Source organism: Insulibacter thermoxylanivorax (assembly GCF_015472005.1).
GTDB classification, from domain to species: Bacteria; Bacillota; Bacilli; order Paenibacillales; family DA-C8; genus Insulibacter; species Insulibacter thermoxylanivorax.
This window is the reverse complement of sequence record NZ_BMAQ01000003.1, coordinates 1-115,343: the sequence shown is the minus strand read 5'-3', so window position 1 is coordinate 115,343 and position 115,343 is coordinate 1. Positions and strand designations below refer to the sequence as shown.

The 115,343-nt window shown below is 52.4% G+C and carries 94 protein-coding genes, 1 pseudogene and 1 riboswitch (1 of these 96 running past the window's edge); of the genes and pseudogenes, 65 read left to right on the top strand and 30 right to left on the bottom strand.

Annotation, left to right across the window (positions count from 1 at the left end; genetic code table 11):
• Positions 1-778, top strand: partial view of an HPr(Ser) kinase/phosphatase gene (gene hprK, locus PRECH8_RS02150; protein ID WP_200965424.1) — the 3' portion only. It extends 134 nt beyond the left edge of the window; only the last 778 of its 912 coding nucleotides appear in the window; the start codon falls outside the window, past its left edge; it ends in the stop codon at positions 776-778.
• A 303-nt stretch (positions 779-1,081) separates the two neighbouring features.
• Here hprK and PRECH8_RS02145 read toward each other — a convergent pair whose 3' ends face one another.
• Together PRECH8_RS02145 and PRECH8_RS02140 are read right to left on the bottom strand one after the other, a co-directional pair.
• Complete coding sequence (locus PRECH8_RS02145; RefSeq protein WP_200965423.1) at positions 1,082-2,983, bottom strand: LTA synthase family protein; 1,902 nt, start codon at positions 2,981-2,983, stop codon at positions 1,082-1,084.
• Positions 2,984-3,230: 247 nt separating this feature from the next.
• On the bottom strand, positions 3,231-4,112 hold the full coding sequence (locus tag PRECH8_RS02140) for a helix-turn-helix transcriptional regulator (protein ID WP_200965422.1): 882 nt from the start codon (positions 4,110-4,112) through the stop codon (positions 3,231-3,233).
• Positions 4,113-4,331: 219 nt separating this feature from the next.
• On the opposite strand from PRECH8_RS02140, the gene yicI reads away from it, so the two are divergent.
• The gene (gene yicI, locus PRECH8_RS02135; RefSeq protein WP_200965421.1) at positions 4,332-6,659 is read left to right on the top strand and encodes an alpha-xylosidase; all 2,328 of its coding nucleotides are present in this window, start codon (positions 4,332-4,334) and stop codon (positions 6,657-6,659) included.
• Between the two features lie 199 nt (positions 6,660-6,858).
• Positions 6,859-9,738, top strand: coding sequence for a glycoside hydrolase family 3 protein (locus PRECH8_RS02130; RefSeq protein ID WP_200965420.1), 2,880 nt, complete (start codon positions 6,859-6,861; stop codon positions 9,736-9,738).
• A 43-nt stretch (positions 9,739-9,781) separates the two neighbouring features.
• Here PRECH8_RS02130 and PRECH8_RS02125 read toward each other — a convergent pair whose 3' ends face one another.
• Positions 9,782-10,768 carry a cation diffusion facilitator family transporter gene (locus tag PRECH8_RS02125; RefSeq protein WP_200965419.1) on the bottom strand — a complete coding sequence of 329 codons (987 nt, stop codon included), beginning with the start codon at positions 10,766-10,768 and terminating at the stop codon, positions 9,782-9,784.
• A 274-nt stretch (positions 10,769-11,042) separates the two neighbouring features.
• On the opposite strand from PRECH8_RS02125, the gene PRECH8_RS02120 reads away from it, so the two are divergent.
• The 4 genes from PRECH8_RS02120 to PRECH8_RS02105 all read left to right on the top strand — a co-directional run bounded on the left by PRECH8_RS02120 (position 11,043) and on the right by PRECH8_RS02105 (position 14,547).
• The gene (locus PRECH8_RS02120) at positions 11,043-11,393 is read left to right on the top strand and encodes an ArsR/SmtB family transcription factor (RefSeq protein ID WP_200965418.1); all 351 of its coding nucleotides are present in this window, start codon (positions 11,043-11,045) and stop codon (positions 11,391-11,393) included.
• Between the two features lie 169 nt (positions 11,394-11,562).
• The gene (locus PRECH8_RS02115; protein ID WP_200965417.1) at positions 11,563-12,288 is read left to right on the top strand and encodes a glycerophosphodiester phosphodiesterase; all 726 of its coding nucleotides are present in this window, start codon (positions 11,563-11,565) and stop codon (positions 12,286-12,288) included.
• A gap of 47 nt (positions 12,289-12,335) precedes the next feature.
• Positions 12,336-13,526 carry an SLC45 family MFS transporter gene (locus tag PRECH8_RS02110; RefSeq protein ID WP_200965416.1) on the top strand — a complete coding sequence of 397 codons (1,191 nt, stop codon included), beginning with the start codon at positions 12,336-12,338 and terminating at the stop codon, positions 13,524-13,526.
• Between the two features lie 112 nt (positions 13,527-13,638).
• On the top strand, positions 13,639-14,547 hold the full coding sequence (locus PRECH8_RS02105; protein ID WP_200965415.1) for an aldo/keto reductase: 909 nt from the start codon (positions 13,639-13,641) through the stop codon (positions 14,545-14,547).
• 98 nt (positions 14,548-14,645) lie between these two features.
• On the opposite strand, the gene PRECH8_RS02100 is transcribed toward PRECH8_RS02105, so the two are convergent.
• Entirely contained in the window at positions 14,646-16,157 is a 1,512-nt protein-coding gene (locus PRECH8_RS02100; RefSeq protein WP_207161759.1) for a methyl-accepting chemotaxis protein, read from the bottom strand.
• Positions 16,158-16,737: 580 nt separating this feature from the next.
• Here PRECH8_RS02100 and PRECH8_RS02095 point away from each other — a divergent pair.
• The 7 genes from PRECH8_RS02095 to PRECH8_RS02065 all read left to right on the top strand — a co-directional run bounded on the left by PRECH8_RS02095 (position 16,738) and on the right by PRECH8_RS02065 (position 26,416).
• Positions 16,738-18,477 (top strand): ABC transporter ATP-binding protein, encoded by a 1,740-nt coding sequence (locus tag PRECH8_RS02095; RefSeq protein ID WP_200965414.1) that lies wholly within the window; start codon positions 16,738-16,740, stop codon positions 18,475-18,477.
• Positions 18,474-20,240, top strand: coding sequence for an ABC transporter ATP-binding protein (locus PRECH8_RS02090; protein WP_200965413.1), 1,767 nt, complete (start codon positions 18,474-18,476; stop codon positions 20,238-20,240). Before PRECH8_RS02095 ends, PRECH8_RS02090 begins: the two co-directional genes overlap by 4 nt.
• A gap of 400 nt (positions 20,241-20,640) precedes the next feature.
• Positions 20,641-22,356 carry a peptide-binding protein gene (locus PRECH8_RS02085; RefSeq protein ID WP_200965412.1) on the top strand — a complete coding sequence of 572 codons (1,716 nt, stop codon included), beginning with the start codon at positions 20,641-20,643 and terminating at the stop codon, positions 22,354-22,356.
• A gap of 142 nt (positions 22,357-22,498) precedes the next feature.
• Entirely contained in the window at positions 22,499-23,470 is a 972-nt protein-coding gene (locus tag PRECH8_RS02080; RefSeq protein WP_200965411.1) for an ABC transporter permease, read from the top strand.
• The gene (locus tag PRECH8_RS02075; protein ID WP_200965410.1) at positions 23,467-24,450 is read left to right on the top strand and encodes an ABC transporter permease; all 984 of its coding nucleotides are present in this window, start codon (positions 23,467-23,469) and stop codon (positions 24,448-24,450) included. The genes PRECH8_RS02080 and PRECH8_RS02075 overlap by 4 nt, the downstream gene beginning before the upstream one ends.
• Positions 24,417-25,412 (top strand): ABC transporter ATP-binding protein, encoded by a 996-nt coding sequence (locus PRECH8_RS02070; RefSeq protein WP_200965409.1) that lies wholly within the window; start codon positions 24,417-24,419, stop codon positions 25,410-25,412. Before PRECH8_RS02075 ends, PRECH8_RS02070 begins: the two co-directional genes overlap by 34 nt.
• Positions 25,409-26,416, top strand: coding sequence for an ABC transporter ATP-binding protein (locus PRECH8_RS02065; RefSeq protein WP_200965408.1), 1,008 nt, complete (start codon positions 25,409-25,411; stop codon positions 26,414-26,416). Before PRECH8_RS02070 ends, PRECH8_RS02065 begins: the two co-directional genes overlap by 4 nt.
• Before the next feature lie 500 nt (positions 26,417-26,916).
• On the opposite strand, the gene PRECH8_RS02060 is transcribed toward PRECH8_RS02065, so the two are convergent.
• Together PRECH8_RS02060 and PRECH8_RS02055 are read right to left on the bottom strand one after the other, a co-directional pair.
• On the bottom strand, positions 26,917-28,059 hold the full coding sequence (locus PRECH8_RS02060; protein WP_200965407.1) for a family 8 glycosyl hydrolase: 1,143 nt from the start codon (positions 28,057-28,059) through the stop codon (positions 26,917-26,919).
• 313 nt (positions 28,060-28,372) lie between these two features.
• Positions 28,373-29,761: an MATE family efflux transporter gene (locus PRECH8_RS02055; RefSeq protein WP_200965406.1), complete on the bottom strand. Its 1,389-nt coding sequence runs from the start codon at positions 29,759-29,761 to the stop codon at positions 28,373-28,375.
• Positions 29,762-30,126: 365 nt separating this feature from the next.
• Between PRECH8_RS02055 and PRECH8_RS02050 the strand changes: the two genes are divergently transcribed.
• The 5 genes from PRECH8_RS02050 to PRECH8_RS02030 all read left to right on the top strand — a co-directional run bounded on the left by PRECH8_RS02050 (position 30,127) and on the right by PRECH8_RS02030 (position 37,460).
• Positions 30,127-31,701 carry a response regulator transcription factor gene (locus PRECH8_RS02050; protein ID WP_308808412.1) on the top strand — a complete coding sequence of 525 codons (1,575 nt, stop codon included), beginning with the start codon at positions 30,127-30,129 and terminating at the stop codon, positions 31,699-31,701.
• Between the two features lie 114 nt (positions 31,702-31,815).
• Complete coding sequence (locus PRECH8_RS02045; protein WP_200965405.1) at positions 31,816-33,594, top strand: sensor histidine kinase; 1,779 nt, start codon at positions 31,816-31,818, stop codon at positions 33,592-33,594.
• A gap of 100 nt (positions 33,595-33,694) precedes the next feature.
• Complete coding sequence (locus tag PRECH8_RS02040) at positions 33,695-35,383, top strand: type 2 periplasmic-binding domain-containing protein (RefSeq protein WP_200965404.1); 1,689 nt, start codon at positions 33,695-33,697, stop codon at positions 35,381-35,383.
• Between the two features lie 243 nt (positions 35,384-35,626).
• Positions 35,627-36,553, top strand: a complete 927-nt coding sequence (locus tag PRECH8_RS02035) for an ABC transporter permease (protein WP_242457391.1) — start codon at positions 35,627-35,629, stop codon at positions 36,551-36,553.
• A 13-nt stretch (positions 36,554-36,566) separates the two neighbouring features.
• Complete coding sequence (locus PRECH8_RS02030) at positions 36,567-37,460, top strand: carbohydrate ABC transporter permease (protein WP_200965402.1); 894 nt, start codon at positions 36,567-36,569, stop codon at positions 37,458-37,460.
• Positions 37,461-37,533: 73 nt separating this feature from the next.
• Here the strand turns inward: PRECH8_RS02030 and PRECH8_RS02025 are convergent, their stop codons facing one another.
• Positions 37,534-38,118, bottom strand: coding sequence for a GbsR/MarR family transcriptional regulator (locus PRECH8_RS02025; RefSeq protein ID WP_371871161.1), 585 nt, complete (start codon positions 38,116-38,118; stop codon positions 37,534-37,536).
• Between the two features lie 393 nt (positions 38,119-38,511).
• Between PRECH8_RS02025 and proV the strand changes: the two genes are divergently transcribed.
• The 3 genes from proV to PRECH8_RS02010 are packed head-to-tail and all read left to right on the top strand — an operon-like array spanning position 38,512 to position 41,461.
• The gene (gene proV / locus PRECH8_RS02020) at positions 38,512-39,708 is read left to right on the top strand and encodes a glycine betaine/L-proline ABC transporter ATP-binding protein ProV (protein WP_242457390.1); all 1,197 of its coding nucleotides are present in this window, start codon (positions 38,512-38,514) and stop codon (positions 39,706-39,708) included.
• Positions 39,708-40,556 (top strand): ABC transporter permease, encoded by an 849-nt coding sequence (locus PRECH8_RS02015; protein WP_276569081.1) that lies wholly within the window; start codon positions 39,708-39,710, stop codon positions 40,554-40,556. Before proV ends, PRECH8_RS02015 begins: the two co-directional genes overlap by 1 nt.
• Positions 40,553-41,461 (top strand): glycine betaine ABC transporter substrate-binding protein, encoded by a 909-nt coding sequence (locus tag PRECH8_RS02010; RefSeq protein WP_200965399.1) that lies wholly within the window; start codon positions 40,553-40,555, stop codon positions 41,459-41,461. Before PRECH8_RS02015 ends, PRECH8_RS02010 begins: the two co-directional genes overlap by 4 nt.
• Before the next feature lie 53 nt (positions 41,462-41,514).
• Here PRECH8_RS02010 and PRECH8_RS02005 read toward each other — a convergent pair whose 3' ends face one another.
• Both PRECH8_RS02005 and PRECH8_RS02000 read right to left on the bottom strand, forming a co-directional pair.
• On the bottom strand, positions 41,515-41,970 hold the full coding sequence (locus tag PRECH8_RS02005) for a MarR family winged helix-turn-helix transcriptional regulator (RefSeq protein WP_200965495.1): 456 nt from the start codon (positions 41,968-41,970) through the stop codon (positions 41,515-41,517).
• A 72-nt stretch (positions 41,971-42,042) separates the two neighbouring features.
• Positions 42,043-42,651 (bottom strand): DUF3298 and DUF4163 domain-containing protein, encoded by a 609-nt coding sequence (locus PRECH8_RS02000; RefSeq protein ID WP_200965398.1) that lies wholly within the window; start codon positions 42,649-42,651, stop codon positions 42,043-42,045.
• Between the two features lie 160 nt (positions 42,652-42,811).
• Here PRECH8_RS02000 and PRECH8_RS01995 point away from each other — a divergent pair, with 160 nt between their 5' ends.
• From PRECH8_RS01995 to PRECH8_RS01975, 5 genes are all read left to right on the top strand, one after another.
• Positions 42,812-43,045, top strand: coding sequence for a TFIIB-type zinc ribbon-containing protein (locus PRECH8_RS01995; RefSeq protein WP_242457389.1), 234 nt, complete (start codon positions 42,812-42,814; stop codon positions 43,043-43,045).
• A 220-nt stretch (positions 43,046-43,265) separates the two neighbouring features.
• On the top strand, positions 43,266-44,954 hold the full coding sequence (locus tag PRECH8_RS01990; protein WP_200965397.1) for a hypothetical protein: 1,689 nt from the start codon (positions 43,266-43,268) through the stop codon (positions 44,952-44,954).
• Between the two features lie 187 nt (positions 44,955-45,141).
• Positions 45,142-46,143, top strand: coding sequence for an ABC transporter substrate-binding protein (locus PRECH8_RS01985; protein ID WP_200965396.1), 1,002 nt, complete (start codon positions 45,142-45,144; stop codon positions 46,141-46,143).
• A gap of 146 nt (positions 46,144-46,289) precedes the next feature.
• Complete coding sequence (locus PRECH8_RS01980) at positions 46,290-47,090, top strand: ABC transporter ATP-binding protein (protein WP_200965395.1); 801 nt, start codon at positions 46,290-46,292, stop codon at positions 47,088-47,090.
• 64 nt (positions 47,091-47,154) lie between these two features.
• Positions 47,155-47,919 carry an ABC transporter permease gene (locus PRECH8_RS01975; RefSeq protein ID WP_371871166.1) on the top strand — a complete coding sequence of 255 codons (765 nt, stop codon included), beginning with the start codon at positions 47,155-47,157 and terminating at the stop codon, positions 47,917-47,919.
• A gap of 78 nt (positions 47,920-47,997) precedes the next feature.
• Here PRECH8_RS01975 and PRECH8_RS01970 read toward each other — a convergent pair whose 3' ends face one another.
• A complete protein-coding gene (locus PRECH8_RS01970) occupies positions 47,998-48,705 on the bottom strand; it encodes a thiamine diphosphokinase (protein ID WP_200965394.1) in 708 nt (235 codons plus the stop codon).
• Positions 48,706-48,873: 168 nt separating this feature from the next.
• Between PRECH8_RS01970 and PRECH8_RS01965 the strand changes: the two genes are divergently transcribed.
• Both PRECH8_RS01965 and PRECH8_RS01960 read left to right on the top strand, forming a co-directional pair.
• Complete coding sequence (locus tag PRECH8_RS01965; RefSeq protein ID WP_200965393.1) at positions 48,874-49,563, top strand: Yip1 family protein; 690 nt, start codon at positions 48,874-48,876, stop codon at positions 49,561-49,563.
• 139 nt (positions 49,564-49,702) lie between these two features.
• Complete coding sequence (locus PRECH8_RS01960) at positions 49,703-50,110, top strand: PaaI family thioesterase (RefSeq protein ID WP_200965392.1); 408 nt, start codon at positions 49,703-49,705, stop codon at positions 50,108-50,110.
• Positions 50,111-50,322: 212 nt separating this feature from the next.
• On the opposite strand, the pseudogene PRECH8_RS14425 reads toward PRECH8_RS01960, so the two are convergent.
• A pseudogene (locus PRECH8_RS14425) lies at positions 50,323-50,658 on the bottom strand (spore germination protein); the annotation flags it as partial.
• A gap of 430 nt (positions 50,659-51,088) precedes the next feature.
• Here PRECH8_RS14425 and PRECH8_RS01950 point away from each other — a divergent pair.
• Positions 51,089-51,778, top strand: a complete 690-nt coding sequence (locus PRECH8_RS01950; protein WP_200965391.1) for an SGNH/GDSL hydrolase family protein — start codon at positions 51,089-51,091, stop codon at positions 51,776-51,778.
• Between the two features lie 75 nt (positions 51,779-51,853).
• Here the strand turns inward: PRECH8_RS01950 and PRECH8_RS01945 are convergent, their stop codons facing one another.
• Positions 51,854-52,270, bottom strand: coding sequence for a bactofilin family protein (locus PRECH8_RS01945; RefSeq protein ID WP_200965390.1), 417 nt, complete (start codon positions 52,268-52,270; stop codon positions 51,854-51,856).
• A 17-nt stretch (positions 52,271-52,287) separates the two neighbouring features.
• Positions 52,288-53,238, bottom strand: coding sequence for a M23 family metallopeptidase (locus PRECH8_RS01940; RefSeq protein WP_200965389.1), 951 nt, complete (start codon positions 53,236-53,238; stop codon positions 52,288-52,290).
• A gap of 162 nt (positions 53,239-53,400) precedes the next feature.
• Here PRECH8_RS01940 and PRECH8_RS01935 point away from each other — a divergent pair, with 162 nt between their 5' ends.
• Complete coding sequence (locus PRECH8_RS01935; RefSeq protein ID WP_200965388.1) at positions 53,401-53,703, top strand: hypothetical protein; 303 nt, start codon at positions 53,401-53,403, stop codon at positions 53,701-53,703.
• 445 nt (positions 53,704-54,148) lie between these two features.
• Here the strand turns inward: PRECH8_RS01935 and PRECH8_RS14420 are convergent, their stop codons facing one another.
• The 4 genes from PRECH8_RS14420 to PRECH8_RS01915 all read right to left on the bottom strand — a co-directional run bounded on the left by PRECH8_RS14420 (position 54,149) and on the right by PRECH8_RS01915 (position 57,345).
• Positions 54,149-54,523, bottom strand: a complete 375-nt coding sequence (locus tag PRECH8_RS14420) for a hypothetical protein (protein ID WP_242457388.1) — start codon at positions 54,521-54,523, stop codon at positions 54,149-54,151.
• 304 nt (positions 54,524-54,827) lie between these two features.
• Positions 54,828-55,436 carry a TVP38/TMEM64 family protein gene (locus PRECH8_RS01925; protein WP_200965387.1) on the bottom strand — a complete coding sequence of 203 codons (609 nt, stop codon included), beginning with the start codon at positions 55,434-55,436 and terminating at the stop codon, positions 54,828-54,830.
• Positions 55,437-55,550: 114 nt separating this feature from the next.
• A complete protein-coding gene (locus PRECH8_RS01920; protein ID WP_200965386.1) occupies positions 55,551-56,000 on the bottom strand; it encodes a bactofilin family protein in 450 nt (149 codons plus the stop codon).
• 193 nt (positions 56,001-56,193) lie between these two features.
• The gene (locus tag PRECH8_RS01915) at positions 56,194-57,345 is read right to left on the bottom strand and encodes a M23 family metallopeptidase (protein ID WP_242457387.1); all 1,152 of its coding nucleotides are present in this window, start codon (positions 57,343-57,345) and stop codon (positions 56,194-56,196) included.
• A gap of 208 nt (positions 57,346-57,553) precedes the next feature.
• Here PRECH8_RS01915 and cls point away from each other — a divergent pair, with 208 nt between their 5' ends.
• Positions 57,554-58,990, top strand: a complete 1,437-nt coding sequence (gene cls, locus PRECH8_RS01910) for a cardiolipin synthase (protein ID WP_200965385.1) — start codon at positions 57,554-57,556, stop codon at positions 58,988-58,990.
• A 56-nt stretch (positions 58,991-59,046) separates the two neighbouring features.
• Here cls and ligD read toward each other — a convergent pair whose 3' ends face one another.
• From ligD to ku, 3 genes are read right to left on the bottom strand one after another with little or no spacing between them, the layout of a single operon-like run.
• Positions 59,047-59,940, bottom strand: coding sequence for a non-homologous end-joining DNA ligase (ligD, locus tag PRECH8_RS01905; protein ID WP_200965384.1), 894 nt, complete (start codon positions 59,938-59,940; stop codon positions 59,047-59,049).
• A gap of 60 nt (positions 59,941-60,000) precedes the next feature.
• The gene (locus PRECH8_RS01900) at positions 60,001-60,969 is read right to left on the bottom strand and encodes an ATP-dependent DNA ligase (protein WP_200965383.1); all 969 of its coding nucleotides are present in this window, start codon (positions 60,967-60,969) and stop codon (positions 60,001-60,003) included.
• A gap of 19 nt (positions 60,970-60,988) precedes the next feature.
• The gene (gene ku, locus PRECH8_RS01895; protein ID WP_200965382.1) at positions 60,989-61,888 is read right to left on the bottom strand and encodes a non-homologous end joining protein Ku; all 900 of its coding nucleotides are present in this window, start codon (positions 61,886-61,888) and stop codon (positions 60,989-60,991) included.
• A 284-nt stretch (positions 61,889-62,172) separates the two neighbouring features.
• Between ku and PRECH8_RS01890 the strand changes: the two genes are divergently transcribed.
• The 7 genes from PRECH8_RS01890 to PRECH8_RS01860 all read left to right on the top strand — a co-directional run bounded on the left by PRECH8_RS01890 (position 62,173) and on the right by PRECH8_RS01860 (position 69,929).
• Complete coding sequence (locus tag PRECH8_RS01890; protein WP_200965490.1) at positions 62,173-62,352, top strand: hypothetical protein; 180 nt, start codon at positions 62,173-62,175, stop codon at positions 62,350-62,352.
• A gap of 47 nt (positions 62,353-62,399) precedes the next feature.
• Positions 62,400-62,582, top strand: coding sequence for an H-type small acid-soluble spore protein (locus PRECH8_RS01885; RefSeq protein ID WP_200965381.1), 183 nt, complete (start codon positions 62,400-62,402; stop codon positions 62,580-62,582).
• A 150-nt stretch (positions 62,583-62,732) separates the two neighbouring features.
• Entirely contained in the window at positions 62,733-63,245 is a 513-nt protein-coding gene (tsaE, locus tag PRECH8_RS01880) for a tRNA (adenosine(37)-N6)-threonylcarbamoyltransferase complex ATPase subunit type 1 TsaE (protein ID WP_200965380.1), read from the top strand.
• 100 nt (positions 63,246-63,345) lie between these two features.
• Positions 63,346-64,374, top strand: a complete 1,029-nt coding sequence (gene tsaB / locus PRECH8_RS01875; protein ID WP_200965379.1) for a tRNA (adenosine(37)-N6)-threonylcarbamoyltransferase complex dimerization subunit type 1 TsaB — start codon at positions 63,346-63,348, stop codon at positions 64,372-64,374.
• 15 nt (positions 64,375-64,389) lie between these two features.
• Positions 64,390-64,917, top strand: a complete 528-nt coding sequence (gene rimI, locus PRECH8_RS01870) for a ribosomal protein S18-alanine N-acetyltransferase (RefSeq protein WP_371871165.1) — start codon at positions 64,390-64,392, stop codon at positions 64,915-64,917.
• A gap of 40 nt (positions 64,918-64,957) precedes the next feature.
• Complete coding sequence (gene tsaD / locus PRECH8_RS01865) at positions 64,958-66,220, top strand: tRNA (adenosine(37)-N6)-threonylcarbamoyltransferase complex transferase subunit TsaD (RefSeq protein ID WP_242457385.1); 1,263 nt, start codon at positions 64,958-64,960, stop codon at positions 66,218-66,220.
• A gap of 961 nt (positions 66,221-67,181) precedes the next feature.
• Positions 67,182-69,929 carry a hypothetical protein gene (locus tag PRECH8_RS01860; protein WP_207161758.1) on the top strand — a complete coding sequence of 916 codons (2,748 nt, stop codon included), beginning with the start codon at positions 67,182-67,184 and terminating at the stop codon, positions 69,927-69,929.
• Between the two features lie 187 nt (positions 69,930-70,116).
• On the opposite strand, the gene PRECH8_RS01855 is transcribed toward PRECH8_RS01860, so the two are convergent.
• Positions 70,117-72,102 (bottom strand): ABC-F family ATP-binding cassette domain-containing protein, encoded by a 1,986-nt coding sequence (locus tag PRECH8_RS01855; RefSeq protein WP_200965377.1) that lies wholly within the window; start codon positions 72,100-72,102, stop codon positions 70,117-70,119.
• A gap of 341 nt (positions 72,103-72,443) precedes the next feature.
• On the opposite strand from PRECH8_RS01855, the gene PRECH8_RS01850 reads away from it, so the two are divergent.
• The 18 genes from PRECH8_RS01850 to pflA all read left to right on the top strand — a co-directional run bounded on the left by PRECH8_RS01850 (position 72,444) and on the right by pflA (position 92,146).
• The gene (locus tag PRECH8_RS01850) at positions 72,444-73,316 is read left to right on the top strand and encodes an endonuclease/exonuclease/phosphatase family protein (RefSeq protein WP_200965376.1); all 873 of its coding nucleotides are present in this window, start codon (positions 72,444-72,446) and stop codon (positions 73,314-73,316) included.
• Between the two features lie 66 nt (positions 73,317-73,382).
• Positions 73,383-74,033 carry a 5-formyltetrahydrofolate cyclo-ligase gene (locus PRECH8_RS01845; protein WP_200965375.1) on the top strand — a complete coding sequence of 217 codons (651 nt, stop codon included), beginning with the start codon at positions 73,383-73,385 and terminating at the stop codon, positions 74,031-74,033.
• A 69-nt stretch (positions 74,034-74,102) separates the two neighbouring features.
• Positions 74,103-74,591, top strand: coding sequence for a MogA/MoaB family molybdenum cofactor biosynthesis protein (locus PRECH8_RS01840; protein WP_200965374.1), 489 nt, complete (start codon positions 74,103-74,105; stop codon positions 74,589-74,591).
• A 182-nt stretch (positions 74,592-74,773) separates the two neighbouring features.
• The gene (locus PRECH8_RS01835) at positions 74,774-75,019 is read left to right on the top strand and encodes a twin-arginine translocase TatA/TatE family subunit (protein ID WP_200965373.1); all 246 of its coding nucleotides are present in this window, start codon (positions 74,774-74,776) and stop codon (positions 75,017-75,019) included.
• 21 nt (positions 75,020-75,040) lie between these two features.
• Complete coding sequence (gene tatC, locus PRECH8_RS01830; protein ID WP_242457384.1) at positions 75,041-75,793, top strand: twin-arginine translocase subunit TatC; 753 nt, start codon at positions 75,041-75,043, stop codon at positions 75,791-75,793.
• A 367-nt stretch (positions 75,794-76,160) separates the two neighbouring features.
• Positions 76,161-76,442, top strand: a complete 282-nt coding sequence (groES, locus tag PRECH8_RS01825; RefSeq protein ID WP_200965372.1) for a co-chaperone GroES — start codon at positions 76,161-76,163, stop codon at positions 76,440-76,442.
• An 86-nt stretch (positions 76,443-76,528) separates the two neighbouring features.
• Positions 76,529-78,148 carry a chaperonin GroEL gene (gene groL / locus PRECH8_RS01820; RefSeq protein WP_200965371.1) on the top strand — a complete coding sequence of 540 codons (1,620 nt, stop codon included), beginning with the start codon at positions 76,529-76,531 and terminating at the stop codon, positions 78,146-78,148.
• Between the two features lie 247 nt (positions 78,149-78,395).
• Entirely contained in the window at positions 78,396-79,856 is a 1,461-nt protein-coding gene (locus PRECH8_RS01815) for an MFS transporter (RefSeq protein ID WP_242457399.1), read from the top strand.
• Between the two features lie 169 nt (positions 79,857-80,025).
• Positions 80,026-81,009, top strand: a complete 984-nt coding sequence (gene rfbB, locus PRECH8_RS01810; RefSeq protein WP_200965370.1) for a dTDP-glucose 4,6-dehydratase — start codon at positions 80,026-80,028, stop codon at positions 81,007-81,009.
• A gap of 356 nt (positions 81,010-81,365) precedes the next feature.
• Positions 81,366-82,112, top strand: a complete 747-nt coding sequence (locus tag PRECH8_RS01805; protein WP_242457383.1) for a glycoside hydrolase family 73 protein — start codon at positions 81,366-81,368, stop codon at positions 82,110-82,112.
• Between the two features lie 313 nt (positions 82,113-82,425).
• Positions 82,426-83,427, top strand: coding sequence for a UDP-glucose 4-epimerase GalE (galE, locus tag PRECH8_RS01800; RefSeq protein WP_200965369.1), 1,002 nt, complete (start codon positions 82,426-82,428; stop codon positions 83,425-83,427).
• A 211-nt stretch (positions 83,428-83,638) separates the two neighbouring features.
• On the top strand, positions 83,639-84,184 hold the full coding sequence (locus tag PRECH8_RS01795) for a sigma-70 family RNA polymerase sigma factor (protein WP_242457382.1): 546 nt from the start codon (positions 83,639-83,641) through the stop codon (positions 84,182-84,184).
• Complete coding sequence (locus PRECH8_RS01790; protein ID WP_200965368.1) at positions 84,181-85,020, top strand: hypothetical protein; 840 nt, start codon at positions 84,181-84,183, stop codon at positions 85,018-85,020. Before PRECH8_RS01795 ends, PRECH8_RS01790 begins: the two co-directional genes overlap by 4 nt.
• Positions 85,021-85,139: 119 nt before the next feature.
• The gene (locus tag PRECH8_RS01785) at positions 85,140-85,949 is read left to right on the top strand and encodes a hypothetical protein (RefSeq protein WP_200965367.1); all 810 of its coding nucleotides are present in this window, start codon (positions 85,140-85,142) and stop codon (positions 85,947-85,949) included.
• 322 nt (positions 85,950-86,271) lie between these two features.
• Positions 86,272-88,143, top strand: coding sequence for an SLC13 family permease (locus PRECH8_RS01780; RefSeq protein WP_200965366.1), 1,872 nt, complete (start codon positions 86,272-86,274; stop codon positions 88,141-88,143).
• Positions 88,144-88,251: 108 nt separating this feature from the next.
• The gene (locus PRECH8_RS01775; protein ID WP_200965365.1) at positions 88,252-88,770 is read left to right on the top strand and encodes a DUF2383 domain-containing protein; all 519 of its coding nucleotides are present in this window, start codon (positions 88,252-88,254) and stop codon (positions 88,768-88,770) included.
• Positions 88,771-89,000: 230 nt separating this feature from the next.
• Entirely contained in the window at positions 89,001-91,268 is a 2,268-nt protein-coding gene (gene pflB, locus PRECH8_RS01770; protein ID WP_200965364.1) for a formate C-acetyltransferase, read from the top strand.
• Between the two features lie 101 nt (positions 91,269-91,369).
• Positions 91,370-92,146, top strand: a complete 777-nt coding sequence (gene pflA, locus PRECH8_RS01765) for a pyruvate formate-lyase-activating protein (protein WP_200965363.1) — start codon at positions 91,370-91,372, stop codon at positions 92,144-92,146.
• Positions 92,147-92,732: 586 nt separating this feature from the next.
• On the opposite strand, the gene PRECH8_RS01760 is transcribed toward pflA, so the two are convergent.
• Positions 92,733-92,900, bottom strand: a complete 168-nt coding sequence (locus PRECH8_RS01760; protein WP_200965362.1) for a hypothetical protein — start codon at positions 92,898-92,900, stop codon at positions 92,733-92,735.
• A 20-nt stretch (positions 92,901-92,920) separates the two neighbouring features.
• On the opposite strand from PRECH8_RS01760, the gene PRECH8_RS01755 reads away from it, so the two are divergent.
• The 4 genes from PRECH8_RS01755 to PRECH8_RS01740 all read left to right on the top strand — a co-directional run bounded on the left by PRECH8_RS01755 (position 92,921) and on the right by PRECH8_RS01740 (position 99,225).
• The gene (locus PRECH8_RS01755; protein ID WP_200965361.1) at positions 92,921-93,610 is read left to right on the top strand and encodes a GntR family transcriptional regulator; all 690 of its coding nucleotides are present in this window, start codon (positions 92,921-92,923) and stop codon (positions 93,608-93,610) included.
• Positions 93,611-93,777: 167 nt separating this feature from the next.
• The gene (uxuA, locus tag PRECH8_RS01750) at positions 93,778-94,836 is read left to right on the top strand and encodes a mannonate dehydratase (RefSeq protein WP_200965360.1); all 1,059 of its coding nucleotides are present in this window, start codon (positions 93,778-93,780) and stop codon (positions 94,834-94,836) included.
• Positions 94,837-94,878: 42 nt separating this feature from the next.
• Positions 94,879-95,733: an SDR family oxidoreductase gene (locus PRECH8_RS01745; protein WP_200965483.1), complete on the top strand. Its 855-nt coding sequence runs from the start codon at positions 94,879-94,881 to the stop codon at positions 95,731-95,733.
• Between the two features lie 207 nt (positions 95,734-95,940).
• Positions 95,941-99,225 (top strand): glycosyl hydrolase, encoded by a 3,285-nt coding sequence (locus PRECH8_RS01740; protein ID WP_200965359.1) that lies wholly within the window; start codon positions 95,941-95,943, stop codon positions 99,223-99,225.
• Between the two features lie 102 nt (positions 99,226-99,327).
• Here PRECH8_RS01740 and PRECH8_RS01735 read toward each other — a convergent pair whose 3' ends face one another.
• Positions 99,328-101,445, bottom strand: a complete 2,118-nt coding sequence (locus PRECH8_RS01735; RefSeq protein ID WP_200965358.1) for a serine hydrolase domain-containing protein — start codon at positions 101,443-101,445, stop codon at positions 99,328-99,330.
• Between the two features lie 284 nt (positions 101,446-101,729).
• On the opposite strand from PRECH8_RS01735, the gene PRECH8_RS01730 reads away from it, so the two are divergent.
• Together PRECH8_RS01730 and PRECH8_RS01725 are read left to right on the top strand one after the other, a co-directional pair.
• Positions 101,730-102,449, top strand: coding sequence for a tyrosine-protein phosphatase (locus PRECH8_RS01730; RefSeq protein ID WP_200965357.1), 720 nt, complete (start codon positions 101,730-101,732; stop codon positions 102,447-102,449).
• 130 nt (positions 102,450-102,579) lie between these two features.
• On the top strand, positions 102,580-103,557 hold the full coding sequence (locus PRECH8_RS01725; RefSeq protein ID WP_200965356.1) for a diaminopimelate dehydrogenase: 978 nt from the start codon (positions 102,580-102,582) through the stop codon (positions 103,555-103,557).
• A 105-nt stretch (positions 103,558-103,662) separates the two neighbouring features.
• On the opposite strand, the gene PRECH8_RS01720 is transcribed toward PRECH8_RS01725, so the two are convergent.
• The gene (locus PRECH8_RS01720; protein ID WP_200965482.1) at positions 103,663-105,207 is read right to left on the bottom strand and encodes a DHA2 family efflux MFS transporter permease subunit; all 1,545 of its coding nucleotides are present in this window, start codon (positions 105,205-105,207) and stop codon (positions 103,663-103,665) included.
• 349 nt (positions 105,208-105,556) lie between these two features.
• On the opposite strand from PRECH8_RS01720, the gene PRECH8_RS01715 reads away from it, so the two are divergent.
• Entirely contained in the window at positions 105,557-106,231 is a 675-nt protein-coding gene (locus PRECH8_RS01715; RefSeq protein ID WP_242457381.1) for an SGNH/GDSL hydrolase family protein, read from the top strand.
• A 271-nt stretch (positions 106,232-106,502) separates the two neighbouring features.
• Here PRECH8_RS01715 and PRECH8_RS01710 read toward each other — a convergent pair whose 3' ends face one another.
• A complete protein-coding gene (locus PRECH8_RS01710; protein WP_200965355.1) occupies positions 106,503-107,669 on the bottom strand; it encodes a KamA family radical SAM protein in 1,167 nt (388 codons plus the stop codon).
• A gap of 248 nt (positions 107,670-107,917) precedes the next feature.
• Positions 107,918-108,058: riboswitch (cyclic di-AMP (ydaO/yuaA leader) on the bottom strand.
• A gap of 372 nt (positions 108,059-108,430) precedes the next feature.
• Between PRECH8_RS01710 and PRECH8_RS01705 the strand changes: the two genes are divergently transcribed.
• Positions 108,431-109,687, top strand: coding sequence for a mechanosensitive ion channel family protein (locus tag PRECH8_RS01705; RefSeq protein WP_200965354.1), 1,257 nt, complete (start codon positions 108,431-108,433; stop codon positions 109,685-109,687).
• A gap of 366 nt (positions 109,688-110,053) precedes the next feature.
• Here PRECH8_RS01705 and PRECH8_RS01700 read toward each other — a convergent pair whose 3' ends face one another.
• The 5 genes from PRECH8_RS01700 to PRECH8_RS01680 all read right to left on the bottom strand — a co-directional run bounded on the left by PRECH8_RS01700 (position 110,054) and on the right by PRECH8_RS01680 (position 114,865).
• Positions 110,054-110,839: an ABC transporter ATP-binding protein gene (locus PRECH8_RS01700; RefSeq protein WP_371871164.1), complete on the bottom strand. Its 786-nt coding sequence runs from the start codon at positions 110,837-110,839 to the stop codon at positions 110,054-110,056.
• An 86-nt stretch (positions 110,840-110,925) separates the two neighbouring features.
• A complete protein-coding gene (locus PRECH8_RS01695; protein ID WP_371871163.1) occupies positions 110,926-111,717 on the bottom strand; it encodes an ABC transporter permease subunit in 792 nt (263 codons plus the stop codon).
• Between the two features lie 97 nt (positions 111,718-111,814).
• On the bottom strand, positions 111,815-112,957 hold the full coding sequence (gene ssuD, locus PRECH8_RS01690; protein ID WP_200965351.1) for an FMNH2-dependent alkanesulfonate monooxygenase: 1,143 nt from the start codon (positions 112,955-112,957) through the stop codon (positions 111,815-111,817).
• A gap of 83 nt (positions 112,958-113,040) precedes the next feature.
• On the bottom strand, positions 113,041-114,033 hold the full coding sequence (locus tag PRECH8_RS01685; protein ID WP_200965350.1) for a sulfonate ABC transporter substrate-binding protein: 993 nt from the start codon (positions 114,031-114,033) through the stop codon (positions 113,041-113,043).
• Between the two features lie 457 nt (positions 114,034-114,490).
• On the bottom strand, positions 114,491-114,865 hold the full coding sequence (locus PRECH8_RS01680) for a DUF1801 domain-containing protein (protein ID WP_242457397.1): 375 nt from the start codon (positions 114,863-114,865) through the stop codon (positions 114,491-114,493).
• Positions 114,866-115,343: the final 478 nt, after the last annotated feature.

Genomic DNA, 115,343 nt, shown 5'->3' with positions numbered 1-115,343 from the left:
TTTCTTCCCGATGGAACGCGTGCAGGTGCTCGGCCGCAAGGAGATCACCTATCTGCACAGACAGACCGAAGAAGAGCGCAATCTACATATAGGAAACATCGTCAAATACCACCCGCCATGCTTCATCGTAACGGCTAACCAAGAAGGTCTCAAATATCTGATGAAATACTGCGATCAAGAGCAGATCCCGCTGCTTCGCACGGCCGAGACGACGACGGAGTTCATCGCGAGGCTGGATGCGTATCTGATGAAAGCCTTGGCACCGGAGATCGCCGTGCATGGCGTATGCGTGAATGTGTCCGGCATCGGCATCCTGCTGCGGGGCAAATCCGGCGTCGGCAAAAGCGAAACGGCACATACCCTGATCCGCAGGGGACACCGTCTTGTTGCCGACGACATGGTCGTGCTGAAGAAGCTTAGTCCGACGACGCTCTTGGGCACGCACAACAATACGAACCGCGAATTCCTCGCCCTGCGCAGCATCGGTTTGATCAATGTCAGCCGTCTGTACGGGAGGAAGGCCTTTCAGGATGAGACGCGCATCTCCCTGGATATCGAGCTGACCCAGTGGCGGGAAGACGAGCTCAACAATGAACTGGATTGGGTAGAGAAAACCGTTGAATACATGGATGTGAAGGTTCCTCATATCGAGATCCAGCTGCAGCCGGGCCGGGATGTCGCCGGATTGATCGAGGCGGCGGCGAACAATTGGTACCTGCGTCAGCAAGGTTACAGTGCGATGGAGGAGTTTATGCAGCGGATCCAGCAGGAGCAATAAGGATTGGTTCTGAAACAACAGAAACTGCCTTCTCAGTTGCGCTTATTTGTATTTACGTGCGCTGAAAAGGCAGTTTCTGTTGATTTAAGTGCTGTTTCTGAGCCTGCGGGTGCTGAGGCGATATATCTGACGATACGAATGTCGATTTGCACTCCGCTTGTGCAATGCGCATCCTCAGAAGACAGTAATTGTTGTCTCACCCATAGAACCGATCTTCGCGCCAGCTGAGACGACAAAAACTGTCGACTCAGCTGTGGTGATGCTGGATCGGCCAGTGAGATGATCATCTTTGCCGTCTCAACATCATTCCTCCGTCGCTGCCATTACGGGCACCGCTTCCTGCATCGGCAGCGAGGCGATATAGGCATCGGACATGCTCAGCAGCCTGAGGGCGCGATGGTAATCGTCCCTATAATGGAGCGGGCTCTTGGTCTCCATCAGCGGATCCTCCAGGGGCACCATCCAGCCGTCCTCCAGGCCTGCTCCCGGGATGAAGATGACTTCTTCATTGATGAAACTGCCGGAGGGCAGATAGGTGCGCTGGCCGATCAGATTCCGCTCATGGTTCAACAGATCCTGCCCGAAGATGACCAGATCATCATAGCGGATGCCGAGGAGATTCATGATCGTCGGCAGGATATCGATCTGTCCGCCCATATTATGCCGAACGACGCCTTCTTCCAGACCGGGCACGCGGATGATGAGGGGGACGTTAAACATCTGCTCCTTGGAATAATATCCGACGGAGAGCAATTCCGCAGCAGCTTCCAGGTCTTCTTCCGCTGCAGTATCCGACACCCCAAAGTGGTCCCCGTAGATGACCAGCATCGCATCCTCCCACAGGCCGTGCGCCTTCAGTTCATCGATCCAGATCCCGAAGGCGTAATCGGCATAGTGTACGGACTCGAGATAGTTGCCGAGGAACGTCCCCGCTAGATGGTCCGGAAGCTCCAGCATCCGTTTCTCGTCCGGCAACTCGAAGGGATTGTGACTCGACATCGTGATCAGATTCGCATAGATGGGCTTGCCCCGCTCCTTGATCTCCAAGAATACCTCTATCGACCTGCGGAACAACACCTCATCGGAAGCTCCGAAGTGAAGGTAATCCTCCTCACCGAAGAATTCCTTATCGTAATAAGCGTCGAATCCCAGCGCTTGATACATCAAGTTGCGGTCCCAGAACTTCACCTGATTCGTGTGCATCGTCACCGACTCGTAGCCGTAAGGCTTGAGATACCGCGGCAGAGACGGCACGATCATCCCCGCCGTTTGTCTGGACATCGGCATGATTCCGGTCGGGTACAGGGAGGTATTCATCACGAACTCAGCATCAGAGGTATTGCCCTTACCGATCTGCTGATAGATGCGGTCGAAGTAGAAACTCTCGTCCAGCAAGCGGTTTAGATTCGGGGTGACCTCTTGTCCTCCCACTTCCAGTCCGATTACCCAATCGTGGAAGGATTCCAATTGTACGACATAGACATCCTTGCCTTCAGCGATGCCGTGCCATGCCGGGTCCTCAGCCAGCTTGATGCCCTTCACGCGGCGGATCGCCTCCGGCGAGATCGTCTGCTGATCCTTGTTCAGCATCCGCTTCGCATCAGCATATACCGCATAGGCTTGATAGGTGATCAATCCCATGTCCTTCGCTTTAACCAGTTCGTTCACCGTACCGCCGCCGATAGCTTGCAGCACATTCAGCAAGGCGATCGTCATGGCAGCCAGAACACAGGCGAAACCATAGCGATTGCGGACGGGCAGCGCCGGCAGACGGCCTTCGGTACGCCGCCGCTTGCGAAGGATGAGCCAGGACATCGCTGCTGCTATCAATAGAGGGATATCTGCGAACAGCAAGTAATATTGCGGCTGGATCAATGAGGCGATGCTGGCGGTGACATCACCGGCTTGACCCAGGTCAAACAGTGAAGTATAGGTGGCCAGAGTATTGAAATACCGATAGTAGACAATCAATGCAAAAAAAACAAACGACAATAGACCATTGATCAGAACATATACGATGAAGCGAGCGCGGGGCTTCGTCTGCCAGATCCACTCGATCAAGACGATCATGACGACGAGCACGGGAGTTTCGATATAGAGAGACTCCCATACGCTTCCTCCCACGATGATGTGTCTGGTATAGGCGATCTTGCTCCATATAAGAATCAACATCAGGAACCAAGGCTGCAGGATATATCGGATCATAGAAGAACACATAAGAGCCTCCAACATGTTAAGCTTTCATGAATCTATCTCTACTCATTATAACGTGAACAGCATTTGAATTGTTTTGGGAATCGAAAAAAAAAAACAAAAAAAACACCGCAGAGCTAAGCGGATGGGATGCAGGATCAGCGCAGGTGCAGATTCAGTACAGGTGCGAAATCAGCGCAGGTGCAGGATCAGCGCATGTACAGGATTAGCGCAGGTTGAGTGATGCTGCATGTAGTGATTAAGCGTGGAGCTTACGGTATTGCGATGGGGTTATGCCGTGATGTTGTTTAAATACCGTTATAAAATAGCTCAGATTGTCGAATCCTACCTGCAGAGCGACATCAAGAATCTTGCTGTCCGTCTCCGTCAGCAGCATCTTCGCCTGCTGCATGCGGTACTCGTTGATATAAGACACTGCGCTGCGTTTCATCATCTTCTTAAAGAAACGGCAAAAATGCTCCTCGCTCATATTCAATTCCTCAGCGAGATCCTTGATCCGGATCGGTTCCTGATAGTGACGATGGATGTATGACAGCACTTGTTTCAGTCGCTCGATCCGCAGCGCCTCGCTGCGCGATGGTGCTGAGGTGGGCTTGCGATCGGCGAGCATCAGGGCGAGCATCATGTAGAGCCGGGACTTGGTGATCATCTCATAGGCGGCTTCCTGCTCGATATTCGTCTTGATGATCGCTTGCAGATGGGAAATCAGCGTTTGTTCGGCATCTGTAGTGCCTCTGAAGATCGGGGAAAGCCTGAATTGATTGCGGATCAGCGGCTCAAGATATTGCTGCTGCAGGATGTCGTTATTTCTGCTTGCAAGAAACTCCGGATGGAAGACGACGGAATAGAGGCTGCAGCGGCCGGCCGGATCGCCGGAGAAGGCGCCGTGCAGGATGCCGCTGTTTACGAATACCGCCTGACCGGGGCGCAGTTCATATTCACTTATATCGAGCTGTACCCGGACGATGCCTTCCGTGATGAGGATGAACTCCAATTCATCGTGCCAGTGACAGTCGAATAATACCTTGCCGTCGGTCTCGCTGACCTCATAGATGCTGACCGGGTAAGTTGGCAGCCCGTGCACCCGGTCTTCCCGTAATCGTAATAGATCGGTATTCACCGCTCATTCCTCCTGAGATATATTGCAAAAATAGACAGGGACGCTTGATAAAGGTGTGAGTGCCATGCGAATGAAAGGGGTATATCAAAATAATGAAACTCATAGTCAAAATACAGCAAGAAAAACAGAAAAATAATCAATATTATTATACTTAGAAAGGGCAACCTAATCAATTCAAACTTCAATTCTATTCATCATATGAAAAGGCGGTGTTCTTAAGTGAAGTTTACGGACGGTTTTTGGTTAGTGCGTGAAGGCGTCACGATCCAAAATCCTGTTGAAGTGCGCGATGTGCAAGTGACGGACGATGCAATGTACGTCTACGCGGCAACGAAGCACGTAAGACACAGGGGCGATACGCTGAACGCTACACTGATTACGATTAAGTACAGCTCTCCGCGTCCGAATATCATCCGCTGCGAGTACATCCACCACGCAGGACGTGTCAAGCGCGGACCGGAGTTCGAGCTGTATGAGGCGCCAACGGAGGTCATCATCCGCAACGATGAGCACGAAGCCAGCCTCACCAGCGGCAAGCTGCAAGTGCGGGTGGCGAAGGGGGACGAGTGGAAAGTCGACTACATCTACGACGGTCGCCGCCTGACAGGCAACGGCTGGAGAGGTGCAGCGACCATCGAGGTCGAAGGCGAAGGCGACTATATGCGCGAACAGCTTGACCTGGGCATCGGCGAGTATGTCTACGGGATGGGCGAGCGCTTCACGCCTTTCGTAAAGAACGGTCAAGTCGTCGATATCTGGAATGAGGACGGCGGCACCAGCAGTGAACAAGCCTATAAGAACGTTCCATTCTATATCTCCAACTACGGATACGGAATCTTCGTGAACCATCCGGAGCGCGTCTCCTTCGAGGTAGCAAGCGAGAACGTATCCAAGGTGCAATTCAGCGTACCGGGTGAACGTCTCGAATACTTCGTCATCGGCGGCGAGGACATGAAGGATGTGCTGAACAACTATACCGCATTGACCGGTAAGCCGGCGCTGCCTCCTGCTTGGTCCTTCGGGCTGTGGCTGACGACGTCGTTTACGACCAGCTATGACGAAGAAACCGTCAACAGCTTCATCGACGGCATGTTCGAACGGGACATTCCGCTGCATGTTTTCCACTATGACTGTTTCTGGATGAAGGAGTACGAATGGTGCAACTTCCAGTGGGATGAGGATGTATTCCCGGATCCGGAAGGCATGTTGAAGCGACTGAAGGACAAGGGGCTTAAGATCAGCGTCTGGATCAACCCATATATCGCTCAGAAGTCCCCGCTCTTCAAGGAAGGCATGGAGAAGGGTTATCTGGTGAAGACGCCGGAAGGCGATGTCTGGCAGTGGGATATGTGGCAAGCCGGCATGGGTCTGGTCGACTTCACCAATCCGGAAGCGACCAAGTGGTACCAAGACAAGCTGCGAGCGCTTGTTGACATGGGTGTGGACACCTTCAAGACGGACTTCGGCGAGCGCATCCCGACGGATGTTGTGTACTATGACGGGTCTGACCCAGTGAAGATGCACAACTACTACACCTACCTGTACAACAAGGCCGTGTTCGAGGTGCTGGAAGAGAAGCTTGGCAAGAACGAAGCGATGCTCTTCGCACGCTCCGCAACAGCCGGCGGACAGCAGTTCCCCGTTCACTGGGGCGGCGACAACTCCGCGAACTATCTGTCGATGGCGGAGACGCTGCGCGGCGGACTATCCCTCGGACTCAGCGGATTTGGTTTCTGGAGCCACGATATCAGCGGTTTCGAGAATACCGCACCGCCGGATATCTACAAGCGCTGGGTAGCCTTCGGTATGCTGTCCTCCCACAGCCGTCTGCATGGCAGCAGTTCCTACCGCGTGCCGTGGCTGTTCGGGGAAGAAGCGGTTGATGTCCTGCGCCACTTCACGAAGCTGAAGAGCAGACTGATGCCTTACCTGTTCAGCAAAGCTGTGGAAGCCACACAATACGGTGTGCCGATGATGCGTCCGATGGTGCTGGAGTTCGGCGCAGAAGATCCGACTACACATCCGCTTGATCTGCAATATATGCTCGGAGACAAGCTGCTTGTAGCGCCGATCTTCAACGAAGAAGGCACGGTCAGATACTACCTGCCGAAGGGCCGCTGGACTAACCTCATCACAGGAGCAGAAGTCGAAGGCGGATGGCACTACGAGAAGCATGACTATTTCAGCCTGCCGCTCATGGTGCGTCCGAACTCGATCCTGGCGATTGGTGCGAACGACCGTCGTCCTGACTATGACTATGTAGAAGGTGCCGAGCTGCATGTATTTGCTCTGGAAGAGGGCAAGGCTGCAACAGCGGACATCTACAACATCAAGGCTGAGCTGGAGCTGCAAGCATCCGCTCTGCTGGAAGGATCGAAGATCACGCTGAACGTTGACGGCAGCGGTGTCGATAAGAACTACTCCTTCGTGCTTCGCGGCATCGCTGAGGCTGCGAATGTTGAAGGAGGAACAGCGGAGAAGACGGAACAAGGTCTGCGCATCATCCCTGCGAAGGGTGCCCAACAGATCGTAGTTACGCTCTCCTAAGACGTGCGATACGGTTAATCGTTTCATGCGGCTGACCGCATCGCAGTCACAGCAGAAACCTTGGCAGATGTCTGCGCACTGCCAAGGTTTTTCTGCCATTGTGCTCAGCGGCTTTTATAACTTCAGTGAAATGTAAGCGTTCTCCAGCGGCGTTAGGTTGTTTTTTATCATGATGATATTAAATAAGGAGGCCGCAAGGATGGCTAAGAACAGTCAACCGAAGTATCCGTTCCAGGATCCGAATCTGCCTGTGGATGAGCGGGTGGAGGATCTCATCTCCCGTTTGACTTTGAGTGAGAAGATCTCGCTCATGCCAACGCGCCAGATGACCGTGGAACGGTTAGGGATCCGCGAATACAATGTGGGCGGAGAAGCGGCGCACGGCCTTGTGGCACGAGAAGGTTCGACGACGGTATTCCCGCAGACGCTCGGGCTCGCCTGCACCTGGAACCCGGATCTGATGCTGGCCATCGGCAGTGCGGTGGGCGATGAAGCCAGAGCATATTATAAGAAACGCAATGAGTCGGGCGGCTTGACCCTGTGGGCGCCGACGGTGGATATGGAACGGGATCCGAGATGGGGGCGGACGGAAGAAGCCTATGGGGAAGATCCCCATCTGACGGGGATGATGTCCGCTGCCTATGCCAAGGGAATGCGCGGAGATCATCCGTTCTATATTAAGGCAGTTGCATCTTTGAAACATTTCTATGCGAACAACAATGAACATGAGAGGCTCCGCAGTTCTTCCTCCATCGATCCGCGGAATAAGCGGGAGTATTATCTGAAAGCCTTTGAACCGGCGATTCGGGAAAGGGCCGCTCACTCCATGATGACCGCCTACAACGAGATCAACGGTACGCCGGCGATCTGTCATCCGGATGTACAGGAGATCGTGAAGGATGAATGGGAACTGGACGGCTTCATCGTCTGTGACGGGGCAGATCTGCATCAGACCGTCGACGATCATCGGTATTGCGATACCTATGCGGAGGCAGTGGCGCTGGCTGTCAAAGGCGGGATTGACTGCATCACCGATGACCGGGATCTGGTGATCCGCGCGCTGCATGAAGCGATCGAACGGGGGCTGCTGGAAGAAGCCGATCTGGACCGCGCCCTGCGCAGGGTCTTCCGCATCCGTTTCCGATTAGGACAGTTCGATCCCGAGGAACGGAACCCTTATGCGAAAATCTCGGAGGCTGTGATCTATCGGGCTGAACATCGTGAGCTTGCGCTCCGCGCTGCCCGTGAAGCGATCGTCCTGCTGAAGAACGAACCGCGCATCCTGCCCCTGGATAAGAACAAGCTGAACAGCGCAGCCGTCATCGGTCCGCTGGCCGATGTCGTATACCGCGACTGGTATACGGGGCAGCTTCCTTATCGTGTGACGCCGCTGGCCGGGATCGCCGGCAAGATATCCGCGGACAGAATCCGTTATGCGGACGGCTGTGATGAGATCCTTCTTCGTTCGGCGAAGAGCGGCCGGTATGTCGGTCCGCACAGCTATGACCGGGATGAGTTAACGGCGGATAAGACGGCGGGTGACACCTCTTCAAGGTATAAGGTGACGGATTGGGGATGGGGGCGGCTGACCCTGCGCTCCATGGCCAATGGTGCTTACGTCACGACGGATGATGAGACGGTCAGCGCCTCAGCTCAGGATGTATGGGGCTGGTTTGTCAAGGAGCAGTTCACCCTGAGCAAGACCGGCCAGGATGCGGAAGGTCAGGATACCTATAACCTGCGGACTTGGAATGAATGTCCGGTGACGATCGACGAGGAAGAACGGCTGGTGGTTGCTGGCGGTGAAGAAGCAGAGACGGAAGCGGCGTTGTTCCATGTTCTGAAGGTGAAGGACGGCATCGAGGAAGCCGTGCGAGCAGCAGCGGCAAGCGACGTTGCGATCGTCTGCGTCGGCAACCATCCGCTGATCAACGGCAAGGAAGAGATCGATCGTCCGGACCTGGTGCTGCCTGAGCATCAACAGCGGCTGATCCGCGAAGTCTATAAGGCGAATCCGAACACGATCGTCGTCGTGATCGGCAGCTATCCCTTCGCGCTGAATTGGGAGGAGGAACATGTGCCGGCGATTGTATACACAGCCCACGGCGGGCAAGAAGCCGGTCATGCCCTGGCAGATGTGCTGTTCGGGGATTATAATCCGGCCGGCCGCCTGAATATGACATGGTATCGCTCGGTGGACCAGCTGCCGGACATGATGGACTATGACATCATCAAGGGCGGACGAACATACATGTATTTTGAAGGGGAACCGCTGTATCCTTTTGGCCATGGTTTATCTTATACGGAGTTCTTGTACAAGGATCTAGTTCTTAGCTCTGATGCGCTGCAGGCGGATGGGCAGCTGACGATCAGCGTTACCGTTGAGAATATCGGTGCACTCGCCGGCGACGAAGTCGTCCAGCTGTATGTGCGGGCCAACCAATCCCGCGTGAAGCGCCCTTTGAAGCAGCTGTCCGGTTTTGAGCGCGTGCATCTCAAACCCGGCGAACAGCAGACGATCACCTTCACGCTGCAAGGCGAGCAGCTTGCTTTCTGGGATGTAACGCGTGAACGGTATGCCGTGGAAAACGGAGAATATACGATCATGGTCGGGCGTTCCTCCGCGCAGATCGAACTGCAGAGCGTCATCACAGTGCATGGTGAGACGATTCCGCCGCGCAATCTCTATCAGCACACGAAGGCGGAGAACTATGATGACTATGAAGCGGTGTACCTCGATGAATGCAGCGAAGGCGGCACTTGCGTCGTTCCCAAGGGGCCGGCGGGAGGCTGGATCCTCTTCAAAGATGCGGATTTATGCCGCGGCGCGAAGCGTTTCGAGATGCGGGCAGCTGCCCGCGGCAGGGGAGTCGTGGAGCTTCGGGTGCATGATCCGCAGGGGGAATTAATCGCACGTATGGAAGTCGAAGGGCAGCCGCGTACCAATAGGTTGGGCCGCGTCAGAAACGATGCGTGGTGTACGATCAGCGAAGCCGTTCAGCTGCCGGGTGACGCGAGCGATCTCTATATCGGATTAAGCGGCGATGTGCGCATCGCTTGGTTCTGTTTCCATGCATAACAACAAGAAGCGTTCCTGCCTGATTGGCGGAACGCTTCTTGCATTATATTCTTAGATGTGCATGCTGCAGCTGGGATTTTTCGATCTGGATCGTCGTGTGCTGGATGCGGAAGCGCTCTTCGATGCGGCGGATCGCTTCCTGCAGGACGACTTGGCAGTCTTGATCATCCTCGATGATCAGATGGCAGCTTAAGGAGTCCATGCCCGAGGTGATCGTCCAGATGTGAAGATCGTGCAGATTCTTCACCCCGCGGATGGCAAGCAGCGTCTCTTCCACCTCGCGCGCATCGATGGCCGCGGGGGTGCCTTCCATCAAGATATGGATGGTGTGGTTGACGACATGCCATGCGCTGCGCAGGATGAGCAAGGCGACGATCACGCTGATGATCGGATCGGCGATATACCAGTCGAACAGGAGCATGAGCAGTCCGGCTAAGATAGCGCCCACGGAGCCCAAAGCATCACCCAGGATGTGCAAGTAAGCGCTGCGGACGTTGATATTGCCTTTGATATCGCTCTTCCGCATCAGGCTCCAAGCGCTGATCAGGTTGGCTGCCAGCCCGATCAAGGCGATGACCATCATCGTCCCTCCGGCGACTTCCGGCGGATCGATGAAGCGTTCGTAGGCTTCGAAGACGATGAAGCCGGCCATGACGAACAGCGTTAAGCCGTTGAACAGCGCCGCCAGGATCTCGAAGCGATAGTATCCGTATGATTTGTTCGCTGAAGGAGGCCGTGCCGCGAACCAGAAAGCGGCCAGGCTCAAAGCGATGGCTGCGGTATCGCTGAGCATATGGGCTGAGTCGCTCAGCAGAGCCAAGCTGTTCGTAAGCAAACCGCCGACGAACTCCAGGATCATGATGCCGCCGGTGATGATCAGGGCGATGGTCAGCCCTTTGCGGTTGTCTGCGGCATGTTCATGGGCATGCCCGTGATGATGTCCGTGTCCATGATGATGCCCATGATGATGGAGATGTCCATGATGGTGATGCCCATGCCCGTGTTCGTGATGATGTCTCAGCTTCTTCATGCGGTTCCATCCTCCTTGTAACTGCCGGCGCATGACCTGCTCAGTCTGGTTTCTTCTTATTCCCAGCTGAGGAGGTGATACCAGTATATCCAATCGGCAGCACCGGGTTACTTAATCGTAATTATTATGATTAAATTAATATATGAACAAGTATTCATATGATGTGTACCCTTATCATAACATGACATGTAGTGAATGGCAAGATATTCAAGACGGACATTTTCATGTATAATTCAGTCAGAGAAACGAACAAGAGGAAACGGGTGAGTCAGAGATGGATTGCGAGCAAGATTGCCAAGGCACGGGCACGGGAGCTGATGCACTGCGGCCTAAGCATATGATCTCGGAAGAGCAGGCTTACCATGTAGCAGAGTTGTTCAAAGCACTTGGCGATCCTACGCGCGTGAAGATCATCAGCGCGCTGATCGGTTGTGAACGATGCGTACATGACCTGACGGTGATCCTCGATATGGGGCAGTCAGCGGTATCCCACCAGCTCCGCTATCTGCGCAATCTGCGCATCGTCAAGCGCCGCAAAGAGGGCAAGACCGTCTATTATTCCCTGGATGATGATCATATCGAACAGATCTTCTTGCAGACGGTCCGCCATTTGGAGCATAAGTAAATTTGCTGTTGGAAGCAGCGAGAAGCCAGCGAGAAGCCAGCGGCAAGCGTTCTTTTTTTGATCAATATCGACCACAGGGTTAATCCCCAGTTTACAATACAGTCTTACAATGGACATACCATCTGCGGATCGCAGCAGAGGGATCGATCTTCATCGACGGAGGGATAGGATGCGTACATGCGTGAACTTCGCCCACCGCGGAGCATCCGGGGTCTGCCCGGAGAACACGATGGCAGCCTTTGTCAAGGCGATTGAACTTGGCGCAACCGGCATCGAGACAGATGTTCAGATGACGAGGGATGGACGGCTCGTACTCATCCATGACGAGACGCTGCAGCGGACGGCGGGCGTTTCTGGATGGGTGAAGGACTTCACGTTAGACGAGCTGAGACAGCTGGATGCGGGGGCTTGGTACGGGGAGGAATTCCGGGGTGAGAAGATCCCCGTATTGGAGGAGTTATTGGAACTTGCTAAGCGGCATGACCTCGTGCTGAATCTGGAATTGAAAAATGGTCATGTCTCCTATCCGGGGATGGAGGAGCGGACGGCGGAGATCGTCCGCCGCTTCCGGATGTGCGGACAGGTGATCATCTCGTCTTTTAACCATTATTCCCTCGTCCTGATGAAGCAGGCTGCTCCGGAGATTGAGACCGCCGTCCTGTACATGGAAGGGCTCTATGAACCCTGGGTCTATGCGCGGCGAATCGGCGCTTCGGCTCTGCATCCCTATCGGCTGGCGGTCACTCCAGCATGGGTTCAGGAAGCCGGGAAATGGGGGATTCGTTATCATCCTTTCACGGTGAATGAGGAGTCGGAGATGCGCACCATGCTCGATGCCGGGGTCAGCGGCATCATCACCGATTATCCTGACCGTTTAGCCGCATTGTTAGCTTAGCTGGATGGTTCGCAGAGCTGCACTGTTATGATGGGGAGTGTAGGACGATGAGAAAAACCTGGCTTCTCGGATTTGGCTTCTTCAGCATCAGTTTGACTTGGGCCTTGTACAATGCTTTTGTGCCGCTGTTCCTCGAATCATTCATCAGCAGCACGATGGTGGTCGGCTTCCTCATGACCCTCGACAACTACTTCGCGCTCTTCATGCAGCCATGGATCGGCAATCGCAGCGATCGAACGGATACGCGATTCGGCCGCAGGATGCCGTATCTCATGATCGGCATGCCGCTGGCGGCGGTGTTCATGGCACTCATTCCCCTTTACACTTCACTTCTTACCCTTGTGCTGTTCATGCTGCTTATGAACTTGTCGATGAGCTTGTATCGTTCTCCTACCGTAGCGTTGATGCCGGATATTACGCCCGAAGCAAACCGCTCCAAGGCGAACGGCATCATCAATTTCATGGGCGGGATCGGCACCGTCGCCGCCTTCGGAGCAGGGTCCATCCTCTATGAAGCGAACCGCAATCTGCCCTTTGCTGCGGCAGGACTTCTTACCCTGTTGGCGCTCTTCATCGTATTCATGAGCATCAAGGAGAAGCGCGATACGATCTCATATACCGTGTCGCAGAAACAGCAGGTTCGCATGCGGGGGGAATTGGACCGCACGACGGTGTTCTTGCTGCTGGCGATTTTCTTCTGGTTCGTGGCCTATCAAGGTGTCGAGGCGATGTTCACGCTGTATGGCACCAATCATCTGGGTCTGTCCGACGGGGCTGCTTCCTTCCTGCTGACCTTCTTCTCGCTGGCATTCCTCCTCTTCGCGCTGCCGAGCGGCTATCTCGGTACGAAGTTCGGCAAGAAGAAGATGATCCTCATCGGCGCCAGCGGCTTGATGTGCGTGTTCGGCGCCGTCACCTTCATCTCCTCGCTCTGGGCACTGCGCATCCTTCTGATCCTGGGCGGCATCTTCTGGGCGTGCATCAATATCAATTCCTATCCCTTCGTTGTCGCCGCAGGCAGGGAGCAGAGCATCGGCACGCGGACGGGGCTGTACTATCTTGTATCGTCTCTGGCAGCGATTATCTCGCCGCCCCTGGTCGGCCAGATCATCGATTGGACCGATTATGCTTCGCTGTTTGTGTATGCAGCGGTGATGATGTTGGCCGCACTGACCTGCGTGCTGAACATCCGTCATTCGGGGACCGCAGCGGAGCAGACTCCTGAAGTGACGATATGACCGCACTGGTTGATTGGGCTATAATCCATAGTTGCAAGAAGAGAATAAGGCACATCCTTGCAGATCGTTCGGCATGCGATTGGAGGATGCGAAGAAAGGGGCTTAGGTACAGATGAAGAAGAATCGACTTGGCAAGTCAGATCTCTATGTGTCGGAAATCGGTCTCGGCTGCATGTCGCTGGGAACGGATGAGGCGGCCGCCCGCCGGATCATCCATGAGGCGCTGGATCAGGGGATCAATTTCTTCGACACGGCGGATCTATATGACAGAGGGCTTAATGAGGAGATCGTCGGCCGGGCGCTGGAAGGCCGCAGATCTGAGGTTGTGCTGGCGACGAAGGTCGGCAACCGCATCATCCCAGGCCGGGATGGATGGGTATGGGACCCTTCTAAGGAATATATCATGGAGGCTGTTAAAGGCAGCCTGCGCCGTTTGCGCACCGATTATATCGATCTGTATCAACTGCACGGCGGCACGATGGAGGATCCGATCGATGAGACGATCGAGGCCTTCGAGCGGTTGAAGGAGCAGGGATGGATTCGCTGGTACGGGATCTCCTCGATCCGCCCGAACGTGATTCGAGAGTACGTAAAGCGTTCCAATATCATCAGCGTGATGAATCAATACAGCATCCTCGACCGCCGGGCGGAAGAGGCGGTGATCCCGCTGCTGCAGGAGCATGGAATCAGCATCATCGCCCGCGGCCCGTTAGCCAAGGGGATCCTGACGGACCGCGGCGGGCATAAGGCGGCCGGCGGCTTCCTTGATTATGCGGAGGAGGAGCTGCATGCCCTGCGCGATCAGCTGCAGCAGATCGCCGAGAGCAAGCGCTCCTTAACGCATACGGCGCTTCGCTATTGCATGGATCAGCCGGCGGTCGGCGTGACGCTGGCGGGCGCCAGCTCCGTCGAGCAGCTGCGGGAGAATGCTGCCGCCTCGCAAGCGCCGCCGCTGACGGAGGAAGAGCTTGGCAAGATCCGTTCGGTCTCTAAGGCAAATCGTTATGCTGAGCATCGATGATCCGCTGTGCGAGATGGATTTAAGACAAGGGGAGTGTCGTCAAACCGCGGCAGATGCGGCTTGGCACACTCCCTTTGTGCGTGTATGAAGCTTGTGTATCAAGATGCGAGGATTTGTTTCAAGCTGGCTTCTGCTTCCTTCAACTGTTGCAGCGTCTGCTCGTTCTGCTCCAGCAGCGTATGAGTCATCGCCGTTAGTTCCTCCATCGTCGCTGTTGCTTCTTCGCTTGTTGCGGCAAGGTGCTGTGTCGCCTCTTCGACGGAGCGGGAAGCTTCGTTGATCTTCGCGATATGCTCCATATAGCCATCGGCCAGATGCTGCAGCAATTCAACGGATTCACGAATCGAGCCGAAGGCTTGGATCGTCTGCTGCGCCGCTTGGCTGCTTGAATCCATCCGTTCCAAGATAGCAGCCATCCGCTGGCTTGCCTCTTCGATCTGCTTGGAGAAGCTCACGATCTGTTTGGAGATCTGCTCGGCAGAATGACCGCTGAGATCGGCCAGCTTGCGAATCTCAGAGGCGACAATGGCGAAGCCCTGCCCATGCTCACCGGCCCGAGCGGCTTCGATGCTGGCATTGAGTGCGAGTAGGTTAGTCTGGTTCGCGATCTCCAAGATGGAGATACTGATCTGCGTTGTCCCTTCCATCTGCTTCTTAAGCGTTTGAACGTCGCTCGCCATATCATAGATATCCTGTTTGAACTCTGCAATGGTCGCATCGAGTTCTTCCGTTACCTGAACACCAGAGCTTGAGATCGCATTGGTTTCCGTTACCCGCGCATTCAGGATTTCGAAGGATTCTGTCATGCGCTGTACAAGATCATGCATGTTCTGCATCGCTTGATTGATCGATAAGGTCGAATCCAACTGGGCGCTGGCGCTGTTGGTAATCTCGTTGAAGGAGGTATGCATCTCATGGAATGAGCGGTTCGTCTCGTCGCTGATCGCCGTGATGGAGCCGAGGTTCTGGGAAACCTGATCGACCAGGCCGACGATCGTTTCATTGCGGGATTCCTGCTGCTGTTGCAGCTGACTGGACTGGTCCATTGCTCGATACATATCTTGGGCGAGTGTTTTGACCACAAAGCGCAGGGCCATCATCAAGCCTGCGATGATGACGTAGTAGACGATATAAGTCATTGATGTGGTCTGGCTGATCGCTGCCCCCGCAGGGCCAAAGAGCAGGTAGAGCAATACAGAGAATCCGATCAGGATCGCGATCAAATTGATGATGAAGTTGGAATAGATCGCCGCTAAGAACAGCAGGTAGAAGGTTGCCGGAATATGATCCAGGCTCGGATTCATGGAAACTTGTAAGATGACGATGGCACCGCTTCCGAGCACCGCTAAGTAACCCAGATAGGGGAGTAAGATCCGTCTGTATAGACAGAAACCAAGCAGGAGGACCAGCAGTATGATCGAAACCAATGCACCTGTCACAGCTGCGCTCCTATCCCCGTCCATGAGCCATCCGAGCAGCGTGATGAGCGTGACGAAACCGATCGCAGCCAATACCGCGGTATTCCTGCGAATGAGATCAATCTCTTGCAAAGTCCGGTTCTTGTCTTCTTCGCGAATAGATCCTAATATATTGCCGAGTTTGCGTATCATAGTCTATCCTCCGATGCCATAGTAATGTGTGAAAGCGACCATTCTACATCCTTCGACAGATCTTGGGTGATTCCTGCATCAGCAGGCAAATCATGAATGGAGAACCCTGTGTGGATGCAAGTATCAAACATGAGCAAAACAAGTGAAGAACCATGTGCAAAAATAGGATGAGGCAGACCTGATGGAAAATAAGGGAAGCCAAATTTCCGCTATTTCGGTAAAACGACCGTTTTACCAATAATAGAGTAAGTGAAATTTCCGTTATTTTGTTAGAATGGTCTAGAAACCCCTAGCTAAAAGGGTTACAGGAGGAATAGTGTAAATTTGACTTCCGCTATTTCTCCTTAAATGCTGTCTTTTGCAAAATAACGGAAATTAGAATGTCATTATTATCAGCGCCACAATTACACGCAATAGGATTCGTCCTCGATCACCATTCGGCATTACTCCGCTCCATCCGATTAACAACTTAGCTGAACAATATATGATATAGTTAAAGATGAAAAAGAAATGTTTATTCGCCAAACTGTAAACGCATCCATGGAAAGGTGAATAAGCGAAATGAGCGGAGGGGTCTTTGGTGAGAGGGAAGAGGCTTCTGTTCGATTATGTCAAAGCGAATTGGTATCGGTATGTCTTAGCGGTGTCGATCATGGGCGCGGCCCAGGTGATTCATTCCCTGTTTCCGATCGTCGTGGGGAACTTCACCGATGAACTTGAGATGAACGGGCTGACGGCACAGGGGGTGCGCCATTACGGCCTGCTGCTGCTGGCTATTGGTGCCGGCTATGGGGTGATGTTCGGTTTCGGGCAGTATAACAACCACAAGCTGGGACGCACCTTCGAATATCAGGCGCGTCAACAGCTGTTCGAGCATTTCACCCGCTTAAGTGAGTGGTACTTCTCGAAGAACGGGATCGGCAAACTGCTCAGCTTCATGTTGAACGATGTATCGTCTGTACGCGAATCGATCGCCAATGCGATCAATCAGTTGACATCGGCGGCGGTGCTGCTCGCTTCGATCATCGTCATCTTAGCGGGGAGCGAGATTCCTTGGACCTTTATCATGGTCTGTGTCCTGCCCCTGTTGTCGATTCCCTTCATGGTCGTCTATTTCGGTCCGCGCATCCGCAGCCGATCCAGACGGGTTCAAGAAGCGCTGGCGGCCATGACAGATTCGGCTGAAGAGCAATTCGGCGGCATCCGGGTGACGAAGACTTTCGCGGTGGAGGAGATCGCCCGCCAGCGCTTCGGCAAGACCGTGGATCAGATTCGCGACAACCATCTCTCCCTCGTTAGACTCAGCTCGATGTTTCAGTCGCTCCTGCCGATGGTTGGAGGATTGTCGCTGGTCATCACAATCGTCTATGGCGGCTGGTTAACCCTGCAGGGAGCGATGACGACGGGGATGTTCGTCGCAGTTACGCTGTATATCCGCATGCTCGTCCATCCGCTGCAACAGATCGGCAATGTGATCAACACGATGCAGAGGGCAAGTGCTTCGTTGGAGAGGCTCAATCAGCTGCTGGAGATAAGACCGGATATCCAGGAGTCGGCAGATGCGGTGCCGATTGTCGGCGCACAGGCATCGATCGAGATCCGTGACCTGACCTTTACATATCCTGAGGCGGGCAAACCGTCGCTCTCGGACATCTCGCTTACGATCCAACCGGGTGAGACGATCGGCATCGTCGGCAAGACCGGTTCTGGGAAGACGACGCTGCTCAAGCTGCTCTTGCGCGTCTATGATCCGCCGCGCGGCACGATCTTCATCGGCGGCATCGATGTTCATGATATCAAGCTGGAAAGCCTGCGCAAGAACATCGCTTATGTGCCGCAGGAAGGCTTCCTGTTCAGCACGACGATTCGCGAGAATATCGCCTTCTCGAATCGGCAGCTCGATCTGAGCCGGGTCGAAGAGGCTTCACGTCAGGCTGAGATCTTCGGCAATATCATGGAACTGCCCGACCGCTTCGAGACGATGTTAGGAGAACGGGGACTGACGCTGTCCGGCGGGCAGCGGCAGCGCACGAGCCTGGCGCGCGGACTCATCAAGGACGCACCGATCCTGCTGCTCGATGACAGCGTCTCCGCCGTCGATGCGGTAACCGAGACGAAGATCATCCGGAACCTGCGCAAGGTGCGCGCGGGCAAGACGACGATCCTGATCGCCCATCGCATCAGCGCCCTCCGGCATGCGGACCGCATCTATGTATTGGACGAAGGACGGATCATCGAACAGGGCACCCATGAGCAGCTCCTTCGCCTTGGCGGGTATTATACATCCTTGTACGCCTTGCAAGAGGAGGGGATCTCATGAACCGCAGACAGGCGTTTCGCTCGATGCTTTCCTATGCGAAACCGCATCGCTATACCTTCTTGCTGATCTTCCTCTTCTCGATCATCGCCATCTTTGCGGACTTATTGCAGCCTTATCTGGTCAGCGTCTTGCTGGACCACGGATTGGCTGAGGGCAAGGGGAGCTTAAAGATGGTCCTCCTCTTCGCGGTGCTCTATCTGCTGCTTGTGGGGATCGTCTTCATCTTCTCCTATTGGCAGGCCAACATGCTGCAGCGGGCAGGACAGAGCATCGTCGCGCAGCTGCGCAAGGATCTGTTCCATCACATCACGCTGCAATCGATGTCCTTCTTCGACCGCCATAAGAGCGGCAGCCTCGTGACGAATGTATCGAGCGATACAGAGACGATCAGCCGCTTCTTCACGCAGGTGGTTCTCAGCATCGTGCGCGACGGGATGTCGCTGATCCTGATCATCGGCTTCATGTTCTATCTCGATGCGGAGCTGGCCCTGTATTGCATGGGCTTGATCCCGGTCATCATGTTCATCTCTTGGTCCTTCCGCAAGGCACTGCGGAACGCTTACCAGCGCTCGCGTGCTCAATTGTCGCGCTCGGTTGCTTTCGTCGCGGAGAACCTGGCGGGGATGAGCTTGATCCAAGCGTTCCATCAGGAGAAGGAGCAGACGGCTGCATTTAAGCAGCATAACAGGCAATACCTAAGGGAGAACTTGCGGGAAGTCAGGACTTCGGTGCTCTTTAACCGATCATTTGATATCTTGGGCAACGTTTCTGTGGCGCTTGTCGTATGGTTCGGCGGATTGGCGGTATTGGATAAACGGCTCAGCTTCGGGGTATTGTATGCTTTTATCTCCTATATTCGTCAGTTTTTCCAACCGATCAACCAGATCACGCAGCAATGGAACACGCTGCAATCGACCCTGGTTTCCGTCGATCGCATCTGGCGAATCTTCGCCGTCGAACCGGAAGTACGCGAGCCGGATGAGGCGACAGCTAAACACTTGGATCCGGAACAGGCACAGGGGCGGATCGACTTCAATCGCATCCGTTTCTCCTATACGGATCATCAAGACGTGCTGCATGATATTGATCTGCATGTAAAACCGGGAGAGTTCATCGGCATCGTAGGTACAACGGGCGCAGGCAAGAGTTCCCTCGTCAACCTGTTGGCGAGGTTCTATGATGTGAAGCGGGGCAGCATCGAGATCGACGGCGTCGACATCCGCAGCCTGCCCAGCGAGTCCCTCCATCGGCTTGTCGGCATCGTGCAGCAAGATCCCTTCTTATACTCCGGTACGATTATTGATAATGTTCGGCTGTTCAATAAGGAGATCTCCCGGGAAGAGGTGATCGCGGCATGCCGCTTCGTCGGCGTGCACAAGATGATCGAACGGCTGAAGGAGGGCTATGATACGATGCTGTCGGAGCGGGGCAGCGGGCTGTCGGCGGGAGAGCGGCAGCTTCTGTCCTTCGCACGCATCCTGGTATATCAGCCTAAGATCCTAATCCTCGATGAGGCGACGGCGAATCTCGATTCACATACAGAGCAGCTGGTGCAAAGAGCGCTTAGGGTCGTCTCCGAAGGGCGAACCACGCTGGTCATCGCCCATCGACTGTCCACGGTGCAGCACGCGGATCGCATCATCGTCATGCGCCATGGCAAGATCGTCGAACAAGGCACGCATGAGCAGCTGCTGCAACAGAACGGCTATTATGCCGAACTGTATGCTCATTCCCGCGGGCAGGTTACGAAGGGGATCTCGTAGTAGTAGTAGTAACTATATTAGCTAATTAGCAAGAACAACCCGCCGTTAATTGTTAAAGACAATTTCGCTACTAACAATATTTACAAAACATGAGATTTACACCCATTAATCAGATAATATCCGGGACATTTCAGCGGTTTTATTCGCCAATTTATAACAAAATTCCGAATGATTTGTTACAGGAAACATTTTGACGGTTGACTTGTACTCCCTGTTTAGTGCGATAATATGCATATGTACTAAGACTCTTGGTTGCCGCGTGATCGTTCTAACACTTTGCCGGAGAAGAGAACGAAAGATTTAAAGCGATGCACCAAATATGGACATCTGTGTCGAAAGCATCTATAATCAAGACTATATTTTTAGATTAAAAAGAGAAAAACAAGAAGGAGTAGTGGTCATGAGCAAAGTAAAGAGAAGTTTATTGCTCGTCTTGTGCGTGTTCCTCTTAGGGGGGGTACTGGCAGCATGTTCTTCGAACAATAACGGTGAGCAGGCAGCCCCGAGCAACAACGTATCCGAAAACAACCAAAATCAGGATACGGAAGGTCCTAAGGACGGCGGTACATTAACTCTGTCGACGATCTCCGATATCGTTTCCCTGAACCCGCTGTTCATTCAAGACACAGCATCCAGTGATGCAGCCCACTGGGTATTTGCAAAGCTGTACGACCTGAACCGTGAAGGTCTTGTGACAGCAGAACCTTGGTCCATCGCTGCAGAAGAGCCGATCATCTCTGAAGACGGTACGACTTACACCGTGAAGCTGAAGGATTATGCGAAGTGGAGCGACGGCACGCCAATCACCGCAGATGACATTATCTTCACGATCGAGACTATCATGAATCCAGACACAGGGTCTCCTGCAATTTCTACGTTTGATAAGATCGAGTCGATCAACAAGATCAGCGACTATGAGATCGAGTTTAAACTGTCGCAAGTCTATGCGCCGTTCATTTACTCGCTGGTATTCGAACCGGTGCCGAAGCATGTTCTGGGAGATGTTCCGGTTAACGAGCTGAAGGCTCATCAATACGGTTCCAATCCGGAAATTACCGTAACCAGCGGTCCGTGGGTGTGGAAAGAGTGGACACAAGGTCAACAACACGTCTTCGAGCGCAACCCGGACTACTGGGGCGAAGTGAAGCCTAAGATCCAAACGGTCATCTATAAGATCTATGCGGATCAGAACACAGAAGTGCAAGCATTGCTTAGAGGCGACGTAGACCTCGTAACAGCGATTCCGGTAACGATGAACGAAGCGGTAAGCAAGGAAGAGCATATCCGCATGATCCTGGAACCAGGTCCGCAATATGAGTTCCTTGGATTCAACTTCGATGAATCGAACTTCCCGAATAACTTCAATCCGTTCGAATCGCAGAAGACGCGTCAAGCGATCGCTTACGCTCTGGATCGTCAAGGCATGATCGACAATGTCTTGAAGGGTACAGGCGTCCTGATGAACGCTCCGATGCTGCCTGGAACATGGGCGGACCCGGGCGCACGTGCTAAGAACTATGAGTATAACCCTGAGAAAGCCAAGGAATTGCTTGCTGAAGACGGATGGGTGATGAACGAGAAGACAGGCATCCTGGAGAAAGACGGCAATCCATTCTCCTTCGAACTGCAATACAACACAGGAAACAGCCGTCGTGAGCAAGTTGCTCAGGTCATCCAGAACAACCTGGCACAAGTCGGCATCGAAGTGAAGCCGCGCGGTATTGACTTTGCTGCGTGGGTTGAGCAAAACTTAACGCCTGGTAAGTATCAAGCCATCCTCTTGGCATGGTCCCTGACCATTCCGGATCCGGACTCTGAGACAATCTTCTCGTCCAAGTACTTCCCGCCGGCTGGTCAGAACATGGGCTGGTACGTCAATGAAGAACTGGATCAGCTCTGGGTGGACGGTTACTCCACAACGGACATTGATGAGCGCGCCGAGATCTACGGAAGAATCGGTGAGATCATCTCCGAAGACCTGCCGTACGTATTCATGTACCGCTACGGTAATGCGATCGGGATCGGTCCGAGAGTTCACTTCGACGAAGCCGATGCTCCAGAGCCATCTCTTGCAACAGGATACTTCTTCCACTCGATCAACTGGTGGGTGGAGTAAAACCATACAGCACCGTTCTGTAGAGATTTGACTTATTACCATTGCAATAACGTGCCGATACATGAAGGGCGGTAGGAATGGGAAGGGTGATCCTTCCCATTCCTTACGTCTCCGCACGAATACCAACCTCTGGAGTGATATCATGACACAGTATATCATCCGCCGTACGATCCAAGCTTTGTTTACGTTATTCCTTGTTACAATTTTCACATTTTCCCTCATCCATCTGGCACCGGGCGGACCAACGCAGGTCATGATCTCTCCGGGTGTATCGCCGGAAGCGTTTGAGATTCAGAAGAAGAACTTGGGACTGGATGATCCCATTCATATTCAATATCTGCGGTGGATCGGCAATCTGCTTCAAGGCGATCTAGGTCATACGTTTAAGAATAATATCCCGGTAGGAGAGATTCTGTGGCCGACCGTTGGCAATACAATGGTGCTCATGATCGCCGCTTGGCTCGTGACCCTGATTATCGCTTTGCCATGGGGGATCTATAACAGTACGAGAGTATACGGGCTGTCCGACCAAACGGCTTCTTTTATCTCGTATCTTGGATTCGCGATGCCGACCTTCTGGTTTGGGATCATTTTACAGCAGATCTTCGCGATGAAATTAAGATGGCTTCCTTTGTCCGATATGTGGACATACGGCAAAGAAGGCCAGATCGGCGATTTGATCATGCATATGATCATGCCGGTTACGGTCCTGTCGCTGGGTTTCCTTGCTGCGTACGTCAAATATTCGCGGGCCAGCATGCTCGAAGTTCTGGATCAGGACTATATTCGTACGGCTAGAGCAAAAGGTGTGAAAGAAAGACGCGTCGTATTCCGCCATGCTTTGCGCAATGCGATGATCCCGATCGTCACGATCCTCGGGATGGACCTGCCGATGCTGGTATCCGGTGCAGCGCTCACCGAGAAGGTTTTCAACTGGCCGGGCATGGGCAGATTGTTCGTCGATATGGCGAATGCGCGCGAATATTCGGTTTTAATGGCGATTACGATCGTTACATCTGTCTTTGTCATCCTAGGTAATCTATTGGCTGACATCTTGTATGCAGTCGTGGATCCGCGGGTGCAGCTTGGACGCAAAGGAGGCGCAGGCAAATGAGCGAGGCTTATATCAACCAAGAGCAGAATTCGCACCCTTCCCAGCCATCGCAGCATGGCAGGGAACAGCTGAAGAGACCTCCGGGTCCATGGGCGATTGCGGCCCGCAAGTTCGTGCGCAATCCCTATGCGATGGTGAGCCTATTCGTACTCCTCGTCATCATCTTCGCATCATTTGGAGCACCGCTCATCACGCCATATGATCCAGCTCAGATTGATTTTTCCAGAACGAATCTGCCGCCATTTTCGGAAGGGCATCTGCTGGGGACGGATGAACTGGGCAGAGATATCTTTACGCGTCTTCTGTATAGTGGAAGGGTTTCCCTGACCGTAGGATTCTCAGTAGCGATTGCCACCGTTGTGATCGGTTCGATTATCGGTGCCATCGCGGGATATTTCGGGGGATGGATCGATACGATCCTCATGCGTATCGTCGACGTGATGTATTCGCTGCCGTCCCTGTTCTTGAATATCCTCGTACTGGCGATCTTCGGCAATGAATTTATCTATATGATCTTGATCCTGTCGCTGACCTCCTGGATGGGAGTCGCCCGTTTGGTGCGGGGGAACTTCCTGCAACTGCGTGAGATGCAGTATGTAGAAGCAGCTAAGGCGATCGGCGTATCGAACCGGAGCATCATCTTCAATCATCTGCTTCGCAATTCGATCTATCCGATCATCGTCAACGCCACCTTGATGGTTGGTTCGGCGATCCTCAGCGAGTCGGCATTGTCTTACCTGTCACTGGGCATTCAGCCGCCGCAAACCTCTTGGGGCCTCATGCTGTCCAATTCGCAAGAATTCATGCTGACCGATCCGATGCAGGCAGTCTATCCAGGTTTGTGCATCCTGATCGTCGTACTTGCGGTGAACTTTATCGGCGATGGTCTGCAACAAGCGCTTAATCCGCGCGAAAAGAAGAAAGTTCCGATAAGGAGGATCATCGAATGGCGGAAAAAATACTCGAAATCCGCGACCTGACCTGCGGCTTCTTCACGGATGATCATGTCCTGAAGGCGACGGATCGCATCAGTTTTGACCTGAATCGCGGCGAGACGCTGTGCATCGTCGGCGAATCGGGAAGCGGCAAGAGCGTGACATCGCTGGCGATCATGGGACTCTTGGAGTACTCCGGCGGTGTCATCTTGGATGGTTCGATCAAGTTCAAAGGGGAAGAGCTGACAACGAAGTCGCAGGAAGAATTGCGCAATATCCGCGGCAACAAAATCGCGATGATCTTCCAAGACCCGATGAGTTCCCTGAACCCGGTCTTCACTGTCGGGGATCAGATTGCCGAGAGCTTGATGATCCACCAGGGCATGAGCCGCAAGGAAGCCATGGCAGAAGCGGTAGAACTGCTGCGCCAAGTTGGACTGCCCGCGCCTGAGATGCGGGTAAATCAGTATCCGCATGAACTGTCAGGCGGGATGTGTCAGCGTGTCGTCATCGCGATCGCACTGGCATGCAAGCCTGATCTGCTGATCGCTGACGAGCCGACAACGGCCTTGGACGTAACGGTACAGGCGCAGATTCTCGAATTGCTGAAGAGCTTACAATCCCAAATGGGCATGTCGATCATCTTGATCACCCACGATATGGGTGTGGCCAGCGAGATGGCCGATCGCATCGCTGTTATGTATGCGGGAACGATCGTCGAAGAAGGGACGGTATTCGATATCTTTGACCACCCGAGTCATCCGTACACCCAGGGATTGCTGAATTCGATCCCTGGATATGAGACGGCTCGCGGAACGGAATTGTATGCCATTAAGGGATCGATTCCTCGCTTAAGCGAACTGCCGACAGGCTGCAGATTCCATCCGCGCTGTCCGCATGCGCATGACCGCTGCAGGGCGATGGAACCAGTGAAGATCGACCTTAGCGAAACACATCGGACAGCCTGCTGGCTGTATGACGACAAAGCCGAGGTGGGCGAACGATGAACACGCAAAAATCTAAATATCTGATTGAAGCCAAGAACGTAAAGAAGTATTTCCCGATCAAGAAAGGTCTGTTAAATCGGACAATCGGCCATGTTAAGGCTGTAGACGATGTGTCCTTCGGGATTCAGGAAGGGGAAACCTTCGGCTTGGTCGGCGAGTCCGGCTGCGGCAAATCGACCCTCGGCCGCGTTATTCTGCAATTGCAGAAGGCCACGGAGGGTGAAGTCCTATACAAGGATCAGAACCTCGTACAGATGAGCAACAGCGAATTGCGCAAGATCCGGCCGGAGATGCAGATCATCTTCCAAGACCCGTTTGGTTCTCTTAACCCGCGGTTCCTTGTTCGCGATATTATCGGTGAACCGCTGAAAGTGCATACGAAGATGACGAAGGATGAGATCGATGATCGCGTGATTGAACTGATGCAGATGGTCGGATTGGACCCATCGACTCGCGTCCGTTATCCGCATGAGTTTTCCGGCGGACAGCGGCAGCGGATCGGCATCGCGCGGGCGATCGCGCTGAATCCGAAGTTCATCCTTGCTGACGAAGCCGTGTCGGCACTCGACGTATCCGTACAATCCCAAGTATTGAACCTGCTGATGAAACTGCAGAAGGAACTCGGACTTACCATTCTGTTTATCGCCCACGGACTGCACGTCGTCCGTCATATCTCCGATCGCGTCGGCGTTATGTATCTGGGCAAGATGGTAGAAATCGCGCCGTCGGATGATGTATTCCAGCACCCGCTGCATCCGTATACGGCTGCACTGTTATCGGCGAATCCCGTGCCGAACCCGCACGTGAAGCGGGAGCGCATCGTGCTTACCGGCGATGTCCCGTCACCGGCTAACCCGCCGACCGGCTGCCGTTTCCATCCCCGTTGTCCGTTTGCAACTGAACGGTGCAAGATGGAAGAGCCGAAGCTGGTAGAGGTAGAGCCGGGCCGTCAAGTGGCTTGCCATTATCCATTGTTGGATCAGAATATTCACCAAGGATCGTAAAGGATTCCTCACACGGATTCATATAGATCGGAAGACGACAGAAGCTGACCAGCCGCAGCGGTTTAGCAGGCCGCTGAGGGGTCAGCTTATTGCATATGAAAGCAGTTCTGTGGTGTCAGGATTGAAGCAGTTCTGTGAAGTTAGGTTTGGAGCCGATCTGTGACGCTAACGGAACTGAGGTGCGCTATTCGTGACCAAAGCGGCGTTTGGTAAGAGCTAACGGAACACAGATCCGCTATTGTCTGCGAAACCGGGTAAATTTCGCGGATATAGCATGAATAAGGGATCTGAGTTCCGTTAGAAAAGAAAAGCAGGTATGATAACTGAAATAAGGTATCTGTGTTCTGTTAGCATCAATCTCGCATCAATCTCGCATCGACTAGCATCACGCCAGACACGCCGGAGCACCATATACCATAAAGAAGCTGGACACCGGGCAGAGGTTGTATAACAACCGTTCATTGGGTTCAGCTTCTTTGAAAATATGTCTGTTGAAATTGTTATTTCCAGATGCGGTAGTTGCCGCTGAGTGCCAACATGCTGAACATGTATAGGCAGTTATCATAGTAACGGCGTACTCCCGTGCGCAGCGGTGTGTTCCAGAAGCGGTCGATGAACTCCTTCACATGCTCGCCGTCGGCCGCCAGTGAAGCCATCGCGTTGGTCGCAAGCAGACCTACTGGATGCAGCGCCGGCTCGTCGAAGGGTGTACCGTCGATCTTGTACTTGCGGTAGTCGGCTGGATCTACGCCGCTGAAGAAGGCTTGGATGTTGTTGGCGATCTTCACCAGCCGTTCATCTCTTCCGAACCACTCGCAGTCGAGGCCGATGTTGGCGGCCACTCGATACGAATCGCTGTAGAAATCCCGATGCGCTTCGATATCATCCCGCGGTGAGCCATCGAAGTTGGCATATTCCGGCGACAGCCCCGTCTCCGGATGACAGGCCTTAGGCAAATAGTCGCGGCTCGCCTTCGCTGCTTCGCGCCAGAAATCCGCATCCTCCGGATCCGCCCACAATGCGAAAAGTTCATAGAAATGCGGCAGATGATAAGATGGATCCGAGAATGGAGCTTCGGGGACAAACTTGATCAGCTTCGTCTCCGGATCCCACATCGGATCGCCTTCTTCACCGTTCTCTCCTTTGTGCACACAGGCGCGCAGGATTTGCCTTGCCTGCTCGCTGTAATTGAAGGGCTCCGGACCGTCGCCCCAGCGATTCGAGGCGAAGAACAACGCCATCGCGAAGAACTCCTCGCCATCCGGAGCAGGACCTTGAGAGATCCGGGTTCCATCCGGCTTCGTATGCCAAGCGAAGTAGTCCTTGTATCGGCCATCATCATGCTGCATGAACTCCTTAGCGAAGAGCCACAGCTTATCAAATTCTTCCTTCTTATCCAGCTGCACACAGATCATCATGCCGTAGGACAAACCCTCTGTGCGAACATCGTTGTTGCCTGTATCGAGCAGATAGGCTTTGTCATCGCCTAACTCATAATAGATCTTCGTATCTTCATCGCCATAGAAAAGCTGTTCCCAGGTATCATGAACCCGCTGCTTGACAAGTTCCTCATCGTAGCCGAACTCTGCGAAGACATTGCGGTATTGGCCTGTATGATAAGCTCCTTGTTTGTGATTCGTCATCCTGATCCCTCCCGAATGGTTAGCCGTTGTTTCAATTTGGCGGTTGTATATTCCGCGTATATTTAATATCATTAACAATATATCATGGGACTCACACTACAAATTAAAGAACATACCATGATAAATTATAGAACTTGCTCATTTGAAAGCGCTATCCATAATGGGTAAGATGGTATCAGATGAAAAAATAAAGAGAGGACCTGCCGGGCATAGATCGCCGCAGCAAGTCCTCTCATTGGTCCATATAATGTGTTAATATTGCGGAATACGATTCGTGCTATACAGTGACCAACATTCCAATGACCTATACGTTTTACGCATCTGCTGACGAAGCACGGTTGTTCGCTTGACTTGCACGGAAGAGCAGGTCGCGCATCCATTTGCGACGCCGCCAGCGCCACAGCATGCAGAGGCCCCGCGTCCATTCGTCCACGGTGAAGGCGATGAAGATGCCGAACAAGCCGAGACCGAAGTGAAGACCGAGCAGATAGCCGAGGGGAACGCAGATGCCCCACATCGAGATGATCGCCATGTAGACTGGGAACTGTACATCGCCGACGGCGCGCAGCGAAGCGATCAGGATGATGTTGAACGCTCTGCCGGCTTCGAGGATGATCGAGATCTTCAGGATCATGAGTCCTAAGGCGACGACCTCCGGATCATCGGTGAAGATGCGGAACAACGGCTCGCCGATCAGATTGAAGATTACAGCCATGATGAAGGACGAGGTCATCCCGATATACAAGCTGCGCAGTCCGCGCTTGTATGCGGGTTCGATCTGCCCGGCGCCGACCATCCTCGCGACGAGAATCTGTGTGCCCTGTCCCACGGAGAGGGAGAGCAGCATAACGAACCACAGCAGGTTCATCGTGTAGACCCGCGTGACAAGGGCCGCCGTGCCGATCGTCGCGATGAAGCCGGTCATCACGATATTCATCAGGTTGAAGGCCAGGTTCTCGCTGGCTGAAGGCACGCCGATCTTCAACAGATCGACGACCAGCTTCTTCACCGGCCGGAAGATTTCGCGAATGAAAGGCAGCTTCACCTTGCGATAGAGCAATACGGTCATCGAGATCAAAGCGATGATGCGGCAGATTACCGTGACGATCGCTACACCTGTCACACCCAGCACCGGCAGACCGAAGGGACCGAAGATGACGATGTAGTTGCCGATGACGCTGATGATGTTCATCACGAGCGTGATATTCATCGTATCGCGGGTATATCCGTGGCTTTTCAGCACGGCTGACATGGTGAGCAGCAGCGATTGGATGAACATGAAGCCGCCGATGATGCCGAGATAACTCTTGCCTAAGGGCAACAGCGCCTCTTCGATGCCGATTAACCTGAGCGCCGGCTCATTGATCAAGAGCAGTATGATGCTCAGTGCGATGCCGATGAACAAGTTCAGCACGAGCGAAGTGCCGGCAACGCGGTGTGCTCTGTCCATATCCGAAGCACCGATGGCTTGGGCGACCAAGATGGAGGTGCCCATGGCGACGAAGTTGAAGAGAATATTCGTCATATTGATGATCTGGTTGGCGACGCCGACCGCTGCCACCGCTTCGTCGGAATATTGGCTGAGCATGAAGGTATCGACCATGCCCATCAACATGTGCAGGGACATCTCGATGAAGATCGGCCAAGTCAAAGCGAACAGTGTCAAATTCTTAGTGTTCTGCTTCTTTGTTAATGCTGTCATGTTGATCAACCTTATCTATTAGTGATGATGGCAGAGAGCAATATTCAGAATTATATCATGATCACCTTAGAAGTAAATGAAAAAACTGTAGGATACATGAATCAGCCATCCTGGGAGCGGGAAAGCCCGGTGAGTTGACATCCCCTCCGTGGAAAGGAGAAAATAAGAGCGACATACATAAGTAAGCACTTTCAAAAGCTTGCCAAACATCCATAAAAATTTATGATGACGATTTCAATTGCGTTTCATCCGCAAAGGCGTTACCGTTGTTCAGAGGTAATAGAATCGGACGAAGCCGGGAATCGATCATACTGTTAACAGATCGTACTTGAATGTGATTGTATGACACTAGGAGGTGCTGTAGTTTGACGTTTAGCGTTATGTTAGTCGATGATGAGCAGTTTACAAGGCAGGGACTTCGTGCATTAATCGACTGGCAGTCATGCGGCATGGAAGTCATCGAAGAAGCGGATAACGGAGAAGACGCCTTGCAGTTGATCCTGGAGAAAAAGCCGGACATCGTGATCACCGATATTCGAATGCCGGTGCTCGATGGACTGGAGTTAATCCGCAAGGTGACGACCGAGCATCGCGAAATTGCACCTGCATTCATCATTATCAGCGGCTACAACGATTTCAAATATGCACAGCAGGCCGTACGCTACGGGGTACATGATTTTATCCTTAAACCAATCGATCAGGAAGAGATGACGGAGACGCTCATCGGCCTCAGCAAGAAACTGCGTGCCGACCAATCGCTGAAGGCGAAGAACGAAGAGCTGCTCATCAGCTCGATGATCGAGACCTTGATCAAAGGAGAGGCCAGCGAAGAGACGATCGCCGAATGGGAAGGACGAATGAAGCATGCGCAGCTCTATCAATACTTGTTCATCGAATTAAACGATGTCCATCCTTGGGTGAATTCGCCGGTTTCCTTTACGGCGCATGATTTCAAACAGCAGACGCAGGAAACCATCCGGAAACTGCTGGCCGACTTCAACACAGTTTATATGCATGAACACCGGGGCCGTCTCGGACTGATGGTGACGGATGTTCTGCTGTCCCGTTATGAAGGGAACATCGTCCAATTCATCCAAGAGCTGCATGACGAGTTGACCCGGATGTTCGACGACCGAGTGTTCATCTACGTCGGCAAGCCCGTCGATCAGCTGTCGAAACTGCATGAATCCTATCGAGCGGCGAAGGACGCCTTGCTCTACAAATATATGTACGATGATACGAAGATCGTTAACTATGAAGATATTCGGGATCGGGAACTGGTCTTCATCGAGTCGGACCGCACGCTCTTCAATCAGCTTCTTGACCAATTGGAGGAGCACCGGATCGATGAGCTTAAGGTGACCATCGATCAGCTGTTCGATGAATTCCGCACGAAGGGATTCGCTCCTGAAGCGATTAAGATGAATATTCACCAATGCGTGACGAACGTAGTGAATTTGATCAAAGAGCTTAACGGGGATGAAAGGACATTGGTTTCGTTGGAACCGATCCTGTCCTGGCATGACTTGAATTTGAGCTTGCAAGAGCTGAAACGGCTGTACACGAACTTCATGACGGAGAGCAGCGACTACCTGAAACAGCTGCGGCGGGAATACGGCAAAGGCGGCATTCACCAGATCAAAAATTATATCGATCAGAACTTCCACAAGAATATCAGCTTGAAGAGCATCGCCTCCGAATTCTATATGAATTCCGTTTATCTTGGGCAGCTGTTCAAAAAACATTATGGTGTATACTTCAACGAATACCTGCTGGGACTTCGCATCCAAGAGGCGAAGAAGCTGCTGAGGCAGACGGATCTTCGGATCTATGAGATCGCCGAGAAGGTTGGTTTCAGCAATGCCGATTACTTCGTTACGCAGTTTGAGAAGATCGAGAAGATGACGCCGAGCGAATACCGCAACAAGCTGATCCAGTAATCATATATCTCATGAGCAGTATGATCTTCGTTTCATGGATGCGATACTGAGTTTAGACTAAAGAGAGAACTTCATTGAGCTTTTGACTGCATGTGAGATGAGGGGGGCCAAAAGATGAGGTGGAGCCTGAACAACGTCCGCTTGCGGAACAAGATGTTGATCGTCTATTTCCTGTCGGTCTTTCTGCCGATCGTCTTAACGAATGTGATCTTCTATCAGATGACGACAGAGAATGTTAAGAAACAGCGGCAGCAGGATATTCTGCGGGCAATTGAGCAGATTAACAACGAATTTCGGGCGGAGATCGAGGACGCGATCACCGTCTCTTCTGTTTTTATCTCGGACTATAACTTGAACGCTGTATTGGATAGGGATTATGAGCGGCTGGCAGAGTATATCAATGATTACAATGGTCTAATCCGCCGGATTATCAACAACTATATCCCGGTTTATACGTCCGTGCAGAGCATCGTCGTCTATGTGGACAACCCGACCTTGCTCCGCTCCAGCGGGATTGAATATCTGACAGATGAAGTGAGAAACACGGATTGGTATCAACGCTTAGCCGCTTCCAATTCGCGTTATCCCGTCATCCTGCGTACGGGTTCAACTGATGGTGTTCGCGATACGTTCAGCATCGTCCGCAAGATGAACAACTATGAGAACTACAACAACAAGGAAAAAGTCGTAAAAATCGATCTCAAATTAACGCAGATCAACCAGATCTTCCATAATCTCAACCTCAACGGCCACCTCTATATCGTCAATGACAAAAGCGATTTGATCGAATACACGACGAATCCAGAAGTCAGATGGGCCGTGGAGGACGCGTATTACAAGGATATTCCCTTCACTAAAGGGACGATGGAGTTTGAAATGGATAACCCGGTGAACTACTTGGCTGGCTGGCGGATCATCGCCAGGATCGATGAGCAGGAAGTCTTCGGACAGGTTCAGCGCTCCCGCGACTTCATCGTCATCCTCGCTGTGATCAACTTCCTTTTCGCTACGGTGGTCATCGCTTGGATCTTCCGCTCGATGAACACCCGGTTGACCCGCATCGTTCGACACATGAAAAAAGTGCGAAATCAAAATTTCGATACGATCAAGGACCATGAGTACCGGGATGAGATCGGCCAGCTTACGCGTGAGTTCAATCGCATGACGCTGCGGATCAAAAACTTAATCGACGATGTCTATATCCGGGATCTGCAGAAGAAGGAGTTGGAACTGCAGAACCGCAATGCGCAGCTGAATGCGCTGCAGAGTCAGATCAATCCGCACTTCTTGTTCAACGCCCTGGAGACGATCCGGATGCGGAGTCTCATGAAGAATGAGACGGAGACGGCGAAGATCATCCAGAACATGGCGAAGATCCTGCGCAATTCCTTCACCTGGACCAATGATATGGTGACGGTGAAGCAAGAATTGGAGCTGATCAACTGTTTCTTGGAGATTCAGACCTACCGGTTCAGCGGCAAACTGCAGTATGAACTGCATGTGGATGATGAAGCGCTCACATGTATGATTCCTAAGATGGCCTTCCTTCCCTTCGTTGAGAATGCCAGCATTCACGGCATCGAGGCGACGAAGAACGGCGGCAAGATCAACATGCGTATCCATCTGGCCCATCAGAAACTGATCTTCATCCTCGAGGATAACGGCGTGGGGATGAGTGCTGAAGTTCGTGACCGGCTGCTCAGCTATGTGCACGAGGATGTGGAGATGGGCGAGCGGATCGGTGTGCAGAATGTGGTCTACCGGTTAAGGCTGTATTACTCGGATCGTTTCAAATTCGATATCCAAAGCGAACCGGGGATGGGGACGAAGATCTACATCGAAATCCCCTCAGATGAGAAAATGGTTGTCCCTCAGAAGGACAAAGAGCTATGATTTCCTAAGTCCGATCTTTAGTTTGAAGGGTAAACAAATCGACGTTGTCGTTTTATGATGAAAGTGTATACAAAATCAATTGAAAGGGGTATAGACATTCATGAGGAAGCGCAAGATCTTGCTTATCTGCATGGCGTTCATCATGATGGCCTCTCTATTCGCAGCCTGCTCAGGCGGCAAGGATGCGAATACACAGCCTGCGAACACGCCAGGAACAACGAATGGGGGTAATAACGGGGATGGAGGTCTCGAGCCTGTAACATTTACGTACTTCAACTTCCAGAACCGTGCTCAGGACAAGATGGCCAGCGAAACTACGATCGGTAAGATCCTGCAAGATCAGACCGGTGTGGATTGGAAGATCGAGTACCTGGTCGGCGATGCAGAGACGAAGTCCGGCGTTATGATGGCGGGTGGTGACTATCCAGACGTCATCGGATTGGACGGACAATATGAGAAATTCCTCGATGCAGGTGCACTGCTTCCGCTTGATGATCTGATCGAACAGCATGGTCCGAACATCAAGCGCGTATATGAACCGTACTTTGATTTGATGAGACACAGCGACGGTCATATCTATATCCTGCCTTATTCCGCTAACGTCGGATACATTCCGGAGCCGGATATTGGTCAAGGCGCATTCTGGATCCAACGTTCGGTTCTGAAGGAATTTGGCTATCCGTTTGTTACTACTTTGAATGAATACTTCGACCTGATTAGGCAATACATTCAGAAGTATCCGACCACTGAAGATGGCGCACGCCGAATCGGCTTTGCGATCTATGCGCCTACAGGTGCCTTCTACACTGTGACGAATGCGTCCAACCATCTGGCTGGTTATCCGAACGACGGTGACGTCATGATCGATATGGAAACCTATGAAGCTAAGATGTATGCGGGTTCCGAATGGGAGAAGCGTTGGGTGAAGGCGCTGAATGATCTGAATGCCGAAGGACTCTTCGATCCTGAGACATTCACGATGGACCAAGATCAATTCATCGAGAAGATGACGACAGGTCGTCTGCTTGGTTTCTTCGCCTACGGCTGGCAAGTAGGGGAAGCAACGAATGTGCTGCGGACGGGTCCGGACGAGATGCGCTATGCTCCGCTGCCGGTGACCTTCGAGGAAGGCATCAAGGACCAATATCTTGATCCGCCGAGCTTCGTTGCTAACCGCGGTGTAGCCCTCTCGGTGAAGGCTAAGGATCCGGTACGCATCATCCAATACTTCGACAACATGTTGAAAGAAGAGAACCAGAAGCTCATCCAATGGGGTATTGAGGGCGAGAACTATCTGGTTGACGAGAACGGCCGCTTCTATATGACGAAGGAGCAGCTGGACAACCGCAACGACAACCAATTCAAAGAGAAGTTCGGTTGGATGGACTTCGAATACGGTTGGCCGCGCTATGGTAACAACTCGGTATTCGAAGACGGCAATGCATTTGCGGTCGGTAACCAACCGGAGATCTTCCAGATGGGCTTGACAGACGGTGACAAGGCGATTCTCGAAGCGTTCGGAGCAGAGACCTTCTCTGGCTATTTCTCCGAGCCGGATGAGCGTCCATGGTACCCTGCATGGAGCTTCACTATCGAGCAAGGTTCTCCTGAGCAGCTTGTGAAGAAACAAGTTGAGGAACTTCAGCTTCAGTACGTAACGCAGATGGTACTGGCCAATCCGGCAGACTTCGAGGGCTTGTGGGAGCGATATACCCAAGAGCTCAGCAGATTGGACATTGCACGCTATGAGCAGTTTATGACTGAAGAAGTGAAGAAACGTTTGAATTAATGAGCACTTGAAGCAAGGTCGGGCTTGGGCTAAGGATCGAGCCCGACTTTTCTTCCATTATAGAACGCAACAGCAGATCTATTCGTCCTGACCATCTCGATGCCCTGGGAGGAAAACCAATGAATCTCATGAACAAGCACAGGGTTGAAGGGGGTTTTCCTTGAATCCAATGCTGGGTAAAAGTCAGGGAAAGGAGTAATCATCATGACTCAGCCTACCAATCAGCTGCCTTTGAGCGATGCCATGTTACGGCCTAGGCAAGAGAAGACATTTTTCCAGAAACTATGGAATCAGAAGGCTTTGTTAGCCATGTCCGTTCCTTTCTTAATCTGGTTGTTCATCTTCAAATATATGCCCCTCTGGGGTTGGACGATGGCTTTCCAGGATTATAAGATTGCGAGAAAATTCTCCGAACAGGAATGGATCGGCTTCGAGACCTTCAAACGGATGCTGACCAACGATCATTTCTGGTTAGTCATGCGTAACACCGTCGTTATGAGCTTCATCCAGATTGTATTAGGATTCGTAACAGCGATTACGCTTGCTATCCTGTTAAATGAATTGAAGAACATCTATTTTAAACGAGTCGTGCAGACGATCAGCTATCTGCCCCACTTTATCAGCTGGGTCGTTGCCGCAAATATCGTGACCACGGTCCTCGCATCTGAGGGGATCATCAACGAACTCCTGATGAAGGTTGGACTCATCGACACCCCGATCATGTGGTTGCTTAAAGGGGAATACTTCTGGGGAATATTCGGAGCGGCGATCACTTGGAAAGAGCTTGGGTGGAACACCATTATTTATCTGGCTGCGATTACTATGATCGACCCATCTCTATATGAGGCAGCAGAGATCGATGGTGCCGGCAGATGGCGGAAGATCTGGCATATCACCTTGCCGGGTATGAAACCCGTCATTGTGGTGTTGCTGATCATGAACCTGGGCTATATCATCGAGTCCGGTTTCGAACCGCAATACCTGCTGCGCAACGGTACGAACAAAACCTACTCGGAGAACCTGGATATATTCGTATTGTATTACGGTATGAATATGGCCGATTACTCCTTGTCAACAGCTGCTAGTATGTTCAAGACGGTCGTGAGCTTCATATTCCTGTTCACAGCCAACTCAATAGCGAAGCGTCTTGGCGAAAGCAGATTGTTCTAAGGAGGTGACAAACATGGCATGGAGAAAACGTTTCAGTCTATTCGATACAATTAATATCATCTTGATGCTTTGCTTGGTCGTAGTCACGCTTTATCCGTTCTTAAACCTATTGGCTGTTTCTTTGAATGATCCAGCAGATGCCATGCGAGGCGGCATCAAATTGTGGCCTCGGGTATTCACTTTGGAGAATTACAAATATGTCTTCTCTTATTCCAATGTTGGTCACGCGACAATGATTTCGGCACTCCGCGCCATCATTGGTACACTGGTATCCGTGTTCTGTACAGCAATGGTCGCGTATACGATCTCTCGCAAGGATTTTGTCCTGCGCAAGTTTGTGACCATCGCGTTTATTCTTACGATGTATATAAACGGCGGACTTATCCCGACGTACCTCTTGATTCGTGACCTCGGTCTTCTGAATACCTTCGCTGTTTACATCCTGCCTGGTGTCATCGGGGTATTCAACATGATCGTCATTCGTTCCTTCATCGAAGGATTGCCGTCTGAGATCATGGAATCGGCGAAGATTGACGGAGCCGGCGATTTCGGTGTCTTCTTCAAGATCGTCCTGCCGCTGACGATACCTGCTCTGGCAACGGTCTCCTTGTTCGTTGCTGTATGGCAGTGGAACTCTTGGTTCGACGTATTCCTGTATACTTCATCGCGTATCGAGTTAAGTACGCTGCAGTATGAACTGCAGAAGGTCTTGCTCTCGACCAGTGTGAACCAAGGCCAAACCGCAGCGGATGCTTTCTCACAAGCTGAGGGCGGCGGACCTAAAGTCACACCAACGACGATCCGCGCAACGATGACGATCGTGGCGAGTGTGCCGATCATCATGGTCTATCCTTTCTTGCAGAAGTACTTCGTTCAAGGTATGACCCTTGGCGGTGTTAAAGAATAATATTCGCTTCATCATGAATGTGGAAATAGGAAGCGGACCCAGGCGGGTCCGCTTATTGGTTGTTTGTTGCTTATTACTGCTTATACTCTTCTTGCCGCGTTTCGATCGGTACGAGTTCGAAGATACGACCGGATTCGAAGGTATCGATGAGACGGTTTAACCAGTCGTAATATTGAATGGCTGCACGAATCTTCTCCATGTCTGAGCGCAGGATATTCGCGAGCGCCTCATTGTCCGGGTGTTCTGCAAGCAATTGGTTCATTTCCCGCCAGGAACGCTCCAAAGCATGCCGATTCATCTCCACTGATTTCCGCCACTTGATGGAGAAATAATCCGCAAAGGTTTGATACCAATCCGTCTCCACCTCGTAGAGATCCTTCCTCGATCCTCGATTCCAAACCTTATGAATCATCTTCAGATCTTGTAATGTTCGCATTCCGGTGCTGACACTCGTCTTGCTGAGGCCCATGACTTCGGCCATTTCATCGAGTGTTACGGGGTGATTGCGAAAGAACATATTGCCATACATATACCCGACAGAGAGAGTAACCCCGTACAGATCCATATTCTTCCCGATGGTTTCGATCACCCGTTGTCGTGATTTTTCGATTCTGCCGGCTAACTCTTCGGGCAATTGTGCAAGTTCATCCAGAGCCATGGGGCAGTCCTCCTCTCTTCTGCGGTGATCATCACGCTTCCGACGATGACATTTGCAATACAAATCAATTGTAAAGAACCAGTGTGGGAAAGTAAAGCGGACGAAAACGGAGGAAAAAGCAGGACGATGGAGGATAGGCATCATTAAGTATGTAAAGAAAAAACATTACGTACAAAACAAACAGTTATAAGGGTTGTAAAATAACGTAAAAGTCAGGCACAATATAGAGGTGTCTTCGGGCGGTTGAGCTGTCTATGTGGGTTTTATTAACAGGAACGTCCTAAATCCGATGCGGATACTGTACACAAAAGTTCGTAAGTGCATCGGCCGCTCAGTTCAACATGCGAGTAAGGACAGTACTTTGATGAATACTAAGGAAAAGGGGGTGCTATGGTGCCGATTATCGAAGTTCATAATCTGACCAAAATCTTCGGCCATGATCCCAGAAGGGCTCTTCCGCTCTTGGAAAAGAAGTGGTCGAAGGAGAAGATCCTAAAAGAAACCAATCTCACGGTCGGCGTCAATCAAGCGACATTCGCCATCGAAGAGGGAGAGATCTTCGTCATCATGGGGTTGTCGGGCAGCGGCAAGTCCACGCTGGTCCGCTTGTTGAATCGACTGATCGAACCGACATCGGGCCAAGTACTCATCAAGGGCAAGGATATTGTGAAGATGGGACGTGAGCAGCTCAGGCAGGTTCGCCGCAAGACGATCAGCATGGTGTTTCAAAACTTTGCACTGTTCCCGCATCGGACCGTACTTGAAAATGTGGAGTATGGACTGGAGATACAAGGAGTGGATAGGCAGCAGCGGCGGGAACGCGCCATGGAGGCATTGGAACTCGTAGGACTGAAGGGCTGGGAGAACAGCCGGCCTGACCAATTAAGCGGCGGCATGCAGCAGCGGGTCGGCATTGCCAGGGGACTGGCTAATGATCCGGATATCTTGCTCATGGATGAAGCGTTCAGCGCTTTGGATCCGCTGATTCGCAAAGACATGCAAGATGAGCTTGTCGAATTGCAATCGCGGATGAAGAAGACGATCGTGTTCATCACGCATGATCTGAATGAGGCACTTCGGATCGGGGATCGCATCGCGCTTATGAAGGATGGTTCCATCGTGCAGATCGGAACACCGGAGGAGATCTTAACGAATCCGGCCAACGAATATGTAGAGAAGTTCGTCGAAGATGTGGACTTATCCAAAGTACTTACCGCATCACATGTGATGAAACGGGCGGTGACGATGACCCCCGACCGCGGCCCGCGCGTGGCGCTCAGGTTTATGCACGAGTATGGAATCTCTACGATCTATGTCATCGATGAATCCCGCAAACTGCTCGGTGCAGTGACCGCTGATGATGCATCGGATGCGGTCAAGACCGGGAAAAGCATCCATGACATCTTAATTCGCGACGTACCAACTGCCTCGCCGGATACGCTGCTCAATGATCTGTTTGACATGGTCAGCCAAACCAAAGTTCCTGTGTCCGTCGTAGACGACAAAGGAAGACTTATGGGGATCGTCATACGCGGTGCGGTATTAGCGGCGCTGTCCGGCAACAGAACTGTGGAAGGAAGTGAAGGATGATGAATCTACCGAAGCTTCCGCTCGATGTCTGGATCGACGCCGTCGTAGATTGGCTGAAGAACAACATCAAACCGTTCTTCGATCTGATCAGCACCTGTATCAGTTCGATCGTTTCCGGCTTCGATTGGATATTCAGCATCGTGCCCGCTTGGATCATGATCATAGTCTTCACAGTGCTTGCCTTCCTTCTCTCCAGGTGGACGATCGCGCTGTTTACCTTCATCGGTTTCCTGCTCATCTGGAATCTGGACTTATGGGAGCCGACGATGCAGACACTGTCACTCGTCTTAACGTCTGCTCTGATCTCGATCATCTTCGGGATTCCCATCGGCATCGCTTGTGCCGCCAGCAAGAAGGTACAGAACGTGGTTACGCCGGTCCTTGATTTCATGCAGACAATGCCCGCCTTCGTCTATCTGCTGCCAGCGGTGATCTTCTTCCGCCTGGGGGCAGTGCCCGGCGTGATTGCAGCGGTGATCTTCGCGATCCCGCCGACGATTCGCATGACGAACCTCGGGATCCGCCAAGTACCGCGGCATCTCGTGGAAGCAGCTGATGCCTTCGGTTCGACGGCCATGCAGAAATTGATCAAGTTAGAACTGCCTCTAGCGGTGCCGACGATCATGGCAGGTATTAATCAGACGATCATGCTCAGCCTCTCGATGGTCGTCATCGCCTCGATGATCGGAGCACAGGGGATCGGCGAGAAGGTATTGAGCGCGGTTCAGCGGCTGGAGACGGGCAAAGGATTTGAAGCGGGGCTGGCGATTGTGATCCTCGCGGTCGTGCTCGACCGGATCACGCAGAGCATCGTAAATAAAAGAAGTAAAGGGAGCGAAAGCCATTGAAACGATTCAAAACAAACCTGTGGTTCATAGGAATTACTCTTATCCTGTCCTTAGCATTAGCGGGTTGTACTGGAACTTCCAACGACGTTGGAAGCAATAACGGCGCAAACCAAGGCAATGCCAAGGGCGGCAAAGAGATCACCCTCGTATACGTAGCCTGGGATTCGGAGATTGCCAGCACGAATGTCGTGAAGACGGTGCTGGAAGAGAGATTAGGGTATAAAGTTAACATCCTTCAAGTTGATAACGGTCCGATGTGGCAAGGGGTGGCTGCCGGCAGCGCTGATGCGATGGTTGCTGCATGGCTGCCCGGTACCCATGGCAACTACTACGAGGAATTAAAGGATGACTTCGTGGATCTGGGACCTAATCTTGAAGGAGCTGCCATCGGCCTTGTCGTGCCATCCTATGTGGATGTGAATTCGATCGAAGAACTGGCAGATCCTGATGTTGCCGCTCAGTTCAACGGTGAGATCATCGGGATCGAATCGGGTGCCGGGGTCATGTTAACAACGGAGAAGGCCATTGAGGAATACGGCCTGGATCTGAATCTCGTAGCGAGCTCTTCCGCGGCGATGGCGCAGGTTCTGCAAGAGGATTATGAAGCGGGTAAACCCATCGTGGTGACCGGTTGGACCCCGCACTGGATGTTTGCGGCGATGGATCTTAAATATCTGGAGGATCCGAAGAAGGTTTATGGGGACGCCGAGAACATCCATACGATCGTTCGCCATGGATTGCAAGAAGATATGCCGGATGCCTATGCCTTCCTGGACAAATTCTATTGGACGCCGGAAGATATGGCAGAAGTAATGATCCAGATCGCCGATGGCGCCGATCCGGCTGAAGCCGCTAAGGCTTGGGTAGATGCTAATCCCGATAAAGTTGACGCTTGGCTTGAATAAAGGGAAGGGGCTGTCCAGTAAGTCCGATGACTTACCGGTGGACAGCCCCTTTTTTAGCCCAATTGCTGCTGGGCAGCGATTCCCAGCTTCTTCAGCAGGGGAATCAGCGTCTCTTTCTCCTCGTCGGTCAAACCGCTTAAAAGCTGATGGATGGCCTGTGAGTGGAGCGGGAAGATACGTTCGATCAGCTTCCTTCCTTCCTCCGTCAGCCGGGCATAGATGACGCGGCGGTCCTCCTCGCTGGGGATGCGCCGGATGAGGCCTTTGTTCTCGAGTTTGTCGATATTGTACGTGATGCTGCCGCTCGTCATTAAGATTTTATTGCCTATCTGTTGCAGAGGGAAATCACCTTTATGGTATAATAATTCCATTAAGGTAAATTCTGTCGGTGATACTCCGTATTTCTTCATATCCCTTACTGCACCTTCCATGATGACCTTGGATGCTTTGGAGAGTACGACGAATAGTTTTAACGAAAGTTGTACATCTTCAGCCGTTTGGGCAGACATAGTCTTCACCTCAGTCATTTCTTCATATGTTCAGTATAATCAATCCGACGCAATTTGAGTAGATATGGAAACTTACGGAATCATGATTCCCAGAGGACCGTTGTCGTCGATGAGATCCTGAATCTGATAGACGGAGATCGGAAAATAGGGGAAACCATAGACATATGGGACGAGTTCATACAGTTGGAAATACAAGACCAAGGCTTTGTCAGCGATGTAGTAATCTTGATCCGGCCGGATGCTGTTGAAGGGCTCGAATACCGGCAGCTCGCGCGCGGCGATCTGCTCACGAACGATCGTCGACAGCCTTTCAACATATGGGGCACCGGGTTTGAACAGCTCGCTTAGGTTGTAACTCTTCCCCGTCTGCACGTCGAAGGTCAGCGAGCGCTGCAATGTCAAGCCGTGTGCACCTCCGGAGAAATAATACACGATCAGCGATAAACTGAGCACGCCGCGTTCATTGGTCTTAATCTGATAAGTACTCGTCACCTCCACGGCGGGATTCTGGGGATATCCGGTTTCGGCGATCATTGCGGTGTATAGATTTTGGATCGTTTGATTGATAGCGTGTTCTGCAGCAGCGCTCGGGACGTTGCGAATGATCGGCACCTTCGCTTGCAGCTTGGGCTGTTGGATGGGATAAGTGTAGACAAGGACGGGAAGAGCATTGAGTTCCATGGGCATCCACCTCATTTTTGATCTAATGTATGTAAGAATGGCTGGGCTGGTGCAAGATATAAAGAGAAAGCTTAGAGCAAGCATCTGATGATGTGCTTCTAACAGCAAGAAGGTGACTGCCATGTATTGTCCGGTATGTGATTCAGTCCGCATGTGAGAAGTGGAGCGGGAAGGTGTGCTCATCGACGCCTGTCCTACCTGCAAGGGCGTCTGGCTGGATCGCGGCGAGCTGGAGAAACTGATGGCCGACGAGCGGGAGGATCGTTGGTACGAACGAGAGTATGAGGCCCCTTCTTCTTCGGATCCTTATAGGAAATATTCTCAAGATCGCCGCAGAGATCACAAACGCCGAACAAGAAGTATGCTCGACATCTTAGATGACTTATTCGACTGACCGCACCGTCCGATAGCTCGACACACGCTGTGTTGATGCTGTTCGATTGTTTACCGCTGACGGCACTTTAGGGACAAGGACAATCGTTCATGGGTGGTTATTTCTACAAAAACCATGAAACCGAATGCGCATTCAAAACGTCTTATATACAACAGCCCAATCAGGCAGATGATAGATACAGAGCGGTCTGAGGGCCAGAATAGGGGTAGGAGAGTATGCTATGAAATTGTGGCGAAGGATCTTTATCTTCATGACGGTGTTGGTATTGACATGGTCGCTTACGGCTTGCCGCCAAGACGACGAACCAAATGAACAAACACCGCCCAAGGCTGAGACAGGAGAACAGATCAAGCTGTCCGATGCTCTGATTGAACTGTCCATCTGGCAGCAGGAAGATGCAGCAGCGGAGGAGATCGTGACCTATGAAGGAGCTTGGCCGCAGCGATCGTTCACCTTTGCCGTTCACGATCCCGAGGTTGCGTTTAAGCTGAGGCTGCGGGATGGAATCTCACTTGGGACGGCTGAGCTGGCAGAAGCCGTAGCCGTTACAGGCGCGGAGGTTCGAATCTCGGAAGGGGAAGACAGTCAGAGCTTCTTGGTGACGCTCACAGAGATTCAAGACCGGGCTGAGATCAAGCTGGACGATCTCGAGCCGTTCCGGCTGCGCACGCGGCAGGATCACCTGATGTTCGTGCTGAATCAAAGTGAGCTTCGCGTACCGTATTCCTTGTTGATCCACGGTGAGTCGGACGGAAGAAGCCATGTCTTCGTGTCGGAGAGCGAGGATTCGATCGTCCTGCGCTTCACCGAGCCGATGAGGCCCGTTGAACACCCGGGAACCGAATGGCTGAGCGAGACACAGCTTAAGGTCGACATCGCGGAAACGGCCGGCACGCTGCCGTTGGACAAGTATTACTCTGAAGACGGAAATTTTGTCGCGAGGAAGTACCATTCCTTGATTATTCACCAGATACCTTCGAGATCATGGTTTGATGCGGCTTCCGGGGGCAGTGTCGGCTGGAGCGGCCGGGATGCCTATTACGACGCTCTGTTGTTCTCACCGGATGGCAGCAAGTACGCGGCGCTGGTCCAGATCAGCGAAGATACGGATGGGGCAGGCGGACACTACGGCATCGTCATCGAACAGCGGAGGCAATCGCCCATGGTATTGGAACATGCGATTCATTATCGGCAGAATTCCAGCTACATCCCGGTGGAATGGCTGGATCAGCAGACGCTCCTCTATCTGTCCGGCTTTCAGGTATGGGCTTTCGATGTGGAGTCGGGGTTGGCGCGTCAGCTGACCGTCGAGGATGAGCATCAGGCTGTCGCCTTCCAGTACGATCAGCGAAGCGACCGCTTGTTCGTTCTGACGCAGTCGCCCATCAGCCGCGATGGAAGGGAATACTGGCAAGGCAGCATGAGCATCTACAGGGGCAATCTGGAACTCGCTGAGCGGATCGAGACGATCTCCGATCCGTGGCCGTCGACGGAGAATAATATCCTTCCGCTCAGGATCTCCGTGCAATCCAGCGGCTACTATCTGACGACCTATCGGGAAGGACGGATTGTCACCCAATATTTCGCGAACGGCGAGGAGACGGAGGCACCGGGTCAACTGATCGGAACGACGGATCAGGGAGCCTATCTGCTCGAAACAAGCGAAGGAGACGAGGTTATGCGTGTGCTTTGGTGGCCTAGAGGAGGCAGTGCTGTTCCCGTGAAACCGCTCGCTGATTCTTCCTACATCATGTTCGGCGGTGATCTGTTTGCCCGCCGTGCCGGCGTTGCCGATACGTATTACGGGTACAACCCGGGACGGGATGAATGGATCGAATGGTCGCCGAACGCCGGCCGAGACAGCTGGATTCCGCATCAGCGCACCGCCTATTACCGTGTGACGGATTAAGACGGAACTGATTAAGATACGTTCAATTATAAGCACTTCTGCTTAGGTGGATGTGCAGGGAGGATGTCCCTGCTCATGACACCGATTTGGCGGGGGTGCTTTTTTGGTTCGTTAATCGCTGACGAACACACTCGGAGGGCATCTGCATACGATAATAAACGATGGTTGATTGGATGGGGGAATGTGAATGAATAGACGCATGCTTAAGGGAACAGCGATTCTGCTGCTCATGATGTTGGTGCTTGCTGCGGGATGTTCAAGCGGCGGCCCGACGAAGATTACGATCGGCGAGGTGACGCGCTCGATCTTCTATGCCCCGCAATATGTGGCGCTGACGCAGGGATTCTTCGCGGACGAGGGATTAGACGTAGAGCTTACGACGACACCAGGGGGAGACCGGACGATGACCGCACTTCTCGCGGGCACGATCGATATCGCTCTCGTCGGTTCGGAGACGTCGATTTATGTTTATGCACAAGGTGCGGAGGATCCAGTGATCAATTTTGCTCAAGTCACACAGACGGACGGAACCTTCCTTGTGTCCCGGGAACAGACTGCGGATTTTGGTTGGGAGCAGCTTCGCGGGAAGACCTTCCTGGGCCAGCGCAAGGGCGGCATGCCGCAGATGGCGGGCGAGTACACGCTGAAGAAACATGGGATCGATCCGCATGCAGATATGGAACTTATTCAAAACATCGATTTTGCGAATATTGCAGCAGCGTTCTCATCAGGTACTGGAGATTATGTTCAGTTATTCGAACCGCAGGCGACGGTATTCGAGCAAGAAGGCCGGGGGAAGGTAGTTGCTTCCTTCGGTACGGAGAGCGGCCGGCTGCCTTATACAGTGTTCATGACGAAGCGGAGTTTCATCGATCAGCATCCTGAATTGATTCAGAAATTCACCACTGCCGTGTATCGTGCTCAGCGCTGGGTGCAAAGCGAATCCTTGGATGCGGTAACGGATGCACTCATGCCGTATTTCCCGGATACCGATCGGGAAGTGGTGAAGCGGGTTGTAGAACGCTACCGCAGTCAAGGGTCCTTTGCAGAAGATCCGATCATCGATGAAGAGGAATGGAACCATCTGCTTGATATCATGGATGAAGCCGGAGAACTTCCGGAGCGGGTTGCCCATCATCTGATCGTCGACAACTCCTTCGCAGAACGTGCGGTAACTATGCAGCAATAGAGGATGCTCGCTGGAATTCGAGCATACCTGCAGGTTAATTGAATGCCGAGTTAAGCAGAATTCATGGAGTTGGAAGCACCTTAGGATGTAGAACAGAGAACCCAGGGACTTACCTTAGGACTTCATTACAACAGGGAGGGATGCGTATGGCCCGGATGGTAGACGTTGAGGATATGTCCCATGTGTACGTTACGGATAAAGGTGCTTCACTGGCAGTAGCGGGCATCCATCTGTCCGTAGAGCCTGGAGAGTTCGTCAGTTTGGTAGGTCCGAGCGGCTGCGGTAAGACGACGATCCTCTCGGTGATCGCCGGCTTAATCCAACCTACGTCGGGGACAGTGCGGATCCGGGGGAAACCTGTGAACGGTCCCTCCGCCCATGTCGGGTATATGCTGCAACAGGATTATCTGTTCCCCTGGTTGACGATCTGGGAGAATGCGATGACCGGGCTAGAGATCAAGAAGCAAGTGACTTCTGGCTCACAGGCCTATGTTCGTCAGCTGTTAGATCAGATGGGGCTTGCCGGAGCCGTGAACCAATATCCCTCGCAGCTGTCCGGCGGGATGCGGCAGCGGGCTGCGCTGGTTAGAACACTGGCGGCCAAACCCGACCTTCTGCTCCTCGATGAGCCCTTCTCAGCCCTTGATTATCAGACGAAGTTGACGCTGGAGGATCTCGTGTTGGAGACCCTTAGAAGTGAAGGGAAGACAGCGATTCTCGTAACCCATGATCTCTCGGAAGCCATTGCGATGAGCGACCGGGTCATCGTCCTTGGCCGCAATCCCGGGCATATCCGCCGGGAACTGCATGTACCGGAGCCGATCAGGCGGGCGCTGCCGCTCCAGGCAAGGGAAGAGCCGGGCTTTCACCGCTTGTTCCGCGAGCTGTGGCGCGAATTGCAGGAGACGGAAGGGGGAGAGGTAGATGCCGAAGCCGAAGGAAGATGAAGCCGATCGGATTGGCACAGGCAAGGGTGATATGGATATAGCCGAGCTGGAATATGCGGTGCATATGCGCCGCAGGCGGAGGATGAGGGTTCTTGTACTGCTCACGCAGCTGCTTCTTCTGACGGGCGCAGTGGGACTGTGGGAATACGCCGGTCGGAACAAATGGATCGATGTGCTGCTCTTCAGCTATCCGAGCAAGATCGTCGGTCTGTTGTGGGAGAATCTCCAAGAAGGCGAACTCCTCATCCATATCGGCGTGACGATCACTGAGACGGTGCTTGGTTTCATCCTGGGAACGCTGTGCGGGACCTGTTTCGCCGCGCTGATCTGGTGGTCGCCTTTCCTCGCACGGGTTCTGGATCCATTCATCGTCGTGTTGAACAGCATGCCTAAGGTGGCGCTCGGCCCGATCTTCATCGTCGCGATCGGTCCTGGTTTAGGAGCGGTCATCGCGATGGCGTTGGCGATCACGGTGATCATCACGACCATCGTGGTGTACTCAAGTTTCAAGGAAGTCGATGCCAACTATGTGAAGGTCGTACGGTTATTCGGCGGCGGGCGCAGCACGGTCTTTCGCCGCGTGATCCTGCCGGCTTCCTTTCCGACGATCGTCTCCACTCTGAAGGTGAACGTCGGCCTCGCCTGGGTCGGCGTTATCGTCGGCGAGTTCCTCGTCGCGAAGGAAGGCCTCGGTTATCTCATCATCTATGGTTTCCAAGTGTTCAACTTCACGCTCGTCATCGGCAGTCTGTTCGTCATCGCGATCGCCGCCACCTTGATGTACCAAGCCGTAGCTTATATGGAGAACAAGCTGGTGCGGCGCCAGTAGCAGGCGGTATACTGCGGACATGCACTTGCAGCAGGCATGGGCGTCTGCATCGATTGAACAGCGGCCGATCCGGCGGGATCAATCCTTGCTCTGGATGACGAGCAGCTTGCCCGACTTCAGCTCGATTGAGCCCCAGTGCTCGATGAGCTCATTGCTGATGCCCAAGGATTTGCCGAAGGTCAGCTCAGCATCCTGCAGGGGGTAGCGAAAACCCTCCAAAGTTACCCCCGTCACCCGCTCCGTCAGCGGGATTAAGGAAACATATTTATAGTCCTTGCGCTCTACCCGCAACTGTTTGCTCACATGACTGACAAGGCGGATCTCGTTGTTCGCATCGATCAGCACGGCGCGTATTCCGCGGGATTCTGCTTTGGATAAGAGATGGATGTTGGTGATCGTGTGATCCAGCCTAGTGCCCGTTGCGCCCAGCAGCACGATCTCTTGGACGTCCTGCGATAGGGCATACTCCCAGGCCATCTCCGTATCCGTAAGATCCTTCCAGACGGGATCACAGGTATTTACGGCTTCGCTGTGCGCCTTTACCATGGCGAATTGCTCCTCTTGGATCGAATCAAAATCACCGAGGGACATATGCGGTCTGATACCGTTCTGTACAGCGAACCATGCGCCGTAGTCGGCCGCGATGATTAGGTCATGGGCTTGGATGTGTTCAAGCACCCACGGACCAAGCTGTCCGCCGCTGATGATGACCGCGCGTGTTGGAAGATTCGCACGTGTTGGATGGTCTGCAGAGTTATATGGCGAATGTTGTGAAGGTTTGTTCATAGATGGTTCCCTCCCGTTTTGGCAGCCGATGATCGGCAAGCGGCCGAATTGGCTTACACGGTTGATTATACGGCTGATCCAATTTTATGCCAATCTATCCTCCCCCATGTTCGACGATGCTCCGGCGTAATCCTGCTGTTCACCTGCAGTACATGGACAAAAGCTGACATGAATTGCTATAATGATCACTACTATGTGACTTATGTTAGGGAGTGGGGAAGAGTGGCGGATACGAACATGCAGCAGAAGTCCATCCCGTTTCTCTCGATCTGGCGGCATCCTAGAGGAACTATGCGCGGCCTGATCGCGAGAAGAAGCTTGGTTCCAGCCTATATCTTCGCGTCGGCCAGCGGCATCGTGAATGCCGTCGACTTCATTCAGGGAAGCGACTGGATCGATCCATATGCCGATGGAACGATGAAGCTCGTCTATGCCGTGGGCGGCGGATTGGTATCGGGGATCCTGTTCTTGCTGTTATTATCGTTGGTGTTTATGTTCTTCGGCCGCTGGGTCGGCGGTCAAGGGAAGTTCTCCGAACTCACAACCGCCGTCGGCTGGGCGATGCTGCCCTTCATCGGCACTTTGGCGGTTACGATCATCGAGTTCATCCTCTATGGCGAAGTTTATCTGGCGGGCGGCGAGGCGCTGGCGCAAGCACAGGCTGCACATCCGGTGATCGATCTCGTCCTTATGCTGATCACCCTGTTCTTCGCTGTATATGCGATCATCTTCCTCGTCGCCGGATTGGCCGAGGCACATCGCATCAAGGCTACGCAAGGGGCTGCGGTGCTGATGATCTTCGTCATCCTGTACCTCGTCTTGTTGATCACGGTACAGGCATTATCGATCGGGATCTAGGCGGGGGACGCGATGCAATCAGGGACCCGAGTGATGCGGGCAGCATCATCAGCTGCGGCGAGCTGCTGAACTTCTCCTGTAAGCATATACTAATGACATATCCGATCTTACACTCGATATTACATAGGAGGCTCCAGCAATGACAGAACAAACACTTGCATGGCTGCAGGAAGAAGGCCGCGGTACATTCTTCGATTATATCGGCGGACGTCTCACCGCTGTCAGCGACCGCCGGTTGGAAGGCGAGGTTACGATCGAAGCCCATCACCTCAACCATATGGGCATCACCCATGGCGGGGTCTACGCAGCGATGCTCGATCACGTTATGGGTTATGCAGCTTATCATCTTAAACCGAAGGCGCGCGTCGTAACGACGAATCTGTCGATCCATTATGTCGCCCCAATCCGCCTTGCCGGCAGGATGAAAGTAAGCGGAGAGATCGTACATGCCACACGCCAGACGATCACGACGAAAGGCAGCATATACGATGAACAGGGCGAGCTCCTGGCGCTGGCTACGGCTGCTTACCGCGCGAAGGAAGGCTAAATGGGAGTCTGACAGAAGACAGATATTCACAATTCGCAAATGAAAATAAAACTGCATCTGCCCATGATAGTGAACGACGGGCACGGACACAAGAGAGCGGATGATGAACTCCAAGGCATACGCCGGGGACCATCATCCGCTTCTTGCTGCGCAGGAACCGAAGAGATTGAACAGCGCTTAGGTGCTGGTGTTATTGTCTGAGTGACCGCGCAAGCTGCTGCCATCACGCCGAAGCGGAGCAGCCTGAGCGCGGCGGTGAAGTTGTATGCAGGAAGTGTGAAGGAAGCGATCGCGGTGAGGGCCACAATGATCACCATGATCGGGCTGACGATCCCTGCTCGCACCGCTGCTTCACCGATCACCTGGCGGCCTACGATCCCGATGGTATGACCGACGGGTTTGGGAAGACGGACCCCTGTTTCCCGCAGGATCTCCATCGTGAATACCATCATGAAGGCTTCCAAGACAGCAGGGAAGGGTACTCCTTCGCGGGTTCCGGCGATGGAGAAGGCCAGCTTCGATGGAATGAGCCCGTGGTTGTATTCGATAGGTTGTGCGGTTCCGTAAGAGAATATCAGATATTCACCCATATCATTCCAGAACAAGAGCATGCTGCAATCCACTGCAGTCTATTGCAGTCTGTTGCAGTCCGCAGTGAGGATAAGGGAAGTTAAATTTCCTCTATTTCGATCTTTCCGCTGATTTTTCGAAAATAGCGGAAGTCAAATTTACATTATTTCCGATTTTTTGAGTAAATCACTGTTGTTATTACCCTATTAAGCAAAATAAGGGAAATTTGAGTTACCCTATTTCATAAAAAACATGGTATCGGACGAAATAAAGGAAATTTGACTTCCACTATTCCCCTTTGAGGGAAGCGGACAGACTGGCGGTGTGTCGGCGGGGCGAAGTATCTAGCATGTGGTTAAGCTGTATGAACATATATTGGAGTACATCCATATAGGCGGGAGGATTGATGTGGGAAGCGGGGTGAAGGAGATGGTGAAACCTCTGGTCTATGTGGCGTTAGGGGACTCTTTAACCGAGGGATTCGGGGTATCTGAGGAAGAAAGCTTCGCTGCTGTATTCAGCAAACGGATGGAAGAGGCGATCGGTCGTCCGGTCATTCTGCATAACGCCGGTGTAACGGGTGAGACGCTGGGCGATATTCTGCATCGCTTAAGAACGGATGATTACTTGCGGGTCGTGATCCGCGAAGCGGAACTGCTAAGCTTAACAGCGGGCGGCAATGATCTGCTGCAAGCGGCAAGGGTGTTCCTGGCGAAGCGAGACCCGCAGGTATTGAGGAATGCTCTGCGCGAATTCCACGGCCGCACGGCAGAATTCTTCGGGGAGCTGGAACAGATTCGTTCCGAGTATGCTTCGGCGGCGGAGAAGCCGCTTGAGATGCGCATCTTGAATCTGTATAATCCCTTTCCTATGTTTGAGGAAACGGGATATTGGGTCGGCCGTTTTAATAAAGTCTGGCAGCGTTATGAGACGCCGCAGATCCGAATCGTGGATATCTATGAAGCCTTTATATATCGCATCGATGATCTGATCGGTGAGGATATGGTGCATCCAAATGCATTAGGATACAGGGTGATGGCAGAAGCAGTTCACTTTCTGGGTTACGGAGGAATCGACCGCCGCGATGATGCCTCCTGACCCTGACCAGCCGCTAGACTGTTCGGCTTCGTCTGACCAGCAGCAGAGTTCCAATGCGAAGGCTTGGCGTTTGAACTACTTTACAACTTTGACTTTGTCATTCTTGGGTTGGGAGACGGCGGAAGCTTGTTTGGCCACTTCCGTTCTCATGATAATCGTGCCCTCGAATACAGCCCCTTCGGCGATCTGGATCTTGGCAACGTTCAGGTCGCCGTAGATCTTACCACTCTTCGATACATGCAGGGTGCCGGTAGTTGTGACTGTGCCGTGGATTTTGCCGGCATGATAGATATTGGCAGCCTGGACATCGGATTGCAGCACTGCATTCTCTCCTATGTATAGATCGCCTTTACAAGTGATATCACCGCGCACACTGCCGTCAATCCGGAGACTGGCATTGCTGTGGAGCTTGCCTTCGACGACCGTGCCTGCGCCGATCAAGGTATCCGTTGTTTGTGTCTTCATCTCCTTCAGCTTGTTCACCTTGCGCATGATGAATGACCTCCTTATTAGTCAGGTAAATAAGATTGAGGATTCACCGGCTTGCCGTTCACATGGACTTCATAGTGGAGATGGGTACCGGTGCTGCGGCCGGTGGAGCCCATGAGGCCGATCAATTCGCCTTTGTCCACTTGATCGCCGGGATCAACGAGGATCTCGTGCAGATGAGCGTACAGCGTCTGGAGCCCGCGTGAATGGTCGATGATGATGTAGTTGCCCAAGCTGTTCGTAAATCCTGTCTCTGCGACCTTGCCGGCTGCAGCGGCATAGATATCATCACGAAGTTTGCCGTCGATATCGACACCGCTGTGAAAGGCGGAGCGGCGCGTGAGGGGATCGAGTCGATAGCCGTATCTCGAAGTGATCCGTCCTCCTTCCGCCGGCCAGATCGACGGCGTGATGCTGGAGAGATACTCCAGATACGACAATTTTGCCAGCAGCTGGTCCAGCCGTTCTTGCATGAAGGTCAGCGATTGCGACAATGTGCTTAAGGATTGTGCTGCAGCATCAGCGAGGGTCAGGATTTCATCCTCCTTGACAGCATGGAAAGTACCGCCGGCAGCTTGGACGGATCGATCCTCACCCTCTGCATCCGGGTAATCGATCCCAGTGACCGCTCGGATCTCCTCTTCCAAACGCTGCAGTTCTGCCAGCTTGCTGCGCACTTCCTCGGTCTGTTCCGTCAGCTTGATGACTTCTTGTTGAAGTTCTTCAATCGTCTCATTCTTCATCGTTAACTGATCTTGGTGCGAACGCCTCTCTGAGGTCAAACGGTCAGAGATCTGATGAATGATGCGCTCATAGGTTTGTTTCTTCCAATCAAGCCACAGGAAGAACAAAGCAGCCATGCAGAAGGTCAGGGCCAGCAGGACGAGGAGTGGGATCCGCGATGTGCGGAAACGGCGCACGGATCGATCGGCTTCGGGCACAACGATGACCGTCAGCTGTTTCTTCCTCATGCAGGAACCTCCTTGTTCGCTATGTATATTCAGAGCTGGACGATGTATGTCCGCCAAGTCGATGGGATTCAGCATATCTTCGCAGCGATTAGTCGGTCAACCACGCTCCCAGCTTCTATGCGACATAAGATACAGGGAAGCTGAGGGGAGGTGTTCAGAACGATGTTGGCACCGACAAAAGAAAATTTGCGCTCATTGACCGGCAAACAAGTCTATGTCCTGCGCAAGGATGGGACTTATCAGTCCGGCAAGTTGATCCGTACAGGCAAGAACCAATATGTGTTAAGACGAAAGGGAAAGGCAGCTCATACGAAGGCATTCATCCCGCTGGTTCTGTTCGATCTGCTGGCGGTTGGCACCGAACCCTTCACGTATCCATACCCCTATCCATATCCCTACCCGGGTTACGGAGGCTATGGCGGATATGGCGGATATCCAGGATATGGACCTTGGGGCTTTTATTAAACTTGAAGTCCCTATTAAGCATGAAACCCCCGACCTTAGCGAGGACCGGGGGATGGGATCAGCCGTTATCATGGTATATCAGGTATGAGTTGACCTTAGGCATGGACCTATATCCTGGATATGAAGCGGGATTTGGATGACGATGGTGTGATGACCTAGGATAAAGAGAGATTAGGTCGATGACCTGGACATGGTCATATATTGAGATATCTATGCAGGTACTGCTCTGAATATGCCGGCTGTGTGCAGATTGTATGCAGATTGTATGCAGATTGTATGTTAACCGCAGCTTAATCGCAGATTAGCTGTAAGCTGACAAAAGCAGGAAACGCCGGTGAATCAGCCGGGTTTAAGGAGGCGGATCGCCGTCCGCGGTGAAGCGGGCTGCGGACGGCGAATCTGGAGATGAGGAATGAGTATGTGGAGTCCATCCAATGTTTGTAAATTAGTAATTGAATCTGCGAGTGATGATGACGAGAAGGATGAACAGGACCAGGATGGCTCCAGCAGTTGTGCGGCCGTATCCGTGACCACAGCCCTTGTGATGCAGTTTGCCTTTGCCGCTGTAAGGACTTACCTTACCGCCTAAGGGACTGAGGTTGCTGCTGAGAGGGCTCACGTTGCTGGCATAGGGGCTGACTTTGCTCTTGAGCGGGCTGATGTTGCTGGCATGAGGACTGATATTGGAAGAAAGCGGACTGATATTGCTGGCATAAGGACCGACATTGGAAGAAAGCGGGCTGACATTGCTGGCATAAGGACTGATGTTGGCAGGACCTAAATTAGATGCGAACGGACCATAGTTAGCGCTGTAATGCATTCGGTTGTTGACCTCCTTTCCTAATTGAACACTACATCATATGGAGGTCACAGCGGTTCCGTTTGGATATCTGTCCATGGATAGGAGTACAGAAGCATAAATAGGTGTTGTTAGAGCTGTGGATGCAGGACTGGCGCGTGAGCCGACAGAAACTGTCGATACAGCCTGGGCAGGTGCTGGTTTGATGCATGAGCCGACAGAAAGTATCGACTCAGGCGGGGCCGATGCAGGCTTAATGAGTGTTACAACATAAAGTACCGATTCGGGCTGGCTCATACTGGAACGGCACAGCGGATTTACCTTCCTAATCCTCCTTCGGCTCTTCACGGTTATAGCGCTGTTCCCACTTCTTGCCCAAGAGCCACAGGATGATAAACATGACGATGATCAGGACGATCTTCATGGGCAGGCGGAGGATCGATGCAAGGTCATGGCCGACCAAGGTGATGGTGAAGACGAGGAAGGCCTTGCCAAGGCTTAAAGCCACCATGTACATCCTGATCGGGATCGTGCTCAGCCCGGACATGATGTTCACAAGAGCTGATGGTGTGAAAGGCAAGCTGTATGCGATCAGAAGCGGAGTGAAACCGCGGTGTTCAAGCCAGCGAAACATCACCTTCGCCTTCGGATATCGGCGCTGCAGGTATGAACTGAAGCGGGCGCCGAACAGCCGGAAAAACAAGAACACGATCGCTGCGCCAAGGGTGGTACCGATCCAGGATAAGAAGAAGCCCTGCCACATTCCGTACGCCGTTGCATTGGCAACTAACAACACGATCAGGGGAAGAAAAGGCAATAATGCTTCTGCCATCGTGACGAGAATCCCCGGCAGTGGCCCAAACGTTCCCATATATTCAATCCATTCGATGATATCATCGACGGTTAGATCCTTTAGTCTCTGTATCCAGTCCACGATTTTCTCTCCGCTTCAATAAAACTCCAAAACTCCAATAAAACTCATTTTCAAATCATAACACGGGTTAGAGCAGACCTCAAGCCGTCATCGATACAGCAAAAAAACCGGGGTCTAAACGGCATTAGCCCCGGCTTGATTGCTGTTTCGTTTTTGTTTTTTCCTCGATGGATGCTCCGCTTCTTCAGGCTGTGAATTGTTCTTGCGAGCGTCATCCCCTGCCGCCGGCATCGTGCTGTGGCCGGTGAATGTGCCTCCTTCTTCAATCGTGAACGTCGCGCAGGTTACGTTGCCGAACAGGCGGCCGGAGGTAGTGATGCTGAGTTTGCCGCGGGCGCGCACATCACCTTCGACATGTCCGGCGATGGTGATATGCCGGGCTTCGATGTTGGACTTCACAACAGCCTGTTCACCGATCGTGAGATCCCCGTCACAGAGGATATCCCCGATTACATGCCCTTCGATATGCATGCTCGCTTGGGACTTGAGATTGCCTTCGATGATTGTCCCTTCGCCGATCAGCGTATCGGTCTTGGTTAGATCTGGCGTTTTGCCTCTAAACAATGTTTACACTTCCCATCTAGATCTTAATATATCTTAATCATTTTCAACCCAATCATTTTCAACCCACATACAAGTTGATCTTACTTTTTAGATAATAACTGTATAACCTGTTGCTCATGACAGATAAATTTTATCGAAGATAGTACTTCATCCCGAAGATAGTTTCTATCGAAGATAGTTCGATGATCGTTCTTTAAGGCAGATAGTTCTTCGGGTTCACGGGAACGCCGTTCTTGTACACTTCATAGTGCAGATGCGGACCGGTGCTGCGGCCGGTGGAACCCAGCTTGCCGATCTCATCGCCTTTAGAGACCGTCTCCCCAGCGGAGACAAGCCTCTTGGACAGATGGGCGTATAAGGTGCGCAGGCCGTTGGAATGGTCGATCACGATATAGTTGCCCAAAGCGCGGTCGAAGCTGGATTCGATGACTTTGCCGTCGGCGGTTGCATAGATGGGATCCCCGGTCTTGCCGCCGAAGTCGATGCCCGAATGGTGGCTGAGACGCCGCGTGAATGGATCTCGTCGATAACCGAATGACGACGTGATGCGCGTCGATACCGTCGGCCAGATCGACGGCGTGATCCGCATGAGATGCTGATACTCGAGTGCCAATTCTTTCGCTTCTTCCAGGTTCAGCTTGAGATCTTCCATGAGCTCGTCGAGCTGCAGGAAGGTCTTCTTCGTATCCGCGGCCAACTTTATGATCTCTTCCGGATTCACATCGTGCAATATTCCGCCCTGTCCATTCAGCGGATCGAAGGGATAGAGCGGCGAAATCAACAGATCCGAGAAAAGCTCTGCCGCAGGATTCGCTGCAAAACGCTCATGATGCTCTGAGTCAGCATGCTGATCTGTTATCAGCGCCTCGATTCCCATGTCCTCCTCAGCGAAGGCAAACGCTGATGCGATCATGACATCCCCGCGTGCTTCGTCCCATAGGGGTCCGAACACCGAATGAGAATCCGTTCCGGATTCTGTATCCCCGCTGATTCTCTTGATCTGGTTTCCGATCTGTTCGAGTTCCTGCAGTCTCTCCTGGACTTGTTCTGCTTGCGCGGTCAGCTCGACGACATCGGTCATCAGCTGTTCGATCGTCCTGTCTTTCTCATCGACGATCTTGCTGTGTTCCATGGCTTCCATCTGCAGCTTGCTTGTGAGCGCCTGGCTCAGTTTCACCGAATCCAGATACAGATGTGTTAGGATGCCGATCGCTGCACATGCAAGGATGAGCAGGATCGGAATCAGATACAAGAAGATGCTGCGCAATCGAAAACGTATGACGGATGAATTCGCATCGCGGATGACAACGAAGGTCAGCTTGCGAGTCCCCCAGTTGAATCTCATCGTTAACCCTCTCTATATGTAGTCTGTCGAAATGCAGTCTGTCGAAGTCGTAATCCGAACACAAAAAATGACGATTAACATTAATTATTCTCCTCAAACCGACGAAAACCTTCTTCAATCGTAAAAAAATAGAATATTCCATGACCATAACACGCATCCTATTCGTTACGGTTCATCGACGGCATATCCTGGTTGGAGGAAGTAAAGGTTGATTTGGCTCAGCTTGGTATTGTTTCTTGTGATCCTTCAGATCTTCGTGATCCTCATCAAAGAGCATAGAGAGCCATACAAACTGACGGCTTGGTTGTTCGTCGCACTTATCATACCCTTGTTTGGATTTTTTATCTTCTGGATGGCGGCGGGCGGGCACAGGAAAAACATGCCCAGTGAAGATACAGTTCATGGGCCGCGCAAGACCTGCAGCCCTCTTCTGCAGGATCTACAACAGACGCCGTATACCCGGCTGCATCGGTATATTCACAGCATATCAGTCTATCCGCCCGCTGCGGCGAGAAACACGAAGATCTATGTCGACGGGCAATCCTTCTATGATGATCTGCTGGAGGATCTGGAGCAGGCCAAGGAGCACATCCATATGGAGTTCTATATCTTCCGTGATGATGCGCTCGGTCATCGCGTGGCAGAACTCTTGAAGCGCAAGGCCGCAGAGGGAGTGGTGGTGCGCTGCATCATCGACGGCATCGGCAGCCTGTCTTATCCGAAGAAGAAGATTGACGAGCTGATTGCCGGCGGTATAGAGGTGCATGTCTATATGCCGGCCGGAATGTCCATCCTGCATAAACGGCTCAATTACCGGAACCATCGCAAGATCGTCGTCTGTGACGGCCGAATCGGTTACTGGGGAGGGATGAACGTCGGGAGCGAGTATATGGGGGATGAGACGAAGCTTGGATACTGGCGGGATACGCAGATGCGCATTGCAGGGGATGCTGTCTACGGGCTGCAGCATACCTTTCTAAGGGACTGGGTACAAGTGAGCGGTCAGAATTGGAAGGAATCGGACGAACTATTAAGGGGAAGATTCGGTTTCAGTGGAGAGCGGCCCATTGAGGGCAGGGAGAACCATGGCCTTGGAGGCAATCTCATACAATTCATCACCAGCGGTCCTAATCAAGCTCACCACGCTATCCATGCCTTATACTACGGGATGTTCACCGCTGCTCAGTCGAGCATCTATGTGACCACACCGTATTTTATCCCGGATGACGGGATCAAGATGGCCTTGATCTCGGCTGCCAAGAGCGGGCTTGACGTCCGTATCCTCATCCCCGGCAGGCCGGACTCCCGTTTGATCAAGTTAGCTACTTTGTCTCATTTGGAGGAGTTGATGCGGGAAGGCGTTCATGTGTATGAATATCAGCCGGGGTTTATTCATGCCAAGATGATCATCATCGATTCCTTGTATGCAACGGTGGGTACAGCGAACGTGGATATGCGCAGCTTCTTCAGCAATTTTGAGCTGAATGCCATGATCTATTCGAAGTCCCTCGTGAAGCAGTTGGAGAAGATCTTCTTCGAAGATCTTCAGCACAGCGAGGAGATCGATTACCGGGCGTTTGCATCGCGCAGCTATTGGCGGCGCATGAAGGAGGCCGGCGCGCGGCTTCTCTCTCCGCTGTTATAAGCGCCTGCTGCGGCGTGCGGTCTGCAGAAGGGCAGAACACCGGTTATGGATGACCATCAGATCCTTGCATCGGCGATGAAGGCGAGGGCATGATCGAGATCCTGCGGAGGGACTTGTTGGATCAAATCGCCGAGACGCGCCAGGCGTTCGCCGATGTTCAGCAGGTTGTATTCGGCGGGATTGGTCAGGAGGCGGCATTCTTCCCATGTAAGCGGCGTTGAAACCGGCGCGCCGGGGCGGGCACGCGGCGTGTATGGGGCTGAGAGGGTCTTGCCGTACCAATGCTGCAAGTAGTCGAAATAGATGCGGTCCCCGCGGTTCTTCTTCAGCCGTTCGAGGGTGAACAGATCGGGATATCGCTGAGTCAGGTATATCCCGAGGAAGCGGCCGATCGAGCGCAGCTGTTCGAAGGTGTAGCCCGCTTTGATCGGGACATAGATCTGCACCCCGGTGGCGCCGGAAGTTTTCGGCACGGACTGGATGCCGATGGTCTGCAGCAGTTCACCGACGATCGCCGCGGCTTGACCGATGCGCGGTTCATACTCCCGCGAGGGATCGATATCGATCAGCCATTCCACGGGCTGGTTACTGCCTATGAGATGGAGCGAAGGGTGGAATTCCAAGCAGGCGAGATTGCCCAGCCAGATCAAGGTCGGCAGGTTGTCGGCGACAACGTAGCGGATCCCGTGCAGCACTTCTGTGCGAACGTATTCGGGTGTGGGTACTGGAGCATTTTTCTGATAAAAAAATGTATCCCCGACGCCATGCGGCCAGCGGATCGTGGTCAAACAACGGTTGCGAAGGTACGTGAGCAGATAGGGCGACAGCGTGATCAATCGCTCCAGATACTGCAGCTTCGTCAGCCCGATGTCCGGCCAGAGAGGCTTGTCGGGATTAGTGATCGTGATCTCATAGCCGTCGATGACGACGGTTCCTTGCACAGCGGGCATGGGACGTGCCTCCTTTAGCGAATGTGGGGCGCGATGTCTGCGCTTCGAGTCAGCTCTGCTTTAACCTGGCGCTTGCTGTAACTGATGAACGCTGCATTCGTGGAGCGGGATCTGGCTGGCGACGCCTTGGATCGCTGGTTGGCGCAGCGTGCCGTTCCTCGTCAATTCAAGATATTCCACCCGGATCACCAGGAAGGGCTTTACCCACATCACTCCCTTTGTTTGCGGGGGCGGGACGTATGCGAAAGGGCATATCTCTGTCTTCATCTGCAGCAGGGCTTGGGTGACCAGCTCCCAATCCCGCTGTGTGAATCGGCCGGCACCGGCATTGCCGATGTAGAGGAGTTTGCCTGAATCATCATAGACACCCAGAAGGAGGGAATTCACGGTCTTGCCTCTGAATGTCGCGCCTCCGACTACGGCATACAGGTCTTCCAAGATCTTCAGCTTCCGCCAGCGGCCGTCCTTGCCGTTGATTCCATAGTTGCTGGTCCTGTCCTTATAGACGACGCCTTCCATGCGATATTGCCGCATCAGGTTGAACAGCGCGTCGCCATCCTCGAAATTCTGCACGATCTGCACCTGCGGCGACGGTGTTAACACATCCTGCAATACCTGCTGCCGCTTGCTCAGCGGCCGGTCTACCAGCCATTCGCCGCTGCAGTAGAGGATATCGAAGACCATGTAGGTGACGGGCACGGCTGTGACTGCTTGTCTGATCCTGTCAGGCTTCAGCAGCCGGTCCCGCTTCATCACTTCTTGAAAGGAGACCCGCTTGTCCTCGTCGAAGGCGATGATCTCGCCGTCCAGAATGACGGAATCCGCTGAGCAGAACCCGTCCACCTGGAGCAATTCCGGATACTGCATCGTCCGTTCATTACGCCTGCGATTGTACAATCGGACTTCTTCCCCGTCATGATAGAGAAGCATCCTGACACCGTCCCATTTGATCTGGGCGATCCATTCATCACCGCTGGGAGGGGAGGCGACGGAGATCGGTTCGAAGGGGATGAGCGGCTGCAATCTCATGATCTATGCTCCCGCCAGGTTAAGTGGCTTTACGGGCTGTTTTCTTACGGGTGGTCTTGGCGGTCTTGGCCTTCGTCGTCTTCTTCGCCGCAGCGGCAGGCTTCGCATCTTCACCGCTGCCGGGATCGGCGGCCGCCTTCGGATCCAGCTTAGGCTGCACGGCTTCCAGGCTGGCCTGAAGGGCTGCCATAAGATCGACGACATTGGTCTGCGGCGTATCCGGAGCCACCTTGAACTCCTCGCCCTTCATCTTCGACTCGATGAGGCCGAGCAGGCGTTCTCTGTAATCATCGCGGTATTTGGCGGGATCGAAGGGCGTCGTCAGCTGTTCGATGAGCATCTCTGCCATCTGCAGTTCCTTGTCCGAGACTTCGGTCTTCTCCGGCAGATTGGGAACTTGATGCACGGGACGGATCTCATCAGGGAAGAAGATGGTCTCCATCGCGATGCAGTTGTCGATGATGCGAATAGCGGCCAGAGTGGTTTTGCTGCGCATCGTGACCTTGGCGATGCCGATCTTGCCCGAGTTGTTCAGCGCCTGCATGAGCAGGCTGTAGGCGTTGACACCGGTATCCCCCGGACCGAGGTAGTAGGTTTTTTGAAAATAGATCGGATCGATCTCCGACAGGCGGACGAAGTCGAGGATCTGAATCTCCCGGGAAGTATCCGTCTTCAATTGATCCAGCTCTTCTTTGTCGATCAGGATGAATTTGCCCTTCTCGTATTCATAGCCTTTCTGAATCTCTTCCCACGCGACCTCCACTTCGCAGTTCGGACACTTGCGAACATAGGATAGAGGGGTGCCGCATTTGCTGTGCAAGTAGCGCATCGAGATGTCCTTCTCCTCCGTGGCTGCGTACATCTTCACGGGGATATTGACGAGGCCGAAGCTGATGGCTCCTTTCCAGATCGTGTGCATCGCTTTGCATCTCCTTTGTGAGGCTTTATATCAACATGGCATCGACCATGCGGGACTGACCGCGGCTGAAAACAGTCATAACCAGTTCGTATGATCGTGATTCAGCATAATCATAAGCGCATCAAGAAAGAGTGGAATAGTCTTAGTATACGCCCAAGATTCCACGAACATAACAGCGCTGTGTATGAAACTTCGCCATTGGGAGATATTATGGGGTGGAGGAGGCGGAGCGAATGGACAAGAAGCAGACTCATGAACAGGCTCATGGACTAAACGGGTATAGGATGAAGCGATCCGGCCGGGAGACGCTGCATCAAGCGGATTCCCATCATGAGGGGCGGGATGAGCTGTTTATGGATATCGACCGCATGGTGAATGAGGGATTGGGCGGCGGCGTCGTCAGTGAACATAACGGCCGGATCGGCGAGACGACGGTGGACACGATGCAGCATCAGGAATCATGAGGGCAGGAAACAGGAATCATGAGATTATGAAAGAGGTGATAACCACAATGGATCTAGAGCGTGCTCAAGAAATCCTGCATGCAGAGGAGACCATACCTGTAACGCTGAACGGCGAGCGGGTCTGGATCGAGAGCGTCGATCCAAGCCGCAAGGAGGTCCAAGTTCATCTGGAGCGGGATCCGAATGTGCGGAAGTCCGTGTCCCCGCAGCAATTGACAGAGATCCAATAATCGATGAGGCGGCAGTTTGCGAACTGGCGCCTTTTTTGTGTGCTGGTGAACCAATGCGGCACATGAAGTTGCCGGCAGGATTCAAGGTCGATATAATGAAATGAAAAACATGCCGTTCACCGGTACACCTAAGGAGGACTCAGATCACCCATGCGGAAATTGACTATTCGAGCGGCCAATGAACAGGATACCGAGCGGCTGGCGGCGCATCTTGCAGCATGCTGCCGTCCGGGTACGATCATCGCCTTAGACGGTGATCTGGGAGCCGGCAAGACGCGGCTGACGCAGGCCATCGCACGCGAGCTCGGCGTGCAGGGGATCGTCAACAGCCCGACCTTCACGATCATCAAGGAATATGAGGGGCGGGATTATCCGCTCTATCATATGGACGTCTATCGCATCAGTGAAGATGAGGCGGCGGAATTGGGTTTGGAGGAGTATTTTGAAGGGGACGGCGTGACGATCGTCGAATGGGCGAGCCTGATCGAATCGTTGCTGCCGCAGGAGCGGTTCGAGATCTATATCGAAGTGACGGGGATCGAGTCGCGGAACTTCCACCTTGCCGCTTGCGGCGAGGCCTATGAGGATTGGCTCGATGGACTGGAAGGCGAAGGGTCGGAGAAGGCTTGGCAGAACCGAGCAGCGGATGATGCAGAAGTATGAGTTGGGAAGGGCGGAGAGCCTGAAAAAGGTTAAGCTGCAGGTTAAGCAACAGAGATTATTTTGGGTCAAGATTATATAGCAAATGATAGGAAGTGTAGTCGTGACGGAATGGAATCATGCGCAAGCAGAAAAGTGGAGTGACCGATACTGGCTGGCCTTGGACACGGCAACGGCGAATATGTGCATCGCCGTGATGAAGGGCATGCAGACCCTTGCGGCAAATGAGTCGACGGTGGAGCGCAACCACTCCGTTCGACTGGTCCCGGAGATCCAAGCGCTGCTTAAGCGGACGGGGCTTGGCATGCGTGATCTAAGCGCCATCGCCGTGGGAAGAGGCCCGGGTTCCTATACAGGGGTGCGTATCGGGGTGACCGTTGGGAAGACCTTGGCTTGGTCGCTGCAGATGCCGCTGGTGAGCGTATCCAGTATAGGGGCGCTGGCCTTCGGCTATGTGCGCGGGGAAGGTGTCGGGACCAGTGGAGCGCGGGCCAAGGACAGCGAGCGAATCTGGCTTGTTCCTATGCTGGATGCAAGGCGGAAGCAAGTGTATACGGCGCTGTATGAGTGGCTGCAGGGACAAGCAGGGGAAGGGCTGCAGTCGGAAGAAACGGATCGTTCCGATACATCCCGTTCTTCGGATGTTGAAGCGAAGCTGGAGTACCCTGGAAATTCCTTGGGAAATGTCCATGAAGGATCTGCCCATGGAAGTGCTCAAGAAGGAAATGTCGAAGAAGGATATGCTCAAGAAGGGGATGCACAAGAGACCTTGCGCTTCGCGGCCGAGGATGTGAACGGAGTCTGGCGCCCTCTGGCTCGAGATCAGATCGTGCTGTTCTCCGATTGGGTGGAGCAGCTTGCGCAGCGAATCGCACAGCTGCCGGAAGAGAAGCGGCCGCATCGCGTCGTCTTCGTCGGCGAGGTGGAGGGATTTCGTGAGGAAGCGGAGAGAAGCGGGGCACGACTCGGCGTGCCTGTCCTAGCTAAGGAACAGGTCGTACACGGCACAGATCTCGCTTGGCTGGCTTGGGAGCGGCTGATTCGCGGACAATATGAGAATATCCATGCGGTGGTGCCGAATTACACACAGCTGGCGGAGGCGGAACAGAAGCTGCTTGCGCGTCAGAAGTGAGGGGCTGTTGTTATGATGCATCATAACCATGCAGAGGGAACCATTGGGGAAGGGCTTTCGAGGGATCAAGATCAAGAACTGCAAGTTGAGATTCGCTCGATGACCCTGGAAGACATCCCGCAAGTGATGGAAGTCGAATATGAATCCTTCACGATCCCGTGGTCGGTGGAAGCTTTCCACAATGAACTGCGATTTAATCAGCATGCACACTATGTTGTGATGATTCATGAAGGACAGGTCATCGGCTATGCGGGGATGTGGCTGATCATCGATGAAGCGCATATTACGAATATCGCCCTGCGGGAGAAGTACCGGGGCAGGAAGCTGGGCAGCAAGCTGTTGCAGCATGTCATCGATACAGCGCTTGACCTTGGAGCGGAACGGATGACGCTGGAGGTGCGGGTGACGAATCGGATCGCCCAGAACTTATATAAGAAGCATGGGTTTCGTCCCGCAGGGCTGCGCAAAGGGTATTATACGGATAATAATGAGGACGCGATCATCATGTGGGCGAATATCGCCAAGGGCCGAGACAGGAAGTAGTACCGGGTCGCTGCGTCCTGCGAAAGGGGATCGATACAGAATGGTTATGCATAAGGACGAACGCGCAAGCGATCCACTGACCGCCGGTGCCGGCGGGAAACGCGATCATCAGCAATCTGCCGCAGTGGGCGGCGTCAGCCACGCTGCCGAGCGTAAACCGACAGCCGGCGCGAGCAGCAATGATGCTGATAGTCAATTGAAGTCGACAGCTGACAGCGGCAGCAGCAATGACGCTCAGCATCAATTGACATCAGGCAGCGGAAATACGCGTGAGCATCAGAAGAAACCAGTGCGCATCCTCGCGATCGAGACGAGCTGTGATGAAACATCCGTCGCCATCGTCGAGGACGGTCGCCGTATGCTGGCGAATGTCGTATCGAGCCAGGTCGATATTCACGAGAAATACGGCGGCGTCGTGCCCGAGATCGCCTCGCGGAAACATGTGGAGACGATCACGGTGATGCTGGAGGAGGCGCTGCAGCAAGCGGATACGAGCTTGGATGAGATCTCCGCTGTGGCAGTTACGCAGGGGCCGGGCCTCGTCGGTTCGCTGCTCGTCGGCGTCGTAGCGGCAAAAACGCTGGCGCTGGCTCTTGATGTGCCGCTGATCGGCACGCATCACATCGCCGGGCATATCTATGCCAACGAACTGGTGCAGCCGCTGGAGTATCCGCTTGTTGCCTTGGTCGTCTCGGGCGGGCATACCGAGCTGATCCATATGCCCGCCCGAGGGGAATTCCGGATCATCGGGCAGACGCGGGACGACGCGGTGGGAGAGGCTTACGATAAGGTCGCCCGGGCACTGGGCTTGCCCTACCCGGGCGGTCCCCATATCGACCGTCTCGCCCAGATGACCGATGATCCGCTGGAGCTGCCGCGCGCGTGGCTGGAGCAGGATTCGTATGATTTTAGCTTCAGCGGATTGAAGTCCGCGGTATTGAATGTGCTCAACCAGACGAAGATGCGCGGCGAAGTGATTCCGCCCGCCCGGGTCGCACGCGGATTCCAGGAATCCGTGTGCGACGTGCTGGCGGAGAAGGCGATGCGCGCCGTGCAGGAATTTGGCGCGCGGCAATTGGTGTTGGCGGGAGGTGTAGCCGCCAACCGCGGCCTGCGCACAGTCCTGGCGGAACGCTGTGCGCAGGCGGGGATGCAGCTCGTCGTGCCGCCGATCGAGCTGTGCACGGACAACGCGGCGATGATCGGTGCCGCCGCCTATCTCAAATGGGAGCGGCAGTCATTCACGCCGCTTGATATGAAGGCGAAGCCGCTCTTCACCCTCGAAGAATGGATGAATGAATAAGCCGTAGATATAGTTGTGGATGTAATTGATGATTGATGCACGATTTGTGGATCTAACCACTGCTGCTCTTAACGTCGAAGATCTTAACACGATCTTGTGACTTATCCACAGGCACATCATTGTTGGCAGCATGGTCCGACATATCCACAACGCAAATCTGGTTGAACCACAATTATTGGTCCATAATTTTCGCGAAATATGTCGTAACGTATCGAACAGGACTGCTGATCTTGCTGACAGCAGTCCTGTTTTTTCGTTAATTCTATCCTGCATGTCGATTGGAGGAGGAGCGGCGCGGGCATGCAGTGTGAGACGTCAAAAAGTATTGATTCAGTCTGCCTGTAAGCGGGGAAATCCAGCACGACGTCGGTGAAGCTCCGGTGAACCTCAGGTGAAGCTCATAAGTCGGAAGAAAGCACCATTTATGCTCTTATGGGGCGCCTGATTATGCTAAATATCGAGCAGAACTTTCCAGAGCAACCAGCTAAATAGTCCATAAGACCCTGTAAATAAGTTATACACAACGGGTGTGAATAATGTGAGTAACTTTTGCGAAAGCAGGTGTGGTATGGGGTTCAAATTTCGAGATCAGTTGAATAACTTTTGCGAATTATTCTAATTTATCTGTGGATAATGTGGACAAAATTGTGAATACATTGGTTTTATCCGTTTTATCTCTGTGGGTAATTACTGCGGTATGTTTGTTTCCTGTAATGGAAAAAATGGTTTGAATAAAGAACTATTCACTGAGGACGTAATAGCGATGCGTTATGTGCGGTTTATTCAACGTATGAAAATGATGTTCGGAAATGCATGGCCGTTCGCAGGGGCGAAAGGATCGCTGACAATAGTTATGCAGACAGCAGGCGTTGTTATGCTGACAGCAGGGCTGTTTCTGATGACAAGTTGCGGGCGAGAAGCGTCAAATTTGATGACGAATACGTCCGGATCATGGATTGAAATGACGGAAGCTGTTCCAGCAGCATCAACGGAATCCCCGAAGCGCTTGGATCAGATGCAGGGCACGGGGGAAGCTGTGGAGATGGTTATCATCGTGTCGGTGCCAGGATTGTCCTTCTATGAGTGGAATGGGCGAGCGCTGAGCAAAATGCCGGCGATGAAGTCCCTTATCGGTGCAAGCAGTCTAGCAGCGCTGAATGTACGAACGCCTGTACGCGGAATCGAAGACGTCTATGCCTCGATCAATGCGGGCGTTCCTGCAATTGTACCAGCGGATATCCAAGCCTATCAGGCTGAAGATCCTGTGATGCTGAATCATGAAGGAAGCGATCGAGCAGCGGTTGATGCAGCGGCTTCTATGAAGCATGGGAAACCGCTGGATCGTTATACCCGTCTAACGGGACGGCAAGCGAATGAGCAGGCGATCATCGTTGCGGAGATCGGGTACTTAGCAGCTAATAATGCCGGACAAACTTATCGGGCTGAGATAGGCAGATTAGGCGATGTGCTCGCTGAACATGGAGTTAGAACTGCGGTTTTTGGAAACCGAGATGTGGAAAAGTTCACGCTGCGGGATGCAGCGTTGATGTTGATCAATTCTGAGGGAACCGTCCCCCATGGGGATATTACTGAACGCCTTCATCAGCAAGATCCCGATCGGCCTTACGGATTTGCGACGGATACCACGATATTGATGCGTAGGTTGTCTGAATTCCTTGCTGTCCAAGATCAAAGCGTTCATGCTGCAGAATCGAATTCCCAGACAGATTACCAGACCAATCTCCAGACCAATCTCCAGACCAATCTCCAGACCAATCCACGGACAGATCTAATGCAAAGCCTGACTCATAAACGGAATACAACAGCAGATCCTGCGGTAATCATGATCGAATATGGGGATTGGTTTCGCCTGGATCAAGAGCGGCGTTATTATCGGCCGGAAGAATGGCTTCAGGCTAGGGACAGAGAACTCAGCAAGCTGGATGAGTGGATCGGCGGGCTCAGGTCGTATCTCGACGCTGAACTTCTGCGGAGCGGCCGGCGTGCACAGCTGTGGCTCATGTCCCCGCAGCCCCATGGACAAGCAGCACAGGCCAAACTGCATGTCACGCCCTTCCTCATCTATGATACGGCAGCAAGTGCGGAATCGGGGCTCTGGACATCGCCGACGACGAAGAGAACTGGGCTGATCTCGCTTCATGATCTGGGGCCTTCCCTTCTTGCTGCATTGGGGATCGAAGCGGGTGAAGGGTGGATGGGATTTCCCGTCCGGAGAATCCTGTTTCAGGATGGGGATGCGCTGGGGCATCTAGCATGGCTGCTTCAAGATGTGATGAAGATGCAGCATGTATATGAATTGCGAACGATGACCGTAATCCCCTTCGTCACCTATGAGGTTTTCGTCCTGTTGATCAGCCTGCTCCTGGTCGTGATGGGTTGGCGGAAGGCGTTGAGATGGATGAGAGTTCCCCTGTTTACTCTGTTGACGGCTCCTTTGATCATCCTGCTCTTGGGATGGCATCCGGAGATAGAACCGATCAATCAGCTGCTCATCCTAGTGTTCGCGGCGATCCTCTTGAGTGTCCTCTGGACGCTGCTCAGCAGCTTAACAAGCCTTATCATCATATCTGCTGTCACGACGCTTGTGCTGATGCTGGACGGCTGGCTTGGGGCTCCGCTGGTGAAGTACTCCATCATGGGATACGATCCGATGATCGGTGCAAGATATTACGGCATCGGTAATGAATACATGGGGGTGCTCGTCGGCTGCACGATCCTGGCCGCGGTGCTGCTCATCTATCGGTTTCGGAAGCGGCCAAGGCACGGAATGAATGCTCGGGGAGCGGATGCAGGAGAAGGGAATACAAGAGGAGTGGTTACAGGAGGAGCGGGTGTGGGAGGAGTAGATGCAGGAAGAGCGGGCGCAGGAGGAGTGGATGTAGGAAGAGTGGACGCAGGAAGAGTGGATTCTAGGAGAGTAGGTGCGGGAGGAGTGAATTCGGAAGGAGTGGATAGAGAAAGTACAAATACTGGAAGTGGAAGTGCGGATACAACGAGCAGCGATCCAACAAACTCAACGGGTTTGCCGCCAAGACGAAGACGGATGCGGATCAGGGTCACCGATCGGCAGATGGCCTGGATCAGCGCGGGATGCTTCCTGTTGATCATCTTGTATATGGCTCATCCCCTAGGGGGAACGAATGCCGGCGGCGCCCTAACAGCAATGGCCGCCTTCGGACTCGTCTGGCTGCGATTGTTTGGCTCGGCGAGAATCAGAAAGCTCCATCTGCGGCGAATGATCATCATCACCGGCATCTTGCTCCTGTGCGGCTTGATCGTGCTGTGGGTGCTGAATCAATGGCTGAGCCATGGGGGATCCGAGGAGAAGAGCCACATTGGCCGGGCGATGGATCTGCTCGCGGCAGGCCGTTTGGATATCATCGCCGGGATGATCGTGCGCAAACTCCAGATGAATCTGAATCTCATCGGCGTCTCTTCATGGGGTAAGGTATTGTTGACAAGCATCTTCGTCATGGCTGTGCTGCTGATGAAACCGCGGGGACTGCTGCGACAATGGCAGGAGACCCGACCGGAATGGATGGTCGGCTTCTCCTCGATCGTCATCGGTTCCATCACAGCCCTGGCTCTGAACGATTCCGGGATCGTGGCCGCAGGTACGATGATCATCTATGCGGCGGCGCCGATCTTGCTCTTAATCGCTGATGAGACGCAGCGGAATCCTGTTTAAACAAGAGCAAAAGATGAAGATGAACGGAATGAAGAGATGAGTCTAAAATGAAGCTTAACGTGTGAGGCATGCCTTGGATTGCAAAGGTGAAATGTGCAGAAATCATACACTCCCGCAGAGTAAGATGAAATACAGATTATGATGAAAATGTTCCATAGGAAAGATGAGAGTGAGTGAAGCGGGGCGTTCACTCCATCAAGCGCCCCCACTCCTCATACAATTGTTCCAGTTCCTCGCGCTCGTGTTCCAACTGTTCATGCAGTTCTTGCAGCTTGACATAATCATGGAGATTGTCCGGATCGATGAGCTGCGCCTCAATGTCTGCGATCGTCTCTTCCTTGGCGGTGATCTGTGCCTCGACCTGTTCCAAACGGCGCTGTCTGGCCCGTTCTTCACGCCGTGCCTGCTTCTCTTCTTCATAGGTTCTCGCTGCAGAGCTCCGGGCAGCCTTCGGCACGTCTGAAGCGGAAAGGCGATTCGGTACTTGTTTTGCAGGTGCTGTTGGGACCGATGTTGAAGCCGGCTTTGCCGCGGTTCCTTTCCCTTCCGCTGAGGCGAGTTCATGGAGTTCGGCAAGCTCGGCTTTTTTCTCCACGTAATCATCGTAATTCCCGAGGTAAGTGCGGATACCGTCGGGACTCAGCTCCAAGATATAATCCGCCATCTTGTTCAGGAAATACCGGTCATGGGAGACGAAAAGCAGCGTCCCTTCATAATCGACCAGTGCGGCTTCGAGCGCTTCTTTGCTGTACAGATCGAGATGGTTGGTCGGTTCGTCGAAGATGAGCACGTTCGCGTTCTGCAGCATCAGTTTTGCCAAGGAAACCCTGGCCCGCTCCCCGCCGCTGAGATCGCGAATTCGCTTCTCCGCGGCTTCACCGCTGAACAGGAATCCGCCGAGCACCGTGCGGATCTCCACTTCATCCAGATGCGGATAAGCATCCCATACTTCATTCAGCACAGTGTTCTCCGGGTTCAGGTTCTCGTGTTCCTGATCATAATAACCGATCTTCACATTGGTTCCCCAAGTGATGCTTCCTTCCGGGGATTGCAGCTCACCGATCAGCAGCTTCAGCAGCGTCGACTTGCCGATGCCGTTCGGCCCGACCAAGGCGGCGCTGTCGCCGCGCTTCAGGGAGAGGCTGGCACCTTGGAAGATCACACGGTCCTCATAAGCATAGGAGAGTCCTTCGGCATGCAGGACGTCGCTTCCGGTCATGCGTTCGATCTGAAATGAAAAATGGGCGCGCTTGATTTCTCCCGGCTTGTTGATGCGCTCCATCCTCTCCAGCATCTTCCTCCGGCTCTTCGCACGCCCTGAGGTTGAAGAACGCGCAAGATTGCGCTGCACGAAATCTTCCAGCCTGGCGATCTCGGCTTGCTGCTGTTCATACTGCTTGAGCTGTTTTTCGTAGTTGGCGGCCTTCTGCTCGATGAATTTGGTATAGTTCCCGGTATATCGGACTGCCTTGGTGCCTTCGATCTCGATGATGGAATCGACGATGACATCGAGGAAATAGCGGTCATGGGAGATGATCAGCAGGGCGCCGCGGTAGTGCCGCAGATAATCTTCCAGCCAAGTGAGCGTTGGGATATCCAGGTAGTTGGTCGGTTCGTCCAACATCAAGATGTCCGGTTCTTGAAGCAGCAGCTTGGCGAGGGCCAGCCGCGTCTTCTGCCCGCCGCTTAGCGCACTTACCAAGGTATCCGCCGGATAGTCAGCGAATCCCATACCAGACAGCATGCTGCGAACTCTAGCATCGATCTCGTAGCCGCGCTGCTGGCGGAATTGTTCGGAGAGATCGGCATAGCGGCGCATCGCCGACTCCAGTTCCGCACCTTCTGCCGTCGCCATCTCCGCTTCCAGCTGCCGCAGCTCCTCTTCCATGCGCAGCAGGTCGGTGAAGACGGAGCGCAGTTCCTCATGCAGGGTGTTGTCCGAGCCGAGACCGCCGTCTTGGGCCAGGTATCCGATCGTCAGATCCTTCTGGCGATGGATCGTGCCGCTGTCATAGCTTTCCTCGCCGGCCAAGATGCGCATCAGCGTGGACTTGCCGGCTCCATTCACTCCGACGAGGCCGATCTTCTCTCCCTCGTTGATATGCATCGTGATATCCGTGAGGATGGGCGTGGCGGCATAATATTTGTGTATTCCAACTGCTTGCAGAAGCATGGTAAACCTCCAGGTGTCATGATCGTTGAAGTTTCGACATCGCTGTACCGACAGTGTTGACAGTAAATTTACGATTCTCGATGGGGCGAGAGAAATGGATGACTTTGATCGCTCGATATTTCCAGACCAGACATTGTCTGAATTAGTTAAGCATACGGACAGGTTCGAATGTCATATAGATAGATCTAAGATCAGATGAGGATCAGGTCTAGGAAAGTTCCGAAGCCGCTGAAACACGCAGCCCCGAGAAGATTTTCCCATTCATTGTGCATGTACACTTTCGCCTTCCCTGTAGTATTATAGTAGAAAAAGGGGGAATAGGGAAACGGGAGGTCGGCACGATGGGGTGGACACCGGTTGTTTCTAGGCCATTTTTGGTACCGCTTATTCTGGGGGTTGTGCTGTTTTATGGCACGATGGTTACCATCTCTATTCCAAGAACTGAGGAGAGGCATTCGGACGAGACCGAGATCCAAAGAACGGTGATGATTCCTTTGGGCAAAGAGCAATACCTTCGGGTGATGACATTTAATATCCGCCATGGCAAAGGTCTCGACGGCCGGGTGAATCTCAATCGGATCATCGACGACATTCGATATGGAGATCCGGATATTGTCGCCTTGCAAGAGGTGGACCGCTTCCATATCAGGAGCCGATTCACCGATCAAGTAAACGCTCTTAAGAAAGCGCTTAATATGGATGTATTTTTTTCCCCGTCCATCTACTACTTTGGATTCGCCGAATACGGCAATGCCATCTTAAGCAAATACCCGTTGTACAACACATCGATTGAATACTTGCCGGGGATCAAGGAAGACCGCAGTCTGTTGTCTGCTCAAGTGAAGGTTGGCGACTATGAGGTGACGCTTCTTGCGACACATCTGGGTGTGCTGGAGGAGGAGCGGGCGCTGCAGATGCCGATCATCCTGGATCGATTGCAGCAAGTGGAAGGGCCGGCGATATTCTTAGGCGACCTGAATATGGATACTTCCCATGAACTGCTTGCGCTGCTGACGGAACCTTGGACGAAGGCAGAGCTGATCCATGATACGGGTACCCATTATCTCGGCGCTGAGTTTGATCATATCTTCGCAGGATCCCATATCGATGCGATCCAAGCCTGGACGATCAAGACGGAATCCTCGGATCATCTGCCAGTGGTCGCAGAACTCCGGATCTTGGTGGAGGATGAGGAGGAACTTGTGTTAGACTGATAGCAATCAAGGCATGGACTTATAGCGTACAGATTGTTAAAGCCGTCAGAAAGGTCGAGTTCAAAGATGCATTTAGACGAAGTAAGAAGACGTAAATCCGAGCTTAGGAACAAAATCATCCAAACCCGTGACGAGCTTCCTCCCGAGGAGAGAAGCTCGAAATCTGAGGCGATCTGTGAGCGGCTGATCCAACATCTGAAACAAGAGTTAAAACTAGGACGAATGGACGGCCGCAGTGTACATAACCGCAGCGAAGCTCCTTGTACGATCCTCACTTATCTGTCTTTCGGTTCAGAGGTGGATCTCTATCCGTTCATCAGCTGGTGCTGGCAGCAGGGGGGTCGCATCGCTGCGCCGCGGACGATCCCCGCGGAGCGGGCGCTGGTGTTTCACTATATCGAAGGGTTGGCCGATACGGAACCTGTGCCCCCCTACGGCATCAGAGAACCGCTGGCGAGTCTGCCGGCAGTAATAGATCCGGCGGTGATCGACATGATCATCATGCCGGGAACGGCTTTCGATGAACATGGGCATCGCCTGGGTTATGGAGCGGGCTACTATGACCGTTATCTGGCACAGATCGCTGCGCGACTCGGCAAGCTGCCGCCACTGGTCGCCGTCTGTTATGAACTGCAGATCGTAGAGCAGATTCCGGCGGAGGAACATGATGTGAAGATGCAGGTCATCATTACTGAATCCAGGAAGATATATACATAATATAATGGAAGCGATATACTAGGGGCAGGAGTGAGCAGACATAAGCGAAGGTTCGGGAGGAGAACTCATATGCGCTGGAAAGCAGCGATCCTGACCGCCAGCGACAGGGGAGTGCAGAGAGAGAAGGAAGACGCTGGTGTACAGATCATCCGCGAGATGGTAGAAGAAGATTTAAACGGCACGGTGGTGGAAACCCGAATCGTGCCCGATGAGATGGATGAGATCACGGCGGCGCTCATCGAGATGGTCGACTATTATGATGCGGATCTGATCCTGACAACGGGCGGGACAGGCTTGGGGCCGCGGGATGTCACCCCGGAGGCAACGGCTCGGGTCATCGAACGCCGGGTGCCCGGCATCGCCGAGGCGATGCGTGCTGCCGGCTTGCAGCACACGAAGCAAGCGATGCTGTGGCGGGGCATATGCGGCATCCGCGGACGCACGTTGATCCTGAATCTGCCGGACCATCCGAAGTGGGTGTATGTCGGGCTGGCGGCTGTATTGGACATCTTGCCCGAGGGGCTGCAGTGTCTGACGGCAGCGGATGACACCCCCTGAGCTGATGGAGGAGCAAAGTTCCATCACAATTCTGACAAATTTATTACGACTCACCCCAAGTGTTGGACATATGTCACGCTGTATTGTACAATTTAATGGACTTATATCATTGACATTTGTGTTTGTGCGACTAACATACCGCTGACGGTTATTCCTTAACCGTGCATAAGGGGGATGACAAGATGTTAGGACAAATTGGGCCAGGCGGTTTTATCCTGATCATGGTCGTCATTCTGCTCCTGTTCGGTCCGAGCAAACTGCCGGAGTTGGGCCGGGCATTCGGCAGAACATTGCGCGAGTTTAAGCTGGGGGCAAGAGAGATCTTGGAGGACGAACAGCCTCTCAGCAAGGAAGGGACGAGCAGAAGTGAGCGCAATCCTTCGCTCGACGGTCCCATCGCCAGTCAAGAACGCAGATTACCGGAATAAACTTGCTGGCAGGTGAGCGGAGTGAAAGAGAATCGTGAGATGTCGTTTGTCGATCACTTAAGCGAACTGCGCAGCCGCGTGGTCCGCATTGTGATCGTTTTTGTTATTGCTTTGATCGCCGGCTTTGCCGTTGGACAGCCGATCATCGAGTATCTGATGCATGTGCCGCCGGCCTCGGGGTTTGAGCTGAACGTCTTTTCGCCTTGGGATTCGCTGCGCATCTATATTAATGTAGCGATGTTAGCTGCCCTGATGATCTCGCTGCCCTTTGCCCTTTATCAGATCTGGAGGTTTGTAAGCCCCGGGCTTAAGCCCCATGAACGAAAGGCGGCACTGAATTACATCCCGCTCGCTGCCCTGCTCGGCATCTGTGGGCTTGCGTTTGCTTATTTTGTCGTCTTTCCCTTGACGTTTTCCTTTACGCTCTATCTTGCGCAGTCGATGGGTTTGACGATGACTTATGGGATTACGCAGTATTTTTCCTTCATGTTCAATATCTTGATCCCGGTGACGCTGGTTTTCGAGCTGCCGGTGATCGTGCTTTTCTTGACGACGATTCACATCTTAAAACCAGCCTTTCTGATCAAAATTCGCAAAACCGCTTATGTGGTGCTTGTGATCATCAGCACGCTGATCACGCCGCCGGATCTGGTATCGGCGTTGATCGTCTATCTGCCGCTGTTGCTGCTATATGAGATGAGCATCTTCTTCTCGAAGCGGGTGCATAAGAAACAGCAGCGGAGGCTGTCTCTTGAGGAGCAGCTGCTGCATTAATTGATTAGATGTGTTTGCGCCGGCGTCCATCAATATCTTAGGTGTTGCTGGATCCGGCGTTTTGTATTGCGGTGAGATGCGCTTGCACGCCATACAGACGCCATACATAGCAGGTGTCATAGTTCGCCTTAAACAGGAATATTTTCTCAATAGGACGACCATGATATATAGAGGCGGACTGCTCATTAGCTGTTCTTTAGGAAGGGAGGATTATTTTTGTGATTTTTACGTAAAACCACTTGCAAAAAAGATTGGAAGTATTTATTATAATAATTGTTGTTAGCACCCAGTCTTAGCGAGTGCTAACAAGCCTGTCTAACATAACGACATAAGCATATTAAACATAGTAACAAGGAGGTATTCTCACATGATCAAACCATTAGGTGATCGCGTAGTGATCGAACCGATCGCGAAAGAAGAGACGACGGCAAGCGGCATCGTTCTGCCTGAAACGGCGAAGGAGAAGCCGCAAGAAGGTAAAGTCGTCGCTGTAGGAAGCGGTACTCTTAAAGATGGCGAGCGCATTCCACTAGAGCTGAAAGAAGGTGATCGCGTCATTTTCTCGAAGTACGCAGGCACTGAAGTGAAGGTGGATGGCAAGGAATATCTGATCATGCGTGAAGGCGACGTACTGGCGATCCTCGAATAAGGAGCGCATGAGATTTTATAAGATTCGCTCTAGCTTTGGCATACACGATATACTTAGAAAGAACTTTCGTAGGAGGTATGTGAATCATGGCTAAAGATATCAAGTTCAGCGAAGATGCCCGCCGCGCGATGCTGCGTGGTGTAGATGCTCTTGCAGACGCTGTTAAAGTAACGCTTGGTCCGAAGGGCCGCAACGTAGTACTTGAGAAGAAATTCGGTTCGCCGCTCATCACGAATGACGGTGTAACGATCGCGAAGGAAATTGAACTGGAAGATGCATTTGAAAATATGGGTGCGCAGCTGGTTAAGGAAGTTGCGACGAAAACCAACGATGTAGCGGGCGACGGTACGACAACGGCTACGGTTCTTGCACAAGCGATGATCCGTGAGGGTCTGAAGAACGTCACTGCTGGTGCAAACCCGATGGTTATTCGCCGCGGCATCGAGAAGGCAGTTAAAGCTGCTGTAGAAGGAATCCGCAGCATCGCTCAGCCGATCGAAGGCAAGCAATCCATCGCACAAGTTGCAGCGATCTCTTCCGGTGATGAGGAAGTTGGTCAACTGATCGCAGAAGCGATGGAGAAAGTCGGCAACGACGGTGTTATCACAGTCGAAGAATCCAAGGGAATCGAGACGGAGCTGGAAGTTGTCGAAGGTATGCAATTCGACCGCGGTTATACTTCCGCATATATGGTTACGGATACTGACAAGATGGAAGCAGTACTGGATGAACCGTACATCTTGATCACAGATAAGAAGATCAGCAACATCCAAGATCTGCTGCCAGTTCTGGAGAAGGTTGTTCAAACCGGCAAGCCGCTCTTGATCATCGCTGAAGACGTAGAAGGCGAAGCTCAAGCTACACTGGTTCTGAACAAACTGCGCGGTACATTCACTTGCGTATCCGTTAAGGCTCCTGGCTTCGGTGATCGTCGCAAGGCGATGCTCGGCGATATCGCAGCGCTGACAGGCGGCCAAGTGATCACGGAAGAGCTTGGCTTGGAGCTGAAGAACGCAACGATCGAACAGCTTGGACGCGCACGTCAAGTTCGCGTGACGAAGGAAAACACGATCATCGTCGACGGTGCGGGAAGCAAGGAAGATATCCAAGCTCGCATCAACCAAATCAAGAAGCAAATCGAAGAAACCACTTCGGAGTTCGACAAAGAGAAATTGCAAGAGCGTCTGGCTAAGCTTTCCGGCGGCGTAGCGGTAATCAAAGTTGGTGCTGCAACAGAAACCGAGCTGAAGGAGCGCAAGCTGCGCATCGAAGACGCGCTGAACTCGACGCGTGCAGCAGTTGAAGAAGGAATCGTAGCCGGCGGCGGTACAGCGCTGGTTAACGTCATCAAGAACGTAGCTGCTCTGGAAGCTAATGATGATGATGAGAGAACGGGTATCAACATCGTTCTGAAGGCGCTGGAAGCTCCAGTTCGCACGATCGCGAACAACGCTGGTGAAGAAGGTTCCGTCATCGTTGAGCGCCTGAAGAAAGAAGCTCCTGGCATCGGCTTCAACGCTGCTACCGGCGAGTGGGTGAACATGATCGAAGCGGGTATCGTAGACCCGGCTAAGGTTACTCGCACAGCGCTGCAGAACGCTGCATCCGTCGCTGCTATGCTGCTGACGACTGAAGCTGTGATCGCTGACAAGCCGGAGGAGAACAAGAACAACCCAGGCATGGGCGGCATGGACGGGATGATGTAATATAATTGCCCTTGTAACACGAGGGATTCTAGAAAGAGGTCTTTGAGACCTCTTTCTTTTTGTCTTACGCATCAGACGGCATCCGGCAGATCAATCATGTTGACAGGCGGTTCACAGATTTTTTAAAACTTCATGAGAAGATGACTTAAAAATTGTTCTATAATTATATATATGTCATTGAAATCATAAGCAGAGGGGTTACCATACATTGAACTGGATAAGAATATATAGTCATCCTGTCACGTTGGTGCGTCTGACCGGAGTTGTGGATGGGATCTCGCTGCTCATCCTGCTGGGGATCGCCATGCCGCTGAAATACTGGGCCGGTCTGCCCTATGCTGTGACGCTGGTCGGAACGATCCACGGCTGGATTGTGATGGTCTATCTGGCAGCCATCCTGTATGCCCAGATTCGCATCCAGTGGAATTTCTTATGGACTCTGGCCTCCATCCTTGCGGCCTTTATACCATTCGGTAATTTTGTATTGGAACGGATGCTGAAGCGGAAGCAGGAGCAGGGCCTATTCCCGGTGAAACCGATCCCGATCACTTGGCTCGTCTATGCGATCATCCTGTTCACCTTCCTCGATCTGTTCACGCAGCTGCCGGTAATGACCACCTATGCTCTTGCGCTGGGTGCAAGTTCGATGCTGGCCGGATTTATCGTGGGCATGTATTCTTTGACGAATACGATCGGCAATGTCATGGCGGGGATCCTGACGGACCGCTGGGGTGCTCATATGATCATCAAGATCGGGCTGCTCATGACGAGCTTCTCGCTGCTGCTCTATAACTTCGTCGAAGATGTCATGCTGCTGATGATCGTGCGCTTCGTGCACGGGTTCCTCGGCGGGTTAATCGTACCTGCTGCGTTCACCTACATGGCGAATCAGACGAAGAGCGAGAAGCAGGGCAGCCAGAGCGCGATCACCGGTTCCTTCGTCGGCATCGCGGCGATCATCGGTCCCGCCTACAGCGGCATCATGGCCAGCCGTACTTCTGTCCCCTTCGTCTTCACGACGGTGGCTGTGCTCGGCCTCGTGCTGTTCCTGGGGGCGCTGCTCTTCCTGCGCGACCGCCGCGCCAGCCGTAAGGAAGCAGCGGAAGACAAGAGGAAACGCCGCGCCGGCAAGTTGTCGCTGAACAGCGACATGATCCGCGCTTTTGTCGGTGCACTCTCCCTGATGTTCTCACAGGGGACCCTTGCTTATCTGCTGCCGGCACATGTTGAGTTGCTGGGATATAATTCCCGCGTCAGCGGCACGCTGATGAGCATGTTCGGCATCGTAGCGGTAGCGGTCTTCCTGTTGCCGACGAATCGGCTGTTCGACCGGATTCCGCCGGTATACAGCTTCGCAACCGGCCTTGGTCTGATGGGCATCAGCCAGATCCTCATCAGCCAGTCGTCCAGCACCGCGGCGCTTTATCTGGTGTTGACGCTGTATGGTCTAGGATTCTCCTTCCTCTTCCCATCGATTAACACTTTATTGGCCCATGGAACGACGCCGGAGAACCGCGGTCAGGCATACGGCATCTTCTATGCTCTGTTCTCCATCGGAACCGTGGCCAGCTCGTGGGGACTTGGACTGCTTAATATCTCTTATGTATCCGGATTCATCGTCACAGGCTGCATGCTGCTCACCTGCACGATCGGGGTGTTGGTCACGGCGAAGCATCGCGTGGCGAAGAGCGAATCGATGCATGTCTAAACATGTATAAATGTTGTAAGGATAGATGTGTTTGGGAGCCCGTCTCGGAAGAGGCGGGCTTCAGCGTTTGCAGACGTGTTCTGTGGTTAGGGGTCGTTAGGAGGTACCTTTTCTTGCAGACTTGTCATACAATAAGGGAAGTGAATGTTATCCTGGGAGGAGTCTTATCATGAGACTATTGGTGACCGGCGGAGCAGGATTTATCGGAAGCAATTTCGTGCATTATATGCTGCGGGAACATGAGGATATCCATATCATCAATTACGACCTGCTCACTTATGCCGGCAATCTGGATAATCTGCGAGAAGTCGAGGGACATCCTCGATATACCTTTATAAAGGGGAATATCTGTGATGCGGAACTGGTGGATCGAATCTGGCAGGAATATCAGATCGAAGCGGTTGTGAACTTCGCAGCGGAATCCCATGTGGATCGAAGTATCCAGGATTCCCGCGCCTTCGTGGAGACGAATGTCGTCGGCACGCAGGTGCTGCTCGAGACGGCGCGCCGCCGCGGCGTTCAGCGTTTCGTGCAGATCTCCACGGATGAGGTATACGGTACTCTAGGGGATCAAGGATACTTCACAGAGGAGACGCCCCTGAAACCGAACAGTCCCTATTCCGCAAGCAAGGCGTCCGGGGATCTCCTGGTCCGGGCATACTATGAAACCTACGGCCTGCCGGTGATGATCACTCGCTGTTCCAATAACTACGGTCCTTATCAATATCCGGAGAAATTAATCCCGCTGATGATCATCCGTGCTCTCCATGATCAGCCGCTGCCCGTATACGGCGACGGGCGCAATATACGGGACTGGCTGCATGTGAAAGACCACTGTGCAGCTGTGGATCTCGTGCTGCGGCACGGGAGGATCGGCGAGGTTTACAATATCGGCGGACACAATGAGCACCGTAACATTGATATCGTGAAGCGAATCCTCGCGCTGCTCGGCAAACCGGAGTCCTTGATCGAATTCGTAGAGGACCGGCTGGGCCACGATTACCGCTATGCGATTGATTCGACGAAGATCCAGCAGGAACTCGGCTGGAAGCCGAAACACACTTTCGAGACCGGTCTGGTGGAGACTGTCGCTTGGTATCAAGCGAATCGCGAGTGGTGGAGCAAGCTGATCGGCGATGCGGCGAGATCGTGATGGGTCTTGAGTATAGCCAAACCCCTATGATCGATTAGGTCGATCATGGGAACTACTCCAATGAATGTCTAATTCTATATTTTTAGAAGGAATCCTTTATTTTGCTTTGTTTGAGATTGAGTAAAATTGTATTAGTACCGTTGTCCATATTGGGCAGCGGTTTTTTTATTAAATATGCAGGTTCCATGATATGAAGTTTCCATGGATGTCCAGCGCATCGGTATTGGTTCATGAATACTTTGATATTAAGCAGTGATTCGAGACGTGAAGGTCGATAGTGTCATTGAAATGAATCACAACCGCTTGACCAGTAAACTTAAGTGAATCAACAGAACATCCCTTTGTAAGAAGGTTTATTGCCGCATAAGAAGGGAGTGGATGAAGTGACACGGGAAGAGTTTATAGCCGCAGTTGCTCCTGTAGCAGTTAAAGTCCGGGTTGACGGCGGTGTGTTGTTTCCGAGTGTGAGCATAGCCCAGACGATGTTAGAAACGGGCGGGAAGATCCATCCTTGGAACAACATCGTTGGCTATAAGGCAGGCAGCGGTCGGCGCACTCCGTATTGGGATGGCCGCATAGTTTCGCGGGAGACGTGGGAAGTCATAGACGGCGTAAGGTATGATCATGTACCAGCGGATTGGCGGGTTTATGATTCGATTGAAGACTGCCTGAAGGATCAGGCGCTGTTATTTATAAATAATCCAAGCCGTTATCAGCGGGTGATCGATGCCAGGTCGCCGGATGAACAGGCAGCGATGCTGCAAGCATCGGGATATGCGACGGATCCTCAGTACGCAAATAAGCTCAGATCGATTATGCGTACGTACAATCTTGAAATCTACGACAAGGAGGCTGAACAGGCCATGGAGAGAATCGCGGAGTTGGAGCGGCAAACGGCCGAACAGGTGAAGCTGAACGCTGAACTGCAGCGGCGGTTGCAGCAGTTGGAGCGTATGCACCAGATAGAAGTGCCGGATTGGGCGAAGGAAGCAGTGGATGCGGCGGTACGAGCCGGATATATCGACACACCGGACGGCGGCAGCCTTGACTTCTATCGATTGGTAACGGTGATGCATCGGGCTGGTGTATTTGATCAGAAGTAGCCGCTGAGCCTTGGTCTAATGTAGATAGCGAGAGAGGATGCGGCTGGTTAAAGTGCTGATCGTATCGTGATGTCGGCAGTTTTTTTTGTGTTTGGATGGAGGTGTGAATCGATAGGATTTATCGATTTAAGCCTGAAGATGCTGAATTAGAATGTGAGTCGACAAAAACTATCATCTCGGAATGCAAATATCCATAATGAATCATCACCCTCTCCCCTGTGATATTAGGTATAATCTTCATATACGAGACAGCTTCAACACATACTAACATGATTGAACCCATTCGAAATCATGGATGATAAGGAGCGGGAATATGAAGATCCTCATCACAGGCGGAGCGGGATACATAGGATCACACACTTGTGTGACGTTATTGGAGAACGGATATGACGTCATCGTCGCCGATAACTTTGTAAACAGCCGCAGGCAGGTGTTAGATCGAATTCGTGAGATTACGAAGCGGGACTTTGCTTTCTATGAGATTGATGTGACGGATGAAGAAGCGGTGGAACAGGTCTTCACAGAGCATCGAATCGATGGCGTGATTCACTTCGCCGGGCTGAAGGCGGTGGGAGAGTCCGTACATAAACCTCTTGAGTATTATCAGAATAACGTGCTCAGCACTATCGTGCTGGCGAAAGCTTGCATCCGCCTTGGAGTGGGCAAGTTTGTCTTCAGCTCGTCGGCAACGGTATATGGGGACAACGAAGTCCCTTTGGTTGAGACGATGCCGATGCGTCCCACTACGAATCCATACGGCGAGACCAAGGCGATGTGCGAACGCATCCTGACCGATGCGGCGAAGGCACATCCGCAGTTTGCAGTATCTCTGTTGCGATACTTTAACCCTATAGGAGCGCATGAGAGCGGGTTGATCGGAGAAGCGCCGAACGGGATTCCGAACAATCTGATGCCGTACATCACACAGGTAGCCAAGGGCAAGCTGGACAAGCTGCGTGTGTTCGGTGATGATTATCCAACGATCGATGGAACCGGCGTCAGGGATTATATTCATGTTGTTGACTTGGCTGAGGGGCATATGGCAGCATTGGAACATCTCGTCGAGGGCGCCCATGTATATAACCTCGGTACAGGTCAAGGCACCTCGGTCCTTCAGCTGGTCAGGACCTTTGAAGAAGTGAACGGGGTCGAGATCCCCTATGAGATCACTGCGCGTCGTCCCGGGGATGTAGCGGAGAGCTATGCGGATGTCACGAAGGCGATGCGGGAGCTGAACTGGACGGCCAAGCGCGGTTTAGAAGAGATGTGCCGGGACGCATGGCGCTTCGAATGCATGTATTCCGATGATGAATGATGTTACGGTTGTCACGATCTGCTCAACATTTCCCTCTAGATCTGCTTAACGAACGTTAATCGAATATACTTTTCAGTACACTTGGGAGGTCCTGCGGGATCTCCTTTTTTCCTCTGCACAAACCCATTCCCTCCATTTCCCAGTACTTTTCTTGAAAATCATGTAGCGAAATGCAACCCTCCTCCGTCTAATAGGTTGGAGGTGGTCAACAGTGGGGCTGGCCGGCCGCAAGATAACAAGCTATCCCGAAGAACCGTCCTCTGCACTCGAGCTGATGATGAAGGAGTACGGCAATGACCTGCTAAGGACTGCGTACTTCTATCTGGGAGATCGGCATCTGGCGGAAGATGTTGCTCAGGAGGCCTTCCTGCGCGCCTACCGCGGATGGCCGAACTTCCGTGGTGAGAGCAGTGTCAAAACATGGCTGATGACGATCACCATCCGTCTCTGCAGAGATCGGCTGGGACTCAAATCGCGTCTCGAAGAGCCATATGATCCCGTGCTGCTCAAGTCTTCGAACTATGCCAGCGCCGAAGAAGAGACGATGCAGCGTCTGAATCGGACGACGATTCTTCGCCATATGATGAAACTCCCAGCGCAATATCACGAGGTTCTATACCTCTATTATTACTTGGAGTTATCAACCAAAGAGATATCACAATTGACTCACTCTCCTGAGGGTACAGTTCGCACAAGGCTTCATAGAGCCCGCGAACTGCTGGGTCAATACCTACAAGAGGAGGGATGGCACCGATGAATGAGCGTGACTTGGGCAGGAAGTTCCGGGAAGAAGCCGATGAGGTCTTGTTCGCCGATCTCGTATTCGATGAACGATTGAAGGCTCAAGTAAGAGAGAGGATTCGAGCCGAGGAAGGCAGGACGGATGTTTCAACAGTTAGTGCCCCAACAGTCATAGAGCTGGATGAAAGCCAGATTCGATCCCGAACTCGAACACGTTCCCTGCGCTTACGCAAAGCGCATCGCCTTATCGCTGCTGTGTCCGCGGCTTCCGTTACTGCTATTGCAGCATTCTCCTTAAGCGGTTTGTTCGCGGAGCGGGACCCAGGGGATCTGATGAAGATCGAGCACTATACGATCGAGATCAATCAACCCATCAGCGGCGACGCGGAAAATGAGCAGATGGAGACATTCCACACCTTGGAAACCCCGAAGGACAGCGCTGAAACGACGACGATGGAATCAGGTGCGTGGGAGATCGCGGATCTTGCAGAAGCACGTCAGGTGTACGGTGCAGATCTGCAACTGCCAACCTTTATTCCTGATCATTATGAGATAACGGCAATCACGGGCCTGTATGCGGAGGATGCCTTGCAGATCAACATTACCTATGCATCCGCGGATCACAGCTTCGTCTTCACTCAGAAGAAGATCAACGGTCCCCAGCTTCATACTGATCTGGCCGGTGAGCCAGTTGCATGGAATGGCACGCAGGGCTATCTCTCGATGAACGACGGCGCAGCAGAGATCCGATGGTTAACGGAAGAAGCGGAGCTGAGTATATCGGGGGATCTCGATTCCGAATTGCTTATTCAGATCGCAGCATCGGTGATGAACACCGCGGTTGATCAATAGATGGTTGGATCGTGTTGTTTGGATAGCACAGAGTGAGCGTTTAGATAAAACGATGAAGAAAATTTAGATATGAAAATTTAGATATAAACCATGAAGATCATAAATGGAGGGAAATAAATATGAAAAAATATACTTGGAAAATCGCAAAAGGTGTATTAGCAGGTGCTTATGTAACGCTGATCAGTGCAGGTTCGGCATTTGCCGCTGAACCAATCCTCACAGAGCAAGGAGCCGGCGTATCCGCTGGTTACGTTGGGCAAGGATACGAGGATCCTGCCCTCGCGGAGAAGCATCGTGAGATCGACGCATATATCTTCGAACAAGGCGGTCTCGAGAAATTCAATGACATGGGCTTTACGGTTACCCATACAGGGCCGATGGCTGGGAAACTCGAGATCGGCATCACCCCTTATGATGACAGCTTTGCCAATGAGCTCTATGCTCTGTTCGGCGATGATGAAGTGAACGTGGTCGAAGGCGTCCAAGCGATTACCTTTATGCCTGAGCCGGCGCTGGATGAAGGCGGGTTTTCGACGATGGTCGTAGGCGGTCCAGAGCCTGGTGAAGGTGAAGTCGCAATCACCGTAACGGATCCATTGCCTGCTGTTGATCCTGATACTCCTGTATCCAGTACCGATGATGCTGGTACCGCTGTGGATGCGGAACTGATCTATGCACCTGTTAAGCCGGATGCATCTGTCAGCGATGAGGATGCAGCGAGCAGTGATGCGGGGGATGCAGGAGCGGGAACAGAAGTACCGGAGATGGCGCCGATCTCTGCACCGGCTGAGAGCACAGCTGCCGATGCCATCGCTCCAACATCGCAATCACAAAGCAGCTCGATGCTCTGGGCTTGGATCGCCGGCGGCGTTGCAGCACTTGGAGCGGTTGCTCTGTTCATCCGCCGCGCTGTTGGTGCAAAGAAGTAATACGCGAATCATACGCGAAACGACGGCATGAAAGCATGTTACGAAATCACAAGCTAAATCACAGGACCAATGATAAAGTGAGGCTGCCATAAGGCTCAGCCGGCACTCGATCTATACAGGATTGAGGCCGGCTTTTATTACTCGATCTGTACAGAAATCTTCATAATTTTCTGCCTGCAAATGTGCTACAATAGACCGAAAAATATAATGGAAACTTGATCGTTTTATCATTCGTTTCAACATGATTACTCGAATATCCTTAGCAAGTCATTCATCATAGCGTCTTTCATAGAATCATCCCGAGCGGAGGCAGCAAACAACCATGACAACAGATATGATCATCACCCTAACCATACTCGCCATAGCAGCTGTATTGTTCATGATCGGCAAGATCCGTTCGGATCTCATCGCCGTCAGCTCAATGGTTCTGCTCGTCGTCTTCGATATCCTTACGCCGAACGAGGCGTTGTCCGGGTTTTCGAATTCCGTTGTTGTCATGATGATCGGCTTATTCGTCGTAGGCGGCGGCATCTTCCAGACGGGGCTGGCCAAGATGGTCAGCAGCAAGATCCTGCAGGTCTCCGGCAAGAGCGAGCTGAAGCTGCTCGTTACGATCATCCTGGTCACATCCGTGGTCGGCTTCTTCGTGAGCAATACCGGCACCGTGGCCGTGATGCTGCCGATCGTGGTCAGCCTGGCGATGAACGCCGATATGAATGCCTCTCGGCTGCTCATGCCCCTTGCCTTCGCCAGCAGCATCTCCGGCCTTATGACCTTGATCGGGACACCGGCAAACCTTGTCGTCTCCGAAGCTCTGGAAACTGCGGGCTACGGCAAGCTGGGCTTCTTCTCCGTGACCCCCGTTGGGACCATCGCTTTGGTTACGGGAACCCTCCTCATGATCCCGCTGAGCAAGCTGCTTGTCAAAGAGGGTCGGGAGCGCAGCGGGATGAAGCACAATACGAAGCGGCGCTCGCTGAAGGAATTGGCACGGCAGTATCAGATTGCACAGAATTTATACCGCCTTCAAGCGCTGGAAGATTCGCCGATTCTGCGGAAACCGCTGGCTAACCTGAACATTACGGGACGGTATCAGGTCAGCGTTGTTGAGATTCGGCGTAAGACGCAGAAGAGTCCGTTCTTCAAGACGATCAACCAAGAGGTGGCAGGGCCGGCGACTTGGATCCAAAGCGGCGATATCCTCTATGTCTTCGGAGCCTTCGAGCAGGTAGAGCGATTCGCTGCGGAATGCGGGCTGCAGCTGCTGGATACACAAGCAACGGAGAAGCTTGACGAGGGCAGGATTCGGGATATGTTGTTCCATGAGATCGGCATCGCCGAGGTGCTGCTGACGCCTGATTCCAAACTGATCGATAAACAGGTGAAACATTCGAACTTTCGGGAGAAGTTCAATGTGAATATCCTCGGTATCCGGCGCGGCAGCAGCTATATTCTCCAGAATCTGAAAGACGAGCGCATCCGCTTCGGCGATGCTTTGCTTGTACAAGGAACCTGGGACAATCTCGACAAGCTTGCGCAGGAGCAGGAACATGTCGTCGTTGTGGGGCAGCCTTTGCAGGAAGCGGCTAAGGTAACGCTGGATCACAAGGCACCGATCGCTGCCGGCATTCTGCTGCTCATGGTGATCATGATGGTCTTCGATCTGCTGCCTTCGGTCATCGCCGTGCTGATCGCTGCGATCTTGATGATCGTAACCGGCTGCCTCCGCAGCATGGAAGCAGCATACAACTCGGTGAACTGGGAGAGCATCGTGCTGATCGGCGGGATGATTCCGATGTCCCTCGCGATTGAGAAGACCGGTGCGGCGGCGCTCTTGTCGGAGGGATTGGTGCAGGGTCTGGGGCAGTATGGTCCGCTGGCACTGCTCGCTGGATTGTACTTAGCAGCGTCCATCGTCACGCTGTTCATCAGCAACACAGCTGCCGCTGTCCTGTTTGCCCCGATCGCGCTGTCGGCAGCGGTACAGATCGGGGTCAGTCCCTATCCGTTTATGATCGCAGTCGCCGCAGCCTCCAGCTTCTGCTTCGCTTCGCCGTTCTCAACGCCGCCGAACGCCTTGGTGATGTCTGCGGGAAGGTATACATTCAGCGACTATCTGAAAGTCGGCCTTCCCTTGCAAATCTTGCTCGGTGTCGTCATGGTACTGGTGATGCCGCTCATCTATCCCTTCTAATGCGAAGAGCCGACATGGTTCTGACAGCTTCGGGCATACTACATTTAGGCAGACAGCGTAAGAAAGTATGTAAGTAAGCGATCAAACAGCCCGAAAGGAAGATGACTGATGGAGAAGATGGTCCAGCCCGATAAACAGAAAGTGATCAACGAATTAAATCGTTTCGTGCGCGGACGTTATATGGGGCTCCACCAGTATGAGCAGTTAATCCTGCATGCAAAGGATCCCCAAGTGAAAGAGATGTTGCAAAGATTTCAGAAACATGCGAAGCTGGGCACGATCAAGGTGGTCAATCGCATCAAAGAGCTGGGCGGAGAACCCGTTGACGACGGATTGAGTTTGGATGCCCCACTCGATCCGTCGTTGTCCTGTGAGCTGCTGATAGACGCCTTTCCCGACATAACAGACTACCTTCGGCCGATAATGATCAATCTTGGCGAGCAGCGCGGCGGCACCTTCCTTGTACTCTTGTTTCGTAATCTCCGCCGCTGTTCTTGTGGGACGAGCAACGATATTGCTAAATCCGATGCCTCATCATTCCCTTCAAATACAGCGAAAAAACCACTTCTACCGCCATATATTAGCACAAATTCAGCAGTACGGATTCCGTTCGTTTCCTTTCAATAAAGATGTTCGCCCCCTATTGAAAGTAAATAAATGAAATGAAAAACCTTTCATTTACTGTTTTTAGCGTATAGTCTATAACATCGAAAAGCCTTGATTCTAAAGGATTTTGGGCGATTGGAGGGCAGTTCAATCGCTTTTCACAATTGTGATATTTGTTTGTGAAATTTATCACATTATGATCGTAAGGAATAGTCTATACTTTCAAGTAAAAGAGCTAGGAGGTGCTTGCAATGGCAGTTAAGGAACCTGAAACAATTCAAGCGAGCGGTCAACATCCATGGCGCGGATTCAAATTCGGCAAATGGATGAACCAGATCGATGTGAACGATTTTATATCGAGGAATATAACTCCGTACCACGGCGACGAGTCTTTCCTTGAAGGACCAACCGAAGCAACAGTTGAGCTCTGGAAGATCATTCAAGAACTGTCCAAGAAAGAACGGGAAAATGGCGGCGTACTTGATGTTGACGTGAACACGGTATCGACGATTACGTCCCACAAGCCTGGATATCTGGACAAGGACAAAGAGAAGATCGTTGGATTGCAAACGGATGAACCTTTCAAACGTTCCTTCCAACCTTTCGGCGGTATCCGCATGATGATCCAAGCTTGCGAAGCGTATGGATTTGAAGTTCCTGAAGAGATGATCGAGATCTTCACGAAGTATCGCAAGACACACAACCAAGGTGTGTTCGATGCTTATACACCGGAGATGCGCAGAGCGCGTTCCGCGGGGATCATCACGGGACTGCCGGATGCATACGGCCGCGGCCGGATCATCGGTGACTACCGCAGAGTTCCGCTTTATGGTGTTGATTTCCTGATCGAACAGAAGAAAAAAGAACAAGAACTTCTCGAAGTCGATGTCATGCTCGATGATGTGATCCGTGATCGCGAGGAGCTGACCGAACAGATCCGAGCACTGGGAGAGCTGAAAGAAATGGCTGCTTCCTACGGATACGACATCTCGAAGCCTGCTGCGAACGCAAGAGAAGCTTTCCAATGGCTGTACTTCGCGTATCTGGCTGCGATCAAGGAACAAAACGGCGCAGCGATGAGCTTGGGACGCGTCTCCAGCTTCCTGGACATCTATATCGAGCGTGACCTGCAAGAAGGTACACTCACGGAGAAGGAAGCTCAAGAGCTGGTTGACCATTTCGTTATGAAACTGCGGATCGTGAAGTTCCTGCGTACACCGGAATACAACGAGCTGTTCACCGGCGACCCGACTTGGGTAACCGAATCGATCGGCGGTATGGGATTGGACGGCAGAACGCGTGTAACGCGCAACTCCTTCCGTTTCCTCCATACGCTGTACAACCTGGGTCCGGCTCCGGAACCGAACCTGACCGTTCTATGGTCCGAGCAATTGCCTGAGCCGTTCAAGAAGTACTGCGCGAAGGTATCCATCGAGACCAGTGCGATACAATACGAGAACGACGATCTCATGCGTCCGATCTACGGCGATGACTACGGCATCGCATGCTGCGTCTCGGCGATGCGCATCGGTAAGCAGATGCAATTCTTCGGTGCACGGGCTAACCTGGCTAAGGCTCTGCTCTATGCGATCAACGGCGGCGTAGATGAGAAGTCCGGCGTGCAAGTTGGACCGGTTATGCCGAAGATCACATCCGAGGTGCTCGACTACGACGAGGTCATGAGCCGTTACGACGACGTGCTCGAGTGGTTGGCTAAGCTCTATATCAATACGCTGAACGTCATTCACTACATGCACGACAAATATTGCTACGAGCGTATCGAGATGGCGCTGCACGATCGTGAGATCATCCGGACGATGGCATGCGGAATCGCCGGTCTATCCGTTGTGGTTGACTCCCTCAGCGCGATCAAATACGCGAAAGTGTATCCGATCCGCAATGAGGACGGCATCGCTGTTGACTTCCGCATCGAAGGAGAATATCCGCAATACGGAAACAACGATGACCGCGTAGACCAGATCGCTGTAGAGCTCGTAGAAAGATTCATGAACAAACTGCGCAAGCATAAGACATATCGCAATTCGATCCCGACGCTGTCCATCCTGACGATCACGTCCAACGTCGTATACGGTAAGAAGACGGGAACGACACCGGACGGCCGCAAAGCCGGCGAACCATTCGCACCTGGTGCAAACCCGATGCATGGACGCGACCGCAAGGGTGCTCTGGCATCGCTGAATTCTGTGGCAAAACTGCCTTATGAGCACAGCTTGGATGGGATCTCGAATACCTTCTCCATCGTGCCGAAGGCCCTTGGCCGCGACCTGGATGAGCGCATCAACAACCTGGTTGCGATGATGGACGGCTATATGTCGCAGCAAGCGCATCACCTGAACGTCAACGTCTTCAACCGCGAGCAGCTTCTCGATGCGATGGAACATCCGGAGCAGTATCCGCAGCTGACGATCCGCGTCTCCGGATATGCGGTGAACTTCATCAAGCTGACCAGAGAACAACAGCTCGATGTGATCAACCGTACGTTCCACGAGAGAATCTAAAGATGACGTTGTAGTATGACATGCAATGGGCGGAACAGAGATGCAGAGTTTTCCGCCCTTTCTTTTATTTATAGAGATCAGGAGAGGGAGAGTGAATCAATATGGCTGCAAGAACAGGCAGAATCCATTCATTAGAAACCTTTGGCACCGTGGATGGGCCGGGCATCCGTTTCGTCTTATTCATGCAGGGTTGTGCGATGCGCTGCCTATACTGTCACAACCCGGACACGTGGAATGCCAGTGACGGCAGAGAAGTAACCGTGGAAGAGATCTTGGCAGAGATTGAACCTTATATCCCGTATTATGATCGAGCAGGCGGCGGATTGACGGTGTCCGGCGGTGAACCGACGCTGCAGGCACCGTTCGTAGCCGAATTGTTCAAAGCCGTCAAAGAACGCTGGGGATTGCATACCGCCCTTGATACCTGCGGTTTCTGCGAACCTTCCCCTGTACTTGATGAATTGCTGCAATACACGGATCTTGTCATGCTCGATCTCAAGGAGATGGATGCAGAACGGCATAAGGCGTTGACCTCTCAGCCTCTTGATCGAATTCATCGCTTCGCACGCCATCTAGCCGAACGCAAGCAGCCAGCTTGGATTCGCTTCGTCCTGGTCCCTGGTCTAACTGACAGCGAGGATAACTTAATGCAGCTTGGAACCTTCATCGAGAAGGAACTGCCGAATGTGGAGAAGATCGAGATCCTTCCTTATCATCGGATGGGCATCTACAAATGGGAGGAACTTGGTCTCGAATACAAGCTGCATGACGTACCGGATGGGACGCCGGAGGATGTTGAACGCGCACGGAACATCATCGAAGCAGCCCGCCGGCAAGTGCGTGAACAACGGACGGTTTCGCAGACGGTGAATGGATAACGTTGCAGCCTGCAGCCATTTCGTGCTCCAGCTCTGCTCTGTTGCGCATTGCACTGTATTGTAAGTTTCATATATCGCTATTATGGATACCCCTTAACTTTAGGGAGCGAATCGATCGATGGCCTTCTGACATGCGGATTCTCTCTGCAGGTTGGGAGGCTTTTGTGATTTTGTTTTTGTTTTGGATGTTCTAAGTGTGCAAATACGGGTGTGTAAATACTGCGGAAGGCAGCGAAATGGGGGCAGGTGTGACGTCGTGGCAGGACTGGTGTGTGAGACGACAGATCCTGTTGACTCAGCTGTGTCGAAGCGGGATTGGTGTATGAGACGACAGTTACTGTTGATTCAGAGGCGTCAAGGCGGAATGAAGTACGTGAGACGACAGATCCTGTTGACTCAGAGAGTGTGCACGGATAAGCGCAATTCGTACGCGTGAGGCTGTCCATCAGTCATCGCTGACTTATTGGACAACCTATCCCATGCTTGTTAAACTTGTATACAAGTATGCTAGTATTCTAGTATACTAGTATATGCGAGATTGGTCCAACGATATATGTCATCATCTATCATCGAAACAGTAAGCGCTTCAATCACGCATCAGCATCACACATACACTACGATAGCGAAGCAATACCCCAGCAATCGCAAAAATAACGCGACGATAACGCTGTAATAACGCAACAATATCGGAGCAATAACGCAGCAATAATGCAGAAATAACGCAGTAATAATGCACCAATAATCCATCAATCACATCGGAAGGAAGGTGATGAATTGCCTGCGAAGCCTTTTGCCAGACAGACGCTTAGTGCACAAGTATACGAACATCTGCGGGAAGAGATCGTCTTCATGCAGCGTAAGCCGGGAGAGATGATCTCTGAGAATGAGATAGCAGAACAGCTTCAGGTCAGCCGAACACCGATTAGAGAAGCACTGCGTCTCTTGGCGAATGAACGGTTGATCGAGATTATCCCGCAAGTGGGATCCAGGGTGTCGCTCATCTCAGTAAGGAAGATTGAAGAGGCCTGGTTCATCCGCGAACAGTTGGAAGTGGGGGCCTTCGTCCGTGCAGCTCGCATGTGGGACCTTTTTCTTGCAAGACAGTATGAAGAGCCGTTGTTGCAGTTGATCGAACAGCAGAGGGATGCGGCCTTTGCAGGCGAACATGAGAAGCTGCTTAAGCTGGATGAGGAATTTCACAAGACGATCATATCGATTACGAAGAATGAAACCTTGATCGATGTGATTGAACAGATGCGGGCCCATGTGAATCGGGCGCGTCTATTGACACTGAAAGAGAAGACAAAATCGGGTTTAGTCGTGGCAGAACACGAGGATATCCTGCAAGCGATCAAGAAGAGGGATGCACAGCAGACAGGGGCCTTGCTGGAGAATCATCTGCAATGGCTGCACCTTGAACTTCCGGAACTGCAGAAACAATACCCGGATTGGTTCACGGATTGATCGAAAGCTGGATGGTTCATGTCTGAACGAATGGCTGCAGGACGGCTCGATGTCGTGGGTTGTCTGTTGTTGCATGTTATGCTTGTCTGAGATGACAGTATGAGATGACAGCATAAGATAACTGCCTTAGATGACAGCTTAATCGATGGTTTAGGGAGTGAATCCGGATGAGGATGGTCTTTCGTTGGTTTGGAACGGGCAATGATACGGTAAGTCTAGCACAGATCCGCCAGATACCAGGTGTAGAAGGGATCGTCTGGGCTCTTCATCATCTTCCGGCTGGAGAAGTGTGGCCGCTTGAAGAGATCATGAAGGTAAAGGAAGAAGCAGATGCCTTCGGGCTGCACTTGGAAGTAGTCGAAAGCGTCAATGTGCATGAGGATATTAAGCTTGGCCGGCCTTCCCGTGATCGATATATCGAGAACTATAAACAGACGATCGAGCATCTGGCGAAGGTCGGCGTGAAGACGATCTGTTATAACTTCATGCCGGTGTTCGACTGGGTGCGCACCGATCTGCATAAGGAGCTGCCCGACGGCTCAACGGCGATGTTCTATGAGAAGCAGAAGATCGATAAGATCGATCCCAAGGAATTGATCAACAAGATCAATGAGAATCCAAACTTCACGATGCCGGGATGGGAACCGGAACGGCTTGCCCATCTGTCGAAACTGTTTGAGTCCTATCGCGGGGTAACGGAAGAACATCTGCTGGAGAATTTGAAGTATTTTCTGGATGAGATTATTCCTGTGGCAGAGCGGTACGGGATTCGAATGGCGCTCCATCCCGATGATCCGCCGTGGTCGATCTTCGGATTGCCGCGAATCGTCGGCACCCATGATCAGCTGCGCCGCATCCTGCAGCTCGTGGATAGTCCATACCATGGTCTTACATTATGCACTGGTTCTCTGGGTGCGAATCCGCAGAATGACCTTGCTGCGATGATTCGTGAGTTCGCCGATCGGATCCCTTTCGTGCATATTCGCAATATACGCAGATATGACAATGGTGATTTCATCGAGACCTCGCACCGGGTCACCGACGGTTCCATCGACATCCCGGGGGTCGTGCGGGCGCTGCATGAAGTCAACTTCCAAGGATATGCCCGTCCCGACCATGGAAGACAGATCTGGGATGAAGAGTGCCGTCCCGGCTACGGGCTGTATGACCGGGCATTGGGCATTATGTATCTATGGGGAATTTGGGACAGCCTACAAAGATCATAACAGACTGAAGGAATGGTGATGCAGATGAATCAGAAGAAGCAGATGAATCAGATTCCAATCCATGAAAACCTCCGCGGAAGGGTGGCTGTGATCACCGGCGGCGGCGGAATCCTATGCGGCGCGATGGCGCGTGAACTTGGCCGTCACGGCGTGAAAGTGGCGATTCTCAACCGAACCCTTGCGAAGGGAGAAGCGGTGGCCCAAGAGATTCGTGACAGCGGCGGCGAGGCTGTTGCCGTGGCATGCGATGTGCTGAATGTTGAGAATGTGCGGGAGGCTGAGCGCATTGTTCGGGAGACATACGGCGGCTATGATATCTTGATCAACGGAGCCGGGGGCAATCATCCGAAGGCGAGCACCACCGAGGAAATCTTCCGTCAGCAGGACTTGGATGACCCGCTCATCCAGACGTTCTTCGATCTAGAGGTGGGGAATATCGGCCATGTTTTCGATCTGAATTTCCTAGGTACGCTCATCCCGACCCAGGTGTTTACCAAGGGGATGGTGGGACGTGCCGGAGCTACCGTCATCAATATTTCTTCGATGAGCGCCTATGCACCGATGACCAAGGTCTTTGCTTACAGCGCAGCTAAAGCAGCGATCAATAACCTGACCCAGTGGCTGGCAGTGCACTTTGCAGAGGCCGGCATCCGTGTGAATGCTATCGCCCCCGGATTCTTCTTAACGGAGCAGAATCGGGCCCTGCTTAAGCATGAAGACGGCAGCTGGACACCTCGCTCCGAGAAGATCATCAGCCATACGCCGATGAGACGATTCGGAGAGCCGGAGGATCTCCTGGGAACGCTGATCTGGCTGGCGGATGAAAGCATGAGCGGCTTCGTCACAGGTGTGACGGTACCTGTAGACGGCGGATTCCAAGCATATTCCGGTGTATAGAAACAGGATCAAGACGAGAACGGACGGTTATGCCTTGGGGCATAACCGTTATTTTCATATGGCGGGTTCAATCGCAATAAAGTCCACATCCAGCGCAATAAAGTCCACACCCTGCAAAAATCTACGATTGTCTTATGCAAACCCTTCCGATAGTCTTAAAGTGAGCATACTTCATAGACACAATGAATGGATGCGGAGGCGTTAACCATGTTTCAACTTGAGATGTTCCAGCAGCCTGAAGCAAGATACGGCATCCACCCATTCTGGTTCTGGAATGGGGATATGGAAGACAAGGAGATCATCCGGCAGATCGAGGAGATGGCGGCCAAAGGACTTGGCGGCTTCTTCATATGCCCGCGTCAAGGGCTTAAGATTCCCTATCTGTCCGATGCGTGGTTCCAGAAGGTTAAACTCGCCGTAGAGAAGGCCGAAGAGCTGGGGCTGGAGGTCTGGCTCTATGATGAATATCCCTATCCGAGCGGCATTGCCGGCGGCGAAGTCACTCTGCTCCATCCGGAAGCAAAGCATTATATCCTGGTCCACCGCACAGCAAGCGTGTCCGCCGGTAAGACGTGCTCTTTGGAACTCCCATGGGGAAGAGTGCTGTATGCCAAAGCGGTTCCCATTGATCCAAGCAGCGGGAAGCGGGACTGGAGCAAGGCCGTTGATATTCGCGGTGCGATCGGTAATCATCAGGCGGAACCGGTATTTCAGAAAGCCGGATTAACGGCTTATAATCAGAAGCGATTTTTTACTTATAACACGATCAAGAAGCTGCTGTGGACAGCTCCGGATGGGGACTGGGAAGTCCAGGAGTGGGAAGTTCATTGTTTCCTTGAAGAAGAAGTACGGGATTTCAAATATTACGGCCATTACGTGGATCCATTAAATGAAGAAGCAATGCGCACCTTCATCCAGCTGACTCATGAACGCTATGCAGAACATCTGGGAGAATACTTCGGCAAGACGATCAAAGGGATGTTCACCGATGAAATCGGCCTGCTGGGCAAGATCCCTTGGTCGCCCAGATTGCTGCAAGTGTTCCGGGAGCGCAACGGGTATGATCTGGCCGATCATATGCATGCCCTCTTGTATGATGACGGCGAGGATACCGCGAAGATCCGCTATGACTACTATCAAACGATCCACGAGCAGCTCGTTAAGGCTTATCATAAGCAAGTATATGATTGGTGCGAGCAACATGGCCTGTTCTATACAGCGGAAGTGCCCTCCGTGCGGATGAACACGCAGCGGTACAGTCATGTGCCGGGCGGGGACAGCGGGCATGAGAAACTGGGCCGTTCCTTGGAATGGATCTTGGATCGATACAGCTACAGCCTGCGTTACAATCCGAAGATGACGAGCTCGATTGCAAACCAATTGGGCCGTGAGCGGGCGCTGGTGGAGTGCTTTCACAGCGTGGGATGGTCGATGACGCTGCAGGATGCCAAGTGGATGATCGATCGATTAGCGGCGCTGGGAGTGAATTTTTTTAATTTTCATGCATTTTTCTACACCCTGGACGGCCTGACCAAACACGATGCTCCTCCTTCGCACTTCCTGCAGAATTCCTATTGGCGGTATTTTGATCGTCTGAGCAGTTATGTGCGGCGGATCAGCTATGTGATGTCCACTGGGAAACCGGTGCGTCCGATCGCCGTGCTGGATCCAACGACGACGTTCTGGGTGCATCTCGGCAACCCGTTCTTCGAATTCAGCTATTCCGGGCACAGCGAGGCAGAGAAGCAGCGTCTGGAAAGCCTCAAAGAACAATGGCGTGAGATCTGCAAGACGTTGACGATGAATCAGCGGGACTTTGATCACTTGGACCCGGAGGTGCTGCTGGATGCGAAAGTCGCAGACGGCCGTCTGCAGATCGGACAGGCAGCCTACGAGGCGGTTATCATCCCGCCGATCACGAACTTGGAAACGCCTGCATGGCGGAAACTTCGGGAATTCCTGGCGCAAGGAGGGAAGGTGATCGCCTGCTGGGAACTGCCCAGCCAGTCTTTGGACGGGACTTCGGAAGTCGTGCGGGAGATGGCGGAGATATTCGCTGGCGAGGAGGCTGCTATGCAGCGGGAAGGGAAGAAGGGTGCAAGGCAGATGGGTGCTTACCGAGTCGAAAGCAACGAAGAGCTGCTGGCGCTCGTCGAGGAGCTTTTGCCGCAGGACCTTCGCTTTGAAGTAGAAGATCGCTCCGCTTTTCTCATGCATCAACGGATGTTGGATGACCATATCAGCTGTGTATTCATCACCAATCAGGAAGCGGGTCAGCATGAAGCGAAGCTGATCTTGAAGGGTTATGATCCTGCCGGCACGCAGATCTACCGCTTGTGTCTGGAGTCGGGGGATTGCGAACGGCTTGCGGTGGAGAAATCAGAGGATCATCTGGTCCTGCGCATGAAATTCGGCGCGTATGAATCCCATCTGTTCCTGATCCAGCGGCAAGCTGCTGATTCCAGGGAATTCTCTGAGCAGATGGATGCGCTTCCTGTGGAAAAGCTCCCGCCGCCTTCTGATGTTACAGCGGCAGCTTCAGTGAACGAAGACACGCCGGAGGTCTGGACCTGGGAACTGGATGCGAAGGAAGTATGGCAGATTCAAGCCGAAAGGGATAACGTGCTGCGCTTGGATTCCTTCGAACTGCGCACCTCTTACCTAGATGGCCGGCCTCTGCAGGAGCAAGGGGTTAAGGTTCAGGCGAAGACCTTCATCGACCAATGCGCAGATATCGCGGATATGCACAATATCCCGCTGAAATTCCATCAGATCTTCGGCACGCCGATGAAGCTGAAGGCTGCTTATCCCCTTCGAGCAACCTATACAACATCGTTCATCGCCGACTATGTGCCGGATCGCTGCTGGTTGTTGATGGATCATGGGGCGATCTTAGGTGAATGGAGCATCGGCCTGAACGGCCGCACGATCACGAAGGAGCAGCTGGAAGAAATCTTCGTCTATGATCATATGAACCGCTGTGCAGATATATCGGGATTCATCCAGGTTGGAATTAATACGATGACGCTGCAGGTGAAGATCGAACAGGATTGGCACGGCGTGGTGGATGCCCTATACATCTGCGGGGACTTCGGCATATGCGAAGATCAGGGTCAGCCTCTGATCTGCAAGGCACCACAGTTTGCAGCATTCACCGCTGCGCCAATTGAAGGTTTCCCCTATTATGCGGGAACACTGCTGCTGAAGCGGGAAGCCGTGTTGGATGAGCTGCCGGAAAGCACCCGGTTCAGCGTAAGATTCCGCGATTTAGATGAGTCCTTCTACGATTGTGCGGAGATAATCGTAAACGGTCACTCCCTCGGCGTACGCCCGTGGATGCCGTATGAGTGGCAGGGTTCGACGGAGCTTCTGCGCAGAGGCGTGAATATCGTGGAAGTCAGGATCACCAATACATTAATTGGGATGTTAGAAGGACGGAAATTCGATTATGCGAAGCATACCTTGGTTCCTGCCGTGGGGGACCAGGCTTAATCCGGGCAGAGCATATGCGTTCTAATGCCATATCCAACATAGAGACCTCACTTGTCAGGCAAGTGAGGTCTCTTATATTAAGACAACAACTTGTTCACGTTCTTAGGCTGCATGGTCCTCGTCGCTTGGGGACTCCTGCTGAGCAGGTGTTTGCTCCTCAACAGGCGGAACTTGTTCCTGCGCTTGCGCCGTCATCTCAGCGACGATCAGGTCCGACGGCACCATGAGGATCTGATAGTACAGAGCAGCCGCTTCTTGACGAGTCAGCACGTGCGTCGAATGGAAATTCACGGCACCGTCTTCTGTGTACGTCACCTCAGGCCCGTGATAACCAAGCGCAGCCATCATCTTCACTGCTGGAACGGCCCATTCATCCGTATATCCAGCGAGTGCAACCGATGCGAAGAGTTCATCAGGATACTGCTGCTTTAACACATTCCACAGCATGACGGCCGCTTCTTGTCGTGCAGCCGGCTGATCCGGATGGAAACGCCCGCCGCCATCCCCGTTGACCATGCCGAGCAGATGGGCAAATTGGATCTCATCAGCGTATTCATGGCCGTCGATATCCGTGAAAGCATATTGGTCAAATTCCGGTACGATGACTCCGAGTAAGGAGACGATATAATGAACAAGTTCAGCTCGGGTAACTTCTTCTTCAGGTGCAAAAGCCGCTCCGCTCTCATTGGGGTACCAGCCCAGGGATTGAAGAGTTAAGATATATTCGCTGTATACATTGTCTGCAGCAAGATCTATGAATCCAACAGGCTTCTCACCTTGGCGGGCATAACCCAGCGGATTGATATACGGTTCTTTCATATAAGCCCGGCCTGATGCTTCATCGATCGTAAATGCAGTGAAAATCTGCAGCTCTTCATCGATGAAGAGACGTTCATCGACTTGGCGAAGCTGACGCGGTCCAAGTAATGCATTGTAGAGCTGAATGGTTCCATCATCGATCACATCGATCTTCGTGACGAGCGGTGCACGGCGAAGATCCGAATAATAGCCGGCCAGCGGTGTCAGCTGCTCCACCGTATACGGTTCGAAAGGCGCCAATTCCGCCGGTACCGTATATTGCGGGAAGAACGTCGACATGAACTGCGCGTTGAAAACGTCACGGAGTACGCCCTGTTGGTTATACGTTAAGAAAACCCCGACCTTCTCCTCTGGAATGAGCATTAACATCGAGCTGGTATCCAGCATATCTCCGAGCTTCACGATGACAGCTTCAGAGCTTCCAGCCATCGGGAATTGTTGGAGCTGCGCCTCGAAGCCATAGGTCGTGTTCGGCAGCAGCGGATGGATCGCCGAGCGGTAGATGCTCATCTCCTCGACGGATTGCTCTGTAAGGATGCGTTGCGAACCCAGCGCACCGCCGTTTAGAAATGCGAGCATAAACTTGCTGATATCATCAGCCGTGGACAGCATGCCGCCTTCAGGCATGACCGTCGGGACGAACGCATAGGTCTCAATGGGCTGCTGGTACAGGTCATATCCGCGAACCAGATGCTCTAAGAACTTGCCCTTAAGCAAATATCCGCTGTTGTCCATCCCTAAGGGTTCGAAGATATGTACTTGCATGTACTCTTCGAAGGGCATCCCGCTGACATTCTGAACGATCAAGCCAAGCAATTGGTAAGCAAAATTATCATAGAGATAAGAGGTTCCCGGTTCTCTTACGACATCAGGCATTCGCTGGGCAGCGAACTCTTCAATGGACACGTACAGATCCAGATCCGCCGTGATATCCGATTGCTGCGGATCGCGTACTTCGAAGCCGCTCTGATGGGTTAAGAGATGCGAAACGGTTACCGGTGTGTCGTAAGGATTGTCAAAATCTAATCCCGGAAGATAGGTGCGAATGTCTTCATGCAGATCGATCTTGCCCTGTTCAGCGAGCTGCATAACTGCAACAGCTGTGAACGTCTTCGATACAGATGCGATCCGGAAGATGGACTGGCTCGGATCGACGGGAGTCTCCTTCTCATGATCGGCGTAACCATAGCCTTCCAGAGCGATGACTTCATCGTCCTTGACGATGGCCACAGCGGCTCCGGAATACATCGTCTGCGTCATCTCGGATGAGAAAAATTCATCCAGGAATGCTTGGACATTGTCCGCAGTCAGCGGCAGGGGTGCTCCTTGCCCGTCATCCGCGAAAGCCGGAACGACAGATGAGAGGAAAAGTGCACTGATCAGCAAAGTCGATAACAACATTCGAACGATGGGTTGGGCCTTGCGGCTGTGTGGTTTGATGGTACATCCCTCCATTTATTAATAAATAAATCACTAACATAACTACGTAACAAGAGCGAAACAGTTTCTTAATCCTCTCAAAATTTTCTATTTTCTTATTAGAAACGGCTTTTTGGGATAACGTTCTGTTGGAATTTAGAATATACTACTATTATATAAACCTTAGAATTTCAGGTTGTTTAGTAGATTTTGGCGCTATAGTAGATTATATCATTGATAGATTGACAGGACTAGGAGGGCTGGAGATGCTGGATATGCATTGTCATATTTTAAGCGGAATAGATGACGGTGCCAGAGATCTGAAGGAATCGGTGAAGATGGCTAAGATCGCCTATAAAGATGGGATTAAACATATCATCGCTACGCCGCATTTTTGCCGTTCGGTGATGTGCGAGCCGGACGTGCAATATCAGAAAATCGAAGAACTGCGGCATGCACTGCGTCGTGAAGGGATCGAGATCACCATCACGCCGGGCAACGAGGTGCGGCTAGAAAGTTCTGAATTCGTCTATGTCCATGAAGCGGCAGGGGATTATCTGTACCTGGATCCAAACAAAAGGTTCATCCTGCTCGAGCAGCGCTGGTCGCATTATAATGAACAATCGGAAGAGATCTGCCGCTGGTTTCTCTCGCGCGGAACGACGCCGATTATGGCCCATCCGGAACGGCATGATTTCTTTCGCGAGCAGCCGGAATTGTTAGTTCGATTAATCGATCTGGGAGTATGGACGCAGGTGACCGTGGACAGCCTATTAGGCAAGAATGGTGCAGAAGCGGAGCAGTTTGCGAAGATGTTGATCCGCAGGGGCCAAGTCCATGTCCTTGCGACGGATGCCCATAGTGTGAAACGTAAACCGAATCTTTCCCATGGCATCCGAATCATGCAGCAACTCGCCGGGGAAGAGCAGGTGCAAGCGCTGCTCACGCGCATGGAGATCATCCGGCAGAGTGCGCTTGGGGAATAATTTGCTTGGGGAGCAATTCGCTTGTTCTTGACTTGGTCTAAGTCTGCCGTTAGGATGATAAGTGTTAATTGATGTTAATGATCGGAATCCAAGCAATCTTAAATCTGTTTCACTCTCAGGAGGCGTAACCATGAATGCACAGATTAAAGTTGGAATCGTAGGATATGGGAATCTCGGACGGGGAGTGGAGGCGGCGATCGCACAGAATCCGGACATGCATCTGGAAGCCGTGTTCACACGCCGTGATCCTGCTTCCATCGATTCGAAGGCGCGAGTAGAACGATATGCAGATCTAGAAAAATATCGCGGCCAGATCGATGTCCTAATCCTCTGCGGCGGTTCGGCAACGGATCTGCCGGAACAGGGACCGCAGCTGGCAGCGATGTTCAACACCGTGGACAGCTATGATACGCACGCCCGTATTCCCGAGTATTATGCGAAGATGGACCAGGCCGCGCGGACAAACGGCAAGGTCAGTCTCATCTCTACCGGTTGGGATCCGGGGCTGTTCTCCTTGAATCGCGTGTTGTTTGAAGCGATTTTGCCGAATGGTGATACATATACATTCTGGGGCAAAGGGGTCAGCCAAGGCCATTCGGACGCTGTTAGGAGAGTGCCGGGGGTTAAGTACGGCGTTCAATACACGATTCCTAATGAACAAGCGGTCGATCGCATTCGCAGCGGCGAACGCCCGCAGCTGACGACGAGGGAACGGCATATCAGAGAGTGCTATATTGTGCCTGAACCAGGCGCTGATCAGGAGGCGATTCGCGAGGCGATCGTGACGATGCCGCATTACTTTGCGGATTATGATACGAAGGTGCATTTTATCAGCGAAGAAGAGATGAAGCGCGATCATGGAGCGATGCCGCATGGTGGGATCGTGATCCGCGCCGGCAACACGGGCCATGATACCGCGCAGGTGGCGGAATTCAAGATCAAGCTGGACAGCAATCCGGAGTTCACCTCCAGCGTGCTGGTCGCTTATGCGCGTGCAGTATACAGATTGGCTAAGGAAGGCCAGGTCGGCGCGAAGACCGTATTCGATATCCCGATCGGATACCTGTCGCCGAAGTCTCCGGAGGATTTGCGCAAGGAGCTGTTGTAGGGGTAGAAGGAAAAGGGAGGATCTGCTCGCAGATGCTGTGATGTTGAGCGGATCCTCCCTTTGCTGGTTGGAGTTGGCGGAGCCGGGCGCCTGAGACGATTCCCGTTAAGATCTCGCCAGACTTTCTACCGGACTGCCCTCCTCTTCCAGCTTCTTCACGGCCTCTGCGCTGACGTCGACTCGTCTTACGAACAAAGAGAGGATCAATGCTGCGAGCGTGACGAACGCAGCGATCAGGAAGGAGTATTGGATTCCCCGCAGCAAGGCTTGCTGTGCTATAGCAGCGATGGTACTCTCGGTCAATGTCAGCGGATCAACACCGGCCATGAGCTGCTCTGCGCTGGATGCCGTGCGGCTGTTCATGATCGAGACGAAGATCGCCGTACCGAGAGAGCCGGCCACTTGCTGCACGGTGTTGTTGATCGCTGTGCCGTGCGGATTCAAGCGGGTGGGCAGCTGGTTCAAACCGTTGGTCATAATCGGCATCATCACCATCGACATGCCGAACATGCGGATTGCGTAGATCATCATGATATAAGTATAAGAAGATTCCAGGTTCAACTGTGACAGCATGTAAGTGGACACCGTTGTGATGGATAGTCCGGTCAGAGCTAGTATACGCGGACCGAAGCGATCGAACAGGCGGCCGGTAATCGGCGACATGATTCCCATGACGATCGCTCCCGGGAGCATCAAGATACCTGATTCTAAGGGCGAAATATGCCTTACATTCTGGACATAGGCCGGTGTCAGGATCATCCCGGAGAACATCGCCGCTGAGATGACCATGGAAATTACCGAAGCTAGAGCGAACATCGGATAGCGATAGGTTCGAAGATCAAGCAGCGGATCAGGGACCCTGAGCTGCCTGATCACGAACATGATGAGCGATATGGAGCCGATGACAATCGCAGCGATGACGATGGGATCATTCCAACCAACCGAGCTGGCGCTGCTGAAGCCGTACAGCAATCCGCCGAAGGCAAGCACGGACAGAATCACGGAGACATAATCGAGATGGGCGTCCCTGGTCGGCATCACGTTCTTCAATTTCCAAACGGCTAGTATCAGAGATAGAATGGCAAAAGGCAGGATCATCTCGAACAACAGGCGCCAATTGTAATATTGTACGATGTATCCGGAGAGCGTAGGTCCAATCGCCGGAGCGAGAACCATCACCAAGCCGAAGACGCCCATCGCTGTACCGCGTTTCTCCCGCGGGAAGCTGATCAACATGATATTCATCAAGAGCGGCGCCATCACGGAGGATCCGGCAGCCTGGATCATGCGTCCGGCGAGCAGAAAATCGAAGTTCGGCGCTAATGCAGCGAGCGCTGTGCCGATCGTGAACAGGGACATCGCTGTAATGTAAAGCGAACGATTCTTAAACCTAGTTATAAGAAAAGCCGAGGCAGGGATCAGGATGCCGCTGATCAACATATAGCCTGTAACCAGCCATTGAACGACGGAATAATCGTCGATCTTGAGATCGACCATAATCGATGGCAGGGCAACGTTCAGCAAGGAATTGTTCAGGAACGATACGAAGGCTCCGAAGAACAAGATGGAGATCATCAGATAAGGAGGTTTAGCCTTGGGAGCATCCTTCTGCGTGCTGTGACGATGAGTACTCTGAGCAGTGTCATGCATGGCTGTTTCAGAGTCTTGTCTGGGTGTTTTATTCATGGTTTCCTACTCCTATCTATCCATCGATGATGATTACTTTGCTTATCTCAGAATGATTTTATACTTCCTGGGAAGTGATCGCAACCGTACTGCCTGCTGTACGCTCTTTCCTTCTGCTATTTCAAGATTCACCCCTCACCCTTACTATATAAGGTATTCCGCAGCAGCCAGTCCCAATCCCAAGCGCCACAATCCCTAGCGAGATATCCATCCCTAAAGGAGATGTCATCATCTTATTGCATCGTACTTCTGATACCATTTAAGATAGAGTGTATAGGTACATATTGAAAAACAGCATATCGACATATCGACGATGAGGTGGTTGGACATGAAGAAGCATCAGATGAAGATTTTGTTTCAAGGAGATTCGATCACAGACGGCGGACGCGGACGCAATGAAGATCCGAATCATATCCTCGGTCACAGCTATGCTGCCCTGATCGCTGCGAAGCTTGGGCATGAATACGCGGAATATCAGCCTGTATTTATCAATAGAGGCATCAGCGGCGACCGCGTCTCTGATCTGTATGCCCGCTGGAATGAGGATGCGATTAGTCTGCAGCCGGATCTCATCAGCATCTTGATCGGCGTGAATGATGCGTGGCGGATCATGGATGGGCTGCCGCATGGAGCGACGGATCGCTTCGAGCGCGCTTATCGCCACCTGCTGGCTGAGACGAGAGAAGTACTGCCGAATACCGCACTTGTCCTTTGCGAACCGTTCATCCTGAACGTCGGCGCCCCGGCAGCGAACTGGCCGGAGTGGAAAGCGAAGCTCGATTACTACAGCGAAGTGGTACGCGGGTTAAGCAAGGAGTTCAACACCGTATTCGTACCGCTGCAATCCGTGTTCGATGAAGCGGCCCAGCGGGTGGAGCCAAGCTATTGGTTATGGGATGGGGTGCATCCAACCTATGCTGGACATCATCTAATCGCGGAGCAGTGGTTGAAAGTTGTTCGAGAGAGCGAGCTGGACTTGTTTTTTTAAGTAGATCATGAATCGATTGAAGATAGAGAAAAAGAAGCCGTCCCAGCGGGACGGCTTTTGCTATAGTCATGGATTTGCAGGTAATGATGCCTAGGATTGATCAGTTGAATCATGATGAAGGAATCATGTCATCAGGTAATGATGCTGTTGATCAAACTGCCAACAGATCAGCCAGCCAGTCAGATGATCCGTTGATGAAGTAACGATTCTATTCAATAAAGCCTAGGAGATGTTGGCAAAACCTGTGATATGTCGGTGTGATTGCGTATGATTACTTACCGGAAGCGATCGGAATATCCGGCAATTCGTCTGCGGATACGACCTCGTCGGTCTTCTTCTCAGGACGCTTCCACATGTTCTCGCTGCCGGGCAGATCGTCGAACCAGGTCGCGTCATCCGGGCAGTCGAGCACCATGAACTTCCCGTACTCGTCATCGCGGGACTGGTGATACTTCAGATAGGCCTTGCCGTTCTCGATCGCAAGGATCTCGATCTTACCGGATGTATGGCTCATCGCTAAGCGAACCCGCTTGCCGAGACCGGATGTTCTAGCCTTCGCTTCCTCTACGATGCGATAGACGTCCTTAAGCGGCAGTACGAAGTCAGAGTTACCAGCTACAGGGCGATTGATGAAGAAATAGTACGGCGTCACGCCTGCCCAAGAAAGTTTGTCGAGCAGCTCACCTAAGACGACGGGATCATCGTTGATGCCCCGAAGAACCGGCGACTGGTTCACGACGATAGCGCCTGCTTGATAAAGGGCCTCAAATGCGCGCAGTGCTTGCGGTGTAAGCTCGCGCGGATGGTTGACGTGAGCCATCACGTAGATCCGCTTCTCCGGCGTCGAGTATTCGCGGATGAGGTCTAAGAGCTCTTCATCCTCGTAGATCCGCATCGGATTGAAGACAGGCATCTTCGAGCCGAGGCGAATGATCTTCACATGATCGATCTCGCGCAGCGCTTCGATGATCATGCGCAGCTTCTTCGTAGCCAGGATCAAGCTGTCGCCGCCTGTCAGCAGGACGTTATTGATCTCTGGATGCTGCTTGATGTATTCGATACCTGGGGTCACATCGGCCATCGCTTCTTTGACGTCTTTGCGGAACAGACGCTTACGGAAGCAATATCGGCAGTACGATCCGCAGACCTCCGATACGATCAGCAATGCTGTCGTGCGGTATTTGTGCTGACAGCCTGGAACGACATAGTTGGTCACTTCATCGGAGGCATCCCATCTGCCGTACTCCTTGAGCTCACCTTCGTTCGGAATGACGAGCTTGCGAATTGGATCGTTCGGATCATCCCAATTGATCAATCCGAGATAGTAATCGTTCGCGCGGAAAACATATTTTTCCGTAATGGGACGCAGTTTGTCTCTCTCCTCTTGGGAGAGACCTTCAACTTTGTCGATGCTCGTGATGTACTTCGGTTGAGCCATTTCATACTACCTCCTTATAGATGTTAGTGAAGTAGTAGACGGCCATATGAAACTTTCGCTGATGCTTGGTTCCTTCTTGTCCTGGATTCCTCCTGTCCAAAATTGATTCTCATGTTATACGACCGCAAGCTCAAGTGATTTGGTTTCGTGCGGAAGATCATAATGAGTTAAGATGAGAGGGTTACAGCGGACATAAAAAGACCCTTATCGAAACGAAAAGGGTCATCGTGAATTGCGAAAGTTTACTGTTGACCCATCTACTAGCAAACGAGGTTAGCTGACGGGCTTGGGAAGATGGTCCCCCATCGGCGGTTAAGCCGATTAGCCCCAAAAAGTTGGTTCCCCCGCTTTCCAGCAACTGACTGCCGGAAATTAAGCTATGACCATTATAGCCATATCTTGCGCAGATAGTCAAATGTTGAGGGTAAGTTTTTGTCCCTCTTGTTGATACCATCGTAGGATCAGCACTTACTAGCAGCGTTCACGAGATCGCCCCTTAGGCGCTGGTTGAGCAATTCTTAAGCATTTCTTGAGCCTTTCTTGACAGCACCTTTTCAACGCCTTCTATTGATAGATCTTATATGAAAGTTCTCAATGAAAGTCTCATTGAAAGTCTTAATTGAACGCAACACACTGCTTACTCACAGGAATCGCTTTACGGTCACCGCCGGGTTTTAATGCGTCGATTTTTGCGGTAGGATTAAGATATGTGTTTTTATAAGAGAATAGGGAAGGGAAAAACATGTTGCAGGTGATGCATGATGGAATGGATCAGGGATTGGCTTCTGCAATTTAATATGGATCCGGATACAGTGACGACCCTCACGTACATCGTGATGTCCGTCCTGATCATCCTGCTCTGTGTAGTGGCTAATCTCATCACGAAGAAGATCGTACTGAAGATTCTGGCCCATGTGATCAAGAGGAACAGGTTTACCTGGGATGATAAGCTACTGGAACGCAAAGTTTTTCAAAGGCTGTCCCATCTCGTGCCGGCGATGATCATCTTCCATTTCGCACCTCTGTATCTAGGGTATCAGCCGCTGATTGAGAAGGCTGCTTTTGTTTATATGATCATAGTGATCATGCTGGTGGTGAACTCATTCTTAAGTGCTTTGCACGATATCTATCTTACATATGAGATTTCCAAAGTCCGGCCGATCAAGGGTTTTGTCCAAGTGGTGAAGATCATCTTATTCTTCATCGGTTCGATCGTTCTCATCGCTACGTTGCTTGACAAGAATCCGCTGCTTCTGTTAAGCGGTCTGGGCGCATTGTCTGCGGTGCTGATGCTGATCTTCCAAAACTCGATCCTGGGATTCGTGGCCGGCGTGCAGCTGACTGCCAATAACATGGTACGCGTCGGCGATTGGATCGAGATGCCCAAGCACAACGCTGACGGCGACGTCGTCGAGATCACTCTGACAACGGTGAAGGTGCAGAACTGGGATAAGACGATCACGATGATCCCCGCGGCAGCATTTATCACGGATTCGTTTAAGAACTGGCGGGGTATGCACGAGACAGGAGGACGGCGGATTAAGCGTTCGATCTACATCGATGTGGCGAGTATCCGCTTCTGTACCGATGAGATGATCGAGCGGTTTAAGAAGATCCATTATCTTAAGGATTACGTGGAAAGCAAGGAGCGGGAGATCGAGGAGTATAACAGAGAGAATAACATCGATCCTTCCAGTGTAGTGAATGGAAGAAGGATGACGAATATCGGGACCTATCGGGTCTATATCCAGAACTACCTGCAGAATCATCCGAAGATTCATAAGGGCTTGACCTGTATGGTGAGACAATTGGCCCCGGGTGAATACGGTTTGCCTCTAGAGATCTACTGCTTCACCAGTGATACGCGCTGGCCGGTGTATGAAGCGATTCAAGCGGATATCTTCGACCATATCTTCGCCGTAGCTCCGGAATTCGGTTTGCGCATCTTCCAGAACCCAACCGGGCATGATATGCGCCATATGCTGTTGGAAGAAGGAGCGGTTCGGGAGCGGGGTTGACTGGCTCGCAGAAGGCGCTGACAGGCGTGTGCGAGGTGTGAAGGGGCGTGCGGAGGCGGGATGGTGCGTGAGACGACACAAACTGTTGATTCAGCGCGTACGGAGGCGAGAACGGTGCCTGAGACGATAGAATGTGTCGATTCAGCATGAATTGAAGTGAGATCGAGCGTGAGACAACAGAAACTGTTGTTTCAGCGCGTGCAGAAGCGGGATGATGTGTGAGACAACAGAAACTGTTGTTTCAGCGTGTGAAGATACATGAATAATTAGTGAAACGACAATATCGATCGTCGTATCACAAATAAGAACGCCTCTAATCCTATCAAGGGTTAGAGGCGTTTCTTATCACCGGTGATTGTGCTGCTTTTATATTTGATATTGCAAGCTGCGGGCGGATGTGCTCTTCCCCCTTGTTGATGGATTCAGTATGCGATCCAATATTCGATTCTCAAAATAGGAAAATCCCGAGTCTCTCTCACGAGGTCTGGTTAGAGTCACAGCTAGATCGAGGGCGACGGTGCCTTGCTCGATCAAGATCACGCGGTCAGCTAGAGCGACGGCTTCGCTGACATCATGGGTAACGAGCAGGGCCGTGAAGCCTCGTTGCAGCCACAACTCTTCGAGCAGGCGCTGCATTTCGATGCGGGTGAAGGCATCGAGAGCACCCAGCGGCTCATCCAGAAGCAGCAACCGCGGATCACTGACCAGGGCGCGGGCCAGTGCGGCACGCTGTTTCTGACCGCCGGACAGGACAGCAGGCCAGTCGATAGCCCGCTCTTCGAGTCCGACTTGATAGAGCGCCTCCCGCGCTTTGGCTTCGGCTTCATTTTTGTTCATGCTTTGGACGCCAAGCTTGACATTATCCAGTACGGTCAACCACGGCAATAATCGCGAGTCTTGAAACATAACCCGGGTCGAAGGCCCGATGCCGTTTACAGGTTCTCCATCCCGCAGGAGGGTTCCGCTGCTGATCTCATCCAGCCCTGCGATCAAACGAAGGAGGGTGCTTTTGCCGCAGCCGCTGCGGCCGACGACGGCTGCGAATTCTCCCTTGTGAATCGTCAAATTGAGTTGATCCAGAACTGCAGGGCCTTGGGCAAAACGTTTGGTGACATGCTGCAGATGAATGGATATTCCAGCATCTTTGCCAATAGATAAGTGGTCCTCGTTCAATGAGAAGCCCTTTGCAGCTAAGCGGTTATTGAGGTGATTAGTTGACATGGAGCTTTCAGCTGCTGTCATGGAGTCGGGTTTGCGGTTGTTTTTCCAAAATGGGGATGCCACTTCAGCCAGCTCCTTTCCAACCATTTTGTTAGGAGATCGGATAATTTGCCCAAAAAAGCATAGAGAACGATGCACAATACGACCACATCCAATTGGAAAAATTCGCGGGCATTCATCGCCATATAACCGATGCCGTCCTTGGCTGAGATCGTCTCTGCAACGATCAATGTCAACCACATGATCCCGAGGGCGTAGCGCAAACCGACGAGGATCGAGGGCATTGCTCCAGGCAATATGATCAAGCGGTATAGATTCCCTCGGCTGAGTCCATATACACGGCCCATCTCGATCAATCCGGGGTCCACACTGCGGATTCCATGGAGGGTGTTTAGGTATATGGGAAAAGCGACACCGAGGGCGACGAGGAAGACCTTGCCTTCCTCGCCGATGCCAAACCAGACGATGACAAGCGGAATAAGTGCCAGATGCGGGATGTTGCGAATCATCTGAATGGAGGAATCCGTTAATCGTTCCGCCAATTGTGCTGTACCGTTCAAGATGCCGAAAAAGAATCCGATCCCGCCTCCGATGATCAATCCGGCAGCAGCTCTTCGCGTGCTGACCCAAAGGGATTGAAGGAGTTCTCCGCTCCATGTCAAGCGAATGCCGGCCTCCACAACCTGGAGAGGAGTGGGCATGGTTCGTGTAGAGATCCACCCTAGACTTCCAAACAACTGCCAGGCTGCGATGGTGATGACTGGTACGATCCATGGCAAGAGATGCTGAAGATCGATGGATTGCTTCAAACGATGATGCCTTGACAATCGGTACTTCGCTCCAGCAGGATGATGGTTTTGCTGTTTGCTCATGTATGCCCGCCTCCTAATTGATTTGATGCTGTTGTCAATGCAAAGAAGCCTTTGGTGCCGGACGCAGCTGGTTTGCGATCAATTCGCCGAAGGGGCTGATTGAGCTTGGTTCTTGTTTGACCCTGCGGGCGAGCGGCAGGTGGGGAAACAGCAAGTCTGCAACGCGATAAGCTTCTTCGAGATGAGGATAGCCCGATAGGATGAACGTATCGATCCCCAGCTCTTGGTACTCGTGCATACGGGCGGCGATGGTCAGCGGACTTCCGACCAGTGCCGTGCCTGCACCGCCGCGCACCAGGCCGATGCCCGCCCAGAGGTTCGGGCTGATCTCAAGCTTGCTCCGATCTCCTTTGTGAAGCTCAACCATCCTTTTCTGCCCTATGGAGTCGAAGCGGGAGAAGATGTGCTGTGCATGTGCGATGGTTTCATCATCGACATGCTTGATCAGATTTTCTGCTGCTTCCCAGGCTTCTTCGTCCGTCTCTCTGACTATCACATGCAGGCGGATGCCGAACCTCACCCGTCGGCCCTGTTGTTCCGCGCGGCTTTGCACCTCGCGGATCTTCGCAGCAACATCGGCAGGCGGTTCGCCCCAAGTTAAATAGACATCGGTATGTTTGGCGGCAATGTCCATCGCTGCCGGCGAAGAACCGCCAAACCACAGGGGCGGATGCGGCTGCTGGATCGGCGGGTATAGTACACGTCCTCCTTGGATCTTGATATGCTTGCCGTTGAAATCAACGGTTTCCCCCTTCAGCTCCTGCCGCCATACATGAAGGAATTCATCGGTTAATTCATAGCGCGTGTCGTGATCCAGGAATAAGCCGTCCCCTGCAAGTTCCACAGGATCTCCTCCGGCTACGACATTAATGAGCAGCCGCCCTTCTGAGATGCGGTCGAAAGTGGCTGCCATTCTCGCGGCGACCGTCGGCGACATCAAGCCGGGCCGAAGGGCGACGAGGAATTTTAGGTGTTTGGTGGATGGGATGAGCGACGCAGCTGCGATCCATGGATCCTCGCAGGAACTTCCCGTCGGGATTAAGACCCCCTCAAAGCCAAGCCGATCGGCAGCAGCAGCGATCTGCCTCATGTATGTTCCATCGACGGCACGGGCGCCGTTAGAAGTTCCCAAGTAGCGTCCGTCTCCATGGGTGGGGATGAACCAAAAGATATGCATAACCATCTCTCCTTCTCTCTTTGTATTGTTTGTATGGAGGATCCTCCGTTTAAGAGCTTCTTCTTCGACTATGGGAAGTTTTGTTAATCGTCATCATCCTGCAAGACGGCATCGGCGATCCGAATGTCCGATGGGATCAAGCCTAGTGCCCGGAATGTATCGGCGACTCGCTGTTGTTCCTCGAGCACTTCTTGGCTGATCTGCTGCACGCCGTATGCTCTGCGTCCTGCGGCTCGTTCCAGGGACGGGACATCGATGCCGAGTTGGGGTGACAGTTTCTCTGCTAATTCCCTTCGATGCTCTCGTGCCCAGTCATCGATCTTGTCGGCTTCTTCGAGGATGATCTGGATGATCTCGGGATGCTTCACAGCAAAGGTGCGTTCCCCGATATAGAACTCATGATTTTGCACCAGTCCGGTGCCGTCTGCGAGGAGTCTCGTGTCTGCGGCCGTTTCTGCGGCAGCGAAGAACGGATCCCAGATGACCCACGCATCGATGCTGCCGCTCTCGAAGGCAGCCCTGGCGTCTGCCGGCGGCAGATAGATCGTTTCGATCTCGTCGTATGAAATCCCGGCCTGTTCCAGCAGCCTCACTAACAGATAATGCACATTAGAACCTTTGTTCAGTGCGATTTTTTTGCCCTTGAGATCTTGGATTGAAGCGATATCGGAATCCTTAGGTACGATGATGCCTTCACTCGCGGGGCTTGGCGGTTCGTGGGCCAGGTAGACGAGCGGTGCACCGGCGGCTTGGGCGAAGATCGGCGGCGCTTCTCCAGTATGTCCGAAGTCGATGCTTCCTGTGTTCAATGCTTCCAACAACTGCGGTCCGCCGGGGAATTCCGTCCATTCGATCTTGATGCCATGTTCAAGCAGTCTGCGATCCAGCGAGCCGTCTGCCTTCAGGATGTTCATAGTGCCAAACTTCTGATATCCGATGCGGATGGTAAGCGACCCTGGTTCATCATCGGACTTGATCCTTGTCGTGCGGGATTGCCCGCTGGTGCTTCCGCAGGCGGTAAGCAACAGGGTAACAGCCAAAGCGATGATCGTTAGATGACGGGATTTTCTTGCCATTGATGTGCCCTCCCTTGTGAGTCAGTTAAGTGGTTGTTGAATGATCCATGTATATAAAAAGGCCCCCTTTCCCAACGCTCCCGGGCGCATGTTGGGAAAAGAGGCCTCCGGTGAACCGGTCGAACCGTTCATACATCATCTACATCATCGTTATTATTCCGATTAAACACATAGGAATTATCATCTCCAGTATAACTGCTAGATTTTTGGTGTGTCAAGAGTTTTTTATTTTGATGTTATGTCATTATGATGTTGGTAAAGGCAGGAACGGTGGGTGAGACGACAGAATGTGTCGATTCAGCGCGCGCAGAAGCGGGTACAGTGCATGAGACGACATAAACTATCGACTCAGCACGTGAAAGTACATATTCTTAGATGAGTTCACAGAATCTGTCGTCTCATCTTGTCGTCTCGGCGATGGTGTGCACGAATATGACCTTAAGGCGCGGGCGGTCCGTCAGCCATTAGGATACAGTTCTTGTAAGTAGGCGACCGACCGTTGAATGAGTTGTTTTAACACTTCTAGATCGATATCATCCAGTTTATTGATGTAGACACATGCTTTGCCTGTGGTATGCTTGCCCAATTTACTAAGCAACTGCTCTCGATCGTCTTCGCTCAGCATGAGATATAGACTGATCTTGGCCTTGCGCGGCGAGAAACCGACATAAGGCGCATCCCCTTCGTGACCGGTCGGGTACACGTAGTGATAAGAGCCGAAGCCGATGATGCTCGTCCCCCACATCTTCGCCGGGGATCCCGTCGTTTCTTCAAAGATTTCTAAGAGCTTATAGGCATCTTCCCGTTTCCTTGGATGCTCGATGTTTTCGATAAATTCATAGACGCTGTTTTCGTTTTCTTTGGTCTTCTATTCGTACATGATGATCCCTCCTTAATGTACATAGTGTTTGTGAATCCGGTGATGACTAATCATGATTTGTTCACGAAAAATACATAATAATTTCTCAAAAATCACCGATATAAAAATAGTACTTATTTACTTGATGAATGGGGGCTTAGAAGACAGCGCAGGAGATTTGTTATAGGAAATTCATCGCAAGCAGCAACAGCAACCATAACCGGACAGACAGATGCACATCTTAGAGTTACAGCAGTGCTTGTCCTGGGCATCAGAGCTGCAAAGGCCTGGTGTCATATGTTAAGGAGCCTCTGTAAAGAGGTTTTTTTTGTTTTTTTTTTTCTGCATATCTAATACTTCTAAGAGGACATAGTTGAGTCCATATAATTGTGTAAAATGGATTCTCCGAAAATAAGAGAGCCATTTCCAAAATCCTCGGTTAGAATGGAGT

Bases quoted from the DNA above. Each gene is read 5' to 3' on its own strand.
- PRECH8_RS02145 (WP_200965423.1), bottom strand. From the start codon at position 2,983: ATGATCCGATATATCCTGCAGCCTTGGTTCCTGATGTTGATTCTTATA.
- PRECH8_RS02130 (WP_200965420.1), top strand. From the start codon at position 6,859: ATGGCTAAGAACAGTCAACCGAAGTATCCGTTCCAGGATCCGAATCTG.
- PRECH8_RS02125 (WP_200965419.1), bottom strand. From the start codon at position 10,768: ATGAAGAAGCTGAGACATCATCACGAACACGGGCATGGGCATCACCAT.
- PRECH8_RS02120 (WP_200965418.1), top strand. From the start codon at position 11,043: ATGGATTGCGAGCAAGATTGCCAAGGCACGGGCACGGGAGCTGATGCA.
- PRECH8_RS02115 (WP_200965417.1), top strand. From the start codon at position 11,563: ATGCGTACATGCGTGAACTTCGCCCACCGCGGAGCATCCGGGGTCTGC.
- PRECH8_RS02110 (WP_200965416.1), top strand. From the start codon at position 12,336: ATGAGAAAAACCTGGCTTCTCGGATTTGGCTTCTTCAGCATCAGTTTG.
- PRECH8_RS02105 (WP_200965415.1), top strand. From the start codon at position 13,639: ATGAAGAAGAATCGACTTGGCAAGTCAGATCTCTATGTGTCGGAAATC.
- PRECH8_RS02100 (WP_207161759.1), bottom strand. From the start codon at position 16,157: ATGATACGCAAACTCGGCAATATATTAGGATCTATTCGCGAAGAAGAC.
- PRECH8_RS02090 (WP_200965413.1), top strand. From the start codon at position 18,474: ATGAACCGCAGACAGGCGTTTCGCTCGATGCTTTCCTATGCGAAACCG.
- PRECH8_RS02085 (WP_200965412.1), top strand. From the start codon at position 20,641: ATGAGCAAAGTAAAGAGAAGTTTATTGCTCGTCTTGTGCGTGTTCCTC.
- PRECH8_RS02080 (WP_200965411.1), top strand. From the start codon at position 22,499: ATGACACAGTATATCATCCGCCGTACGATCCAAGCTTTGTTTACGTTA.
- PRECH8_RS02075 (WP_200965410.1), top strand. From the start codon at position 23,467: ATGAGCGAGGCTTATATCAACCAAGAGCAGAATTCGCACCCTTCCCAG.
- PRECH8_RS02070 (WP_200965409.1), top strand. From the start codon at position 24,417: ATGGCGGAAAAAATACTCGAAATCCGCGACCTGACCTGCGGCTTCTTC.
- PRECH8_RS02065 (WP_200965408.1), top strand. From the start codon at position 25,409: ATGAACACGCAAAAATCTAAATATCTGATTGAAGCCAAGAACGTAAAG.
- PRECH8_RS02060 (WP_200965407.1), bottom strand. From the start codon at position 28,059: ATGACGAATCACAAACAAGGAGCTTATCATACAGGCCAATACCGCAAT.
- PRECH8_RS02055 (WP_200965406.1), bottom strand. From the start codon at position 29,761: ATGACAGCATTAACAAAGAAGCAGAACACTAAGAATTTGACACTGTTC.
- PRECH8_RS02045 (WP_200965405.1), top strand. From the start codon at position 31,816: ATGAGGTGGAGCCTGAACAACGTCCGCTTGCGGAACAAGATGTTGATC.
- PRECH8_RS02040 (WP_200965404.1), top strand. From the start codon at position 33,695: ATGAGGAAGCGCAAGATCTTGCTTATCTGCATGGCGTTCATCATGATG.
- PRECH8_RS02035 (WP_242457391.1), top strand. From the start codon at position 35,627: ATGTTACGGCCTAGGCAAGAGAAGACATTTTTCCAGAAACTATGGAAT.
- PRECH8_RS02030 (WP_200965402.1), top strand. From the start codon at position 36,567: ATGGCATGGAGAAAACGTTTCAGTCTATTCGATACAATTAATATCATC.
- PRECH8_RS02025 (WP_371871161.1), bottom strand. From the start codon at position 38,118: ATGGCTCTGGATGAACTTGCACAATTGCCCGAAGAGTTAGCCGGCAGA.
- PRECH8_RS02015 (WP_276569081.1), top strand. From the start codon at position 39,708: ATGAATCTACCGAAGCTTCCGCTCGATGTCTGGATCGACGCCGTCGTA.
- PRECH8_RS02005 (WP_200965495.1), bottom strand. From the start codon at position 41,970: ATGTCTGCCCAAACGGCTGAAGATGTACAACTTTCGTTAAAACTATTC.
- PRECH8_RS02000 (WP_200965398.1), bottom strand. From the start codon at position 42,651: ATGGAACTCAATGCTCTTCCCGTCCTTGTCTACACTTATCCCATCCAA.
- PRECH8_RS01990 (WP_200965397.1), top strand. From the start codon at position 43,266: ATGAAATTGTGGCGAAGGATCTTTATCTTCATGACGGTGTTGGTATTG.
- PRECH8_RS01985 (WP_200965396.1), top strand. From the start codon at position 45,142: ATGAATAGACGCATGCTTAAGGGAACAGCGATTCTGCTGCTCATGATG.
- PRECH8_RS01980 (WP_200965395.1), top strand. From the start codon at position 46,290: ATGGCCCGGATGGTAGACGTTGAGGATATGTCCCATGTGTACGTTACG.
- PRECH8_RS01975 (WP_371871166.1), top strand. From the start codon at position 47,155: ATGCGCCGCAGGCGGAGGATGAGGGTTCTTGTACTGCTCACGCAGCTG.
- PRECH8_RS01970 (WP_200965394.1), bottom strand. From the start codon at position 48,705: ATGAACAAACCTTCACAACATTCGCCATATAACTCTGCAGACCATCCA.
- PRECH8_RS01965 (WP_200965393.1), top strand. From the start codon at position 48,874: ATGAATTGCTATAATGATCACTACTATGTGACTTATGTTAGGGAGTGG.
- PRECH8_RS01960 (WP_200965392.1), top strand. From the start codon at position 49,703: ATGACAGAACAAACACTTGCATGGCTGCAGGAAGAAGGCCGCGGTACA.
- PRECH8_RS01945 (WP_200965390.1), bottom strand. From the start codon at position 52,270: ATGCGCAAGGTGAACAAGCTGAAGGAGATGAAGACACAAACAACGGAT.
- PRECH8_RS01940 (WP_200965389.1), bottom strand. From the start codon at position 53,238: ATGAGGAAGAAACAGCTGACGGTCATCGTTGTGCCCGAAGCCGATCGA.
- PRECH8_RS01935 (WP_200965388.1), top strand. From the start codon at position 53,401: ATGTTGGCACCGACAAAAGAAAATTTGCGCTCATTGACCGGCAAACAA.
- PRECH8_RS14420 (WP_242457388.1), bottom strand. From the start codon at position 54,523: ATGCATTACAGCGCTAACTATGGTCCGTTCGCATCTAATTTAGGTCCT.
- PRECH8_RS01915 (WP_242457387.1), bottom strand. From the start codon at position 57,345: ATGAGATTCAACTGGGGGACTCGCAAGCTGACCTTCGTTGTCATCCGC.
- ligD (WP_200965384.1), bottom strand. From the start codon at position 59,940: ATGCCCGCTGTGCAAGGAACCGTCGTCATCGACGGCTATGAGATCACG.
- PRECH8_RS01900 (WP_200965383.1), bottom strand. From the start codon at position 60,969: ATGAGATTGCAGCCGCTCATCCCCTTCGAACCGATCTCCGTCGCCTCC.
- ku (WP_200965382.1), bottom strand. From the start codon at position 61,888: ATGCACACGATCTGGAAAGGAGCCATCAGCTTCGGCCTCGTCAATATC.
- PRECH8_RS01890 (WP_200965490.1), top strand. From the start codon at position 62,173: ATGAAGCGATCCGGCCGGGAGACGCTGCATCAAGCGGATTCCCATCAT.
- PRECH8_RS01885 (WP_200965381.1), top strand. From the start codon at position 62,400: ATGGATCTAGAGCGTGCTCAAGAAATCCTGCATGCAGAGGAGACCATA.
- tsaE (WP_200965380.1), top strand. From the start codon at position 62,733: ATGCGGAAATTGACTATTCGAGCGGCCAATGAACAGGATACCGAGCGG.
- rimI (WP_371871165.1), top strand. From the start codon at position 64,390: ATGCATCATAACCATGCAGAGGGAACCATTGGGGAAGGGCTTTCGAGG.
- tsaD (WP_242457385.1), top strand. From the start codon at position 64,958: ATGGTTATGCATAAGGACGAACGCGCAAGCGATCCACTGACCGCCGGT.
- PRECH8_RS01860 (WP_207161758.1), top strand. From the start codon at position 67,182: ATGACGGAAGCTGTTCCAGCAGCATCAACGGAATCCCCGAAGCGCTTG.
- PRECH8_RS01855 (WP_200965377.1), bottom strand. From the start codon at position 72,102: ATGCTTCTGCAAGCAGTTGGAATACACAAATATTATGCCGCCACGCCC.
- PRECH8_RS01850 (WP_200965376.1), top strand. From the start codon at position 72,444: ATGGGGTGGACACCGGTTGTTTCTAGGCCATTTTTGGTACCGCTTATT.
- PRECH8_RS01845 (WP_200965375.1), top strand. From the start codon at position 73,383: ATGCATTTAGACGAAGTAAGAAGACGTAAATCCGAGCTTAGGAACAAA.
- PRECH8_RS01840 (WP_200965374.1), top strand. From the start codon at position 74,103: ATGCGCTGGAAAGCAGCGATCCTGACCGCCAGCGACAGGGGAGTGCAG.
- PRECH8_RS01835 (WP_200965373.1), top strand. From the start codon at position 74,774: ATGTTAGGACAAATTGGGCCAGGCGGTTTTATCCTGATCATGGTCGTC.
- groES (WP_200965372.1), top strand. From the start codon at position 76,161: ATGATCAAACCATTAGGTGATCGCGTAGTGATCGAACCGATCGCGAAA.
- groL (WP_200965371.1), top strand. From the start codon at position 76,529: ATGGCTAAAGATATCAAGTTCAGCGAAGATGCCCGCCGCGCGATGCTG.
- rfbB (WP_200965370.1), top strand. From the start codon at position 80,026: ATGAGACTATTGGTGACCGGCGGAGCAGGATTTATCGGAAGCAATTTC.
- galE (WP_200965369.1), top strand. From the start codon at position 82,426: ATGAAGATCCTCATCACAGGCGGAGCGGGATACATAGGATCACACACT.
- PRECH8_RS01790 (WP_200965368.1), top strand. From the start codon at position 84,181: ATGAATGAGCGTGACTTGGGCAGGAAGTTCCGGGAAGAAGCCGATGAG.
- PRECH8_RS01785 (WP_200965367.1), top strand. From the start codon at position 85,140: ATGAAAAAATATACTTGGAAAATCGCAAAAGGTGTATTAGCAGGTGCT.
- PRECH8_RS01780 (WP_200965366.1), top strand. From the start codon at position 86,272: ATGACAACAGATATGATCATCACCCTAACCATACTCGCCATAGCAGCT.
- PRECH8_RS01775 (WP_200965365.1), top strand. From the start codon at position 88,252: ATGGAGAAGATGGTCCAGCCCGATAAACAGAAAGTGATCAACGAATTA.
- pflB (WP_200965364.1), top strand. From the start codon at position 89,001: ATGGCAGTTAAGGAACCTGAAACAATTCAAGCGAGCGGTCAACATCCA.
- pflA (WP_200965363.1), top strand. From the start codon at position 91,370: ATGGCTGCAAGAACAGGCAGAATCCATTCATTAGAAACCTTTGGCACC.
- uxuA (WP_200965360.1), top strand. From the start codon at position 93,778: ATGAGGATGGTCTTTCGTTGGTTTGGAACGGGCAATGATACGGTAAGT.
- PRECH8_RS01745 (WP_200965483.1), top strand. From the start codon at position 94,879: ATGAATCAGATTCCAATCCATGAAAACCTCCGCGGAAGGGTGGCTGTG.
- PRECH8_RS01740 (WP_200965359.1), top strand. From the start codon at position 95,941: ATGTTTCAACTTGAGATGTTCCAGCAGCCTGAAGCAAGATACGGCATC.
- PRECH8_RS01735 (WP_200965358.1), bottom strand. From the start codon at position 101,445: ATGTTGTTATCGACTTTGCTGATCAGTGCACTTTTCCTCTCATCTGTC.
- PRECH8_RS01730 (WP_200965357.1), top strand. From the start codon at position 101,730: ATGCTGGATATGCATTGTCATATTTTAAGCGGAATAGATGACGGTGCC.
- PRECH8_RS01725 (WP_200965356.1), top strand. From the start codon at position 102,580: ATGAATGCACAGATTAAAGTTGGAATCGTAGGATATGGGAATCTCGGA.
- PRECH8_RS01720 (WP_200965482.1), bottom strand. From the start codon at position 105,207: ATGCATGACACTGCTCAGAGTACTCATCGTCACAGCACGCAGAAGGAT.
- PRECH8_RS01715 (WP_242457381.1), top strand. From the start codon at position 105,557: ATGAGGTGGTTGGACATGAAGAAGCATCAGATGAAGATTTTGTTTCAA.
- PRECH8_RS01710 (WP_200965355.1), bottom strand. From the start codon at position 107,669: ATGGCTCAACCGAAGTACATCACGAGCATCGACAAAGTTGAAGGTCTC.
- PRECH8_RS01705 (WP_200965354.1), top strand. From the start codon at position 108,431: ATGGAATGGATCAGGGATTGGCTTCTGCAATTTAATATGGATCCGGAT.
- ssuD (WP_200965351.1), bottom strand. From the start codon at position 112,957: ATGCATATCTTTTGGTTCATCCCCACCCATGGAGACGGACGCTACTTG.
- PRECH8_RS01685 (WP_200965350.1), bottom strand. From the start codon at position 114,033: ATGGCAAGAAAATCCCGTCATCTAACGATCATCGCTTTGGCTGTTACC.